The following is a 93,872-nucleotide window of genomic DNA, read 5'->3' as shown; positions in this document are numbered from 1 at the left end:
GGCGCGCCATGGGCCCGCCCTGCCACCCAAAACTGTCCGACACCCGGGGCGGCCCCCGGCCGACTGGCTGTCGGCCGGGGGCATCGCCGCTTTCTTCCGTCAGGTCACTCCCCGGGAACGGGGTGGCTGTCGAGCCAGAGGCGAGCGGCCGCCTTCTCCTGTGGGCCGCAGAGGCCGGAGTCCGACTCCGCCACTCCCGCGGCGAACTTCCGCAGGATCTCGGACCGGTGCGGGTCCTTCACCACGACCGTGTCGACCGAGGACTGACCGGTGGTCGCGCCCAGCAGGACGTTCCCGTCCAGCGAGAGCATGCGGAACTCGGGACGGCAGTGGGCGCTGCCCAGCGGACCGGCGGCACCCACTCCCATGACGTCCCAGTCGGACCTCAGCTCCACGCACACCCAGGACGAGCCGGTGCCGAGGAAGAACCGGGGGTCCTCCGCCCGGAAGAGCCCCTCCTCGACCGCCAGCCGGTACCAGTCGGCGTTCGCCTTCCGGTGCAGCTCCGGGTCGTCGATGTCCGCCGAGGCCGCACCGCTGATGTCCCAGGGCATGACGCCGGCCAGCTGGCCGGTCACCACGGGAGGGATGAACCCTCCCGGGTCACCGCAGTCGTCCCGGACCACGAGCCCGGCCCGCTCCAGGGCCATCACGACTTCGTCAGTCACCACTTCGCGCTCCTCCGCCCACCCTGTCACCAGGGCGGACACGCCACTCCGTTCGCTTTCCTCCACTGTGAAGTGGCGCCGGGGTCAGGTCAGGCCCTGGCCCCGGCGCCAATCGGCAGATCCCGGTCCTCCCGGGAGGCGGATCAGGAGATCAGCTTGATCGCCTGCCAGCCGGTGCCGCCCACGACGACGGGCGTGCCCACCACCCCGGTCTTGCGGCCGGGGACGAACTCCAGGCCCGCCGAGGTGTTCGCTGTCGTGGTCCACAGGTCGGAGACGCCGTCGCCGTCGGTGTCACCGGGGGCGGTGAACAGCGGGCGGGCCGTCGTGGTCCAACCGGTCGCGTAGACCGTGCGGTTGGCCGGAACGCCCAGCGAGGCCGGGTCGGTCCCGCCGTCGGGGACGCCGTCGCCGTCCGCGTCGCCGCGGCTGCGGCCGTGGTACAGGTACAGCTCGCCGTTCTCGGTGTTGCGGGCGATCAGGTCGGTGAAGCCGTCGCCGTCCACGTCACCGGGCGAGGCGAGCTGCATCTTGCCCCAGCCGCTGTTGCCGATGAGGTAGCCCGAGTCGATCGTGCCGTAGGCGTAGCCCGGCAGGAACCACAGCTGGTCGCCGATGACCGCGACGAAGTCCGGGTTGGACGACTCGCTGTCCGGGGTGACGTCACCGATCGAGACGATCTGCTTGATGGTCGCCGGGTCGATCGCCGTCTCCGTCTCCGGGTCCGGGAAGAAGTACACCTCCTGCTTGGTGTCCTCGGTGAACTCGCCCTGGCCGTTGTTCGGGTACAGCCACAGCTTGCCGTCCGGGCGGCGGGCCACCAGGTCCTCGTAGAAGTCGTCGGTCCAGTCGCCGCGGTGGGTCAGCAGGGAGCCGTTCCAGCCGCCGCCGGAGGACAGCGGGATCATCGTCGCGACCTTGCCGGCGCCCGTACCGCCGTACAGACGCAGGTTGCTGGTGCCGTCGACCGCGAAGAAGTCCGGCATGCCGTCGCCGTTGACGTCACCGGGCTTGTCCGTCACGCCGGGGCTCTTGACGTAGAAGCGGTACGGGTAGATCGGGCCGGGGTTGCCGCCCCCGTCCACGATCCGCACGTACAGCGTGTGCGGTCCCGGGGTGAGCGGGGTGATCTCCGCCGTGGCCGGGCCGCCCTTGACCGTGGGCTTGGCCGGGCTGCTCGGCGGGGTGCGGTCCAGGCCGTACAGGTACTCCGTCGCGCCGGACTCGCCGTTGGCACCGAACTCGAACACGCCCTTGGTGCGGGCCAGCGCGCCCTCGACCGGCTCCATGTCGGCCGTGGTCTCGGGGAACAGGTCGTCCTTGGAGTCGACGGTCGGCATCACGGTCGGCGCCTTCGGGTCGAACCCGAAGCGGCAGCCCGGTGCGCCCTGCGTCGGCGTCCAGTCGGAGGCGAGGCCGTTGGCGATGTCCTCGGCCTGCGCCTTCCAGGAGAACTGCCCGTTGCTGGCGCCGATGTACTTCGTCAGCAGGTCCTTGCCCACGACCACCTTCGCCCGCGCGCCCTTGGAGTCGCTCGCCTTGACGGTGACCTTCACCCGTTTGTCGAAGAAGACCCCGGGCGAGGTGTCGTGCTTGCCGGTCGCCCACAGGTGGAACTGGACGTTGACGTCACCGCCGTCCGGGTCCCACACCTGCGCGGTCAGCGTCACGTCCGTGTTGCCGAGGGTGACGTAGGACGAGCCGTTGCCGCACTCGGTGGTGCTGACCTTGGTGCTGGGGATGGTGTCCAGCGCCCACGGGGCCTTCGGCGGACGGTTGAACTCGACGATCAGCTTGGCGTCCGGCTTGAACTTCTTCCAGCTGTACTCGTCCTTGTTGTCCTCCGCGCTCTGCGGGGCCCGCAGACCGAAGGTGATGTTCGACCACTTGCCGGCCGCCGCCTTGACCGCCGCGTCCTTGGCGGTGAAGTCGACGGCCGCGTTGGCGCAGCCGTAGTCCTCGTTGCCGTGGGCGTAGCTGCGGCTGTCCTGTCGGGTCGACCAGGAGGGCTGCGCGGACCAGGTGGTGTTCTTGCTGATGCCGCCGGTCAGCCACAGCTCCACCGGCTTGGGCGTGCAGGACCACGAGTGCGTCTCGGTGATCTGGAACTGCGCGTCGATCACCTTCACGCCGGCGAGGAACTTCGAGCCCACGCGGAAGAAGGAGCGGGCCGTGCCGCCCGTGGAGTTCTCGTAGCCGACGCGCGCCTCGCTGGTGGTACCGCCGTCCCAGCCGGTGCCGTTCCAGTAACTGTCCTTCGGGTGCGGCTTGTAGGCGATCGTCCAGGCCTCGCGGGTACCGGTCATCCGCGGGTCGATGTAGACCGGGAACTCGGTGTCCGGCGCGTTCAGCAGCTTCTGGTCCGGCATCAGGACGATCTCGTCGTCGGTGACCTCGACGCCGACCTGGCTGCTCTTGGTGCCCGGGGTGAGCGGTGACGGGTCGGAGACGGCCCCCGCGGTGGGCGCTGCCTGGGCGCTCGCCGTGCGGGCGCCCGACTTCGCCGTCGTCAGCGGCTGGGCCGGGGCCTGTTCCGTCGTCCCCGACGAGTCCCACATCCGTGCCGTGGAGGAGGCGAACACGGTCTGGCCCGCCGCGTTCACCGCGCTCAGGGTGCCGTTCTCGGCGTCCTTGCGTACGTCGAGGCCCTTGGTCTGCAGACCGAAGCCGACTTCCTTCAGCTCCGGCCGGTCGGCCGCCTCGGGCGTCTTCACGATCAGCGCCTGGCTGAAACCGTCCAGACTGGCCTTCACGGCCAGGTCCACGCCCGGGAAGACTTCCCGGTAGGTGGCGGTGGCCCCTTCGAGGACCGGCTCGGGCAGGGCCTTCGGCCAGGTCAGGGACAGCTCGCCGCCCTGGTCGGCGAGGGTCACCAGACGGGTGTCGCCACCGGCGGAGAACGTGACGCGGCCGGGTGCCGCCTTGGGCGAGATCCGGCCGGCGGCCTCGGTGAGCGTGGTGTCCACCGGGGTCCAGGTGCCCTCGCGCTTCACGCGGACGGGCATGGTGTGCTGGGTGGTGCGCAGGTTGCCGTTGGGTAAGGCCTGCGTCTCACTGGTCTCGGTGCGGGCGGACACCACTTCCACGGGCTTGCCGCTCTTGGCGGCCTGCTGGAGTGCGCGCTCCTCGGCGTTCACGGCCACCGTCGGGTCGGTGTCGGCCGCGGTGGCCGTCGTGGTGGTCAGCGGTGTCAGCCCGATCGTCCCGCCGGCGAGCACCGCGACGAGCGCGGCCCGCGCCGAGCGCCTGGCCGGGCGCTGTCTTCGGGATGTTTCTGGCATGGGCGAATCCCCCCGGAGTCGTTGCCGCGCGGGCCCCTCACGGGGGTCCGCTGCGAGCCCCTTCACATGGGCCGCGAGGCCGAACAGTACATGCCAACCAGGGGATATCTTTACTAACGCATAGTCAAAGTGGGGATTGTCGCATTGCCTCAACTTTGCTTGTCAGGCTGATCGACAACGCTTACTGTCTGACCGTTCAACACTCGATCACACAGAGTGATCACAGAGAGTGAGTAAGGGGGAGGTCCTTTAGTGGACCAACTGATAAGACAGTTACGCTATTTCGGCCACTGGCACAGATCCGTGTCCCTGTTCGTCGGGCTTGTCCTGTTCATCGGGTTGATACCCGACGACGCGAGCGCCGCCGACGGAAGCACCCGGATCTCAGATGTGAAACGCGACCGATCCGTTCCCGGTCGTGACTTCGAGAAGAAGCGTACGAAGACCCGCGACGACGCCGAGGGCACCTTCAAGCCCGCGGCCGGCAAGATCGCGACAGGCACGTTCACGACGCTGGTGACCGACAGCCGTGACAAGCTGCCCAAGAAGGCGCCGCTGACCACCGGCACCACCCCGGCCGCCCCGGGGATCAAGGGCCGGACCGCCGTGCAGACCGGCATGGTGAAGGCCCGCCAGACCGCCACCGCGGCAGCCGCCGCCAAGAAGGGCCTGCGCACCCGTGGCCTGGCCCCGAAGCGGGCCACCGCGGCCGCCGGCACCGCCGTCCAGGTCCAGGTGAAGGACACCGCCGCCGCCCGCAAGGCCGGCGTGCAGGGCGTGCTGTTCACCGCGGCACCCGCCGACAACGGCCTGGCACCCGCCGCGTCCGGCTCCGTCGAACTGGAGTTGGACTACGCGTCGATCAAGGACACCTACGGCGGTGACTGGGGCTCCCGGCTCCGGCTCTACCGTCTTCCGGCGTGTGCGCTGACCACACCCGAGCTGGAGCGCTGCCGTACCCGTACCGCGCTGCCGGGCGCCAACGACCCGGCCGCGAAGACGGTCACCGGCACCGCGGACCTGGCCGCCGCCAGTGCGGCGCCCACCGTGTTCGCCGCCGCCGCCGAGGCCTCCGGTCCGGGCGGCAGCCACGAGGCGACCTCGCTGTCGCCCTCCGGTTCCTGGATGGCGGGCTCGTCCTCCGGCGGCTTCGCGTGGACCTACCCGATCGAGGCGCCCGAGGTGCCCGGCGGTCCGCAGCCCGAGGTCGAGCTGTCGTACTCCTCGCAGGCCGTGGACGGCCGCACCGCGTCCACGAACGCGCAGTCCTCCTGGATCGCCGAGGGCTGGGACTACGAGCCGGGCTTCATCGAGCGCAAGTACCGCTCGTGCTCGGACGACAAGGCCCCGATCAAGAACGACAAGGGCGAGGAACTCAAGGCCAACAACACCGGTGACAGCGGTGACCTGTGCTGGGGTTCCGACCACGTGGTGATGTCGCTGGGCGGCAACACCACCGAGCTCGTCAAGAAGGACGGCACGGACGAGTGGCGTCCCGCCGACGACGACGGCTCCCGTCTGGAGCACAAGTCCGGTGCCGCCAACGGCACCAAGGACGGCGAGTACTGGGTCCTGACCACCACGGACGGCACCAAGTACCACTTCGGTCTGAACAAGCTGCCCGGCGCCCCGGACGGCACGGTCACCAACTCGGCGCTGACGGTGCCGGTGTTCGGCAACCACCCGACCGAGCCGTGCCACGCCACCGCATTCATGGACTCCGACTGCTCCCAGGCCTACCGCTGGAACCTGGACTACGTGGTCGACCCGCTGGGCGACGCCATGACCCTGTGGTGGACCAAGCGGACCAACTTCTACGGCCAGAACATGAAGGCCGACCAGCAGATCGCCTACACGCGCGCCGCCGAACTCGACCACATCGACTACGGTCTGCGCTCGGACAAGCTGTTCGGCGTCCTGCCGGCCGGCCGCGTCGGCTTCACGCTGGCCGAACGCTGCATTCCCACCGCATCGTTCGACTGCGCGGAGTCCAAGCGGACCGCGGCCAACGCCAAGAACTGGCCGGACACCCCGCTGGACCAGGAGTGCGCCTCCGGTGCCAAGTGCACCGACAAGTACTCCCCGACGTTCTGGTCGACCAAGCGCCTGACGAAGATCAGCACGAGTGTGCTCTCCGGCAGCGCGCTGAAGCCGGTCGACTCCTGGACGCTGGAGCAGACCTACCCGCCCACCGGTGACGGCACCTCGCCGGCCCTGTGGCTGGAGTCGATCACCCGCACCGGCCACGGCGCGGGCGGCACGGCGAACATGCCGAAGGTCACCTTCTCCGGCCTGCAGATGGACAACCGCGTCGACAAGGTGGAGGGCCTGCCGCCCTTCTCGCGTCTGCGTGTTCACGCCATCGACACCGAGACCGGCGGCCGTATCGGCATCACCTACTCGCCCAAGGACTGCCAGGCCCTGGAGCCGAAGCGGATGCCGACGAGCCCCGAGTCCAACACCATGCGCTGCTTCCCGCAGTACTGGACGCCCAAGGGCGCCCTGAACCCGGTGAAGGACTGGTTCCACAAGTACGTCGTCACCCAGGTCCGTGAAGAGGACCTGGTCACCGACAGCCCCGCCAAGGTCACCTCCTACGAGTTCCTCGGCGGCGCCGCCTGGGCCTACGACGACAGCGAGTTCACCGAGAACAAGCACCGCACCTGGTCGCAGTACCGCGGCTACGAGCGCGTCCGCACCCGCCAGGGCGCCGGCGACGACGTCAAGCAACTCACCGAGCACCGCTACTTCCGCGGCCTGCACGGCGACAAGCTGCCCTCGGGCACCCGCTCCTCGACCGTCACCACCAGTGACGGCACCGACCATCAGGACCTGCCCCAGTACCAGGGTCAGCTCCTGGAGCAGATCACCTACGAGTCCGACGGCGGCGCCATCGACTCGGCGACCGTCACCACCCCCTGGGCGGTGAACACGGCCACGCGCAAGCGTGCCGGAACCACGCCGCTGGAGGCGTGGATGACCCGTCCGGAGACCGTCCGCACCCGCGAGCGGGTCAAGGGCGAGACCTGGCGCACCTCCACCGAGACCACCAAGTACGACAGTTACGGTCTGCCGTACCAGGTCGAGGAGAAGACGCCCGGCGGCAAGGTCCGCTGCTCCACGGTCGCCTACGCCCGCAACACCGGCGCGCACCTGATCGAGCTGGAGTCCCGCGAGAAGACCACGCTCGGCGCCTGTGGCACCACCGGCGGCGAGGTCGTCGAGGACACCCGCACGTTCTACGACAACCTGGCCTTCGGCGCGGCCCCCACCAAGGGTCTGCCCACCGAGGTCCAGGAGATGAACGCCAAGGGCGACGGCTACATCACCATCGACAAGACCGAGTACGACATCCACGGCCGTGAGGTCGCGACCTGGGACGCGGACAACCGCAAGACGTGGATGGAGTACACGCCGGCCACCGTCGCGCGGCCGACCAAGCAGGTCTCGCACGACCCGCTCGGCTTCACCGAGATCACGGAGTTCGACGACGTCCGTGGCATGCCGGTGAAGGAGACCGATCCCAACGGCAAGTCGTCGACCATGCAGTACGACCCGCTGGGCCGTCTGCTGAAGGTCTGGGAGATCGACCGCGACCCGGCGACCCAGACCCCGACGGCCACGTACGACTACACCGTCCGCCGCGACGGTCCGACGATCGTCACCTCGCGGACGCTGAAGGACAACGGCCAGTACGCCGTGTCGTACGAGATCCTCGACGGCCTGCTGCGCGAGCGGCAGACGCAGGACAAGGCGGTCGGCGCCGGCCGGATCGTCAACGACACCTTCTACGACAGCGTCGGCCGCGTGTGGAAGGAGAACGACGGCTACTACAACGCCGACGAGCCCGAGCCGGAGCTCCTCCCGGTCGGTGACCAGGACGTCCCGTCCCAGAACCGCACCACCTTCGACGGCATGGGACAGCCCACCGCCGAGATCACGTACTACCGCGGCACCGAGAAGATGCGCACGACGACCGTCCGCGACGGGGACGTCTCCACGACGATCCCGCCCAAGGGCGACACCGTCACGGCGACCTTCGAGGACGCCGAGGGCCGCGTCGAGCGGATCCGCGAGTACACCAACGCGGAGCGCACCAAGTGGCGTGACACCCGCTACGAGTACGACGACCTCGACAACCTGTGGAAGGTGACCGCCCCCGGCGGCGCCGTCACCACCTTCGAGTACGACAAGCGGGGCCGTCAGACGGCCGTCGTCGAGCCCGACGGCGGACGCACGGAGATGCGGTACGACAACGCGGACAACGTGGTCGCGACCGTCGACCCGATGAAGCGGTCCCTGTTCACCACCTACGACGCGGGCGGCCGTCCGACCACCATGCGCGAGGGCAGCGAAACCGGCCCCAAGCGTTTGGAGTGGACGTACGACTCGCTGGGCAAGGGCCTGCCCACGGCCGCGATCCGCTACGAGAACGGCCGCGAGTACCGGGAGGAGGTCACCGAGTACGACAACGCCTACCGGATCAAGTCGACGAAGACGGTGATCCCCGCCGAGGAGACGGGCCTGGCCGGCACGTACGAGTACAAGTACGAGTACACCCCGACCGGCAACCTCGCCTGGGTGGAGGTGCCGGGCGTGGGCGGTCTGGTGACCGAGAAGATCGTCTTCCGGTACAACTCCGACGACATGCCGATCTTCATCGGCGGCGCGTCCACGTACCTCGCGGACGTCGAGTACTCGGCGTTCGGCGAGATCCTGCGCACGGACGCCGGTCCGGCCGGCAAGAAGGTGTACGGCTCTTACGTCTACGACGAGTTCACGCGTCGTCTGCAGACGGCCACCTTCGACCGCTCGGTCAGCCCGGGCCGCATCAGCGAGACGCGGTACGGGTACGACGAGGCCGGCAACGTCACCAAGATCACCGACGTGCCCGGCAGCGCGGCGCCCGACGCGGGCAAGACGGACACGCAGTGCTTCGTCTACGACCAGCTCAGGCAGATGACCTCGGCCTGGACGTCGAAGACGGCGGACGACTGCACGGCGGCGCCCTCCAAGGACACGGTCGGCGGTCCGGACGCGTACTGGAACTCGTACCAGTACGACGACGCCGGCAACCGCAAGCAGTTGGTCGAGCACGACCCGACGGGCGACACCACGAAGGACGTCACCCGCTCGTACGTGTACGGCAAGGAGGGCGTGGGCGGCCCGAACGCGCTGGCCGAGATCAAGTCGGTCGGCCCGCAGGGCGAACGCCTCAACACCTTCTCCTACGACGCGGCGGGCAACACCACCGGGCGCCAGCACGGCGGCACGCAGCAGACCCTCGAGTACGACATCGAGGGCAACCTGCGCAAGGTGACCCACCCGGTCGAAGGCGGCGGCACGAAGACCACGTCGTACCTGTACGGCGCGAACGGCGAACGCCTCATCCGCACCGGCGAGGACGGCAGCCGCACGCTCTACCTCGGCGAGGCGGAGCTGACGGTCAACGCGGCCAACACGAGCGCGAAGGCGGAGCGGTTCTACCCGCTCCCCGACGGCTCGGCGGTGGTTCGTGCGACCGGCGGTGTCCGTCAGATGATCCTGGCCGACCACCACGGCACGTCCCACACGGTCGTGGACATGGTGGACCCGGCGATGGGCGTCACCCGCCGTAAGTCGATGCCCTTCGGTGAGGCGCGGGGTTCACAGCCCACCGCCTGGCCCGGAGAGCGCGGCTTCGTCGGCGGCACGGTCGACAAGGACACGGGCCTGACCCGGCTGGGTGCCCGTGACTACGACCCGGTGACCGGGCGGTTCATCCAGGTCGACCCCATGGTCGACTACGCCAACCCGGCCACGATGAACCCGTACGCCTACAGCAACAACGCGCCGGCCACCTTCTCCGACCCCTCCGGGACGTTCTTCCCGATCCTGATCGGTATCGCGGCCCGTATCGCCATCCAGGCGGCCATCCGTGCGGCGGCCCGTCGTGCGGCGATCATCGCGGCCCGTAAGGCGGCTCAGGCGGCGGCCCGTCGTGCCGCGGCCCTGGCCCGCAAGCGGGCGATCGAGGCCGCGAAGCGCGCTGCGGCCAAGGCCCGCCGTGAGGCGGCCCGCAAGGCGGCGGCAGCCAAGCGAGCGGCGGCCAAGCGGGCAGCGGCCCGCGCGGCGGCCAAGCGAGCGGCGGCCAGGAGGGCTGCGGCCCAGGCCCGTGCCCGAGCGGCCCGGGCGGCGGCGAAGAAGGCGGCGGCCCGCCGGGCTGCGGCCCGCAAGGCGGCGGCGCGTCCGAAGCCGCGTGCCAAGCCCCGTTCCCAGCCGAAGCCGCGTCCGAAGCCGTCGCAGGTGAAGCGGGCGGTGAAGAAGGTCGCCAAGGAGGTACGGGAAGAAGCCAAGGAAACGGCCAAGGACGAGGCACAGGGCGCGGCCTGCGAGTCCAACAGCTTCAAGCCCGGTACCCGGGTGCTGATGGCCGACGGGTCGACCAAGCCGATCGAGAAGGTCAAGGTCGGCGACAAGGTCATCGCCACCGACCCGAGGACGGGCAAGACCTCCGTCCAGACGGCCACGGCGACGATCGTCGGCAAGGGCAGCAAGGACCTGGTGCGGGTCACGCTGACCGTCCACGACGGCTCAGCCGCCAAGGCGAAGACAACGACCGTCACCGCGACGGCCGGTCACCCCTTCTGGGTGCCGTCCCTTCGGGAGTGGGTCGACGCCGGTGAACTGAAGCCGGGCCAGTGGCTCCAGACGTCCTCGGGCACCTGGATCCAGATCGGTTCGGTCGAGGCGTGGACGGCGAAGGCGACGGTCCACAACCTGACCGTCACCGACGTCCACACGTACTATGTCCAGGCCGGCAACACGGCAGTCCTGGTCCACAACTGTGATCAGTACAAGGATCTGATCGAAGAGTTGCGGAATGCCGGTCAGCAGCCCGACCCCTCGGACAAGCGGGGGGAATACGAGAAGGCCGGGCGTGCGCTCGAGAAGCACGCATATCCGTCGAAGAAACGTCCGTCGTTCAGGGAAGGCGAGTGGCCCAAGCCCACAGGGAAGCGCAACCCGACGGCATGGAACGCCCTGGGCAGGGAGGTGCAGGACGAGATCCTCGGCAGCATCGCCTCGATCGAGCACTACCACTCCCGCAAGTACAACAGTGATTTCCTTGACGTGCGAAGCACTGACGGCAGGGGGATCAGGTACTGGTCACGCCGTGGCAAATTCGAATTCTCCGGATTCCTTGACGCGGGGACATAGAGATGCATCCTGAACGACACAACGGGCGCGAAGTTCAAGTCCAGAATTTTTCACCGATCGATTCGGACGAAAGAATCGTTGAATTTCGCACCAGGGATGACCGCGGTGCCATCGTGGAGATTCTCGAGGTGTTTCAGTACGAGGGGTCGGATGAGTTGTTCATTCGGCTCATCGATCAGCCCGTGAGTGTCCGACTGGTGCAATGGGCAGTCCAGGAGGCTGCCCGCAGGCTGTCCTGACGGGCAGAACAGCACGACGAGGGCGCTCGGCCGAGTCACCGGCCGAGCGCCTTCGGCATACCCGGCCCGTGCTTGAGCGCAAGCCGCCCGACACTGGACTTGACGGCCTGTGACTTTGCCTAACTGACAGCTCCTCAACAGCAACCGTTCCTACGGTGCCGTGTCCATGACAGACACCTCAGAGGCGCGTTTCGGGCGCCGTACCGTTCTGGTCGCCACCGGAGCCACCGCCGCCACGCTGGCCGTGGGTGCCGCCGCCGCGACCGACTCCCCCGCCGCCACCGCCCCGGCCACCGCCCCCGTGGCCGCGGCGGCCGTCTGCACCCTCACGAAGGAGATGACCGAAGGCCCCTACTACCTCGACGGACAGTACGTCCGCTCCGACATCAGCGAGGGCAAGGCGGGCATCCCGCTGAAGCTGACCCTCACCGTCGTCGACGACGACACCTGCGCGCCCCTGTCCAACGCCCTCGTCGAGCTCTGGCACGCCGACGCCCTCGGCGAGTACTCCGGCTTCGTCGGCAACAACGGCCACAACGAGCCCGACAACGGCACCTTCCTGCGCGGCGGGGTCCTGACGAACTCCAGCGGCGTCGCGGCGATCACGACCGTCTACCCCGGGTGGTACCGGGGCCGCTGCGTCCACATCCACGTCAAGGTCCACACGAACGTCACCCTGACCTCGGACGGCTCCTTCACCGGCGGCCAGGAGATCCACACCGGCCAGCTCTTCTTCAACGAGACGATCACGACCCGTGTCGCGGCGGTCTCCCCGTACTCGACCAACACCGTCCCGCGCACCACCCTCGCCCAGGACTCCATCTACGACGACGGAGGCGCCGCGTCCGGGCTGCTCACCCTGACGGCGCTGGGCAGCTCGACGTCCTCCGGATACGCGGGGACGCTGACGCTCGGCGTCGAGAGCAGCTGAGGCGACACGCGTTCCCGGGGCGGTACGGGATTCTCGTACCGCCCCTTGCGTACCTCCCGTCGCGCCCCCTTACGGCAACAGCTCAGGGTTGCCGGCGAGTTCGCGCAACTGCTTCTTCGTCAGGGGAAGGGAGTCGAGCACCGGGCCCGGGGATCCCTCGCCCGTGATGCCGTCGTTGTCCTCGATGTAGAGGACCGGGCCCTTCCGCGAGTAGACGGTGGCGACGATGTCCCGCCCCCAGGAGGACTTACCCGTAAAGCCCTGGATGTGCAGCACGTTACCGTTCGGCAGTGTCTCGGACTCGCAGATGGTTCCGGCGTGCACTTCTCGGCACGGATCCATCGGCATGCCCCCCATCGGCCGATGGTCCACGACGCGGACCCGGAGGATGCCGACACCGCCGTCCCTGCTGACCGTGTAGTCCCCGTCGTACGGCCCCAAGCGGTCCGTCGGCTTCGCCGGCAGCGGTCCGAACGTCAGCACGGTGCGCCGCTCCTTCAGGGACACCTCACGCACCGTGCCGACCCCGGGCGGCAGCAGCTCGGCGAAGGAGGCCGCCCGGGACCGTTCCGCGGCCGTGTCGACGGCCTTCCCGTCGGGCAGGAAACCCGCCCCGAAGCCCACCGCGCCCACCGCGACGACGGCCGCCGTCACCAGCCCGCGCCGCCGCCACCGCACCCTCGCCGCCCGCGCGAAGACCGTGTCGGCGCCGGGCGACGTCGGAGCCGGGACACCGTCCACGGCCCGCCCCAGCAGCGTGCGCACGTCCGGGTCGTTCACTTCCGGGCCGTTCACTCCCGTGACGTTCATACGTGCTCCTCCCGCACCACGGCCCGCAGCGCCGCCAGTCCTCTCGCCGTATGGCTCTTCACCGTGCTCTCCCGCATCCCGAGCAGCTCGGCGGTGGCGGCGACGCTGAGGTCCTCCCAGTAGCGCAGCACCAGCACCGCCCGCTGTTTGGGCGTGAGCTGCGCGAGGGCGGCCCGCACCATCAGCCCGGTGTCGTTGTCCGTCGTCCGCTCGGGCACCTCGGGCAACTCGCCGTAAGCGTGCTCGCGCCGCCAGAAGCGTCTGCGTGCGGTGATGAAGGAGTTGACCAGCGTCCTGCGCGCATAGGCCTCGAGATCGTCCAGCCGCCCGTGCCGGCGCGCTCCGAGGACGACCCTGACCAGCGTGGTCTGCACGAGGTCCTCGGCCTCGTCGCGGTTGCCGCACAGCAGGTACGCGCTGCGGAACAGCGCCGTGCGTCTGCCCTCGACGAAGGCGTGCAGAGCAGCTTCCGCGCCCCGCGTCATCCCTCCCCCTCTCCCGGCCCTCCCGTCGTACGGACCGTCTCACCCCTTCCAGTGCGGTGGGGATGCAGGAAGGACGCAGAAGACGCGGTACGAATTCCGTCAGCGCAGCCGCGGTGGCGTCCAGTCGGCGTGGCGGAGGACGGCGCGCAGGGTCGCTTCGGAGGGGGCCAGGCGGAGGGCGGTGTCGCGGAGGGCGACGGCGAGGGGGTGGGTGAGCCGGTGGCCCATCCGGCCGGCCTGGCGGGCGGCGCGGGCGACGGACCGGGTGCGCGGTCGGCGTTCGGCGTCGTAGCGGCGCAGGGCCGATGGGATGGTGGGTTCGACGGCGAGGCAGGCGGCGAGGACGGCGGCGTCCTCCAGGGCCTGGCTCGCGCCCTGGCCGAGGTTGGGGGTCATGGCGTGGGCGGCGTCGCCGAGGACCGCGATGCGGTCGCCGACGGTGAAGCTGGGCAGGGGGGTGACCAGTTCGTGGATGTCGTGGTGGAGGACGTCTTCCGGGCGGGTCGCGTCCAGCAGTGCGGGGACGGTGTCGTGCCAGCCGTGGAAGCGGCGGCGCATCGCGGCGAGGGGGTCGGGGTGGCGGACGCCCGGCGGTGAGGTGAGCACCGCGTGCCACTCGGCCCGCCCGTCGGCGAAGACGATGTGCCCGAACTCGGCGCCCGGACCCCAGGTCAGTTCGAGGTCGGAGCACAGGCCGGGGAAAGGGTGCTCGGTGATGGCCCGCAGGACCGTCGAGCCGCTGTGGACGGGGCCGGGGTGGCCGGGGAACAACTCGGCACGCAGGCGGCTGTGCACCCCGTCGGCTACGACGATCAGATCCGCGTCGCCCGCATCGCCCACGTCGGTCACCTCCACGCCGGTCTTCACCGCCTCGGCGGGCAGCGCCTCGCGCAGGACGCGGTGCAGGTCGGCCCGGAGGATGCCGACGACGGGGGTGCCCAGCCGGCGTTCCAGGGCCGCGCCGTCCATCCGGGCCAGCCAGCGGCCGTCGGGGGTGCGGTTCCCGCCGGTGTGGAGGGGGCGGGCGGCGGCCCGTATCGCCTCGCCGACGCCGAGTGCCTCCAACGCCCGTACGCCGTTGGCGTGCAGGGAGATTCCGGCCCCCACCTCGGCGAACGCGGGGGCGCGTTCGAGGACGGTGACCTCCCAGCCGACGAGACGCAGCCCGAGGGCCGCGGCCAGACCGCCGATTCCGCCGCCCACGACGACCGCGGTGTTGCCCATGCCGCACCACTCCCTTTCTACAGCTGTAGAAGAAGAGTACTCACCCTCTCTACAGGTGTAGAAAGGGAGGGTGCTCGAAGAACGCCCTGACCACCCTGACCGCCGCGACCGCCGTACGCTCCTCGCCGACGCCGCCGTCGACGTCCTCGCCGAGTCGGGGATACGGGGCCTGACCCACCGCGCGGTGGACCGGGCGGCCGGACTGCCGCCGGGGACGACGTCGGCGTACTTCCGCACCCGCCAGGCCCTGTTGACGGCTCTGGTCCGACGGCTGGTGGCGCTGGACCAGGCGGAGCTCCAGGAGATCGGCGCCGCGACCCCGGTGCCGCGCGACACGGAGGAGCTGGTGGCCGGCCTGGTCGCCTTCTGCGCCCTCCGGCTCACCGGGGAGGGGCGGCGGCGCACCCTCGCCCGGTACGCGTGCGCGATCGAGAGCGTGCACCACCCCGAGCTGCGGGAGATCCTCGTCCCGCGCGAGAACGCGGGCCGCCGGGTGGCGGTCGCGTTCCTGTCCCGGGAAGGGGTGCGGGACGCGGAGGAGCGGACGGTCACCCTGCTCACCTGCGTGGACGGCCTGGTCTTCGACCGGCTGGTGAACGGGGGCGCGGTGACGGAGGAGGAGATCCGGGGGCTGGTCGCTTCGGCGCTGCGGTGATCACCCGAGCGGTCGGGCCTGCGCCCTTCTCATGATCCCGAGCCACCCTGGTACGTCCACCTCCGCCCGCACGGTCTTGCCCGGCGGCGGCTCCCGGTCCACCACCTCCCAGCGGGCGGCCAGCGCGTCGACCAGGAACAGGCCACGGCCGGCCTCGTCGAGCGGGCCCACGTTCCGTACGGCGGCGGGGCCGGGCGGACGCGGATCCGTGAGCGTGTCGCTGACCTCGACCCGGACACTCCCCGGCACGAGCGACAGCCGCAGCTCGAAGTCCCGGCCCGGGACGCGGCCATGGGTCACGGCGTTCGCCGTCAGTTCGGCGACGATCACCGCTACGGCGTCCGAGACGTCCGTGCCGTGCGGGATGCCCCAGGCGTCGAGCTGGTTCAGGGCGAGGTGCCGGGCGAGCCGGGCACCTCGCGGTGTCGCACTCAGGCGCTGGCTGAACACACGTACGGTAACCAGGGGTTGGGAGGTGGGTCGTGCTGTCATGGGGCCAATCTGGCGGGTCCCGGCGGGGCTTCACCAGGCAGGAGCCGCGTACGCTCGCGCAGCGTACGCGGTGACTCACTGGACAGTACTGGTGACGCGGCGTGACCATGTGTGCGGGAGGTGACCGATGGTGGTCGACGGACGCGTGGGTGCGTGCAGCAGCGGTGAGCCGGAGTCGTCGGACAGTCTGCGGACGTTCGGGGCGGTGGTGCAGGCGCTGCGGGAGTTCCAGGGGCTGAGCAGGGAGGAGTTCGGGGACCTGGTGGGGTTCTCCAAACACACGGTGGCATCCGTGGAGTTGGGGAGGCGGATGCCGGATGTGGACTTCGTCGAGGCGGCGGAGAAGGCTCTCGGGAACACGGGGGCGTTAAGGCGCGGGGCGGAGTATCTGGAGCGGCAACCGGGGCTGGCGGCCTGGTTCCGGCGGTGGGCGGCGTTGGAGAAGCTGGCGATCAGCCTCTTCAACTACGAGTGCCGCATGATCCCCGGACTGCTCCAGACGGAGACGTACGCTCGGCAGCTCTTCACCGACGAGCTGCCGCCACTGAACGACGAGCAGATCGAGGCCAACTGGGCCGCACGGTCGGAACGGCAGAAGCTGCTGAGCGAGCGCCCGAACACCGCCTTCAATTTCATCATCGAGGAGCACGTGCTGCTGCGGCGGACCGGCGGTGTGACAGTCACCCGAGAGTCCATCGATCACCTGCTGAACGTCTGCAAGTTGCGCAACGTCGAGATCCAGATCATGCCGTTGGAGCAGCCGTCCCACGCCGGTCTGCACGGCCCGATCGCCTTGCTGGAGACGCCGAAGCACAAGTGGTTCGGATACAGCGAGGGCCAGCAAAGCGGCCAACTCATCTCCGACCCAAAAGGGATCAGCGTGCTCCAGAGCCGGTATGCCAGGATTCGTTCACAGGCTCTCACCTTCCAAGACTCCGTGAGCCTGTTGCAACGGATGCGAGGGGACCTATGAGCACGTCCGAACTGGCCTGGTTCAAGAGCAGCTACAGCAGTGGCTCCGGCGACAACTGCATCGAAGTCGCCACCCTCCCCGGCCACATCCACGTCCGCGACTCCAAGGACAAGGACGGCCCCCCGCACCCCCTCCCCCCCCCCGCGTGGGCCGACTTCGTCGCCCACGCGGCCGAGTGACCGTAGAGCCACGGAGAGGGGGGCCGCCCGCCGAGGCGGGCGGCCCCTTCTCTCACTTGGCCGGGCACTCCTTCCAGGCCATGTGGTACACGGTGCTGATGTCGCCGTCGGTCGAGTCCATCGTCATGAAGCTGACCCTGCTCGGCGACGACGTCCCGGCGTTCACGCGCAGCTCGGTGTTGATGTTGAAGTTGCGCTGGACACCGCAGGGCGCGTAGACGAGCTGGGCCCAGTCCGTGGTGTCGGTGGCCTGCCAGTTGTCGTTGTAGGCGCCGGTGAAGTTGTGGTTCTTGAACACCGTGCTGGACGAGCCCTGGAAGTAGTACGAGGCCCGCTGGACCGCGCTCGCGCCGGGCTGGAGTGAGGCGAAGCCCCGGTAGTCCGCGCTGGCGATGGCGTAGGTGAAGCCCTGCGGGACGTGGACGACCAGGCTGAGCTGGCAGTTCTTGCGGAACGCCGTGGGGTCGGAGTTGCCGCCGACCTGGGCGAGGTAGTCGCTGTAGGTCACCGTGAACGCGGTGTTGTCCTCGGAGACGGCGACGGCGGCGGTGCCCTGGGGGCAGCCGGAGCCGTTGACCGTGGCGACGTTGATGACGATCTTGTCCGGGGGCGGGTCGACGAACCCGGTGGACGGGTTGTGGGCGGGCAGTACGGCCGTGACGAGAGCGGCGGCGGCGCCGCCCAGGAGCAACCCAGCTGGCATGGTCTCTCCCCTTCGGTCGGATCGGTGGGGGGTGGATGCGCCCGGGATCCGCACAGCAACTCTGTGAAGAATCAATGGAGTTGCTGTGAAGAGCCGGGGCGATCGCATCGTAGGGAGCCGCCTGGGACTCGCCCAGACCGAACTCCGGCCATTCACCCCGGCCCGTTCACACGCCTTCTCAGGACACGAGGGGCTGCTCCTCCGACTCGGTCAGCCTCACGGTGCACAGGCCGCCGCGTTCGGCCTTCACCTCCGTCACCTTGAGCTGCGTACCCGGCAGCAGGATGAACTCCTCCTCGCCCGTGAACGCGGAGAAGTCGCGGATGCCGACGGCGCGGGCGGGCTGCACCTCGAAGAGCGTCCGCTTGCCGCGGCTGCCGAGGAAGGACCGCGCCACGCCGAGCTGCGACGTGCAGGAGGACACGCCCCACCAGGTCACGGTCCGTCCGACCGGGTACTGCGCCCGCAGGTCCAGCGGCACGCCGCGCCACAGCGGCTGCGTGCGAACGGGAAGGCCCGACACCGCCGAGAAGAGCAGGCGCAGGTAAGGGAGGTACGGGACGACCTTCGACCGGTCCGGGGCGCGCAGGATGGCGTTGATCTCCCGGTAGAACGCGGACTCGCAGGTGTAGAGGTAGAGCGCGGCGATGGCGTCGGCGGACAGGTCGCCGCCGGCCGTTTCGTCCACCCGCCGCTTGCCGAACTCGTGCGACCGCTGGACGTGCCGGTCGAGACCGGACAGCAGCTCGGCGACGGGGCCGACGGCGTCACGGAAGTCCATGAGCGGGGTGTCGAACACGCCGGTGATCGCGGGCAGGACGAGTCCCTCGTCCTTGACGCTGGAGAGCCGCTCCAGATAGAGCTGGTGCAGTTCCATGGTGGACGCGATGAACGCCCCCATGCGCTCGGCGACACCGCCGTCCGTGCCGCCGGCCTCCGCCGCGTGCTGGTCCCAGCCGCTGCTCGGCAGCCAGTCGACGGCGTCCGCGCCCACCGAGGCCAGGGCGTCGTTCACCATGCCGAAGTGGTCGCCGTCGCAGAAGATGTCACCCTGGGCGGCCGGGTTGGGGTGGTCGATGTGCCGCACCTCGACCTCGGGATACTTCTTCTGGAGCTGGAGGACGACCTTCTTCAGGTTGCGGGCGTGGGCACCCCACCACGCGAAGACGACACCGCGGTCCTCCTCGTCGGCGTTCTGCTTGGCCCTGAGGATCTCCTCGACGATCCGCTCGGCGACCGGACGCCAGAACGCGGTGTGCGGGTCGGCTCCCCTCGGCCCGTCGCTGCTGGCGGTGAGCGCCGCGTTCAGCAGCAGGACGCCCTGGGTGAGCATCGCCTGGAACCATTCCGGCGGCTGGACGGTGTCCTGCTTCTTCAACAGCGCGCGGACGTCGGCTATCGGCGTCTTCTTCGGAATGCCGTACTTCCACATCGCCGCCGCCTTGATGATGCAGCGGATGCTGACGACCCTGCCGAACTGGCTGTCCTTCCAGTCGTGGAAGGTGTTGTCGAACATGGCGATGCCGGTGGCGCTCTCCGGCCGCGGGTAGGGGTTCTGGCCGAAGATCACGACCTTCCACTTGTGCGGCGGGTTGGGCTTGAGCGCCTGGAAGGTCAGTTCACGGACGGGCACGACGTCCGGGCCACGGCCCGGGCCGATGAAGGAGGCGGCGTTCGGCTGCGCCTCGATGACCGGCTTCAGCAGCGGAAGCCACGGTTCACCGCCGCCCTTGAACAGTTCGGCGAGGGCCAGCGGGTCGTTCGGGTCGGGCTGGGCGGGGGCGTTGGCATCGATCATGTCCGGGAAGCTAGCAGCGGGGTACGACAACGCGGCCGGCCGACCGGCTTCCCCAACTGCGTTGTCAGTGGGGCACGGTAGCGTCCTGATCAGTGGCAGGACCGTTTCCCGACGGGAGTGTGGAAGATGACTGTGAACCGCGTGCAGCCGCCGCTCAGGGTGGTGTTGACCGACATCAACACGAAGGTGGTGGAGGCATGGCGGGCGGCGTTCGCCGACACCCCCGGGATCGAGATCCGCAAGGGCTCGATCCTCGACGAGAAGGTCGACGCCTGGGTCAGCCCGACCAACTCCCGCGGCCTGATGAACGGCGGGGTGGACGCCGCCGTCAAGCGGCACCTCGGGGCGGGGATCCAGCTGCGCGTCCAGCGGGCGATCCGCGACCGGTTCGCCGGCAGGCTCCCGGTGGGCAGCGCGGTGTGCGTCCCGTCCGGGGCGGTCAACCCGAGGTTCCTGATCTCGACGCCGACCATGGAGCAGTCCTCGCAGAACGTGAGCGAGACGCTGAACGTGGCCCTGGCCTGCGCCGCCGCGTTCCAGGCGATCCACCGGCAGAACAGCGAGGCGCCCGGCAGCATCGAGTCGGTGGCGCTGGTCGGCATGGGCGCCCGGACCGGCCGGGTACCGGCGCGCGTGTGCGCCAACCTGATGTGGACGGGCTACACGCTGTTCAACGACTACTCCTTCGAGGACTACGACGACCTGCGCAGCACGATCGTCGCGCAGCTCGACGACATAGAAAGCGCACCCGCCGAGACCCGGGTCCGCATCTCCCCGCCCGAGCGCCCGTCCTCCCGTCGCTGACGGACACCTCCACCTGGCTTCCTACGGGTTCTCCCAGGCCGCCGGTTCCGCCGCCAGGGCCTTCACCGGGTCCGGGAGGGCGTCCGCCGCGATGTCGGCGACCGTGACGCCCTCCAGGATCTTGCGGACGTTGGCGCGCAGCGCGATCCAGAGCGGGAGGAGGGGTTGGGCGGTGCCGGTGTAGGTGAGGCCCGTCGGGCGTTCGCCCCGGACCGACACGATGGGGCCGTCCACCGCCCTGATGACGTCCGCGACCGTGATGCTCTCGGGGGCGCGGGCGAGCCGGTAGCCGCCGCCCCCGCCGCGCCGGCTGTCGACGATCCCGCCGCGCCGCAGGTCGCCGAGGATCCCCTCCAGGAACTTGTGCGGAATGTCCTGTGCGGCGGAGATCGTCTCCGCCTTCACCGGGTCGCCGTCGCCGCCGTGGCGTACGGCGAGCTCCAGTACCGCCCGTACCGCGTAGTCCGCGCGTGCCGAGATCCTCATGGCGACCATTGTCCGGTGCGCCGCCGTACGACGGCGCACCGGAGGTCACCGGGTCACGCCAGCCGGATGACGTTCCAGGACAGCGGCTCCAGCGTCGCCGTCAGCGTCCCGTCGGTCACCGTCGTGCCCTCGGCCGGGTGCGGGGCGACCCGCTCGGGGTCGGCGAGGGTGTTGCGGGCGTCCGGGTCGGCGTCGGAGAGCACGCTGTGCTCGACGAGCCGCGCGACACCGAGACCGCTCAGGGCCACTTCCAGGGGGAGCGGCTCGGTCCGGCTGCGGTTGACGGCGAACACGGTGACCGTGCCGTCCTCCGCCCGGACGGCGGTGGCGTGCAGCAGGTCCGCCTCGCCGTACTTCTTCGTCTCGTACGTCGGTGAGTCGACGCGGACGTCGAGGACCTCGCCCCGGCCGTACCGGGACGCCTGCGCGAACGGGAAGAACGTCGTCTGCCGCCAGGCCGGGCCGCCCGGCTCGGTGAGGATCGGCGCGATGACGTTGACGAGCTGGGCGAGGCAGGCGACCGTCACGCGGTCGGCGTGGCGGAGCAGGGCGATGAGGAGGGAACCGAAGACGACCGCGTCCAGGACGCTGTAGTTGTCCTCCAGGAGGCGGGGGGCCTCCGGCCAGTCGGTGGGGTCGCTGGTGCGGGCGTGCTCCTCCCACCGGGACAGGTACCAGACGTTCCACTCGTCGAAGGACAGGTTGATCTTCTTCTTCGACTTCAGCCGCGCGCCCACGTGGTCGCAGGTGGCGACGACGTTCTCGATGAAGGACTCCATGTCGACGGCCGACGCCAGGAAGGAGTCCACGTCGCCGTCGTGCGGCTCGTAGTAGGCGTGCAGGGAGATGTAGTCGACCAGGTCGTACGTCTCCTGCAGGACCTTCGCCTCCCATTCGGCGAACGTCGGCATCGACTGGCCCGAGCTGCCGCAGGCGACCAGTTCGACGGCCGGGTCGATCTGGCGCATCGCCCGGGCCGTCTCGGCGGCGACCCGGCCGTACTCCTCGGCCGTCTTGTGGCCGGTCTGCCAGGGGCCGTCCATCTCGTTGCCCAGGCACCACAGCCGGATGCCGAACGGCTCCTTGTCGCCGTGCGCGATCCGCTGCTCGGAGAGCGCGGTGCCGGCCGGGTGGTTGGCGTACTCCTGGAGCTCCAGGGCCTCGGCCACGCCTCGGGTGCCCAGGTTGAGGGCCATCATCGGTTCGGCCTGCGGGCCGATCTTCTTCAGGAAGGCGATGTACTCGGAGAGGCCGAAACGGTTCGTCTCCGTGGACCGCCAGGCCAGGTCGAGGCGCCGGGGGCGGTCCCCGGCGGGGCCCACCGAGTCCTCCCACTTGTAGCCGGAGACGAAGTTGCCGCCGGGGTAGCGGATGGCGGTGACGCCGAGTTCGCGGACCAGTTCGAGGACGTCCGTGCGGAGGCCTTCGGCGTCGGCGGTGGGGTGGCCGGGTTCGTAGATGCCGGTGTAGACGCAGCGGCCGAGGTGTTCGACGAAGGAGCCGAAGAGGCGGGGGTTCACCTTGCCGATCTTGAAGGCGGGGTCGAGTGTGAAACGTGCGGTCTGCATGCGCGCCTTTCGAGGAGGGTGACGTGTGTTGCGTCGGCCGCTGCGGGCCGTGGTGGGTTCTCGCGCCGTCAGAGGACCTTCGGCCAGCCGTTCTTCGTCCAGCTCAGCCTGTTGAGCCCCAGCTTGGGGGTGCCGTTGTCCTCCGCGTCGTAGTAGTGGTACGCCAGCCAGTCCTTGCCCCGGTCGCGGAACACCGACTCTCCGCCCGTCCCCACGTACCGGCCGTGGCCCGCCAGCAGCAGGTCGCCGCCGCCCTCCAGCAGGGGCTTGCCCGTGCTGTCGACGTACGGACCGGTCACGGAGGTCGCGCGCCCCACCTTGATCTTGTACGTCGAGTTCACGCCCGCGCAACACGCGTCGTACGACGCGAAGAGGTAGTAGTAGCGGCCGTGGCGCACGATGTACGGGCCCTCCACCGCGTACGGCGCGTCCGGGCGGGTCGCCAGGTGGTGGACCGGGGCGTCGGTGACCGCCTTCCCTGTCCTCGGGTTCAGTTCGACCATGCGGATGCCCGTCCAGTAGGAGCCGAAGGACATCCACAGCCTGCCGTCGGCCTGGGTGACGGCGGGGTCGATGGCGTTCCAGGAGTCGGTGCGTTCGGAGGTGAAGACCTTGCCGTGGTCGGTCCAGGTGCCGGGGAGGCCGGTCCGGGAGGTGGCGACGCCGATCGCGGAGTGGTTGGACCCCCAGGAGGAGACGGCGTAGTAGAGCCAGTACCGGCCGGCGCGGTAGGAGATGTCGGGGGCCCACGGGTCGCCGGTGGAGTTGTACTCGTACCACCAGCTCGGGGGTTCGGCGAAGGCGTTGCCGGCGTCGTCCCAGTGGACGCGGTCCTCGGACGTGCGGGCGCCGATGACGCCGCCGGTCGAGTAGGCGACGTAGCCGCCGGTCCTGAGGCGGATGACGGTGGGGTCGTGGATGATCTGCTGGCCGGTGACGGTCTGGGGGTCGGGGTAGGTGACGTCGGCCGCGGCCGTGGTCGGCAGCAGGGCGAGGAGGGCCGCGGCGACGGTCGCCGCGATGCTGAGACGCTTCAAGTGCGTAGCTCCTTACGGGGAGTTACTGGCCCGCGAGGCCGGTGTGCGCGACACCCGCCACGATCTGGCGCTGGAAGAAGACGAAGACGATGATCAGCGGCAGGCCGGCCATGAGTCCGCCGGCCATGAGCTGGGCCCACTGGATGCCGTAGGAGTTCATGACGGTCGCGATGCCGTTCGGCATGGTCATCAGGTCGGGGTTGTTGGTCACCATGTACGGCCACAGGAAGTTGTTCCAGGAGGCGATGAAGGTGAAGATGCCGACCGCCGCGAGGGACGGGCGGGCCAGCGGAACCACGATCGTGAAGAAGACCCGCCAGCGGCCCGCCCCGTCGATGAAGGCCGCTTCCTCCAGTTCGCGGGGGATGCCCTGGAAGAACTTGTAGAGGATGTAGACCATCGCGGCGGGGGCGCACTGCGGGAGGATCATGCCCCAGTAGGTGTCGACCATTCCCATCTGCTGGACGGTGGTGAAGAGCGGGACGCCGAGGACCGCCGGGGAGATCATCAGGCCCGACATGACGATGCCCATGAGCACGCTCTTGCCGCGGAACTCGGTGCGGGCGAAGCCGTATCCGGCGAGCGCGCTGACCGCCAGCACGACGGTGGTGACGCAGACCGAGACCACCAGGGAGTTGACGAACCAGTTGGTGATGTTGCCGGTCTCCCACAGTGCCTTCCACGCCTGGCCCGTCCAGACCTTCGGCAGCCAGTGCGGCGGGATCTCGGCCGCCTCCGCCTCGGACTTGAGGGAGGTGAGCAGGGCCGCGGCGATCGGCGCCACGAAGACGGCGGAGACGGCGACGCCGAGCAGCGTGAGGACGATCTGGCTGGGCGTCCAGGGCTTGCGGGACCTGGTGCGTACGGTGCGTACGGTCGTCTCGGTGGTGGTCATCGTCTCGGCGGTGGTCATCGGCCGCCCTCCTCACGGTTGCGCAGCAGCCACATCCGCGCCAGGGCGACGACTGCGATGATCACGAAGAAGATGATGGACATCGCGGAGGCGTAGCCCACGCGGTAGCTGGTGAAGCCCTGTTCGAGGGTGTACTGGACGAAGGAGCGGGTGCTGACCTCCGGTCCCGGTCCGAAGTCCATCATCACGACGGCCTGGTCGAACAGTTGCAGCGAGGCGAGGATCTGGAGCGCGATCACCAGGCCGGTGATGTTGCGCAGCATCGGCAGCGTGATGTGGACGATGCGGTGCCAGGCGTTCGCGCCGTCGAGCTTCGCGGCCTCGTACAGGTGGTCCGGGATGCCCTGGAGGGCGGCGAGGTAGAGCAGGAAGCTGAAGCCGACCGTCCACCACAGGGTCTCGATGACGATGGCGAGCATCGCGTACGACTTGTCGGTCAGCCAGGGCGTGTCGAGCCCGAAGGTCTCGTTGATCAGGCCGATGCCCTGGGTGAACAGCCACTGGAACAGGTTGGCCGCGACCGTCGAGGGCAGCAGGAACGGCACGAAGAAGCACAGCCGCCACAGCCACTTTCCGCGTTCGATGTTGTGGGCGAGCATCGCGAGCAGGAAGGCGAGGACGGTGATGCACGGGACGACCAGCAGCGTGAAGTACGCGCTGTGGCCGAGCGCGTCCCACATCGCCGAGTCGCGCAGGGCCTCGCGGTAGTTGTCGAGGCCGACGAAGCTCGCGCCTTCGCCGGAGATGTTGGCGTCCGTGAAGCTGAGGTAGACGCCGCGCAGCAGCGGCCAGATCACGAACAGCACGAAGAGCAGCAGGAAGGGGGCAACGAACCAGCCCCCGTGCTGGAAGCCCTGCTTGCGGCGGACGGTGGCCGTCGCGGTCGCGGTCTTGGCGCGCGCCGGCGCGACGACGGTCTGAGCGCTGGTCGTCATGCGACCGCACCTCCCTGCGCGGCGGTTCTGCCGTCCATCGGGTTCTTCGAGGCGAGGAGCTTGGTGAGGTGTTTCCTCATCGTCTGCGCGACCGCGGCCGGTTTGGCGGAGCCCATGGTCGAGGAGACGACGACCGGGCCGAGGTCCTGGGCGAGGACGCCGGTGGAGCCCGCGAACCACACCTTCGGCTCGGTGGCCTGGTGGTCCATGGCGCTCACGTATTCGTTCTGCGGGGTGAGCTTCTTGTAGGCGTCCGTGGAGAGGGTCGGCGTGTACGCGGGGATGTGACCGCCGGCCGCCCACTGGAGGGCGTGCTTGACGACGTAGGCGGCGAGTTCGTGCGCGCCCTCGTTGGTGGCGCCGCCGCGTCCGGACTGGTGGGGCAGGACGAACGCGTGCGACTCGGCGTGGGTGGCCTGCTTGCCGAAGACGGGCGGCAGCGGGGTCGCGCCGTAGTCCAGTTCGGCGCCGGAGAAGACCGGTACGGACCAGTTGCCCTCCCAGGTGAAGGGGGCGCCGTTGATGAACTGTTCGCCGGTGGGGGCGCCGGGGATGACGTACCCGTCGGTGACGTGCTTGCGGAGGAACTCCAGGACCTGGGTGGCCTTGTCGGCGTCGAAGAGGACCTCGGTGTTGTCGTCGTTGAACCACTGGCCGCCCAGCTGGGTGTAGAAGGCCACGAAGAACCACCACTGGAAGTTCTGGTCGTTGGTCCACAGACCGATCGTCTGGAGCCCCTTCTTCTGGACGGCCTTGGCCCTTTTCAGCACGTCGAACCAGTCGTCGGTCGAGGTGACCGGGACGATGCGGCCGTCGTCGCCGAGCAGGTCCGCCTTCTTCAGCACGTCCTTGCGGTAGAAGCAGAGCTGGACGTGGATGTCGAGCGGGAGGGCGTAGAGCTTGCCGTCGATGACCCCGCGCTTCCACAGCGCGGGGTTGTAGTCCTGTTCCCGTACGCCGTACTTGGCGAGCAGGTCGACGTCCCAGGGGTCCAGGAGGCGGCCCGGCGAGAAGCCGGTCACCCGGCCCATGTGCATGACGCCGAGGTCGGGTGCGCGGTTGCCCGCGGCCGCCATGGCGAGCTTGGTGTAGAAGGGGTTGCCCCACTGGAGGGTGGAGTCCTTCACGTCGATGTCCGGGTTCGCCTCACGGAAGGCGTCCAGCATCGCGATCATGTTCGCGCCGTCGCCGCCGCTGAAGAGGTTCCAGTAGCGCACCCGGGTGCGCGCACTGGAGGCGAGTGCGTCGGCGCCCGTGCCCAGCGCCGCGAAGCCGAAGCTGCCCGCGACCGCGAGGCCGCCCGCCGCGGCCAGAAGTTGCCTGCGGTTGAGGCCAGGTCGTCCCATGCCCTGCCCTATCTGCTCGAAGCTCGGTTGTCCCTGTCGATCACGTTCGATATTTCGGATAGCGCTCGTCAAGTCGAACGGGACCGTACGTTTGCAGCGCTGCAACGTCAATGCCTCGCGCAGGACTTTGAAGAATTACGTTTGTTTTTGGTTGAACGAACTGTCCCGAGACCGCATGACGCGGGCAGTTCCGGACGCGTACGCTCGGACACGCCGTCACGGGGCGGTGTGAAGGGGGTTCGATGGATCTCGCGGGCACGCGCAGGACGGTGGCACGCGTCGCCTCGGCCTTGCGGCGCTCGCGGAACAGCTCCGCCATGCGCGAGTTGGCGGCCGAGCTGACCCGCGCGCTGCGGGCCAGACCCCAGTCCCCCGCCGGCGTACGCGGGTTGTGCCGGGCGCTGTGCGAGGAGATGGCCGCGCGGCGCGGCGGGCGGCCCGTGGAACTGCGCTTCGAGCGGTTCCCCGACGAGTTCGACGTGACCGGTCTGTGGGTCGAGTTCCAGGACTTCGACCTGGTCATCGTCGAGGAGCGCGCCGAGGACGTGCAGCAACTGGTCATCCTGGGACACGAGTTGTGGCATCTGCACGCGGGGCACCGGCACCACCACCACGGCGTCGGCACGGCCGCCGCGCACGCGCTGGCCGGGCGGCCCGGCTGGGACGACATCGCCCTGGCCGTCGCCGCCCGCGACGGCTCCCGCGAGGACGACGAGGCCGAGGCCGACGCCTTCGGGCACCGGCTCGCGGCGGCCTTCCGGCCGTACCTGACCGGGCGGGGCGGGCACCCGTCCCCCGACCCGGTCCAGCGGACCCTCGGCTACCGCGGACGCAGGGGCACGACGCGGTGACGTACGGGCTGGTGGCGGCCGGGAGCATCGGGCTTGTGGCCGCGGGGAACGACGGGTTCGGGGCGGCGGGAAGCAACGGCTTCGGGGCGTCCGCGAGCGTCGGGTTCGGGGCGGTGGGGAGCGGCGCGTCGGCGGTTCTGGGGAGCAGCGGGTTCGCGGTGCCGGGGAGCAACGGATCCGTGGCGGCGGAGAGTTGGGCGGTGGCGAGCAACCTCCTCAGCGGGATGTACGTCTCCTTCTGGCTGCCGACCGTGGTCCTGACCGCCGCCCTGGCGATCAAACTGCCCAGCATCCTCAAGCTGTGGCGGGACCCGCTGCTGCGCGCCGTCGGCGGACTGCTGGTGTTCGCCTGCGCGGTGTTCGTCTTCGCGGCGCCCAGCACCATCGCCTGGACCAACCGGGTCACCGGCGTACCGAACATCGCGGCGCCCTGGGTGTACTCCCTGCTCACCGCGCTCTCCGCGTCCTGGCTGCTGCTGATCATCGCCTGGCGCAACGGCGGCACCGAGCGCTCGGCGCAGACCCGGCGCGCGACCCGGTGGGTGGTCTCCGTCTACGCGGCCGTGGTCGTCGCGCTGTGGGTGCTCTTCGCGCTCGCCGACGTCCCCGTGGAACAGATCCAGGACTACGACACGTACTACGCCGCCACGCCGTTCGCGCGCGAGGGCATCCTCCTCTATCTGCTCGCGCACACCGTGGCCTGCTCCGTCACGGCCCGGCTCATCTGGAACTGGATCCGCACCGACGGCCTGGACGCCTGGCTGCGCTGGGGGCTGCGGTTCCTCGGGGTCGGGTACGCGACGAACCTGCTGTTCGGCGCGGCCAAGCTCACGGCCGTCGTCGCCCGGTGGACCGGGCACGACCTGGACTGGCTGAACACCAACCTCGCGCCCTCGGCCGCCTGCATCGCCGCCACCCTCGTCGCGATCGGCTTCATCGTGCCGCACGCCGGCCAGTACCTGCAGGAGCGGTGGCTGGTCCGGCGGCGGCACCGGAGCCTGAAGCCCCTGTCCCGGCTGATGGGCGACGTGACCGGCGGCCGCGAGCCGTTCGCCCTGCGCGCCACCCCCGAGATGCGTCTGATCCGCCGCGAGACCTTCATCCGCGACGCGCTGCTCCAGCTCTCCCGTCACCTCGACGAGGACCTGCGCGGACGGGCGTACGAGGCGGCGCTCGCGCTCGGCCACGACCGCGGGCGGGCGCAGGCCCTCGCGGCCGCCGTGACCATCGTGGACGCCGTCGACGCCGGGCGGCGGGCCGCGGAGACCGAGGGCGCCGCCGGTTCCGCGTCCGGCGTCCCGGCCGGGCCGGGCGCGCCGTCCGAGCCGTCCAAGCCGTCCGAGCCGGACACCACCTACCTGCTGCGGGAGATCCAGGCCGTCTCCGAGGTCCTCAGCCGCCCCGACGACATCACCGCGGTACGCGCCCGCGCGGCCGCCCCGGCAGAGAGCGTGTCCACGCATGACTGAACCCTCCAACCCCGCCAGAACCGCCGTCGTCCTGGGGGGATCCCACACGGGCATGCTCGCGGCGCGTGCCCTCGCCGAGTTCGTCGACCGGGTCGTCGTCGTGGAGCGCGACGTGCTGCCCGACGGGGCGGAGCCCCGCAAGGGGCTGCCGCAGGCGCGCCACGCCCACATGCTGTGGTCGGGCGGGGTGCGGGCCGTGGAGGAGCTGCTGCCGGGCGTCACCGAGGCGCTGCGGGACGCCGGGGCGCGTCGGGCGCCGGTCACGACGGACGTCGTCGCCCTGTCGCCGCAGGGCTGGTTCCGGCGCTGGGCCGAGTCCCACCATGTGATCCTCGCCGGGCGGGACCTGCTGGACGCGACGATTCGCGCGCGGGTCCTCGCGGACGAGCGGGTGGAGGTGCTCGGGGACGCGGAGGCGGTCGGGCTGGAGGGCACGGCCGCGGCGGTCACCGGGGTGCGGGTGCGCGTACGGGGCGGGGAGGAACGGGTGGTCGCGGCCGGCATGGTCGTCGACGCCACCGGGCGCGGCTCCGGTGCGGCCCGCTGGCTGACGGCTCTCGGGCTGCCGGCCGCGGAACGGCGCGAGGTCGACTCCGGGCTGGCGTACGCCAGCCGGCTCTACCTCGCCCCCGAGGACGCCCGGTCCGGCTTCCCCGTCGTCAACGTGCAGCTCGACCCGCGGGCCGGTGGTCCCGGCCGGTCGGGCTTCCTCCTGCCGATCGAGAACGGCCGCTGGATCGTCACCCTCACCGGCACCCGCGGCGGCGAACCCACCACCGCCGGCGACGACTTCGCCCGCTTCGCCCGCGAAGAGCTGCGGCACCCGCTCATCGGCGAACTCCTCACCTACGCCGAGCCGTTGTCCGAGGTGTCCTTCACCCGTACGACCGTCAACCGCCGTCACTTCTACGAGCGGATGCCCGCGTGGCCCGAGAACTTCACCGTCCTCGGCGACGCGCTCGCCGCGTTCAACCCGGTCTACGGTCACGGCTTGGCGGTGGCGGCGCAGAGCGCGTTGCTGCTGCGGGACGTGACGAGGCGTCACGGCCTGGGCTCGGCGCGGCTGTCGCGCCGTATCCAGAAGGCGGTGGCCCGGCCGGTGAACGCGGCCTGGGACCTGGCGATCGGGCAGGACGTGTTCTACCCCGGCGCGACGGAGAACGGGCCCGGCCTGCGGGACCGGCTGCTGGCCGCGTACGTGGACCGGCTGATGCACACGGCCACCGGGAACGGCAGGATCGCTCGGCGCGTGACGGACGTGACGTCCCTGGAGCGGGGTGCGGAGGTGCTGCTGTCCCCGTCGGTGCTGCTCGCGGCGGCGGTGGGCCCGCTGAAGCCGGCGCTGAGCGGACCGCCGTTGACCGCGGAGGAGCGGAAGGCGGCGGGGTTGGCGGGGTGAGGCGGCCCGCCGTGAGCACGGATGCCAGAAGCAGGGATGTCGTGAGCGCGGATGCCGTGAGCGCGGATGTCCCCGCCCGAGGGCCGGATGTCAGGGATAGCCTGACAAAATGACCCATGCTGCAGACGCCTCCTCCACGCCGGCCGCGGCCGAGCTCCACAGGCTGTCTCCCCGCGACGAGTCCCGCGTCGCGCTGGCCCTCACGCTCCGTCAACTGGCCGACGCCGTCCTCGACGCGGTGCCGGTGGAGCCGGACCCCGCGCCGGGGGATCTCCTCCGCACCGCTCTGCGGCTGCAGCGCCGTATGGAGGACGTGGTACGTGAGGCGGTGGTCGCCGAGCGAGAACGCGGTACCTCGTGGCACGAGATCGGCGAGGCGGCCGGCATGACCCGGCAGTCCGCCCACGAGAAGTGGTACAGCGACGTCCACGCCTGGGCGGCCATCGGGCGCAGCGCGCTGCCGCCGCATCTGAGGACGCTCGAGGTGGCGGCCGAGGCCGACGCCCGGTACGCCAGGCTGCGCCCCGACCGACCGCACGCCGTCACCTCGGGCCTGGACGCGGTCCGTTTCCCCGGCTCCCACGCGTACGAGGCCAGCCTGCGTGCCCGCGGCTCGGCTCTGCACACCCGCCGTACCGACCTGGACGCGGAGGCCACGCGGCTCAACGAGGAGTACGGCGCCCTGCATGCCCGGGGCCCCGCGGCCTCGCCCGTCGGCGGCGACCCCCTGGTGATCGACGCCCACCGGGGGCACGCGGACGCGGTGCGCGCCAACCGGCTCGCCATAGCGGCGGTGCACGCGGAGATCGCCGCCCTCTACGACCAACTCGTCACCGCCGAGCCCTCCCTGGCGGAGGAGCACCGCGTCCAGTCCGACTGGCACCGCAACGCCTCCGAACAGGCGCGCGGCTACGCGGACCTGCTGAACCGCAGGGAAAGCTAGTCGTCAGCGAGGCGGGCGCCCCGGGGAGGGGGCGGTCCGTCAGTGCTGTACCGCGCGACCCGCCCCCACCCGGGGGCGACTCCGGTCAGCCCTCGAACGCCGGCTGGGCCAGTCCCTTCCCCGCGTCCGGGACCACCAGCAGGGAGCCCGCCACGGGGTGGGGGGTCTCCAGGCCCACGCGGGCCGTGGTGATGTACAGGTCGGTCAGGTCGGGGCCGCCGAAGGCGCAGGCCGTCACACGGGGGGTCGGAAGCTGGATCACCCGGTCCAGTCGGCCTTCCGGCGTGTAGCGCCGTACCGCTCCCCCGTCCCACAGGGCCACCCACACGCATCCGTCCGCGTCGACCGTCAGGCCGTCGGGGAAGCCGGCGCCGTCCTCGATCTCGACGAAGGGGCGGCGGCCGGTGACGTGGCCGTCCGCGTGGTCGAAGACGTCGACGCGGCGGGTCGGGGAGTCGATGTAGTACATGAGCCGGCCGTCCGGGCTCCAGCCCGTGCCGTTGCTCACGGCGACGTCGTCGAGGACGACCTCCACGGAGCCGTCCGCGGTGAGCCGGGAGAGGGTGCCGCCGCCGGGGGCCTCGTCGTAGCGCATGGTGCCGGCCCACAGGGAGCCGTCGGGGGCGATGGCGGCGTCGTTGGCGCGGCGGCCGGGCACGGGCTCGTGGTGGAGCCAGCGGAAGCCGCCGTCCACGTCCAGGAGTCCCACCCCGTCGCGGAGGTTGAGGACCAGGCCGCCGCCCGCGCGCGGCTTGGCGGCGCCGACGTGCTGGTCGGTGACCCGGACCGTGCGGTGGCCGGTGGAGGGGTCGTAGGTGTTCAGGCGGGCGCCCAGGATGTCGAGCCAGAGCAGGCGGCCGGTCGCCGGGTCCCAGGTCGGGCCCTCGCCGAGGGTGGCCTCCGCGCGGACCGCCACCTCGTACGTCGTCGAGTACGTCGTCATGCCACACTCCGGTAACCCAGCAGCTCGGACAGTTCGGCGGCGCCCTTGGCGGCGAGCTGCTCCAGCTCGGCGCGGCGGTCGTCGCTCCAGCGGATCATGGGCACCGAGATGGACATGGCGGCCACGACCTGCCCGGTCCGGTCGCGGACCGGGGCCGCCACACAGCTGACGTCGGGGTTCGACTCGCGGTTCTCCACCGCGACGCCCCGCTGCCGGATCTCCGCGAGGGCCTCGCGCAGGGCGGCCGGGTCGGTGATGCTGTTGGGAGTCATCCGGACGAGGTCCGCGTCGTCGGGGATGCGGGCGGTCAGCTCGGACTCGGGGAGGGAGGCCAGCAGCATCTTGCCGACGGACGTGCAGTGCGCCGGGAGGCGACGGCCGGCGGCCGACACCATGCGCACCGCGTGCGTGGAGTCGACCTTGGCGATGTAGATGACGTCCGTGCCCTCCAGGATGGCCACGTGGACCGTCTCGTCACAGGTCTCGGCGACGGAACGGGCCACCTGCTGGCCCTCGGCCGCGAGGTCGAGGTGCTCGGCGTACCGGCTGCCGAGCTGGTACGGACGCACACCGAGGCGGTAGCGTCCGGGCTGTCCGGACACGGGGACGATGTACGACCGGGCGGCGAGCGTCGTCACCAGCTCGTGCACCGTGGTGCGCGGCAGCTGGAGCTTGCGCACGATGTCGGGGGCGGAGAGCGTCCCGTCCCCGTCGAGGAAGAGCTCGAGAATATCGAGAGCCCGGGTCACGGCAGGTACGAGTCGTCCCACGGCCGGCCCCCTCCCTTGGTCGTCTCAGTGCCTGTGTTCGAGATTTCAACAGGCGATCGGCATGACGAACACAGGCTAGCCACAGAGCCATGCCCGGGCAATGGTCATGACGTGCGCGGAACGGGCAGCGGACCGTCCGGGAGGGCGGAACGTCCCGCTGGAGGCGCACCGGGAAGCCATCTCGGCGACCATCTCGGCGACGATGGGGTCCATGCCGTCCGAGAAGCGCCCCGCCGGTCCCTTCACCGCCCTCGACTTCCAGCTCGTGCTGCTGCGCCGCATGGCCGACCACAATCCGGAGCTGGTCGAGGACGCCCGGCGTGAGCTGGGTGTCTCGCTGGGGGAGATGCGGGAGGCCAACAAGCGGTGGCAGGCGATGGTGCGCTCGCCGCGTGCTCGGGCCGCCGCCTCCCGGTACCGTTCCGTCCTCGGCGCCCCCGAGGCCCGGTCGCCCCGCCGTGTCGGCGACCTCGACTGCGAGGCCCTGCTCTGGCCGCTCCCCCTCTGGCCCGACCTCCGCTTCGAGGTGCTCCTCGCCCCGAACGGCGCCGTCTGGAACGAATGGCTCGTCCGTGCCCCGGGAGCGGAGCCCCCGCCCCTGCGCACCCTCGACGACCTCACCCCCTGGTCCTGCACCGTCGACGAGGCCGCCCGCGCCTTCGCCCCGACCTGGCCCCTGGAGGGCACGGCCCCCACCCGATGGGGCCTGACCTTCACCGCGCCGGACGGGCAGGGGGCGCGGTGGGAGGTGGTGGCGGAGTTCACCTGGGGGCTGTTGCAGCGGACGGCGGTCGTCGGCCCGGGCCGGTCGGGCGGTCCGGGATGAGGGGTTGCGAACTGCTTCCGCTGGGTCGGGGTGCCCGGGCGATCGCCAGGGCCGAGGGGCTCGCGGGCTGACGCGCCGTCGCCGTGGCGGCGGGGGACGTCGGTGGCCAGGCGTTCGCCCTGGGGCTGGTGGACGAGGTGGCCATGGACGTCGTGCCGGTGGTCTTCGGCTCGGGCAAGCGGTTCTTCGGTTCGGCCGACGCCCAGCACCTGCTGGAGGACCCGCACCGCGTGATGCAGGGCGACCAGGTGTTGCACCTGCTGTTCCGGGTCCGCCGGCAGCGCGGCGGGGCCTCAGCCGGCGGCGGTCAGGATCGCCTCCGCCACCCGCGGCACCGAGTCCGGGTGCAGGAACAGGAAGAGGTTCGGCTCGACCAGTTCCAGTTCCATCACCCGCGGCTCGCCGTCGTCGCCGTCGACGAGGTCGACACGGGCGTACAGCAGCTCGGGCGCGTCCGGCACGGCGGCCAACGCGCGCTCCGCGACGGCGAGTTCGGCCGGTGTCGGGGTCCAGGGCTCCAGGCCCGGGTGGGCGACCTTGTCCGCGTCGAAGGCGGTGCCCGGGGACAGCACGGCCCGCTTGCGGCTGGCGTGCAGCAGGCGTCCCCCGAAGAACTGCAGGGCGCGCTCCCCGCCGGTGTCTATGGCCCGCACGTACGGCTGGACCATCGCCGTCAGCCCCTCCTCGTGCAGGCGCGCGAGATGGCGTACGGCGGTCTCGTGCTGCCTGGGGGTGTAGCGGGCGGCGTAGCGGGCGCCCGCGCCGGAGGTGGGCTTGACGACGTACTCGTGGTCGGCCGGGAGGTCGGGGACGTCGCCGGGGGCGAGGTAGCGGGTGGGGACGACGGGCACGCCGGCCGCGGCGAGCTCACCGAGGTAGCGCTTGTCGGCGTTCCAGCGCACCACCTCCGCCGGGTTCGCCAGCCGCGTCGCCGTACCGCACTTGTGCGCCCACGCCGTGAACTCGGCCGCCCGCCAGCTGTAGTCCCAGGTCGAGCGGATGACGGCCAGGTCGTAGGAGGCCCAGTCGACGCCGGCGTCGTCCCAGAACACGGCCTCCGCCTCGGCCCCGGCCTCCTCCAGCGCCCGCACCAGCACCGGGAGGTCGTCGTCCTTGCTGGGCTCCGGCCGGGGGTCGTAGGTGACGAGGGCTATTCGGGGCACGGCGGGGCTCCTTCTCGTACGGCGCGTGTCCCGGCAGGCTAACGGCCGCGGCCGCAACCACGGCAACCCGTTTGACCTTCCCCTTCGGTGAAGCCCCAGCATCGGTGGCGAGGAACGGAAGGGGACGGCATGCACGGGGACCTGTCATGCAGTGGCTGACGATCGGCGCCTTCGCGAAGGCGTGCCGGCTGTCACCGAAGGCACTGCGGCTCTACGACGAGCTGGAGCTGCTGCGCCCCGCGCGGGTCGACCCGGACACCGGGTACCGCTACTACACGGCCGGGCAGCTGGAGCAGGCGCGGCTGGTGGCGTGGCTGCGGCGGCTCGGGATGCCGCTCGCCCGGATCCGTGAGGTGTGCGCCCTCGAACCGGCCGCCGCCGCCCGGGAGATCCGCGCCTACTGGGCGCAGGTCGAGACGGAGACGGCCGTACGGCGTGACCTCGCCGCGTTCCTCGTGGACCAGTTGACGGCAGCACCGAGGAAGGACACCACCATGCTGGAACTGCGCTACTTCGCCCACTCGGACCGGGGCCGGGTCCGCCCGGAGAACCAGGACACGGCGTACGCGGGCAGCCGGCTGCTCGCGGTCGCGGACGGCTTCGGCCCGGCGGGCGCGCCGGCGAGCAGCGCGGCCGTGGAGGCCCTCAGGTTCCTGGACACGCAGGACGTGCCGGCCGGCGACGTCCTCAACGTCCTGGACGACGCCGTGCGCGGCGCGAACGACGCGGTGCGGGACGTGGCGAACGGCACCGACGAGGTCGGCACGACCCTGACGGCCCTGCTGTGGACGGGCTCCCGGCTCGCCCTGGTCCATATCGGGGACTCCCGCGCGTACCTGCTGCGCGACCGGGCCCTCTTCCGCGTCACCCACGACCACACGGTCGTCCAGTCGATGATCGACGAGGGCCGGCTCACGGCCGAGGAGGCCACCGCCCACCCGCAGCGCACCCTGCTCCTGAAGGCTCTGACGGGCGGCGCCTGCGCGCCCCCCGACCTCCGTCTGCACGACGCCCACCCCGGCGACCGCTACCTGCTGTGCTCCGACGGCCTGTCGGGTGTCGTCCCGGACGACCGCATCCGCGCCCTCCTCGTCTCGGCCCCGGCCCCCGACGAGGCGGTCCTCGCCCTGGTCGCCGAGGCGAACACGGCCGGCGGCCCGGACAACGTCAGCTGTGTGGTGGCGGACCTCGTGGAGGTCTGAGGCGACCGCGAGCGTTCCTCGCGAGCGTTTCTTCCGGCAGGTGTGATCCACGGGGGATCCTGGTCGCGGTGGTGTCGCCGGTGGTGGTCGTACCCGGCTGCGGGTAGACCGGTGGACGGCAACAGGCAGCGACAGTCAGTCAAGGAGTACGACGCGTGTCCTCACTCTTCCCGGCCCTGACGGGCGGCCCGGCGGGGCGCACCGCCCTCCGGTTCGGCGACCGGTCCCTGACGTACGCGGAACTCGCCGCCGCGGCGGGCTCCCTGGCGGGGCGGCTTCCGGTCGGCGGCGGCCGGGTCGCCGTCTGGGCGACGCCCACCCTGGAGACCGCCGTGGCCGTCGTGGCGGCCCTGCAGGCAGGGGTGCCGGTGGTGCCCCTCAACCCGAAGTCGGGGGAGAAGGAGCTCGGGCACATCCTGTCCGACAGCGCGCCCACGGTGGTGCTGACCGAGGCGGGCGTCGAAGTCCCGGCCCCGGTGGGGGCCTTGCCGCGCGTCGAGGTCGACGTGCACGGCACCGGACGGCTCCCCGCCGACCACGCCCCGGACGAGGACCCCGCCCTGATCGTCTACACCTCCGGCACCACCGGCCCGCCCAAGGGCGCGGTCATCCCCCGCCGGGCGATCGCCTCCACCCTGGACGCGCTCGCCGACGCCTGGCAGTGGACGCAGGACGACGTGCTCGTGCACGGGCTGCCGCTGTTCCATGTGCACGGGCTGGTGTTGGGCGTCCTGGGCCCCCTGCGCCGCGGCGGATCCGTGCGGCACCTGGGCCGCTTCAGCACCGAGGGCGTGGTGCGGGAGCTGAGCGAGGGAGCGACCATGCTCTTCGGCGTGCCGACGATGTACCACCGGATCGCGCAGACGCTCCCCGACGACCCCGGGCTGGCCAAGGCGCTCGGCCGGGCCCGGCTGCTCGTCTCCGGTTCCGCCGCGCTGCCCGTGCACGACCACGAGCGGATCACGGCCGCGACCGGGCAGCGGGTGATCGAGCGGTACGGCATGACGGAGACGTTGATGAACACCAGCGTGCGGGCGGACGGGGAGCCCAGGGCCGGGACGGTGGGCGTGCCCCTGCCGGGGGTGGAGCTGCGGCTGGTGGAGGAGGACGGTGCGCCGATCACCTCGTACGACGGGGAGACCGTGGGCGAGATCCAGGTGCGCGGGCCGAACCTGTTCACCGAGTACCTCAACCGGCCCGACGCGACCGCGGCCGCCTTCACCGCCGACGGCTGGTTCCGGACCGGGGACATGGCGGTGCGCGAGCCGGACGGGTACGTCCGGATCGTGGGGCGGAAGGCGACCGACCTGATCAAGAGCGGCGGGTACAAGATCGGCGCCGGGGAGATCGAGAACGCGCTGCTGGAGCATCCGGGGGTGCGGGAGGCCGCCGTCACCGGGGAGCCGGACGCGGACCTCGGGGAGCGGATCGTGGCATGGGTGGTTCCGGCGGATCCCCGAGTACCCCCGAGCGAGGGCGAGTTGGCCGACCATGTGGCCCGGCGGCTCGCCCCGCACAAGCGGCCCCGGGTCGTGCGATATCTGGACTCCCTGCCCCGCAACGACATGGGGAAGATCATGAAGCGGGCGCTGCCCTCGTGAGCGGCCCCGCGCGGCTCGGCGCCCGGGAGGCCGTCGCCCTCGTCACCGACTCCTTCGCCGAACTCCCCTACGGCGAGAGGGAGTCGGCGCCCGACGGACCGCTCGCCTGGCCGGGCTACGACGCCTCGCGGGGGCGCGCCGCCGAGCGCACCGGCGAGACGGAGTCCGTCGTCTGCGGCACCGCGAGCGTCGAGGGCACCCGGGCCGTGCTGATCGCGTTCGAGTTCGGCTTCCTGGGCGGCTCGCTGGGCGAACGCACCGGCGACCGCCTGGAGGCGGCGTACACGTACGCCCGTGCACACCGGCTCCCCGTCGTCCCGTTGGTCGCCACGGGCGGCAGCCGGATGCAGGAGGGCATGCTCGCCCTCAGCCAACTCCAGCGGGTGGCACGGCAGTCGGCGCTCACCCGGGAGGCCGGGCTGCCGCAGATCGCCGTACTGCGGGATCCGACGACCGGCGGCGGCTGGGCCACCCTGGGCGCGGGCGCCGACGTGGTCCTCGCGCTGCCCGGCGCCCAGGTCGGCTTCGCGGGGTCGCGGGTGCGGCCCCCCGACGCCGACCCGGCCGCCTACACGGCCGAGGCGCAGGTCGCGGCGGGGTCGGCGGACGCGGTCGTGGCGCCGGAGCGGCTGCGGGAGACGCTGGGCCGGTGGCTGCGGCTGCTGACCCACCCGTCGGGCGAACCGGCGCCGGTGCCGCGGGCCCTCGGCGCGACGGACCTGCCCGACTCCGGCTGGGACGCCGTGCGGCGTGCCCGGTCGTCCCGACGGCCCCGGGCGGAGCACTACCTGGACGCCTACTTCACCCACCGCCTCGCGATCAGCGGCGACCGCTGCGGCGGCGCCGATCCGGACGGCATGCTCTGCGGCTTCGGCGAGCACGAGGGCCGTACGGTCGCGTACGCGGCGCAGACGGGAGCCGCGACCCGGCCCGCCGGATACCGCACGGCCACCCGGCTGATCCGGCTCGCGGACCGGCTCCGGACACCCGTGCTGACCCTGGTGGACACCCCGGGCGCGGCCAACGACGCCGAGGCGGAACGGCAGGGGGCGGGCGCGGCGATCGCCGAGCTGTTCGGCGCGGTGGCCACCGCCCGTACGCCGGTCACCACGCTGGTGATCGGCGAGGGCGGTTCCGGGGGCGCGCTGGCACTGGCCGCGCCCGGGCGGACCTGGGCCACCCCGGACAGCTACTTCTCCGTGATAGCGCCGGAGTCGGCCGCGGCCATCCTCAAGCGGCCCCCGCAGGAGGTGGAGGCGACCGCGGACCAGCTGCGGATCCGGCCGCAGGACCTGGCGGAGATGGGCGTGATCCGGACAGACGACTGACCAGGTGGCCGGTTTCCGCCCGTCCCGGCTTCCGGCGGCAGCGGGAACAGGACAATCCCGAGTACCGTCCGTAACAATGGCGGTGCACACAGCCGCAGGACGCGGGACGACGGGTACTACGGGGGCGCCGTGGCAGGAGTGGTGGAGTTCAGGACGGGCGACGGCGCCGTGGTCGCCGTCGAGGCCGTCGAGGAACAGCGGCCCGGATCCCGGCTGGTGGCCCGCGGTGACGGTACGGTCCAGGCGGCCCGCACCTTCGAGGGCGCCCTGGAAGGGGTGCGCTCGGCGGCGGAGTCGGCGCTTCGGGTCTTCCGGGACGGCGCGCTGCGGCCCGACGGGGTGGAGATCGAGTTCGGGGTGAAGCTGGCGGCCGAGACGGGCGCGATCATCGCCAAGGGCAGCGCGGAGGGCCATCTCGTGGTGAAACTGAGCTGGTCGCCCTCCTCCGCCGCGCCGGAACCGTCCACCCCGGAGCCGCCCGCGCCGGAGCCGTCCGCCTCGGAGCCGTCCGCCGCCTCATGAAGAGCGCCGAGTGGCACGCCCGGATCGAAAGCGCCGGCCAGGTCGTCGGGGCGGGCTTCCTGGTCACCCCGCGCAAGGTCCTGACCTGCGCGCACGTCGTGCACGAGGGCCCGGCGGACGCGCTGACGGTGACCTTCACCGAGCGCCCCGGCTCCGCTCCCGTCCCGGCGCGGATCGTCGCCGAGGGCGGCTGGGCCGGCGGCCCCACCGACCTCGGCGACCTCGCCGTACTGGAACTCGCGGACGAGGTCCCGATCGCCCCGGCCGCACTCGCGCCCGTCGACGCGGCGCACGGCCGGCCACCGCGCAAGCTCGTCGTGTACGGGTTCCCGCTCGGCTTCGACGAGGGCACGCTCGCCGAATACCGCGTCACCGCACCGCAGTTGATCAGCCGTGAGTGGCTGCAGCTGGAGGCCTGGGCGCCGGACGGGCAGCCGCTCGCCCCCGGGTTCAGCGGGGCCGCCGTCACCCTCGTCGACACCGGCGAGGTCGTCGGCATGGTCACGGCGGCCGCGGGCGCGCAGGGAGTGCGCAACGGGCGGATGATGCCCACCGAGGTCATGGCCCGCTACTGGCCCGACCTCGCGAGCATCGTCCCCACCTCCGACCATCGCACCGCCGACCGCGCCCGGCTGCGCGACCTCGTCGAGCGGGCCGTCCGCGCGGGCCTGGACTGCGACCCCGTACGGCTCTACCGCGCCGCCGCCGGCCCGTTCGACCCGGATCCGCCGCAGGAGGGCTTCGACTCGCTGCGCTCGGCCGCCCTGTTCGTGCTGTGCGAGATCGACGGCGAGGACGCGGCCGGCACCGTCGCCCGTTTCACCGAGCACGTGGAGGCCCTGTTCCGGGCGCCCGCCGAACCGGCCGCCGCCCCCGACTGGTCGCCCATCCTCGTCGACCTCCAGCACAGCGGCGCGGGCGACGGCCAGGTCCTCGTCGAGGTGTCCGCCTACAGCGGGGGACGCCGGCACCCGGTCGGCTCCGACACCGTCCCGAAGGCCCGGCTGAGCGCCTACGTGCAGGACCGCATCGAGGCCGCCTTCCGCCATCTGACGCCCGGCTCCGACGAGTTGATCGCGTTCGCGCTGCCCCGCGACTGGATCGACCTGCCCGTCGACCGCTGGGCGAGCGCGCCCGACGACGACACCCCGCTCGGCTGTGTGTACCCGCTCGTCGTCACCGACCAGGCGCGCCGCCGGGCCGGCGCCCGGCACCAGCTGACCCGCGTCTGGAAGCGGCTCGACTCCCTGCCGGGCGCGCGCGTGCACCGCGTCGAGTGCGGCGCCGCCGAGGAGCCCGCCCGGCTGCGCGTACGGCTGCGCAAGCCCGACGCCTGTCTCGCCGGGTTCGCCACCGCCCCGGCCACGGCCCGTACCCGCCCCCACTTCGACACCTCGCTCACCGCGCCCGCCCCGGTGGTGGTGTGGTCCCGGGCCGGCTGCGTCGGCGGGCCGGAGGAGTCCTGCGCGGGCGGCGACGGGTGTCCGGGCAAGACGTTCCTGGACGAGCTCGACGCGAGCGTGTCCGGTGTCCCGCCCGCCGAACTCCCCCGCCGGATCCTGGCCCTGCGCGAGGAGGCCGACGCCGAGGAAGGCCACTGGGCGCGGGACATCCAGCTGCTCTGGGACGACCCGCGCGTCTTCACCGACCCGCACGGCGGCACCCCCGCGCACGCCCGGTCGCCCGTGGCCTGACCCCGGCCCCGCCCCCACCCCGCCCTCCCTTCACCCCGAGTTCGTCGCACGGAGAGACCCCCCATGCCGCACTGGTCCGTCTACACCGGCAACAGCGAGCCGCACGACGGCGTCGACCGGCTGCCCGCCCCGCCGCCCTGGCGGGCGTTCGACGGCGAGCCCGTCCTGCCCGCGCCCCGTGACGGCGACGACGAGGCGGCCGTCTCCCCCGACCGTGTGCACCGCGCCCGCACCTACGTGGCCACCCCGGAGAGCGTGCAGCTCGTCAACGCCGCGCTCGTCCTGCGCCGCCCGCTGCTGGTCACCGGCCCGCCCGGCACCGGCAAGTCCTCCCTGGCGTACGCGGTGGCGCGCGAGCTGCGGCTGGGCCCGGTCCTGCGCTGGAACATCACCAGCCGCTCCACCCTGTCCGACGGCCTCTACCAGTACGACCCGCTGTCCCGGCTGTACGCGGCCCGGCAGGCGGCGTGGCGCGCCGGGGACGGCACACCCGGCGCACCCGGTTCCGGCGTCCCCGAGGGCGGGGGCGTCGAGGACCACCTGCGCCTCGGCCCCCTCGGCACCGCACTCCTCCCCTACACACGCCCCCGTGTCCTCCTCGTCGACGAGATCGACAAGAGCGACCTCGACCTCCCCAACGACCTGCTGAACGTCCTGGAGGAGGGCCAGTACGAGATCCCCGAGCTGATGCGCGCCGCCCGCCACTCGGCCGACGGCGCCACCGCCGAGGTCCTCACCGACGGCACCGACACACCGGTCACCGTCGCCCGCGGCCGGGTCCGCTGCCGCGCCTTCCCGTTCGTGGTGCTGACCAGCAACGGCGAGCGCGAGTTCCCGCCCGCCTTCCTGCGCCGCTGCGTCCGCCTCCAGCTGCGCCGCCCCGACCGCGAGCAGCTCACCGAGATCGTCCGCGCCCATCTCGACACCCCGCCGGGCGAGGCGGACCACCTCATCGACCGCTTCCTCACCCGCGCCGCCGACGGCGAACTCGCCACCGACCAGCTCCTCAACGCCCTCTACCTCACCGGCGTCGCCGGCCTGGACGCGGAGTCCCGCGACGCCCTGGCCGACGAGCTGATGCCGTACCTGAGCGCCACGGCGGACGGCGATGGCTTCTGAGGGGACACCGGAGGACGGCAGTACGGCCGTCAGCAGACTGGCCGCACTCCTGACCGCCGCCGGACGGACCGCGCCAACCCCGCTGGAGCTGGCGGAAGTGCTGTGGCTGGCGGGGCGGTTGGAGGCCGGACGGGAGGACGCGGAGGGTACGACGCCGACGGCGTCCACGTCTCCGCCGGACCACGCCTCCACGCCGGCCCCCACTCCCCCGCCTCACCGGCCCGACGGCCCCGACCCCGGCCCGCCCGAGGCCGAACCGCCGTCCCCTCAGCCCCCGTCCACCGATCGCGTCCCCCTGCACCTCCCCACCCCGGCGCCTGCCCCGCGACCACCGGGCCCACCGAGCGGCGGCGGCACACCCCTGCTGGCCCCCGCGCCCCCGATGCTCCCCCACCCCCTCGCCCTCCAGCGCGCCCTGCGCCCGCTGAAGCGCACGGTGCCGGCGGCGCGGGCGCGGCTCCTGGACGAGCGGGCCACGGCCGACCGCATCGCGCGGCTCGGGGCGCATCCGGACGTGTGGCTGCCGGTGCTGCGCCCGGCACGGGACCGCTGGCTGCGCCTCAACCTCGTGCACGACACCGGCCCCACCATGCCGGTCTGGCGGCCCCTCGTCCGTGAACTGCACACCGTCCTCGCCCAGTCGGGCATCTTCCGCACGGTCACCCTGCACCCGGCCGGACCCGACGGCCACGCCCGGCACGTCCCCGACCCGGCGGACGGCCGGACCGTCACCCTCGTCGTCAGCGACTGCATGGGCCCGCAGTGGCGCCCCGGCCCGGCGGGCGACCGCTGGTACGGCACCCTGCGCCGCTGGGCGGCCCGGATGCCGCTGGCCGTCGTCCAGCCGCTGCCGGAACACCTGTGGCAGACGACGGCCCTGCCGGCCGCACCGGGCATGCTCGCCGCCCCCACCGCGGCCGCCCCGCCCACCACCCTCGCCTTCACCCCCTACGACCCCGACGCCACCCGCCCCGACCCCGCCGCCGTCCCCCTCCCCGTCCTGGAACCAGGCGCCGGCTGGCTCGCCCACTGGGCGACGCTGCTGGCCACGCCGGGCGGCGGGCACGCCCCGGGAGCGGCGGCCTGGCTCCTGCCGAAGCCCGGTGCGCCGGCTCCGGCCGACCCGGCGCCCGACCCCGCGTCGCTGCCCGCCCGGGACCTCGTCCTGCGCTTCCGCGCCACCGCCTCCCCGGAGGCCTTCCGCCTCGCCGGCCATCTGGCCCTGGCCGTCCCCTCCGTCCCGGTGATGCGCCTCGTCCAACGCGCCGTGGACCACGATCCCCGCCCGCAGCACCTGGCCGAGGTGATCCTCAGCGGCATGCTCACCGCCGTCCCCGGCCCACCCGGCTCCTACGCCTTCCGCCCCGGAGTCCGCGACCTGCTCCTGCGCACACTGCCGCGGACCGCGCGGGGGCGTACCCGTGAACTCCTGGAGCGAGTGGGCGGATTGATCGACGAACGGGCGGGACTGGCGGCGGGCGAGTTCCGCGCCGCGACGGCCGACGGCGACGGCTCGGGCGGCGGCCCGGCGTTCGCGACGGTGAGCGCGGAGACGGTACGGCGGCTGGGCGGAGGAGGCGCAGAGGGAACGGACGCCGGAGGCGAGCAGGGAGCGGCCCCGAGCACCCCCCACCCGCAGCCCACCCTCCTCTTCGAGACCGACATCGATCTCGGCGCCCGCCCCGAGGCCCGTATCTCCCTCGAATACGCGGTGCACCAGGTCCTCGACCGCGGCGCTCTCGCTCCCCAGCAGTACGAGGTGCAGGTACGCCCCGACGGCTACCGCGTCCGCATCGACCCCGACGCCTACCTCCTCCCCGTCCTCGCCGCCGCCCTGCGCTGGCTCCCCGGGCCCCTCGGCGATCTGACCCCGCCGCGCCTGCGGGTCACGTTCCACCAGCCACCGGCCGCGCCCCCGCTCCCCCTGTTCCCCGCCGAAGGGACGGCTCCCATCCTGGTCCTCGTCCCCCCGTCCCTCTACGAGGCCTTCGCCGACAGCTCCGCCGCCTCCGGCCCCCACCGGTTCCGCCCGCTGTACGGCGACGACCCCGCCTCCCCGCCGCTCGCCTGGTACTGCCCGCTGCCCGCGCCCCGCGCCGAGGACGAGGAACGGGACCTGGTAAGGGGGCCGTTCATCACGCGGGACCTGAGGCAGCTGGGCATACCGGCGCCCGGCCGGGTCGCCGTCGTGCACACGCAGGCCGACGGGCCGCTGACCCTCCTCAACCCCGCCCAGCCGCACGGCAAACGACCGCCTCGGCTCACCACCTACTACGAGGTCGACCTCACCCCGCAGCACGCCGTCCACCAGCTGTCCCTGCCGAGTTCCAGCAAGGGCGACTTCCTGGCCGTGGCCGAGTTGTCCTGGCGGGTCGCCGATCCGGTGGCGTTCGTGCGGGCGGAGGTGGCGCGGGTCTCCGAGCGGCTGTCGGCGCACCTGAGGGAGACCGCGCCCCGGATCACCCGGCACCACTCCCTGCGCCGGGCGGCCGGCGCGCAGCGCGCGGTCAACACACAGGTGGGGAAATGGCCGGTGCCGGGGCTCGCGGTGACGTGCGAGGTGCGGCTGGCGCCGGAGTGGGCGCCGGCGCCCGAGCCGCCGCAGCGGGACGCCCACGCGGCGCGCGTGGTCGCCGAGTCGGCCGGCGAGCCGACGCCGGCCGGTCTGCTCGTCGGGGCCGAGACCGTACTGCTCGGCTTCGACGGCCCGCTGACCCGCCTGTACACGGCGGCGACCGCGCGGGCGGCGGCGCTGGAGCTGCTGGCGCTGGCCGCGGAGCACCGGGACCCGCAGGACGCGCCGACGGGCCGCCCCCTGGCGGTCGCCGCGGCCCGGGAGTCGGTCGTGCATCCGCTGGACGTGCTGCGGATCTTCGCCCGCGACCCGCTCGGGCCCCTGCTGCGGCAGCGGCTGGACGCGCTGGAGCTGGAAGCCGTACCCGACGCGCCGACCACCCACAACTCCGTGGCCCTGGTGCGCGCGCTGCACGCGGCGGGGCGGCGGGTGGCCGTGGTGACGGACGTGTGCGAGCAGGCCGTGCACCGGTACGTGGAGCCGTACCGGCTGCCGCTGGCCGGGATCCACGGGCGGGGCGAGGACCTGGCGCTCCTCACCCCGCACCCGGACTGCCTGCTGCGCGCCCTGCCCTCGCCGGACGCGCCGGCCGTGCTGATCGGCTCCTCGGTGGCGGAACTGACCGCCGCCCAGCGGATCGGGCTGGAGTTCATCGGCCTCGCCCGTAACCCGACCGTCGAACAGGAACTGCGGGAGGCGGGCTGCGAGGTGACCGTACGGTCACTGGCACCCGTACTGGAGGCGGCGCGGGCTCTGTGACCTCTGTCCGCCGGATCACGCCACAGACGCGGGGCGTCACGCCTCCCGCACACGGGGAACGCCCACCTGCCCGGCCGACGGGCCCGACCCCAGGCCCACGGGCTCACGGGCCGGGGGCAACAAGCCACAGGCCAGAGGCCCCAGCGCCAGCCCCGAGGGCGCCCCAGCCCTTAGCCCCGAAAGCGCCGTAGCTCCGAGAGCGCCGTAGCCCCAAGCGGGGCGCCGTATACGCATCCGCCGGACAGTCCCTCTAGCACCCGCGGGGCTCTTCATCCGGAACACACAGGGGGTGTGGGGTCCGAACCGCCCATTCGGCGGCACCCCGCCCGGCCCCCTCCAGCGAGCGCCCGCCTTCCCGCCCCCGCACGATGCGTAAGGAGGCCACCGCCCGGCGGCCCACGGAAAGAAGGCCCGCCCGCCCGGCGGTCGCCACGGTCTGCGCTCTCGGGAGGACCTGCCATGACCGTCAGTCTGGAGCAGCTGCGCCGCTGCCACTTCGCCGTCGACCTGGGCGCGGCGAGGACCCGGGTGTACGTCAAGGGGGCGGGACTCGTCGTCGACCAGCCCTCCGCCGCCGCCGTGAACACGCGGACCGGCGCGCTGATCGCGGTCGGCGAGCTGGCCGAGAAGATGACGGGCCGCACCCCCCACTACATCCGGGTGGTGCGCCCGGTCTCCGGCGGCACGGTCGTCGACATCGAGATGGCGCAGCGCATGCTGCGGCACCTGCTCGGCGACAAGATGCGCCGCCAGCTGCGCCGCAAGCCGTTCCTGCGCGCCGCGGCCTGCACCCCGCACGACGCCGGCCCGCTCGCCCAGCGCGCGACCATCGAGACGCTCGTCGGTCTCGGCGCCCGGCGCGTGGAGCTCGTCGAGACGCTCATCGCGGCCGCCGTCGGCTGCGGGCTGCCCGTGGAGCAGCCGGAGGCCACCATGATCCTGGTGTGCGGCGCGGCCGCCACCCAGGTCGCCGTCCTCTCGCTCGGCTCCCTCGTGGCCGCCGAGCGCATCCCCGTCGGCGGCGAGGCCGTGGACCACGCGATCGTCCAGCACCTGCGTCACGAACACGAGTTGATGCTCCCGAGCCAGTCGGTACGACCGCTGCAGCTGGCCCTGTCCGGCAACGGCCTCACCGCCCACGGGCCGGCCTCCACGGAGATCCACGGGAGGGACGTCGCCACCGGCCTCGCCCGTTCCGTGCAGGTCGACACCGCGGCCGTACGGGACGCGATCGAGACGCCGCTGACCGCGGTGCTCGACGGCATCGGACGGGTGCTGCGGGACTGCCCGCCGGATCTGGTGGCCGACCTCGCCGACCGCGGGATCATGATGGTCGGGGGCTCCGCGCTGCTCCCCGGGTTCGACCAGATGCTCCGCCAGGCCACCGGCATGCCGGTCCACATCGCCGACCGACCCGACATCTGCGCCGCCCAGGGCCTGGGCGCGATGCTGGAGGGCAGAATCGCCCCACTGACCCTGAACCCCCTGGCCACCTGACACCCCACCAAACCAGCCTCAAGGCCCCCACTTCCCAGCCCACCGATTCGGGCGGGCGGGCGAACCCCCCGGGGTGCAGGGGGCGGAGCCCCTGGCCGGGGTCAAAGGGGCAGAGCCCCCTGGCCGGGGTCATAGGGGCCGAGCCCCAGGCGGGACCGAAGGGATAGAGCCCGTGGCCAGGGTCGAAGAGGCAGAGCCCCAGGGCGGGCTCACAGGGGCTGAGCCTCAGGCGGGACCGAACGGGCAGAGCAACTTGGACGGAGTCACAGGGGCAGAGCCCCTGGCCAGGGTCACAGGGGCAGAGCCCCTAAGCGGGGTCAAAGGGGCAGAGCCCCTGGCCGGGGTCGCAGGGACTGAGCCCCTCGCCGGGGTCAAAGGGACAGAGCCCCTCGCCGAGGTCGCAGGGACAGAGCCCCTCGCCGAGGTCGCAGGGACAGAGCCCCTCGCCGGGGTCAAAGGGGCAGAGCCCCTAGGCGGGGTCAAAGGGGCGGAGCCCCTAGGCGGGGCCGCAGGGGCGGAGCCCCTGCAGGACCCGTACCCCTTGACGATCACTGTGGCGGATGCCACGATTCCGGCGCCGCGATGTTTGCGTAAACATCAGCCACCCCAAGGGTCGATGTTCACGCGAACATGAGGATCCCCGAAAGGCAAAGCCGATGCGCAGAACCCCCGCCGGCCCCCGCCGCACCCCCCGCCTCCGAGCCGCCCTCGTCGCGCTCCTGATCGCCGGGGCGGGCACCACCACCCTCGCCGGCCCCGCCACGGCCGCGCCGGCCACCGACACGACCCAGTTCCGGGGCGTCAACTGGGCCGACCCCCGCGACAACTTCGCCGACGACCCCGTCGTCCTGTCGGGGCTGTCCCTCTCCGACACCTACGCCCAGACCTACACCAAGGCGAGCCGGGTGATCTCGGCGTTCCGCGCCAACCTCGGCGCCAACACCGTCCGCCTGCCCATCAACCCGTACACGGTCAACGGCTCGTACTGGAAGTCGTACCGCGGGGTCATCGACGCCGCGTCGGCCAAGGGCTTCAAGATCATCCTGTCCTACTGGGAGGGCACGGGCCCCCGCAAGGACGGCTTCATCGACGACACCGCCACCTACTGGCCCATGTGGGACACGGTCGTCAAGGCGTACAAGAACGACAAGCACGTCTACTTCGAGCCGATGAACGAGCCCCACGGCTACACCGACGCCGAGTGGGCGGACATCGCGGCGAAGTGGCTGGCCACCTACCCCTCGGTCCCCCGCAACCGGGTCTTCGTCAGCGGCGCCGGTTACAACGACCACGTCACCACCGTCTGCGCCGACCCGCGCCTGAAGGGCACCTACCTCTCCCTCCACCACTACGGCTTCTGGAAGGAGTACGCCACCTACGACCAGTGGGTGGCCGACCTGAAGGTACGCATCGGCGACTGCGCCAACCGGACCGTGGCGGACGAGTTCGGCGCCCCGATGACGACCGGCCTCGACTACAACAAGGCGACGCCCGACAACAACTACATCAACTTCATCCAGGCGGTCACCGACACCTTCCGCGAGCTGAAGATGGGCTCCGTCTACTGGCCGGGCCTGCGCACGGACGACACGTACTCCCTGCAGACCCTGACCGGCAACCCGGCCCGCCCGTGGCTGGCCACGACCAACCAGTCCGGCGCCGACCGCCTCGCCTGGGCCTGGGGACGCGGCAAGCCCGTCCAGCAGCCCTGACGTACCGAAGGCTCCGCCCCGCACTTCCTTCCGGGGCGGAGCCCTCCGGGCGTCTGCCTTCAACGCCCCTTCTCCTCCCCCCACCTCAGCCCCCACCTCACCCCGCCCCCCGCCTCAGCCCTCCCCCAGCCCCGCCTGCCGCGCCCGGACGATGGCCTCCGCCCGGGTCGGCGTCCGGAGCTTGGTGAGGATGTTGGACAGGTGGTTGCGGACCGTCTTGGGGCTGAGGACGAGCCGGCGCGAGATCGCCAGGTTGTCCAGCCCCCGGGCCACCAGGTCGAGGACCTCGCGTTCCCGTGCGGTCAGTTCGGGCAGGGCCACGGGCCCGGCGCCCGCCGACCGCAGTCCCGTCAGATGGGCCACGGCGCGGGAGGCGACCGCGGGACCGAGGATCACCTCGCCGTTCGCGACCGCGCGCACCGCCCGCTCGATCTCGGCGGGCGCCGCGCCCTTGAGGAGGTAGCCGCGGGCCCCGGCCCGCATGGACGCGAAGACCGAGTCGTCGTCGTCCAGCATGGTGACCACGAGGACGGCGGTACCGGGCCGCAGCCGCAGGATCTCCCGGGTGGCCTCCACCCCGGAGGGCGTACGGTCGCCCAGGTGCAGGTCCATGACGACCACGTCGGGCCCGTGCGCCCGCACCGCGGCCACGGCCGACTCCAGGTCCTCGGCCTCGGCCACCACCGCCAGCCCCGGCAACGAGCCGAGCAGCGCGGCCATCCCCATCCGGAACACGGGGTGGTCGTCCACGACGACGATCCGCACCGCCCCGCCCTCGTCCACCTCACAGGACACGACGAATCACCTCTTCCTCCCGCTCGCCGTCCCCCGCCAGAGGCACGTCGAGCACGACCCGGGTGCCCCGGCCGCCCTCCCCCGGCTGCCAGGTGACCGTGCCGCCGAGGGTCTCGGCGCGTTCCCGCAGCGACTGGGTGCCGACTCCGGCCCGGACGCCCGGACCCATCCCGCGGCCGTCGTCCTCGACGCTCACCGTCAGCCGCGGCCCCGTACCGGGGGCGAGACCGGCCAGGGTCACCGTGCAGGTCCGGGCCCGCGCGTGCCGCGAGACGTTGCGCAACGCCTCGGCGACGACGGCGTACACGGCGCCCGCGACCTCCTGCGGCACGTCCCGCACGGCAGCCCCAGGACCCTCGGCGCCGGCGCCCTCTGCGTCGGCGTGTACGACGACCTGGAGCCCGTCCGCCTCGTACCGCATGACGAGTTCGCGAACGGCCGGGACCAGGCCCAGCTCGGCGAGGACCGGGGGCACCAACCCCCGTGCGAGGACGCGGACTTCGTCGACGCGGGCGTCGACCTCGGCGCGCAGACGGGTCAGCAGGGGCCCCGCGGGCGAGTCGTCGGGGAGCAGGTTGCGGGCGGCGGCGAGGCCGAGGCCGATGCCGGCCAGCGCGGGGCCCAGCTGGTCGTGGAGTTCCCGGCGCAGGGCGCGGCGCTCGTCGTCGCGGGCCGCGGCGAGCCGGCCGCGGGACTCGCGCAGCGCCCGGGTGACGGCGGCGAGGTGCACGGCGGTCGCCACGATCGGGGCGACCTCGTCGAGGGCGGTGCGGGCGCGCCGGTCGAGCCGTTCGCCGGGCCGCGCGGTCACCACCAGGGTGCCGGCGGCGCGCTGACGCACCACCAGCGGGACGGTCACCGGCTGCGCGCCGGCGGGGTCACCGAGGGCGGCCAGGGTCTCGCCGTCCTCGTCCAGCACCCGCACCGACCCGAGGTTGAAGGAGGCGGCCATGCTCTCCGCCATGCCGGTGAGCGCCTCCTGCGGTCCGGCCGCGCTGCCCAGGTGACGGCCGACCCTGCCGATCGCACCGGCGGCCGCCTCCCCGTGCACGAGCCGGTCCACGCGCCGCTGCAGCCAGCCGCGGGCGGGCTGGATCCCGGCCGCGGTCGCGGCGGTCGCCAGCACCCGGCCCAGGGCTCCCTCGCCGGGCAGCAGCAGCCCCAGCACGGCGACCGTCCCGAAGTACCCGGCGACGATCGTCCCGGTGAGCAGCCACCACACCAGCGCCCGGCTGACCACGAGATCGATGCCCCACAGCCGCTGACGCAGGACCGCGACGAGGACGGCGGCCGGGAAGAAGGCCTGCGAGGCGAGGTGCGTCAACGGGGTGAAGAGCTCCAGCGACGCCGGCGCGCCGTCCTCCCACACGACCAGCGGCAGGAAGGTCACCGCGACGAGCGCCGTTCCGATCGCCAGCCAGCCGAGGCCCCGCGCCGCCGGTTCCCGCCACCGGCGGCGGGCGGCGTGGGCCGCGGCGCCCAGCCCCAGCACGACGACCGCCCCGATCAGCGTCCGCTGCACCGGCTCCACCTGCCGCGCCCAGTCGGCGTCGCGCACCGGCAGCGGCGCGTACGACCCGGCGGCCTCGGGCCACGGCCAGGGATCGGTCAGCCGGACCGCCAGCAGGCCCACGATCAGCAGGATCCCGCCGCCGATCGCGGCCCGCACCGCCCGCGAGGCGGCCCGCTCCGACACCAGGTACGGCACGATCAGGACGAGCGCGAGCGTCCCCGGCACCCAGGCCGTGCCCTGCAGGATCGACCAGGTGGGCGGCAGCGCGTCGGGCCCGGCGTCCTTCGCCCGCAGCACGACCAGCTGCGCGGTGACCGCCGCGACGCCCCCGCCGAGCGCGGTCAGCGCCACCAGCCAGGCCACCGGGTGCCGGCGCCGGCTCAGTACGACGGCCGCGACCAGCCCGTACACGAGCGCGTCGGCCGTGTCGACGACGAAGTACCACTGGGTGGAGTCCCAGGGCGCGCCCGCCAGGCCCATCAGGGTCAGGGCGGCCACCGCGAGCCCCCAGGTGACGACGAGCACGCCGACGGCGGGGACCGGATGGCCCCCGCCGTCTGTGCCCCACCGGGCCGTCGCGCCTGTTCCCCCCACAGGGCCAGCCTCGCAGCGGGTCTCGCGGGTTGTCACTGCGGCGCGGTCGTCACTGCGCCACCCCTACGACGAACGTCTCCCCCCTGCGTACGACGTTCAGTCGAGCGCGGGCCCGCGGCCGAAGGCGAACGCGCAGCCCAGCACCAGCAGATACGGCACCCCCACGAACAGCGCCATGTACTGGAACGGCAGCAGCTGGGTGACCAGCGCCAGGAAGCCGAAGATCAGGCTGACGACGCCGATCCAGCGGCTCACCGCGCCCTGCCGGAACGCCGCGACGGCGAGCGCGGCGGCGGTGAGCACCAGCCCCGACCACAGCCAGCCGTACGTGCCGAGCTGGGCGAGTTCGCCGACGATCGTGTCCGGGTCGGTCTTGTCGGCCATCCGCAGGTTGTGGAACACCTCGGTGCCCATCCCGGCGCCGACCAGGTTCATCACCCCGACCAGGAGCATGCCCAGATACGCGGTCGTGGGCACGAGACTGCCCGCCGGGCACTGCCGTTCGAGCCGGCGCCGCAGCCCGGCCCCGAAGAGCACGGCGCCCAGGGCGGCCGCGGTGAACGCCAGCTGGGTGACGAAGACCCAGCCCCGCGCGGAGTCGTCGAGTCGCGCCACCATCCGCGCGTTGTCGATGATGTCGGAGTCGTCGTACGGCCACAGCGGCCCCGCCGCGAGGAACACGACGAGCCCGCCGAGCGCGGTGCCGATGCCTCCCCAGGCCCAGCCTCGGCCCTCGCTGACCGCGCGCGGCGGCTCGGGGACGGCGGGGTGGCCGGCTGTGGTCGGGTCGGAGAGCGGAATGGACATGGTTCCCCCGTGAAGTGGTACTGCCGAAGCGGTGCTGCCGAAGCAGTACTGCCTGTGGACAGGACCACCCTGACGCGCCCGGCGTCCCGGCCGCATGGGACCGGTGTCCCGTTCCGCCGGGCGGGACACGACGAGCTTCTCCGTACGGGCTCGGTTCCCGCCCGCCGGCGCTCAGCCCTGGACCAGGACGAGGACTCCACCCAGCAGCAGGAAGACTCCGCCCGCGAGGGCGATCCCGGCGAGGACGCCGAGGAACGTCGGCCGCAGGATCAGCTGCGGGGACGGCCCGGTGGTCGCACTCAGTTGTCGCCGACGCAGCCCGAGGGCCCTGAGGCCGGCATACACCCCCAGGAATCCCATGACCAGATACGCCATCGCTTCGGACCTCTCGCTCAGTAGCTCTTCAGACGAATGTCAGGTGCCCGCGCCGGCGTAGACCTCGGCCGCCAGTTCTCTCCGCACCGGAATTTTCTTTCACTGACGCAGCCGTTCCACAGAATGCATTCGACTCACGCCGCCCATCGCTCTCGCGCCCTGACGAACGGCATGAGGAATCAGTGGCGCTTCGCCCTCTTCTGGATGCGGCTGATCAGCTTGGCGTCGAAATGGGAAAACCGCTCCTGATCAGGGTCCACCGCTTCCAGGATGTACCTCGCCGGCATCGCGTGACCGGTCGCGTATTCCTGATACAGCGTCCAGATGGCCTCGCGGGCCGCGATCTGGCAGTCGACCTCGATCTCTGGCGCGCCCGCTTCGACCTCCGTCCAGTGGGACTCTCCCGCGACGCAGGTCAGAAGGTCGTCGAGCAGCCGCACACGCACGGCCTCGGGAAGGTCCTCCTGCAAGGCGGCGACAATGAGCGAGGTCACCGGGATCGCCACCTCGAAGAGGAGCGACTGGACGTTGATGTGACCGTCGAGCGTCGCCTCCGTGATCTCACCCGGAGTGCGGGCCTCCAGCAAGCGGGCGAAGGTCTCGGGAACATGAGCACCCGTCTCGCCGCACCCGCACCGCAAGGAGTTCCAATCGACCCGCTCGGCCTGGATCAGGGACGGCCTTGTGCTCATGCCTGCCCTCCAGGCGCGCTTTTCGACTCGTTGTTCATGGCGGGGAGTATATGAGTCAAGTCGATCACCTCTTGTTCCACGGGCCTTGGTCCATGAACAACGCTCCGGGCTCGACGTCCTCGGGAGTCAGGAACACCTGACATCTGTCGCAGATCGGCATCTCGTCCCAGGCACCCAGCTGGGGGTCCCAGATCAGAGCGCGGGTGAGCATGACGCGGTTCGCGTCTCCACCCAACGCGTTGATCACGTTTCCTTCCGCGCAGTATCCGCAGCCGGACGACGCGACAGCTATTTCTCCGGTCTCAGCGTTGTAGCCGGCTGTCCAGGCCTTCTTCATGATCGCGCCGCTGGCCGGAAGTCCGTCACCGTTCGGGAAGAGCGTGCGCTGCGCCATCCGGTCCCGGAGATTCCGTGCGCCGGCGAGACCGTCCTCGATCCTCGTGCCTCTGGGCAACCGGGTTTTGGCGACGGTCGCCGCGGACGAGGCCTTGCGGCCAGGAGCGGTCTTCGGTATGGGGGCGCGTGAGTCCCGCGCCGAGGGCCTCGTCCCCGACGCCCCCGCCTCGGGGGAACTCGGCTCAGCCGCCTCCGCGTCGGTCGCACGGGCCCGTTCCTGCGCGTTGGCGCGCTTCGCAGCGACAAGGTCGGCCACGTCGTCGGCAGCTTCGTTCGCGGCACTGGCCTCGGCGCCGGCTGCCGAGCCCTCCGCTGCCCCCTCTTCCATGGCCCGTGCGGCACCCGCTCCGAGGCCCACGGCACGGACGCCGAGAAGCATGCTGCCGCCCGCCTCGGCATCCGCGGCACCGGTGAATACCCCCGCGACACAATCCAGGACACCGGTACCGATGCACCACGCGGCGACCGGCAGGGCCACCATTCCGGCGGCCGTGTAGATCAGCTGACCACCGTCGTAGCTTTCGCATCGGTCCGTGCCGAAGTCCTCCGGCTGGCAGGGGGTCTCACCGAGCGTCGGTGTCGGCGTCTGCGTGGAGGTCGGGGCCGGCCCCATGGAAGGCGCCGGCGTGGTGGACGGTGCCGGTGATGCGCCGGTGGAGCCACTGGAGGTCTTGGTGCCGCCGCCACCGTGGGACTTCTTCTTGCCGCCACCGCAGTCGATGGCGCACTTGTTCATGGACGGGTCGTTGTACCAGTCGTCGTAACCCGTGGGATCGCTGCTGCTGGCGGGATTGTCGGCGGCGTAGGTGTAGCCGCCCATCTGGTTGGGGTCACCGGCTTGGAAGATCGGGTCGGGCGTGAGGAAGCGGCCCACGACGGGGTCGTAGTTGCGGGCGCCCAGCAGGTCGAGGCCGGTGACGGGATCGGCGGGCCGACCGAGGAAGCCGTGGTTCTCGTCCGGTGCCACCCAGGAACCGGGCTTGGTGCCGCGCGGGTTGCCCCAGGGGTCGAAGGAGCGGCGGGTGACGGCCAGCGTGGCGGCGTCGACGGCGGTCAGGGCGGTGCCCTGGCCGTTGGCGATCTGGTAGCTGACCGTGCCGGTGCTGGAGCGGGTGACGGTGGTGCCGTCCGGGCCGGTGACGTTCCGCAGGCCGGTCCAGGTCTTGGCGCTGACGTTGAGGGTGATCTGCTCGGTGCCGCCGAAGAGGTAGAGGACGCGGGTCTTGTCCACGCCGTCGACCGCCGCGGTCTGTTCCAGCAGACCGCCCTTGGCGTCGTACAGGTACTTGCTGGTGTTGGTGTGGGTGCCGGAGGTTGTGGCCACGGTGGCGGTGCGGCCTTCGGCGTCGTAGGTGAAGGTCTGGCTCTGGCCGGCCGGTACGGCGCCGTTCGCGGCGTTGGTCCAGGTCTGGCCGCTGCCGCCGCAGGTGGCGATGGTCAGCTGGGTGCCGTTGGTGGCGGAGGCCCCCGGGTCGGTCAGGCAGACCGCGCTGTTGGCGTTGCTGACCAGGGTGCCGGTGGTGGTGACCTTCCACTTCTGGGTGGCGTCGGTCTTGCAGGTGTCGATCACCACGAGGGTGCCGCTGGTGGTCGCGTTGCCCGTGGTGTCCAGGCACTGGCCGAGGACCCGCACCGTGCCGTCGGTGCCGATCGTCCACTTCTCGCTGGTGGCCCCGTTGCAGGTGTTGATCTGCACCTTGGTGCCGGCCGCGGTGGAGCCACCCGCGTCGTCGACGCACCGCTTGCCGCCGCCGGAGATGGTGAACGCGCTGGTCAGCGGGCCGGTGGTCGTCACCTTCCGGCTGATGGTGTCGCCGGCGTTCACATTGCCGTAGGCGGGGTCGGTGTAAGTCGACGTGATGGTCGCCGTACCGGCCGGGTTGGTGAGGGTGGCCGTCCCCGCCTGGTCGGGCAGCGTCGCGGGCGCCGTGCCGTTCACGCCGGGGTGGGCGACGCTCTGGGTGATGTCGCTGAGCGCGTTGCCGGTGGTGTCGTGGTTGACCAAGCCGGTGCGGTCGCCGAGCTGGTCGTAGGTGTAGGTCTGCCAGTACGGGGACGGGCCGCCGACGGTGGTGGTCTTGATCGGGGACGTGGTGGTGGTCTGCACCCTCGCGGTGGTGCATCCGCCGACGGCGCCGACCGTCGCGGCGGTGGGATCGGTGATGCCGGCGGTGTCCGTCCAGGCGGCGGTCAGCCGCTGGAAGGAGTCGTAGGTGAAGCACTGGGTGTCGTGCGTGGTGTTGTTCTGCAGGTCGTCGGTCGCGGTGAGTTGGCCGGCCTGGTCGTAGCGCGGGTTGACGACGTCCAGGGCCGTGGTCGAGGTCTGCACCATGCTGCTGGTCTGGGTGACGCGCCCGGTGGTGGCGTCGTACTGGGCGAAGGTCGCCAGTTCCTTGCCGGTGGGCCCGTAGTTCGCCTGCAGCACCCGCCCGAACGCGTCGTGGACGGCCGTGTCCAAGTAGGCGGGCGTGTTGGCCGAGTTGATGAAGCCGCCGATGCCGTCGAGGTTGCCTTGCTGGGTGTAGCCGTAGTCGATGTCCTCGGCCGGGAGGTTGCCGTCCGCCTGATAGTGCGTGGTGGACAGCAGACCGACGTTCGGGGTGTAGCGGGAGGTGGACGTGTAGGTGACGGTGCCGCTCGTGGGCGCGCTGCTCTGCCCGGCCGCGGCGAAGCCCTCGGCGGCCGGGATCGTCAGCGTGGTTCCGAGTGGCTGGTAGGCCGTGTTGTAACCGGTGACGGCCTGGGTGTACGCCGACCCCGAGGCGCCCCCGACGTAACGGGTGGCCGAGGTCTCGTAGCCCTTCTCCAGCGTGTCGTACACATGGGACACCAGCAGCTTGGACGGGTCCGGGGTGGCGGACCAGGCGGCGGCGTACTCGGCGGTGGGGCGGTTGTCCCAGTCGTAGGTGAAGGACAGCGCCTGGCCGCGCGCGTCGGTGGCCTGCAGCAGGTTGCCGGACACGTCGTACTTGTCGAAGGTGGCCCTGCCGGCGTTCGGGTCGGTCTGGGACGTCTTCTGGCCGAGCAGGTTGTAGGTGTACGACCAGGTGTTGCCCGCGTTGTCCTGGACGGAGTCGAGCTGGCCCGCGGGGGTGTAGGTGTAGCGGGTGGTGGCGTCGGCGGCCGGGACGGCGCCCGCGGTGCCCTGCTTCCACGGCATCGCGCCGCCGGAGGCGACGACGGCCACGGTGGAGTCGTTGCGCACCTGGAAGGTGGCGCCGGTGGTGGCCGTCAGGCCGGTCGTCCACAGCTGGGCCGCGGCCGTGCTGTAGACGACCAGGTTGCCGTCGGTGCCGAACTTGGCCCAGGCGCCGGGGTGACCGCCGGTTCCGGAGGACCAGATGGTCGCGCCGGTCGCCAGGGCGGAGAGCACGAGGTTGCCGTCCGCCTGCATCGTCAGACGCACGCTGTCGGAGGTCAGCGAGGTTCCCGAAGGAATCACCGAGCCGCCGGGCAGGGTGACCGTGGAGCCGGTGTTCTTCACCACGGTGCTGGTGGTCTGGCCGATGGCGTTGGTGAAGGAGGCGGTGGAACGGCCCCCGACAGGTGCCACGGTGTCGACCTCGTCGGCCCCCGGGTAGCTGGTGGAGGTGTGCCACTGCTCGACGGCCTGGTGCCAGAGGGTCTCCCTGAGGGACCGGCCCTGGCCGTCGTAGGTGGTCGTGGTCTCCGAGGGGATCTGGTTCTCGTTCGCCGCGTACAGCGTGGTCGACGGGAAGTTGTCGGGCTCGGAGTAGGCGGCGTAGGACGCGGTCGGCCAGCCGTGCGAGTCGTAGAAGGTGTCCGCGATGATGCGGCCGGAGTTCGAGTCGCCCATCGCGGTGGACTGGGTCTGCCGCGGCTGCAGCATGCCGTCGTAGATCGTGATCGAGGTGGCGTACGTGCCGTCCTCGCGCAGCGTCTTCGAGGTGACCGACGTCGGTGCGCCGGGCTGGGTGACCGTGTCTCCGGGCGCGGGGACGGCTCCGGGGTTGATGGAGTACTCGAAGGTGCGGTCCGCGCTCTGGCCGGCCGCCTTGTCCCGGCCGGGCAGCCACACCGCGGTGCGCCGGCCGAGCGCGTCGTAGGTCATGTCGGTCTTGCGGCCGTTGGCATCGACGTTCTCGGTGGGCAGTCCGCGCAGCGGGTCGAGGGAGGAAGTGACCGTCCAGTTCTTGGAGTTGGTGGTGGTGATGCCGGTGGGGTCGGTGTTGCCGCCTGTCGAGGTCCAGGGCGGGGTGAAGGCCGTGTGGGTGTTCTGCCCGGTGACGTCCAGCGTGTCGGTGATCCGCCCGGCGCCGTCGTACTTCATCGCCGAGTTGGTCTGCCAGTTCTCCGTGGTGCCGGTGTAGCCGGTGGCCGTGCGAACGGCGGTGACCCGACCGATCGCCGTGCTGCCGGTCTGCTCGAGCTGCCCGAAGGTTCCCAGGTTCGTGAGGCTGCCGTCACCGTCGTAGTAGAGCTTCCTGTCGGCCAGGAGCGTGGTGGCGCTCGGCGCGGTGCCGCACGGGCCACTGACGGTGGTGACCTGGTCCGGGTAGGCGAGGGCCATCGAGTTACCGGACGGCGGCGTCGCGTAGGTCGTGGTGGCGCACTTCTCCTGGTTCGGGGCGACGCCGTCCCCGTGCTCGTCGACGGTGGACAGGCGGCCCTGGCTGTCGTACGCGGTGTCGTTCTTGGTGTGCCGCCAGGTCCCGTTGGAGAGGAGTTCGTACGTCAGGGAGCTGCTGGACCTGATCCGGTGGGCGGTGAGGTCGGGCAGGGTGGACAGGGCCGGCTCGGTCTCACCGGGATTGTCCTCCTGGGTCCAGTCCGTCCACGGCGTCTGGCCCGCGGAGGCGGTGGTGGTGAAGGCGAACGGGCCGTTGACGCTGACCGCGTCGACCGTGCCGCCGGCCTGGTTGTAGGTGTCGTCCTCCAAGGTGGTGCCGGACAGCTGGTCGGCGTCGGTGACGCTCAGCACGGTGCTGCCGCCGACCTTGGCGTCGACGGTGACGGAGCGGCGGGTGCCGTCGGCCTTGTAGTCGCCGTCCATGCCCTGCAGATAGGTGGTGGTCTGCTGGGTGACGGGTTCGGGGGCCTGGCCGGTCTGCACGGTGACGGTGCGGAAGCCGCGGAACTGGTCCCAGGTCCGGTACTGGTCGTCGGTCTGCGCCGAGTCGTCGCGGTGCCAGGCCGGGCCGGAGTAGCTGTAGCGGGAGATCTGGGTCTCCGAGCCCGCCGGGTTGTTCTGGGCGTCCGGCTTGTACTGGCCGGCGATGGTCAGGTCGGACACGGCCACGCTGTTGACGGTGACCTTGTTGAACCAGTCCGCGATCGGCTTGGAGGCGCCGGGGACGGTCCAGTAGACGGGGTAGCAGGAATTGGTGTTGCTGTCCGCCTGGGAGATCGAGAGCGTTCTACCCGCGCAGGGCGCCGAGTTGTACTCGACGGCGATCGACTCACCGGTCTCGGTCTGGATGCTGGAGATGCGCGGCCGGTACAGGGGCGGGGCGGACGGGGAGTCGTCGTTCACCCGGTTGTCGATCTCGGTGCCGGTGAACGAGACCTGGTTCAGCGCGATGTCGCTGTTGCCGTTGTCGTAGGTGTCCTTGCCGGTGTGCCGCAGAGACTGCAGCCACATCACGGCCTGGAGCATCCCGGCGTCCTTCGGGTCGACCGTGGTGCCGGTGACCGGGTCGACCGTGCCGCCCGCGTCGGAGTAGACCTGGCCCAGCTTGTAGGAGTCGACCGCGGTGAGCTGGTCCGTCGCCTTCACATGGACCTTGGTGGTGATGGAGTCCAGGCGGGTGGTGGTCCAGAAGCTGGGGCCCGACGTGATGCACACGTCGTCGGGGACGGTGGTGGCGCCGTCCGGGAGTTTGGTGGAGTCCGTGGAGTCGCAGTGCAGGTCCCACGGCACGTCCGGCCAGTGCGTGGCGGTGGAGTCCTTCAGGTTCGACGCCGAGCAGTCGGTGAAGGCCGAGGTGGTCTGGCAGCGCTGGGCGAGGCCGAAGTCCACCTCGGCCGCCGGGGTCCGCCCGGCCTGCTCGTCGGCCAGGGTGTAGCCGTACGAGATCAGCGTCAGCGCGCCGCCACGGGTGTACGAGGTCAGAGTGCCGGTGTCGTCCGGGTCGGTCGACTCGGCCGCCTGGCCGCCGCCGAGGTCGTAGTAATTGGATTCGGTGGTGTAGTCGTACCGCTGCACGAATCCGGCCGGCGACACCACGAAGTCGAGGTTCCAGCGCCAGCCCTCCGGCTTGTCGCACTGGGATGCCTTGCCCTTGGTGCTGTCGTGGCAGGGGTCCGTCGAGCGCGGGTGCAGGACGGGTACGCCCCAGGCGGAGTGCGTGGAGGGGTCGGCAGGAGTCGCGGGCATGGTGGCACCGGTGCCCGCGCCGCTCGGGGAATGGTCGGCGCCGAAGTAGGCGGCGGTGCCGTCCGTGGTCAGGACCCGGTAGTAGACACCGTCGTGCAGGCCGTTGTCGGCGCCGGACAGCTCCTGCACGAGCGTGCCGTCGTCACCCTGCAGCCGCCACTGCTTGATCTCCCCGGGCACGCTCGAGTCCACGCCGTCGGGCACGAGCACACCGGAATGCGAGCCGAAGGACAGCATGGCGTTGTCCCCGCCCCAGCACTCGTCGCCGGAGCCCTTGAGAATCTTGTCTCCGCCGGAGTCGAGGAGGGAGTCGCACTTGCGGTAAGCCCGCTCCACAGAACCGACCTGGTAACTCCAGCCGTCTCCGACCCACGAGGCCTGGGAGTTGCGAGCGGTGGTCTCGCCGTCGACGGTCTGCGAGTCGTAACTCAGGCCGACGGAGGGCGCGTTGCTGCCGACCGCGGACGGTACCGAGATCGGGTAGGAGTAGGTGAACGAGCCGGTGGCGGAGGCCTGCCAGGTACCGGCGGCCGACAGCGCGGTGGCCCCGTAGTCGCCCTGGGAGCCGGAGGTTCCGGAGGTGACGGCCAGTGCGGTGGTGCCGTCCGTGGCCGTGGTCGCCGTCAACGGCTCGGTGCGGACCGACATCGTCTGCGGGCCGTCGGCGTGCTCCGCCGACGACGGGGACGGGGACGGGGACGAGGACGGGGACGGTGCCGATGGCGAGGCCGGTTCCGGCTCGGGATCGGACGCGGCGGCGGGTGGGGTGCCCAGGGTGACGGTCGCCGTCAACTGGTGGGCGGTGGGGCGGTTGGTGAAGTGGAGCGGGGTGCGCTTCTGGCATTCCGCGCGTTCCGGGGTGGTCAGCGCGCAGCCCGGCAACTGCACCAACTGCAGTCGTGACCCGTAGCCTCCGCCGTAGGCCTCGGCGATCGCGGAGTAGTCGACGACCACGCGCACCCGGCCGCGTGCGGAGGCCGTACCGGACGGGGTGATGCCCAGCAGCATGCCGTTGGCGCCGGATCTGAGCGTCTGGGCGTGGGACGCGGCCTGTACGCGCACCGCGTCGACACCGTGTCCCTCTTCGGCCGGCGCCACCCAGACCGGCAGCTCACCGGCCTTGACCGGCTTCGGCGTGCCCTGCGCCCCCAGGTCGACGGTGGCGGTGCCCGCCTTCGGCCACTGGGGGGCCTGCGCTCGGTAAGTCCCGAGTGGTTCATAACCCTTGGGATGTGCGGGGGGTTTCCGCGTCAGCGTGTGATGGCCTACGGCCGGGGTGGCGGGGAGCTTTTTCGGGTTCCAGGCGGCGCCCTCGAAGTGGAAGCCGCCGTGGTGGCCGAACTCGTCGTCGGCGTGGCCGGGGAAGAATCCCGGGGTGCCCAGGCCCGTGGCGATGGCCGTCGGCAGCAGCAGGGCGAAGAGGGCCACCGGAATGGCCCAGAGCCCCAGTCCGCCGAGGAATCTTCGGTGCCACACGCCCGCGAACCAGCGCCGTCTGCCACTCACGCGTACCCCCAGAAATGCGGCCCTGAAAGGCCGTCACATAACGCGACCACACGAGTGAGTGATCGACCGGAGGCTAAATAGGGCCATGATCACGGCTCAAGACCCTTTGCCATCTCCGTGAAAAGACCGTGCTTCAACTTGGGAGTTCGTGAGTAGTTTCTGTACGGAAATGATCAACGCCTTGCGGCAACCGGGCTTCCCCCCACCCCGCTGCCCGCGAACCGAGCTGCCCGCGACCCGAAGGAAGCCCGTCCGTGTTGAGACCACCGCTCAGAACCGGCCACAGACACACCGGCCTCGGACGCGCCGATCGCCGGCGCACCGGGCCCACCCGTCCGGCACGCCGGCTGGTGCTGTTCGCCGCCGCCCTCGGCCTGTTGACGGCGCTCCCGGTCCTCCCCGCCGCCGCCGACGACCTCACGTCCACCCCGGCCGATCCGCTGCTCGCCGCGCAGGCGAAGGCCGTGTCGACCGGCACGCCGGTTCCCGTCGACGCGCTGACCACGGAGGTCTCCACCACCCAGGCACTGCCGGACGGCACCTTCGTCAACACCACGAGCGTGCTGCCGACCCGGGTCCGCAAGGACGGTCACTGGACCCCGGTGGACGCCACCCTGGTCGCCGACGGCCACGGCGGCTACGCGCCCAGGGCCACGCCGAACGGGGTCACGCTCTCCGGCGGCGGCGACGGCCCGCTGGTCACCCTCACCCACGCCGACGGGCCGAGCATGGCCCTGACCCTGCCGTTCCCCCTGCCCGCGCCGAGGATCGACGGCGACACCGCGCTGTACCCCTCGGTACTGCCCGGCGTCGATCTGTCGGTGTCCGTCACCGACCAGGGCGGCTTCAGCGACGTCCTGATCGTGCACGACGCGCACGCGGCGGCCGACCCGCGGCTGCGGAAGCTGACGCTGGCCACCGCCACCCACGGCCTCACCCTGGCCACCACCGGCTCCGACAGCATGAAGGCCACCGCCTCGGACGGCGACCTGGCCTACACCAGCCCCCAGCCGCTGATGTGGGACTCCAGCACCACGCCCGTCCAGGTCAAGGACCTCGACCCGGCTGCGGAGGTCCCGTCCGCCGGCCTGACGTCCTCCGTGGACGGCCCCGGCCCCGGAGCCGACACCGAGCCGGTCGCCATGACCGCCACCGGCAAGGCCCTCACGCTGACCCCGGACGCCGGCATGCTCACCGACCCGGACACCACCTACCCGGTGTTCATCGACCCCTACACCAACCCGGTGTCCTCCACCGCCGGCCACTACACCGAGGTCTACTCCAGCTCGGCCTGCGACGACTCGCCGCAGTACGACAAGGCACAGACCAACGGCCAGGGCGTGGGCTACCAGCAGTGGGGAGGTGCCTGCGGCGTCGGCCTGGAGCGCTCGTACTGGGCGATCAACACGAGCGGACTGCACCCCGCGTTCGTCGTCTACGACGCCTACGTGAAGATCTCCACCACCTACGCGGCCAGTTGGGACTGCAGCCACAACCAGCCGCTGACGCTGCACACCACGAACGCGATCTCCTCCAGCACCGACTGGCTGTCCAGGCCCGGCGTCCACGACACCGCCTTCCCGCCGGTGACCGACACCGTGCCCAGCGGCGCCAACTCCGGCAGCTCGTGCAGCAACAGCACCGCCACCTTCCACGTCACCGACGGGGCCCAGAAGATCGCCGACCAGGACGGCGACGGCTACGACGGGGCCGGCACCTTCGGCGCCGCCTCCAACACCTGGACCATCGGCCTCTACGGCGACGAGTCGCAGACGTCCAGCAACGACAACTACCTGCGCATGTCGACCACGCTGACCCTCACCACCAAGTTCGACATCCCGCCCGACGTGCCCGGCAGCCTGCACACGACCCCCGCCGCCACCGGCGCCTCGGCCGCCTGCACCACCAGCGGCGTGGGCTGGATCGGCGCGACCACCTACTCGGACGCCGGCAGCAACATCAAGCTGCACTCCACCGTCACCACGCAGATGTCGGGCGAGAACGTCAAGGCGCACTACCACGTCTGGGACCGCACGGTCGATCCGGACGGCGACGGCAGCGGCGCCAACGTCTCCACCCCGGAGAGCGCGTTCCTCGCCTCCGGCACCGACGCGGCCGTGAACATCGGCGCCACCCTGAAGGACGGTCACCAGTACGGCTGGGACGTCTACGCCGAGGACGACTCGACCTCCGACCTCAAGTCCGCGATATCCGACCACTGCTGGTTCACCGCCGACTTCACCGCCCCGGCGACCCCGGAGGTGACCGGCAACGCGTCCTTCCCGCCGGTCGGTTCCGGACCGGCCGACCCGGTGGTGTACGCCGGCCCCGGCAAGACCACCGACTTCACCGTGGCCGGCGTCGACAGCCCCTCCTCCGACGACACCTGCGTCCCCGGTCCCTGCAAGTCGAGCGGCATGGCCTCCTTCCTGTGGCAGCTCGACTCGCCACCCACCGCCGCCGACGGCCAGAGCGCCGCGCTCACCGGCACCGACAGCCAGGGCAGGTCCACCGCCACGATCCCCGTCCCCATCAACGACTGGGGCGTCCACACCCTGTACGTGGCCGGCGTCGACAAGGCCGGCAACATCTCCACCAGCCCCTACGGCTACACCTTCACCGTCCCCTGGAACCCGGCCACCCCGGTCAAGCCCGGTGACATCTCCGGCGACGGCGTGCCCGACCTGCTCGCCACCACCAAGACCGGCGACCTGGACCTGATCCCGGGCAACCTCGACCCGGCCCAGAACACCGGCCCGGTCCAGAGCGGCCCGGTCACCGGCACCCCGCCGGCGGTCACCGGACCGGTGACCGTGGCCACCGCCGCCGACTCTCCCGACGGCACCGGCTGGAACAACTACCTCATCGCCCACCGCGGCAACCTGCACGGCACGAACGTCGACGACCTCTTCGCGTACAACAGGACGAGCAAGCAGTTCTACGTGGTCAAGAACGACCAGGACCCGGTCGACGACGCGTCCTTCCCGAGGACCCCGTACTCCACGTTCGGCGGCTTCATCGGCAGGCGGTTCGACGTGATCACCAAGGACGCCTGCGCCCCGTCCGACGTCGTGGCGGACGACACCCGCTGCCGCAGCACCGACTACAACAGCCAGAGCTGGAACATCAGCCAGCTCATCACCCCGGGCAACGTCTTCGGCAACACCAACGACTACCCGGCCGTCATCACCGTCGAGAACAAGGAACTGTGGATCTACCAGTCCGACGGCGGAGACCACCTCAAGAACCCGCTCCTGCTCGGCGACGGCGACTGGACAGGCCAGACCCTGATCGCCGCGGGCACCTTCAAGGGCGGCCCCGTGCTGTGGACCCGCGACAACGCCACCGGTGACCTCTACAGCTACCCGATCACCGTCGACCCGACCACCCTGGTCCCGGCGCTGCTCCACCCCACCGCCCACACCAGCCTGCGGCTCACCCTGCCGCCGGCCGCCTACCCCGTCGTCGCCTCACCCGGCGACATCAACAGCCCCGTGCAGCCCGGCGCGACCAACCCGGGCGCCCCGGACGGAAACCCCGACCTGTACACCGTCGACGCCTCCGGCCGGCTCATCGAGTACAACTACCGGCAGAGCCTCGTCCTGACCTCTCCGCCCACCTACGACTTCGGCCCGCCGGTCTCCCTGGGCCCGGTCACCGACACCGCCACCCACTGGTGGAAGCTCGCCGAAGGCACCGGCACCGCCACCGCCGACAGCACCGGCACCCTGGGCGCGACCCTGTCCGGGGCCTACGCCTGGACCACCGACACCACCCGCGGCAACGCCGTCAACCTGACCGGCACCACCGGCTACGGTTCCACCACCGGCCCCGCCGTGGACACCTCGAAGAGCTTCACGGTCTCCGCCTGGGTCAAGCTCAACTCGGCCTCCGCCAACAGCACGTTCCTCTCCCAGAACGGCACCACCAACAACGGCTTCCAGCTGTACTACTCCTCCGGCCAGCAGGCCTGGGCCTTCGGCCGGCACAGCACCGACACGACGGCCGCGGCCTGGCGAGCCGTCTACGGCAGCAAGCCCGTCCTCGGCCGGTGGACCCACCTGGTGGGCGTCTACGACGCCACGGCCAAGGAGCTCCGTCTGTACGTCGACGGCAGACTCACCGGCACCAGGGACTGGACCTACACTCCCTGGAACGCCACCGGTCCCGTCCAGATCGGCCGCAAGCTCGCCTCCGGCGCCTACGGCGAGTACGCCAACGCGACGATCAGCGGCGTCCGCGTCTATCCCACCGCCCTGCCCCCGGCCGACGCCGCGGCCACGGGCGACAGCCCGAAGGTCGTGCAGCTCGACTGACCCGGCCGACTCGACCGAGCCCGGCACGGCCGGCGCTTCACCCAGGGCCCGTCCCGGCTTCCCGCCGGGGCGGGCCCGCCCCGTCCATCCGGTTGCCCGAGTTGCCCGGCTGTCCGGCTATCCGGCGTGCCAGTGGTAGCGGCGTTCGGGGCGGCCCGCCTGCCCGTACCGCAGGGACACCACCGCGCGCCCCGTGACGCTGAGGTACTCGAGATAGCGGCGGGCGCTGACGCGGGAGAGACCGACCTGGGTCGCGCACTCGGCGGCGGAGAGCGTGCCGTCGGCCGCGCGCAGGGCGCGTTCGACGAGTTCGGCGGTCTCCACGCTCATGCCCTTCGGCAGGGTGGGGGCGGGCGCGGGTGCCGCGACCCGGCCCAGGGCCCGGTCCACGTCGGCCTGTCCGCTGACCACGCCGGCGCTCAGGTCGCCGCGGCGGGCGCTGTAGCGTTCCAGCCGGTCCTTGAGGTCGTCGGCGTCGAAGGGTTTCAGGAGGTAGTCGACGACGCCCTGACGGACGGCGCCGCGGACCGTCTCCGCCTCGCGGGCGGCGCTGATCACCATCACGTCGCAGTCGTGGCCGGCGGTCCGCAGCCGCGGGACGACGTCCAGGCCGAACATGTCGGGCAGATAGAGGTCGAGCAGGACGAGGTCGGGCTGCAGTTCGGCGGCGGCGGTGAGCGCCTGCTCCCCGCAGTTCGCCGTCCCGACCACGCGGAAGCCCTCGACACTGTCGACGAATCCGCGGTGGATCCGCGCCACCATGAAGTCGTCCTCGACCACGAGTACGTCGATCATCGGACCCTCTCCGTCTCCCGTCCGGCCGGCCGGCCCACGGACATCCAGGCGATGAACATGGCGCCCTCCTGCGTGTTGGACACCGACACCTCCCCGCCCCTGCGGGTGCAGACCAGCCGGGTGAGCGCCAGGCCGATCCCCCGGTCGCCGCCGCGCGCGGCCTTGGTGGTGAAGCCGTGGGAGAACACTTCCTGCGCGAGCTCGGGCGCCACGCCCGGTCCCGAGTCCCGGACGACGATCTCGACGCTGGAGGCGTCCTGGCGCAGCTCGACCTCCACCCAGGCCTCGCCGTCGTGGTCTGCGGCGGCGGCCGCGTCGAGGGCGTTGTCGACGAGGTTGCCGAGCACGGTCGCGACGTCCGCGGAGTCCGTCGGGTCCAGCCGGTCCAGGGCGGTGCGTTCGGAGATGCGCAGCCGGACCTTGCGCTCGGCCGCGAGCGCGGACTTCGCCATGAGCAGCGCGGCGACGGCCCGGTCGCGGACCCGGCTGGTGAGCGTCAGGTCGAGCGACTCGCGGTGCCGGCGCAGGGCGCGGACGTACCGGACGACCTCGTCGTGCTCACCGATCTGGATGAGTCCGGAGATGGTGTGCAGTTGGTTGGAGAACTCGTGGGCCTGGGCGCGCAGCAGCTCGGTGCTGCTGCGGAAGGAGCCCAACTCGCGTTCCAGCTGGGCGAGTTCGGTGCGGTCGCGCAGGGTCGTCACGGAGCCCAGGCGGCGGCCGTCCTTGGTGACGTCCATCCGGTTCATCACCAGCACCCGGCCCCGGCGTACGACCACCTCGTCGCGCCGCTCGACGCCGGGCTCGGCGTCGCGTCCACCGCCGGTGCCGGCGAGGACGTCGTACAGCCTGCCGCCGATGCCGAGGTCGGCGAGGCTCCTGCCGACGCAGGTCTCGGGCAGGTCGAGCAGTCTGCGGCCGACCTCGTTGACCAGGGTGAGCCGCAGGTGCGGGTCGAGCGCGATCACACCCTCGGCTATGCCGAACAGCATGGCCTCGCGGTGTTCGGCGAGACCGGCGATCTCCCGTGGTTCGAGGCCGAGGGTCTGGCGCTTGATCCGCCGGGCCAGCAGCCAGGAGCCGACCACCCCGAGCACGCTCGCGATGCCGAGATAGGCGAGCAGATAGGAGGAGGCGCCGTTCAGCCGCTGCCAGACCGTCGGTGAGACGCGGCCGATCATGACCGTGCCGAGGTGCTCGCCGATGTGGGCGGGGTCGTCCCCGAGCACCGGGACCTGGGCCACCAGATTGTGCGCCCCGTCCACCGGCAGCTCCCCCGACCAGCCGCGCGCCTGCGCCACGCTGGGCCCGGCGACGGGCAGCCGGGTCCCGACCAGCGTGGGGTTGGTGGAGGCGACGATCTCGCCGCGCGCGTCGGCGACGGTGACGGACGTGACGTTCGACTGGGTGAGGCGGGTGTGCAGCAGCGGCGCGAGGGTCTCGGCGGGGGCGGGGCGGACGAGCTGGCTGCGCAACAGGGGGTTTCCGGCCAGTTCCTCGGCGAGGGCGGTCACCCGGCGTCCCTCGACCCGGTCGAACGTCGCCTTCGACTGCGCCAGCGAGACCGCGGCGACCGCGACGAGCACGATCACCACGAGGGCGAGCTGCAGTACCAGCAGCTCACCGGCGAGCGTATGACGACGTGACGCAACGACCACTATGAACTCAACCTTCAATGGTCACACAACGCAGACGGGCTGTCCCAGGAACCGCACAATCATCGCGCCGGACCAGCCCGAGCGAAAGAGACGAGCCATGAGAACTCGCAGAGCCGCACTTCTCGGCGCTCTTGCCACCGTGTCGCTGCTCGCCGCCAGTGCCTGCGGCGCCACCGCGGACAAGGAGGACGCGGGGAGCGCAGGGACGAACGGCAAGCCCGTCACCGGTCTGCGCCTGATGGTGCCCAACACCCCGGGCAGCGGCTACGACACCACCGCCCGGACCGTCGCCCAGGTGATGCAGGACTCCAAGGTCGCGTCCGGGGTCCAGGTGTACAACCTGCCCGGCGCCGGCGGCACCGTGGGCCTGCAGCGCCTGGTGAACGAGGAGGGCAACGGCAAGCTGGCCATGCAGATGGGCCTCGGGGTCGTGGGAGCCGCGTACACCTCGAAGTCGTCGGCGACCCTCACCGACACCACGCCGATCGCCAAGCTGATCGAGGAGGCCGGCGCGATCGTCGTGTCGAAGGACTCCCCGTACAAGACGATCGACGACCTCGTCACCGCGTGGAAGAAGGACCCCAGGAAGGTGGCCGTGGGCGGCGGCTCGTCGCCGGGCGGCCCGGACCACCTGCTGCCGATGCAGCTGGCGAAGGCGGTCGGCATCGAACCGAAGCAGGTCAACTACGTCGGCTACGACGGCGGCGGTGAGCTGCTGCCCGCCATCCTCGGCGACAAGGTCGCCTTCGGCGCCAGCGGCTTCGGCGAGTTCCTCGACCAGATCGAGGCGGGCCAGGTGCGGATCCTGGCCGTGACCAGCGAGAAGCCGATCGACGCGGTGAAGGACGCCCCCACCCTCAAGGACTCCGGCATCGACCTGGTCTTCACCAACTGGCGTGGCATCGTCGCCCCTCCGCGGATCACCGACGAGCAGAAGAAGACCTGGATCGACAGCGTGACGAAGATGCACGACTCCCAGCAGTGGAAGGCCGAGCTGGCCAAGCGCGGCTGGACCGACGCCTTCCTCACCGGTGACGAGTTCGGCACCTACCTGAAGAACCAGGACGAGTCCGTCGCCACCCTGCTGACCGAGCTCGGTCTGGCATGAGCTCGCCGACCGCCGAAGAGAGCGTCCAGGACACCCGTCCGCCCGAGGGCAGGGACCGCGCGCAGTACGGCGTGTGCGCGTTCCTCGCCCTGCTGGGCACCGCGGTGATCGTGGACGGGCTCGGGATCCCGCACATCACCAGCGGCACCGACCCGGTCGGTCCGCGCGCGGTGCCCCTGATGCTGGGCGTCCTGCTCGTGGTGATCGCCGCCGTGTACGCCGTCGACGTGGCCCGCGGCGGCCGCGGCGAACCGGAGGCCGGCGAGGACGTCGACCTGACCCAGGGCAGCGACTGGCGCACGGTGCTGCTGCTGATCGGCGCGTTCGTGGTGAACGCGGTGCTGATCGAGCGGCTCGGCTGGGTGATCAGCGGCGCGCTGCTGTTCTGGGGCACGGCCTTCGCCCTCGGCAACCGGCACTACGTGCGCAACCTGCTGATCGCGGTGGCGCTGTCCCTCACCACGTTCTACGCCTTCGCGATCGGGCTCGGCGTGAACCTCCCGGCCGGTGTCCTGCAAGGAATCCTGTGATGGACAACCTGAACAACCTCATGCAGGGCTTCGCGGACGTCGTCGCCCCGATGAACCTGCTGCTGGCGCTGATCGGTGTCGTCGTCGGCACCGCGGTGGGCGTCCTGCCGGGCATCGGCCCGGCGATGACGGTGGCGCTGCTGCTTCCGGTCACCTACGGCATGGAGCCGGTCCAGGCGTTCATCATGTTCGCCGGCATCTTCTACGGCGGCATGTACGGCGGTTCGACCACCTCCATCCTGCTGAACACCCCCGGCGAGTCGTCCTCGGTGGTGACGGCCATCGAGGGCAACAAGATGGCCAAGGCGGGCCGGGCCGCGCAGGCCCTCGCCACCGCCGCGATCGGTTCCTTCGTGGCGGGCACCATCGGCACCCTGCTGCTGGTGCTGGTGACCCCGTTCGTGGTCGACTTCGCGGTCAGCCTGGGCGCACCGGACTACTTCGCCCTGATGATGCTCTCCTTCATCGCGGTCACGTCCGTGCTGGGCTCGTCCCGCGTCCGGGGACTGATCTCGCTGCTGCTGGGTCTGACGATCGGCCTGGTCGGCATCGACGCGGTGTCCGGGCAGCAGCGGCTCACCCTGGGCGTCCCCCAGCTGGCGGACGGCATCGACGTGGTCGTCGTCGCCGTGGGCGTCTTCGCCGTCGGCGAGGCGCTGTGGGTGGCCGCCCATCTGCGGCGCAGGCCCGCCGAGGTCATCCCGGTCGGCAGGCCCTGGATGGGCGGTGCCGACTGGAAGCGGTCGTGGAAGCCCTGGCTGCGGGGGACGGCGTACGGCTTCCCGTTCGGCGCGCTGCCGGCCGGCGGCGCGGAGATCCCCACCTTCCTGTCGTACGCGACGGAGAAGCGGCTGACCAAGCATCCCGAGGAGTTCGGCAGAGGCGCGATCGAGGGCGTGGCCGGACCGGAGGCGGCGAACAACGCCTCCGCGGCGGGCACCCTGGTCCCGATGCTGGCCATCGGCCTGCCGACGAACGCGACCGCGGCGGTGATGCTGGCGGCCTTCCAGTCGTACGGCATCCAGCCCGGCCCCCTGCTGTTCGAGCGCGAGACGAGCCTGGTGTGGGTGCTGATCGCCAGCCTGTTCGTCGGGAACCTGCTGCTGCTCCTGCTGAACCTGCCGCTCGCCCCCGCCTGGGCGAAGCTGCTGCGGATCCCTCGCCCCTACCTCTATGCCGGGATCCTGTTCTTCGCGTCGATGGGCGCCTACGCCGTCAACGCCCAGCCGCTGGACCTGTTCCTGCTGCTGATCCTGGGACTTCTCGGCTTCGCGATGCGGCGGTTCGGACTGCCGGTGCTGCCGCTGATCGTCGGCGTCATCCTCGGCCCCCGAGCCGAACTGCAGGGGCGTCGCTCCCTGCAGCTGTCGGGCGGCGACCTGTCGGGGCTGGTGGGCGGACCGGTGTCCTACGCGGTCTACACCACGATCGTCCTGGTGCTCCTCTGGCCGCTGGTCCGGCGGTTCGTCGTACGTCCCCCGCGTGAGCGAAGTGCCTGAGAGGAAGAGCGGAACATGACCGTACTGGTCGGATACGTACCCTCACCCGAGGGTGAGGCCGCGCTGCGCGCGGGGATCGACGAAGCCCGTCTGCGGGGCGAGAAGCTGCTGGTGGTGAACACCTCGCGGGGCGACGCCTACGCGGACCCGCGCTTCGCGCAGGAGCCCGAACTGGCACATGTCCGCGAGGATCTGGCCGCCCTGGGCGTCGAGTTCGACATACGCCAGGTGCTCGGCGGCGGCGACGCCGCCGAGGAGATCATCGACCTGGCGGAGCAGGCGGACGTGTCCCTCGCGGTGATCGGACTGCGCCGCCGCAGCGCGGTCGGCAAGCTGATCATGGGCTCCACCGCGCAGCGGATCCTGCTGGGCGCCGGCTGCCCGGTCCTCGCGGTGAAGGCGGCGGGACGGGAATGATCCTGAGAACCTTCGGCTGGTCGTTCGCCGTCACCGCGCTCGGCCTCGCCTTCGCCGCGTGGCAATGGGGCTGGGAGGCGTTCGGGATCGTGCTGATCCTGTCGATCCTGGAGATCTCGCTGTCCTTCGACAACGCGGTCGTCAACGCCGGGATCCTGAAGAAGATGAACGCCTTCTGGCAGAGGATCTTCCTCACCCTCGGCATCCTGATCGCGGTGTTCGGCATGCGGCTGGTCTTCCCGGTCGTGATCGTCGCCATCAGCGCCGAGGTCGGCCCCGTCGAGGCGGTCCGGCTCGCCCTCGACGAGCCGGACCGGTACGAGGACCTGGTCACCGACGCCCACCCGGCGATCGCCGCCTTCGGCGGCATGTTCCTGCTGATGATCTTCCTGGACTTCGTCTTCGAGGACCGGGACGTCAAGTGGCTGGCGTGGCTGGAGCGCCCGCTGGCCCGACTCGGCAAGATCGACATGCTGTCGGTCTGTGTCGCGCTGATCGCCCTGATGGTCACGGCGATGACCTTCGCGACCCACGCGCACACCAGCACGGGCCATGCGGACAAGTCCGCCACGGTGCTGCTCTCCGGCGTCGCCGGCCTGATCACCTATCTCGTGGTCGGCGGCCTCTCCGGATACTTCGAGGACAGGCTGGAAGAGGAGGAGGAACACGAGCACGAGGAGGAGGAGAAGGCCAGGGCCGAGGGCAGGCAGGCGCCGGCGGTCGCCCTCGCCGGCAAGGCGGCGTTCTTCCTCTTCCTCTACCTGGAGGTCCTCGACGCCTCCTTCTCCTTCGACGGTGTGATCGGCGCCTTCGCCGTCACCAACCACATCTTCTGGATGGCCCTCGGCCTCGGCATCGGCGCCATGTACGTCCGCTCGCTCACGGTGTACCTGGTCCGCCAGGGCACCCTCGACGACTACGTCTACCTGGAGCACGGCGCGCACTACGCGATCGGCGCCCTCGCCGCGATCCTGCTGATCACCGTCGAGCACCAGGTCAGCGAGATCGTCACCGGCCTGCTCGGAGTGGTCCTGATCGCCGCCTCGTTCCTCTCGTCCGTGCGCCGCAACAAGGCGCTGCAGTCGGCTTCCTGACGAGGTGTGAGGTCAGTGGGCGGCGAACTGCACGCGGGTCGGCTGCACGACGTCCGGCCGTAGTGCGATCCCGTCGACGGTCAGTCGCTCCCCGTAGATGTCGGTGATCCGGATCGCGCCACCGCATCCGCTGCCCTGCTCGGAGAGGAAGTAGTTGTACTCGGTGCGGGGCAGCCGGGTCCAGCCGCTCCCCGTACGGACCTCCAGCCGGGCCAGCGGATTGCGGTGGCCGATCGCCTGGATGCCGCACCAGTACGGGCTGGACCCCGTCTTGTACCGGATGGAGACGGTGTCGGACGTGCTCGGGCTCAGCAGGCTCCAGGTGATCGGGATGCGCCCGGCCGAGAGGGGGGCGAGCTTGGCGAACGCCTGGGTGCTGAGGTCCAGTTGGCCGGGTGCGCAGGGCGCGGGGCACTCGTTGACGATCCGGACCGTGACGGACGCGCCGCCCGCCGCGCGGACGAGGACGTACGCCCCGCACGCCCGGGACGTCTCGTAGTCGGCGGTGTTCATCGCCGCGACCATGAGGTCGTCGCTCGGACCGTACGAGCAGGCGCCGTCGCCGTTCCCCGCGTCGTAGGAGGTGGCGACTCCGTGGTAGTCGGTCCCGGGCCGTATCCGGCCCGCCGGCGGCGCCCCGGCGTCAGCCGTCCGCGGGGCGCTCGTGGCCGACGGCCGTGCCGCCTCGCTCGTCGCGGGGGCCGACGGGGTGCTCGCCACAGCCGACGGGCTGCTCGTCGCGGTGGCCGTCGCGGTCGGGGACGCCGGGGAGGGCCGCTGGTCCGGCGCCGCGGCCGGCACGCTCACCTGACGGCCGGCGACGGGCGTCGCCGCACCGGGCCCGTCCTCGGCCCGACGGTCGGGCCGCAGGGCCACGACCAGGGACACGACGAGCGCGACAGCCGCCACGGCGACCACGGAGACGAGAACGGTGGGCCGCCTGCGGGGAGGACGGCGATGGGAAGAAGACGCCACGGATGAGCCCTTGCCTGGTCCGGAACAACACCTGCTCCCCCTCGGTGGTCGCCGGGCCCGAAAAGGTTGCCGGGGTTTCCATGACGGCTCTCACCCCAGGTAGGCGGGGGCCACGGCCGAGGTCGTCAGACGATGGGGCGCGCCGGTGCCGTCGGCGGGCACGGTCCACAGGTCCGAGCCGTAGTCGCCGGGGAGGGCGTAGACGAGGGTGGAGCCGTCGGCCCACAGGGCCTGGTCGTCGATGTCGCGGTGCTCGGCGGTCGGAGTCTCCTTCATGGTGCGCAGGTCGAGGACGTACAGCCGCCAGGGGGCGTCGGGTGAGGCGCCCTTGACGCGTTTCTTGTAGGCGATGCGGGTGCCGTCGGGTGAGAGGGAGGGGCACTCGACGTTGCGGTGCAGGGTGGTGAGGGTGTGCGCGGTGACGTCGCCCCGGACGAGGTAGGTCTGGCCGCCGGTGGCGAGCGTGGCGTAGAAGCGGTTGTCGTCGGCGAAGGTGACGCCCCAGATGTTGGTGTCCGCGGCGTGGTGGGGGCGGCCGTCCTTGATGACGTGGAAGGTCTCCAGGTTGTCGTCGATCGCCCAGGTGCGGGTGTCGACGATGGCGGTGCGGGTGGAGAAGTTCGTACCGGCGTAGGAGTCTCCGCTGACGAAGACCGTCCAGGCGACCATGTGCCCGGAGGGCGAGACCCGGGCGCGGGTGGGGATGCCCGCTGCCGGGAAGCGGTGCAGCTCGTGCAGGCGGGAGTCGAGCACCACCGCCCGGTAGGTGTCCTGCAGGGCGCCGTGCACGGCCTGCAGGCAGATGCCGGTGCCGGCCGCCGCGTGGAAGCGCAGGCACTTGACGCCGGACGCGGTGCGCGGCCCCTGCGGGCGGTCGGCGGGCACGGTGGCGATCTCGTCGCGGTGCGGCCCCCAGGCCAGGTTGCGGAACAGCAGCCGGCGGCCGGCCGTCGGCCGGAGCGAGACGGTGCCGGCCCGCACGGCCGGACCGTCCGCCTGCTGCTGGTCGCGCATGGCCGAGCGGTGGGCGGCGTGCAGCACCGCCCCGGTGCCGACGCTCCCGAGCAGCAGGACGGCGGCCAGCAGGGTCACCAGGCGGGTGGTTCTGGTCATGCGGGCACCTCGTCGGGGGTTGCGGGCGCCTCATCGGCGGTACGGAGGACGAACGAGGCCACGACGGCGCTGACGGCCAGGGCGGCGGCGGTGACCGCGAGCGCCGTCCGTCCGCCCCACAGGCTCCAGGCCGCGCCGAAGGCGAGCGAGCAGGCGAACCGGGCCAGCGCCTGGCCGGTGCCCACCAGCGCCTGCCCGGCGCCCTGGTGCCGGGCCGGGACGGCGCCCGCGGTGGCGGCGGCGAGGACCCCGTCGGTGGCCGCGTAGAAGGTGCCGTGCAGCACGAGGACGGCGACCACGGCCGGGACACCGTGCCAGGGGGAGAGCACCAGGCCGTAGCCCAGCAGCAGGACGCCGTGCCCGGCCAGGAAGAGCCGGCGGCGGCTGATCCGGTCGGCGAGTGTGCCGAGCGGCACGGCGAGCAGCAGGAAGACGGCGGCGGTGCCCAGCGGTAGCAGCGGGAACAGGTGGGCGGGCAGGTCCCCGTCGCGCTGGAGCAGCAGATAGAGGAAGGAGTCGCTGACGGTGGTGAGGCCGAGCAGAACCGCGCACGAGGTGAGCCGGCGCAGCTCCGGGCGGCGCAGCAGCCCGAGCGCGGCACGCAGCTCCGGCCGGCCCGCCTCGGGCGGCCGTACGGCGTCCGCGGCACCGGCGGGAACGATGCGGCGGGGCACGAAGAGCACCAGCACCAGCACCCCGAGTACGGCGACACAGCCGCTGACCGCGAACACCGCGTCGTAGCCGTCGACGGTGGCCCGCAGCACGGCGAAGGCGACGAGCGGGCCGAGCAGCGCGCCGGTGGTGTCCATGGCGCGGTGCACCCCGAACGCCCGCCCCCGGTGCTCGGGTTCGGTGGCCAGCGAGATCATCGCGTCCCGGGGCGCGGTGCGCAGCCCCTTGCCGGTGCGGTCGGCCGCGAGGACGGCGCTGATGACGGGCAGGGTGTGGGCGAGCAGCAGCAGCGGCTTGCACACCGCCGACAGGCCGTAGCCGATGCCGGCCACGACCTTGTGCCGGCGGCCGCCCCCGTCGGCGAGGTGACCGCCGGCCAGCCGGACCAGCGCCCCGACGCCGTTGTTGATGCCGTCGAGGAGACCGAACCCGAGCGGCGACAGGCCCAGGCCCGCGACCACGTAGAGCGGCAGGACGGCCGTGACCATCTCCGAGGAGATGTCCGTGATCAGGCTGACCGCACCCAGGGCCAGCACGGTGCCGGGCACGGCGGCCGGCCGCCGCCCCGGACGGGTGTCCGGGACGACGGCGGCCTTGGTGCTGCGGGAGTCCGCGAGATACACGGGCGTCAGTTCCAGATGCCGGTGATGTCGGACGCGGAGGCGGCGTTGCCCGCGTGCGTGGTCAGACCGGCCAGGTCCTCCACGGTGCGCAGCACGTTGTAGTGGTTGTAGGTGGTGGAGCTGGAGCTGCCGGGGGCGACGTGCTCCCCGTAGAAGACGGTGGGGATGCGGTTGCCGGACAGCTTGTTGTCCTCGTCGAAGGTGACGGCGAGGATGCTGTTGTGGGTCTTGGCCCAGGTGGCGTAGGCGCCCAGGTTGTTCTTGATCCAGGTGTCGCCCGTGGAGACCGAGCAGTCGTGCATGTCACTGCACAGGTTCGGGACGACGAAGGACACCTTGGGCAGGGTCGTGTAGTCGGTCGGGAACTGCGCCATGGTCATCGCGGTGCTCGTGGGCACGTTGGAGAAGCCGAACCACGGGTTGTGCTTCTGGGCGTAGTTGCCGCTGCTGCACGTCGTCGAGCCCTGGCTGGGCAGCGACTCGTTGTAGCTCTTCCAGGTCTTCCCGGCGGCGATCAGCTCGGAGGCGAGGTTCGGCTTGTTGATGGAGCCGACGCCGACACAGCTGTCGTCGGTGCGGCCCTGGTTGGAGCCCGAGAACAGCATGTAGTAGTTCGGCTCGCTGGGGTGCGTGAGGCCGTAGGACTGGGTGAGGTTGGCGCCACCCGCCTTGAGGGTGTTGTTGATGTAGGGGGCGCTGGAGCTGCCGATCACCTGCGAGTAGGCGTGGTTCTCCATCACCACGACCACCACGTGGTCGGGGGTCGGGAGCGCGGCGGCCTGAGCGGTGGTGGCGGTGGCCCACAGGCCGATCGAGGTGGCGGTGAGGGCGACGGCGCCGGCGAGTGCGGCGAGGTGGCGTCGGGTGCGCTGCGGAGCCTTGACGGCGGTCATGACTGTCCTCCGGACAGAAGTGACGGGGTGCGCGGGGGGAGGCGCCGTAACCCTAGGAGCACCGGACCGGCCCCGAGTGAAGGCCAGAAGAACCGTGGGCCCCGCCGGGCAAAGATCACCCCAGGCACAGGTAACGCACAGCAAAGGGAGCGTCAAGCAGGGTTGTCCACACCGGCCCCGCCCGCGTCCGGCGGGCCGGGCAGCCGTTCGTCCACGATCCGCAGGAACGCCTCGACCGCCGTCAGGTCGGTCCTCTCCAGCTCCTCGGCCCGCAGGACGACACGCAGTTCGGGGGAGACGGCGGGGTCGTCACCGAGGCTCCGGGTGAAGGTGTCCACGATCATCGACAGCAGCTGGGTGTGGTCGAGTTCGACGACCCGGGCCAGCCCGGAGCCGATCAGCGGTATCGCCACCGGCTTGAACAGCCCGTGCCGGGCGACCGACGGCCACAGGCGCTCCAGGCTCAGCCGCAGGTCCGCGGGCTGGGACCGGGCGCGCAGGTCGTTGCCCAGCCGGGAGTAGGCGAGGGCGAACACGCGCCGTTTGCCGACGGGGAGCGCCACCGCCGTACCGATCGGATAGCGGGTGCGCCGGCCGCGTGGCTTCGCGCGGACGCTCTCCGTCGCGAGCGGGGTGAACTCCTTCAGGCCGCGGCGCAGATGGTCGTCCAGCAGCCGGTGCCGGCCCTCGAAGAGACGGTCGACCAACTGTCCCTGCACGCTCTCCCGGCTGATCACGACGTCCTGGTCGGTGGAGGTGTCGAAGGTGTCGGAGAACCCCACGACCAGGTTGGCGTCCTCCTGGTCGAACAGGTCGCCGCGCACCACGACGACGTCCACCCGCAGTCCGCGAAGGGTGTGCCGCAGCAGTTCGTTGCCGTGCCGTTCCCGCAGCTCGGCGTGGAGCCCCGCCAGGGTGGCGGCGGCCTCGGGGTCGTCCGGCCGTTCCCGGGCCGTCTCCTCGGCCAGCGGCAGAGCGCGGTCGGGGCGGCCCAGCGCGGTGTGACCGCCGATCAGGTCCCGCCGGGCCGCCTCACGCAGCAGGGTCAGCCGCCGTACGGTCGTGGTGGCGAACTCCTCGTCGTGCACCTCGGCCAGCGGCCGGCCGCGCCACAGCGCCAGGGCCTCGGTCAGCAGCCGGACGGCCGAGGCCGGCGCCGCGCGCAGAGCCTCGCCCACCAGCTGTGTGAACAGGGCGCTGTCCAGTTCCTCGGTGCGCAGCTCCAGCCGGTAGGTGCTCTCCGCGCCGCGGGAGGTCGGCAGTTGTCCGGTGCGCACGATCCGGGCGCCGGCACCGGGCCCGGCGAGATCGAACGCGCGCCGCAGCTCCAGGATCCGCTTCTGCACCTCGTTGCGGCCGCGCAGGTCCTGGCGCGGCAGCTCGGCGGACTGCTGCCAGACGTCCCGGTACAGCTGCCGGGCCGGAACGGCCTCGCCCTCGGCGGCGACCAGACGGACCAGCAGGCGCGCGGTCAGCGGGGTGAGACGTGCCGGGGCGCCGTTCACGTCCACACGGACGGGCCCCAGAACGCTCACGCGTACGCACGGTGTGCGGGTCTCCACGCGCCTCGCCCCCTCCGCCGCGTGACGTCCCGTCAGGAGTGCCGTCAGCGTACCAAGGTGGCGTGGAGGCAACTGTGCGATCGAGGCGGCCCGTTCACGGGCGGCGCGCTCGCGGCTTTCGCGGTGTGAGCGGTACGGGCCCCTCCCCCGGCCGTGGACGACCACCGGGCCCGTACCGCGGCTCACCGGACGGGCGGCACCCCGCGCCCGTTGCGGCCGTACGCCCCGAGGCGGCGGTACGGCCAGGTCTGCCGCCAGTCGGAGCCGGTGTCGTCGACCTTGCAGCCCGCCAGCTTGAGCCGCTCGACGATCTTGCCCAGGGCGGTGTCCGAGCCGTCGAAGCGGATGACGTTCATGCCGGCGATGTCGGAGATCGTGCGCAGCTCGCCGAACTCCACCATCAACGTCCGTTCCGGATAGGCCATCAGCACCAGCCCCAGCTCGATCAGCACGTTCGGCCGGGGCTGCCCGGTCGGTTCCCTCTCGTACGACGGCTCGTTCGGTCCCCGCAGGTCCGGGTGCAGCTGGACGACGTCGTCCGGGGTGAGCAGCACCAGGGCCGCCTGCGCCTGGGCGGGGGCCGTGGCGACGACCTCGCCGAGGAACGGCGCCGTCTTGCCGGTGGCCTTGACGAGGTCCTCCCACTCCAGCGGATGCAGGTCGAGCAGCCGCAGCAGGTCGAACATCTTCACCCGCACCTCCTCGTCCCGCCCGTGGACGACGAAGACGTTGCGGCTGCGATCCGGGGAGGGCCCGTCCGCGCGGGTCCCGCCCGCCTGCGGCTGCTCGTCGGAGCGACCGGGGCCGGCCGCGGCCGGGACGCCGGTGGTGAAGTTCTGCGTCCCGGAGTTGCTGTTGTCCTGGTTCCCGGAGCCGAAGTTGCTGTGGCTGCCGAAGCTGTTGCCGTTGCCGAAGGTGTTGTTGCTGGTACGGGACCCAGCCCCGTCGGAGGTACCGGTCATCGACGTCATGCCCCCTGGTGGAAGGTCTGTGTACCGGAGTTGCTGTTGTTCTGCTTGCCGGGACCGAAGTTGCTGTGGCTGCCGAAGGTGTTGTCGTGCCCGAAGTCCTGGTTGAGGATGTTGGTCTGACGGGCCTCGTGCTCGGCCAGGTCCACGTTGTGCTCGTGCAGGAAGTCCCGGATGACGTGCAGGAGCTGGCGCTCCACGATCTGCGTGTACTTGATCGTGTCGGTCTCCTGGAAGAAGTGGTGGAAGTCGCTGCTGGTGGCCATCTCCCGGATGCTGATGAGCGCCCCGCGGTTCAGCACGGCCTCCGCGTACCGCCCGAGACGGAACTCGCTGGTGTCGGCCGCCTGGGGCACATGGACGCGGGTCTTGTTCCACTGCCACGGCATCAGGTTCGGCAGCCAGACCCGCGCCCGTGTGAGGAGCGGTCTCACCGTGGCCTCGGGGGTGCTGCGCAGGGTGTCCCACGCGACCCGGCCCAGCAGTCCGAGACTCAGGGCGTCCGGCAGCCGGTCCACCAGATGGAAGCCCGCCTGGATCGGTGCCAGCACGTACGAGTAGAACTCCGTGTGCAGGGTGTTGCCCTTGAGGTCGAAGCCCACGTACGCCGTGGTGACCAGCTCCTGGTTCCACGAGCCCACCCGGACGCACAGGTACGCGCGTGCCGAGTCGTACACGTCGTCCCAGTGGCCGTCGCTCTGCCCCGGGGCCGGCTCCCACAGTGCGCGGCGGGTCGTGACGGCCGTGGTGAACGTGGACCGCTCGACGGCGAGACCGTCGATCCGCTCCGTCTGCCGTGCCTGGTCGCGCAGTTCGGCGGTCATGCGCTGGGCGACGTAGGCGGTGATCTCCTCGACGGTGAAGGGGACGACCTCCTTGCGCGAGGGTTCCTGGCCACGCGCCCCCGTGCCGTCCGCGGTGCCCGTGGCCGCGTGGTGCTGCTCGAACACCCCGACCGGCGCGCCGACCAGCAGCTCGGCGGTCGACCAACGCCGCACCGGCTCACCGGCGCCGACGAACGGCTTGTACCCGCCGTAGCGGATCAGGCTGCCGTCCGCCGACTGCTCCCGGTCGATCTTGGCCACCAGCTCGGCCGTCAGGGCGGGGTTCTCGGGGTACGAGCCGGTGAACGCGCCCGCGCCGTCCGCCCGGTCGGGGCGCCGCAGCCGGGTCATCAGGGTCTGGAGGGTGACGACCCGCCGCAGGTAGGCGGTGGCCCACACCAGCCACAGCAGCGTGAGCGTCCCGGTGAACGGGCCGAGGACACCGACGCCGATGAGGAAGAAGACGAGACAGGCGCCCGCGCCGAGGGCGATCAGCCTCGCGCGGTGCAGCCGGCGCGCCGCCAGCGCGTGCCCGAGGACGGGGACCGCGTCGTAGCCGTAGGACGGTGCCACCACCCGGAACCGGTGGGTCAGCAACTCGCGGATGACGGTGGCGCGGTAGACCGGGTCGAGATAGGTGCCCGCGCACAGCAGCCGGGTGGCGTCGCTCGCCGCGTCGCCGGACAGGAGACCGACGGCCGGGCCGGCCGGCTCCGGCGGCGGGGCGGGTACGGAAAGGGTGTCGCTCGCCATGGCTTCGCTGCTCCGCTCTCGGGGGCTCATCCGGTCCGGGTCATCGAGGCGTCGGTGATGACCCCGTCCACCACGGTGTAGGTGCCGCTGAACAACTGCTCTGTGCCGTTCGTCAGTTCGGCGCGGAGATCCACCGAGACGGTGGTGCCGTCGACGGAGTTGACGGTGACCACGTCCCGCTCGGTGTCGGCGAAACCCGCCTTGAAGGACGAGTAGTCGCCGCCGAGGTTCTTGCCGCCGAGCTCCCAGGCCGTTTCGAAGTCGAGCGCGTTGATGGCCTCGAAGTAACGGGTGACCGTCGTGCCGGGATCGGCGGACTGGCGGCCGATCGCCGGGCTCTCGGTGGGGTCGGTGCCCTCGGTGGCGTCCGTGCTCTCGGAGGGGTCCGCGCTGCCGGTGGAACCGGCGGGGTCCGTGGGCCCCCACAGCGACGTGTCGTCCTCGGTGGAGGTGTCCGGTGCGGAGGGGAGCCCGCCGTCCGTGGAGTCGTCGTCGGAGTCGTCGGTGGACTGCCCGGTGAACGGGGTCGAGTACGGCCAGCCTTCGGTGCCCGAGGCGCCGGAGCCGGCCTTGGCCGAGGTCAGCGACGGCAAGAAGTTGATCAGCAGAATCAGCAGCAGGGGTATCCCGGCGATGAGCAGCGCGAACGTCCGCTCCTGCCCGGCGGCGGGTAACAGCCCGGGGGCCTGGTACGGCCCGCCGCGGCGGGCCCGGTGGTTGACATCGCTCATGGTCCCCTCGCAACTCCCGGCAGTCGACCGGAATCTCGCTCTTCTCGCCGGCACGTCCAGCCTCACAGCATGCATACACACCTTGACGTCCTGTCACACGGCGGTACGGCAACTGTGCCCGGACTGTTTTCATTTGGAGTCGACGCGCACCGGGCCCCGCCCGATGCCGATCGGGCGAGGCCGGTTCCGCATGACGAGATGCGACCAGACACCCCGCTTCCCCGGCCAGCCCTTCCGGCTGCCGATCCACTTCCGATCCGCTTCCGGACCGCCTGTGTCAGTCCCGGCGACGCCGGTCACTGCGCGGCGGGTGGCGTCGGCGCGCGGCGCAAGCTCGTACGGCTTGCCGACGGCGGTCACGGGGAGCGCGTCGCGGCGCGCGGGCACGGCGCCCGCGGCATCGCCGGGCTGCCGCTCGACGGGGTGGGCGCCGTCGGCACCGGCCCGAGCCGCTTTCGGTTCTCCCGTCAGCCGCTGCCGGCGAAGCCCCGGCGGTGCCTGCTCCCTGCGTGTCGGCTCAGGCGCCCGGGCGGTCCGCCGGCCTCGGTCGGCGGGCGGCTCCCACGGCGGGCGGGGCCTTCGTCACACCGAGTCGCTGTCCTCGTCTCCGGCGGCCCGGGCGCGCAGGGACCGGGAAGCGGTGTCGGGCGTGGGGCGGTCCTGGTCGGCCTCCGCCCAGGAGGACAGGAAGCGCAACCCCTCGTGGGAGCGCGAGTCGGGTTCGGCGATCCAGATGATCAGCTGCTGGTCGGGGTCGGCCTCGCAGGTGAGCGCGTCCCAGTCGAGGGTGAGTTCGCCGGCGACCGGGTGGTTGAACACCTTGATGCCGCCGGTGCGGGGGGCCACATGGCGGCCTCCCCACCACTGGCGGAACAGGTCGTCCTGCACCGACAGCTCCCCGACGAGGGCGGTCAGTCCGGGGTCGTCGGGACGGGCCGCGGCCCGTCGGCGCAGCACGGCCACGGCGTTGCGGGCGGAGTTCTCCCAGTCCGCGTACAGCGCCTTCATGGCCGGGTCGGTGAAGAGCTGCCGGATGTAGTTGCGCTGCCGTTCGGGGATCTTCGTGAAATCGGTGCTGAACAGGGCGGCCGCCATCGGGTTCCAGGCCAGGATGTCCAGGTACCGGCCCAGGATCATGCCGGGGGTCACACTGAGCTCGTTCAGCACCGTGCGCAACTGCGGGTGCACCTTCTGCGGAGCCCGCCGCCGCGGCCGGCCGACGTCCCTCCCGGCCAGCTCGAACAGGTAGTCCCGCTGGTCCTCGCTCAGCCGCAGGACGCGGACGAGCGCCGACAGGACGGACGCGGAGGGGGTGATACGGCCCTGCTCCAGGCGGGTGTAGTAGTCAGTGCTGATCGCGGCGAGCACGGCCACCTCCTCCCGGCGCAGGCCGGCCACCCGCCGCCGTCCGTCGGTGTCGGACAGGCCGACCGCACGGGGGCTGAGCTCGGCCCGGCGGGCCTTGAGGAATGCGCCCAGCTCGTTGAGATGCGCACTGCTGGTCATACCCGCCAGTGTGGCACCGGGCGCCGGGCGGCGGGGAGGACGGATCTGTCCCTGGACAGGTCCGTCCCGCGATGCAACCGCCCTCCTCAGGTACGGGTGCCGCTCTCCTGGACGCCGTCGGGGTGGGGGATGCGGGCGGCCGGTCGCCAGGCGCCCGCGCCGGCCGGTCCGGCGGTGCGGTCGATGCGTACGGTCGGCCCCGTGGGCGTGCTTGCGGGCGCTGGTCAGTGCACACCGGCGCTCCCGGTCCCGGGAGAGGGCGGAATGACGGCGTTCGGCGTCAGCAGGTCTGGTGGATGTAGCCGCTCGCCCCCTGGGGGACGACATCCTGGTCGCGGCGGACGATGCTCAATGTGCTGCCCCAGCCGGAGCACACGTTCGACAAGCCCTTCGCCGTGTACTCGACCACGAGCACGTTGTCGTCGAACGCCTCGGCGAACTCGCCGCACTCGTTCCACTCGCCGCACTGCTCCACCAGGGCGAAGTCCAGACCCACGGACGCGCGGTCGGCCACGAGCTCGACGGTGTTCTTCTGGGCGACGGCCAGGCCCTCGGCGTGGGCGTGCGCCGACAGCAGCTTCATCAGCGCCTTGGCCTGGCCGCCCGTGAGGTATTTCGGGAAGCGGGTGAAGACGTCGTAGTTGTCGGGTTCCACGGCCTTGTATCCCTTGGCCGCGCAGTCGTCGATCCAGGCGTTCACCTTGGCGGCGATGCGTTGCCGCTTGGCGTCGGTGCGGATGTCCAGGATCGCCTCGTCCCAGTCCTCGTCGTAGACGACGCCCCCGCCGGCGTCGCGCAGCAGCAGGTCGCGGGCCCAGTCGTCCTCCGCGCCCTGCTGCGCCTGGAAGGCGTTGACGTTGCAGATGTTGTAGACGCCCGGCGCGGGCGCGCTCTCGTGGCTGCGGCTGACCACCTGGACACCGGCCGCCGGGGCGTACGCGCCGCCGATCTGGTAGTCCCACGGCACGTGTTTCGGCGGCAGCGTCACCGTGGCGGCGGACGCGGGGGTGGTGGATGCGGGGGCGCTGGACGCGGAAGCGGTGGGCGTGGGAGCGGTGGACGGCTGGGAGGTGTCGTCCTCGTGCGACCCGGTCTGCATCGCGGCGACACTCAGCCCGGCCACAGCCAGGGCCGCCGCGAGGCCGACGAGGACGCGCCGTCCTCGACGTCCGCGACCGGTTCGCGTCCTGTCCGGTTCTCCGTTCCCCCCGTCGGCGGCGGGGCCTCGCGGGTCGGGGCGCGTCGGGGAAACCCGGGGGCCGGTCTCCGCCGAGTCGGCCGCTCCTGGCGCGGCCGGCGCGGCGGCGTCCGGCAGCGTCCGGAGCCTACGGTGCAGTTCGGCGAGTTCGGGCCGGGCGGCGGGGTCCTTGTCCAGGCAGCGTTCGGCGATGCTCCGGAGCGGTTCGGCGACTCCGTCCAGGACCGGCGCCTCGTACATCACCTGATAGCCCGTCAGGTACGGGCTGCTTCCGTCGAACGGACGGTTGCCGGTGGCCGCGTAGACCAGCAGCGACCCGAGCGAGAAGACGTCCGAGGCCGCGGTGACGTCCCGCGGCGCCGCGAACTGCTCCGGAGACATGAAGGGCGGGGTGCCGATCAACCGACCGGTCACGGTGAGGGCTTCGTTGTCGACGGCGTGCGAGATGCCGAAGTCGATGACGCGCGGCCCGTCCTCGGCCATCAGGACGTTGCTCGGCTTCAGGTCACGATGCACCACACCCGCCCGGTGGATGTCCCGCAGTGCCTCGACAAGGCCCAGCGCGAGCGTGCGCAACTCGCGGCCGCGCAGCGGGCCGTCCTTCGCCACGACGTCCGACAGCGTGCGGCCCGGGACGTACAGCGTCGCCATCCACGGCTGTTCGGCGTCCGGATCGGCGTCCACCACCGGGGCCGTGAAAGCCCCGCTCACCCGTCGGGCCGCCGTGACCTCCTGCCTGAAGCGCGTCCGGAACTCCTCGTCCTGCGCGTACCCCGCGTGCACGACCTTGACCGCGACCCGCCGGCCCGAGTCGGAGCGCCCCAGATAGACGACACCCATCCCGCCGCTACCGAGCCGGTCGACGAGCGCATAGCCACCAATGGACTCCGGATCGCCGAGGCTCAGCGACATCGCCGGTCACCTTTCCCATGTGCCGCACTTCGAAAAGCCGTTCAGGGGCATCAGAGTAGTACCGAGGTTTCCGAGCCTGTTGCGCCACATGGCTTCCACGCCTCCCCCACGCGTCGGACGAAGCGCCTGCACCGGACTTCGCGCCTGCACCGGACGAGGAACCCGGCGTCTTCACCGGCGAGTCGCCCGCTCGGGAGACCTCGCCCGCTTCCACTCTCCTGACGGGCCATCACGTAAGCGAAACGCCCGCTGTTTCCCCGACGGAGCGAGCGCGATACCACCGTCCCCGCCCAGTTGCAGCGGCCGCGTCGCAGGCTCACCATGTTGTGAAGAGGCCCACGTCGTCAGCGCCGGATGAGCGATCGCCATCAGCGCAGGTGACGACGTACGGAGGCGTGCGGAGACCGCAGCGGTCCGCCGCATGGACGAGAGCGCCATGGACGGTGACGCGGACCACGTCACCGCCCAGCCCGGTGCCTGCGACGCACTGCGCGATCGCGTCCGCCGGATCAGGTGGCGAGAGGGCGGCATCGAGAGGTCGACATCGAGATGGGTGCCCCCGTGACCGGCACAGCGGCCCGGGCGGCTCCACGGAGCGGCGGCCGCGGGCACACGGCGGCCGCGGGCACACGCCGGCCCCGGAAGCCGCCGGTCACAGCGGAGCGGCGGAAGGCGCGAGAGCCGTGCTTGGGGGGACCGCACCCCTGACCGCCGGAGGGCGCGCCGCACACGGGTGCCGTGATCCAGCGACCACCGGCACGTTTCAAGCAGGCAAGGAGGCGGTCCCATGACGACGGCGAAACGCGTATCCGAGACGGAATCCGACTACCTGTCGCAGCTGGCGATGGCCACGGAACGCTACGCGAACCGCACCGAGCAGCGGGAGAGGAATCGAACCGTACTGGACACGCGCGGTGTGCTGTACGCCGACGAACCGCAGCGAGTCGAGAAGCGGCTGGCACGGCTCGGCGCCGACTGGTCGTTGGCCATGGCGATCGAGAAGACACCGTCGGAACCGGTCACGACGGCGGGAAGCACCCTGCAGCTGCCGCCGGACAGCTTCGGCAGCGATGTGCTGGGACTGGAGCGCCTCATCGAGCGCAACAATCTCACTCCGGTCGCGTTCCTGGAGGAAGGCGCCCTGGCCGCCCGCTCCGTCGGCCGGATCACCATCAACGGACCCGGCGGCGGTCACGGCACCGGCTTCATGGTCTCCCCGTCCCTTCTGCTCACCAACAACCACGTACTGCGCAGCCAGGAGGAAGCGGACCGCAGCGTCGTCGCGTTCGCGTTCCAGACAGGGCCCGACGGGCGTCCGCTCGTACCGGCGGTCTTCCGGCTGGAGCCGCGAAGGTTCTTCGTGACCGACCACGATCTGGACTTCAGCGTGGTCGCGGTCGCCGAACACAGCGCGCAGGGCGACGCCCTCTCGGCCTTCGGCCGGCTGCCTCTCAGCGGAGCGCAGGGCAAGGTCATCATCGGGGAGTTCGTCAACATCATCCAGCACCCCAGGGGCGAGCCCAAGCAGCTCGCGCTGCGTGAGAACCAGGTCGTCGACGTGCTGGACCGGTTCCTGCACTACGAGTCCGACACCCTTCAGGGGTCGTCGGGTTCACCGGTCTTCAACGACCAGTGGGAGGTCGTCGCACTGCACCACTCGGCCGTCCCGAGGACCGACGCCGAGGGCCGGCCGCTGAGCATCGACGGAACGGTCTGGACCCCGGAGGCGGGCGAGCACCGGCTGGCCTGGAAGGCCAACGAGGGCGTGCGCATCAGCCGTGTACTGCAGGCGCTGCGCGAGATCACCCTGACCGGCACGGCGGCGCGGCTGAGGGACGAAGTCTTCACCGCCTCGGTCACCCCCTCCCCGCCGGTCGAGGGCTCGCCGTCCGCGACATCCGCGCCCTGGGCCGACGGGGCCGCGAACGGTGCCGGACCCGACGGATCCACGGCGTACGTGACGGGCGGGGCCGCGCAGCTCACCGTCCCGCTGCGGATCAGCTTCGGTATCGACGCTCCCGCGCCCCCGGCCGAAACCGTGACCACGCCGCAGCCGACCCCCACAGCCACAGCCACACCCACGCCCACGACCGTCGAGAGGGACCTGAACGCGGCCCTGGTCAACTTCCGTCTCGGGCTGGAACGGCCCTACTACGACCGGACCCGCGACCATGAGGCACGCGACGCCTACTACGCGGGCATCGACACCACCGACGGCAGGACGCTGCGCCAGGCCCTCACCGAGTTGCTGGAGGAGACCCATTCGCCCCGGCCCAGGTACAAACCGATCCGGCTGGTGTACCCGTGGGTCGACCTGCACCGGGACGGCAAGCTGCGCAGCATCTACTCCGGCAAGGCCTTCTCCGCCGAGGAGTTCATACGCGCCGACGCCGCCGTGGAGGAAGCCCGGCTGGCCCGCATGCAGGAGTTCCTCCTTCACGAGAGCGCGGCGGGCCCTGCCGAGTTCGAGGCCGAGTTCGACGCCCTCGAGGCAGCGCTGCCCTTCAACTGTGAACACGTCGTGCCGCAGTCCTGGTTCACCAAGCAGGAGCCCATGCGGGGCGACCTGCACCACCTGTTCGCGTGCGAGGTGGGCTGCAACAGCTTCCGCGGCAACTTCCCCTACTTCGACTTCCCCGGTTTCGAGGAAGCGGTCCGGGACGACTGCGGAATGCGCGAGGACGTGGGGTTCGAGCCTGCGGCAGGAAAGGGAACCGTCGCCCGGGCGACCCTGTACTTCCTGCTGCGCTACCCCGGGCTGGTCGGCGACTCCCCGGGCGAGTTCCCCAGGAACCGGTTGCCCAGTCTCCTGACGTGGCACGACAACGAGCCGGTGAGCGAGTACGAGTTGCACCGAAACGCCGCCATCGCCGAGATCCAGGGCAACCGCAATCCGTTGACAGACCACCCGGAGTGGGCCCGGAGCATCGACTTCTCAGGCCTGTGGCCATGAGCGGCCGGGGCCTCGGTCAATGACGAGACGCTCACCGACCGCGACGTCACCGTGAAGGGCGTCGGGGCGCCCGGGACGCGCGGGCGGGCCCCCCCCGGCCCCGGGGGCGGGGGGGGCCCGCGCCCCCCCCCCCCCCCCCCCCCCCCCCCCCCCCCCCCGGTCAGGTGCCGTTGTGGTGGAGGTCGGGTCAGTCCTTGCCGGTGAGCCTCCAGATCTGGTTCTTCTTGGTGGTCAGGGCGCTCGCCGCGTCGCAGGTCCACTGGTGGACGAGGGCGCCGGGTGCCGTGGAGACGGTGCTGACGTCGACGCACTTGCCGCTGTGCACGGCGACGAGCTGGTAGTCGTGGCTGTTGCCGAGCGCGGTCACCGGCCTGAGCGTGAAGCGCTGGTTGGTGCCGTTGAGGCAGGTCCACTGCTGGACGGCGGCCCCGTCGGCCGTCGAGAAGGCCGAGACGTCCAGGCACTTGCCGCTGGAGTGGTTGACGACGGTGTAGGTGCCGGTCGCGCCGGCGACGGGGTGGAAGTCGAAGACCTGCTCCTGCCCGCTTCCGCAGGTGTTCTGCCGGTACTGGATGCCGTCGGCGGTGGACTGGGCGGGGTCTTCGAGGCAGAGCCCGCTGTGCTGGGCGACGGCCGTGGAGGAGAAGCCGGCCGAGGCCCCGATGTGCAGGCCCGCGGGTGCGAAGGAGACCTGGTCGAGGTGGGGCGCGGAGCTGGAGCGCATGGGCTGTCCGATGTCGCTGCCGCCGCCGGAGTAGACCACGCCGATGGTGGTGCCGTCCCAGTTGTACAGCTGTGAGGCGGTGAACTTGACGGTGTTGGCGCCCTTGGTGAGGGTGACGGGGACGGTGTAATCCTCGAACTGGTTCCAGTGCAGGGTGCTGGCGAAGTTGACGCGGGTGGCGGTGCCGCCGTTGACGCTGACGTCGGCGTGCTCGGCGTACAGGTCGGGGTTGTAGTGGTTGGAGGGCAGTTCCTCGGCGTTGGCGAAGCGCATGGTCATGGCGTAGGTGCCGGCTGCGGGCGCGTTGACGTCGAGGGTGAGGGAGTTGGCGGTTCCGTTGCCGATGCCGGTGACGACGCCGCCGTTGGCCTGGCTGTAGGTGGTGTCGACGGCCGCGGTGCCGGTGAGGGTGCCGTTCTCGGCCTGGTAGGTGACGACGTTGCCGGTGGTGACGGGGTCGGTGGCGCTGAACGGGGTGACGGCCAGGTCGTCCAGGGCGAGGGTGCCGCTGCTCCCGGTCACCTTGACCTTGTTGATGCCGCCGTTGAGGTGGACCCGGTTGGTGGAGGTGGACCAGGCGCCGGTCGTCGCGCCGGAGAGGGTCTGGTCGTTGACGGTCCGGCCGTTGACGGTGAGGGCGGCCTGGCCGGTGTTGCGGTAGCGGACGGTCAGGTCCGCGTATCCGTCCCGTGCGGAGTAGACCCAGAAGGTGGCGGACTTGCCGGAGGTGAGGTTCACCGCGCCCGCGCCGGACTGGCCCTGGGCGGTGTAGGTGGCGGTGCCGCTGTCGGACAGGGTGGCCTGCTCGGCCTCGTAGAGCGTGGTGCCCTGGACGGCGGCGTCCTGGTACTGGAGGTCGATCTTGTCGATGATGGCGTCGCCGACGGTCGTCGCGCCGTTGTCGCCGGTGGTGGCCAGGGTGATGGTGTGGCTGCCCGCGGTGAGATGCACGGTGGCGTCGCTGTGCCCCCACACGACCCACTGGAAGCCGACCGGTATGTCGATCCTGGCCGACGCGCCGCCGTCGACGCGTGCGTACACGTTCGTCGGGCCCTTGACGTCGGCGTCCTTGGCGTAGCTGTTGCCGAACACCGAGAGGTTGTAGTCGCCGGTGGTGGGGACGGAGACGGGGAAGGAGATCACCGTGGTGGATCCGGTGCGCAGGCCTCCGACGTCCTTGGTGCCCGAGGTGGCGAACTTACTGACGTTGCCGGTCGTGCCCTCGGTGTTGATGTTGTAGCCGCTGCCGCTGAGCGTGGCGTTCTCGGCCTCGTACGTGGCCCGCCAGGTGCTGTCGGAGGCGGTGGCGGAGCCGGTGCCGCCCGGGGAGACGATCACCTGGTACGCGGACATCGCGTCGAGGGTGATGGGGACGGTGATCGATCCGTCGGCGGCCACGGCCACGTCCGCGTCGGAGAGCCGGGTCGGGGTGGCCGCAGCGCCGATGTAGCCGCTGTAGCGGTCCTGGAACACGCTGACGTGCACGGTGCTGCCGAAGACCGCCGGGTCGATGTTCTTGATGACCGTGCTGGAGTCGCCGCTGGTGCCGCCCCCGGCGAGGATGACACGGGCCTGCTTCTTGGCCGTGTCCAGACTCGCCAGGCCCTGGAGGGTGTACGCGGCGTTGTTCGCCGCGCCGGTGACCTTGACGGTGTTGCCGCTCATGGAGCTGTACCAGTTGTACAGCCACCACTGGGCGTTGGGGGTGTTCTGGGCGGCGGCGGAGTCGCCGAGGTTGCCGTTGATGTTCCAGTACGGCAGGTTCCCGTCGATCTTCTCGTCCTCGATGCCCGCCATCCACTGGACCATCTGGCCGGGGTCGGTCAGGTGGTAGCGGTGGGCGTACTCGTTGAGGTTGACGGTGATCGGGGAGGTGATTCCCGCGGCGGCCTCGACCGCGCGGTAGGAGTCGACGGTGCCGCGGACGTCCGCCGGGCTGCCCAGGGTGTGCCAGGTGACGACGTCGGGCAGGCAGTTGTTGGCCTTGCAGTACGTGAGGAAGCCGCTGAGGGAGGAGCTGGTGTAGCTGGAGGTGTTGGGCCCTGCCAGGCGTGCCGCCGGCCAGATGCCCTTGATGAAGTTGTAGGTCTGGCGCCACTCGGCGTTGAAGTTGGCCAGCGCCGTCGCGTTGGTGCGCATGCCGCTGAACCAGTTCAGGTCGGGCTCGTTGTAGGGGATGAAGACGATGTGGCTCGCATAGGGGCTGGCCATCGCCTGCTCGACCTGCGTCCTCATGGCCGTCTGGTAGGCCGCGTAGCTGGTCCGTTCGTAGTTGGCCCGGTACACGTCCGTCATGTAGATGAAGACGTCCCCGCCGCCGCTGTCCACGAACGGCTTGGCGATCTCCAGGGCGTCCGAACCGGGGTGCTGCTGTCCGTCCTGGTACTTGGTGTTGGTGGTCTTCAGCCCCATCCCCTCGATGAGGTTGTTCGTCGGCACGTCCTGCCCGTACAGGCCGTACAGCGCTCCCGACGCGCCGCCGCGGAAGGCTCCGGTGGTGGTGCCCAGGTCGACGGTGAGGGTGGGGGTGGCGGCGGAGGCCGGCGTCGCCGTCAGGGTGGAGACACCGGCTATGACGGTCAGCGGGAGCAGCGTCCTGGTGACGCCGCGGAGAAGGCGTCTCGTGGTCGAGCGTCTTTGCCCGATTCTTGGCATGTGCTTACGTCCCTTCAGGGATAGGGCTGGTTGGTGCTGCGCCGGCCCCCGTGCCGGACGTGTGGGTGCTCGTGAAAGTCGTCGGCCGTCAGCTCTTGCCGAGGAGGCGCCAGGCTGCGGCGAGGTGGTGGCATGGCACGCCGAACGGCGGCGGGGGCTGGGTGCCCGGTGCGAGGAGGAAGGGAGGGAGGAAAGAAGGGAGGACGGGGTTGGTGATGGGCGGTCAGGCGCGCGGGATGTCCGCGGTGGGGGTACCGCCGGCGGGTCCGGTGCTGGCCCGCAGGGAGATCGGGGGTGCGAGGAGGTGGTGCCGGGGCGGCGCGGTGGGGTGGTCGAGCCGTTCGACGAGCAGGTCGACGGCTCGGCGGCCCATCTCCTCCGCCGGCACGTCCGCCGCGGTCAGCTGCGGGGTCACCGTCTCCGCCCACCGGCCGGCCACGACCCCCGTGACGGAGAAGAAGTCGCGCGGCACATGGCGGCCGGCCTGGGCGAGCCCCCGGTACAGGCCCCCCAGGGCGGCCTCGTTCAGCGTGACCACAGCGGTGGTGGCCGGGTCGTCGTGCAGGATCCGCTCCATGCACGCCTGACCCGAGGCGGCGTCGTCCCCGCAGCAGTACGTCCGCACCGTCAGCCCGCGCTCGGCCGCGGCCTTGGTGAAGCCCTCCAGGCCCCGGTGCGCGGACTCGTACCCCGCCCGCAGCAACTGCTCGGGACGGTTGACGAAGGCGACCCGGCCGTGGCCGAGATCCGCCAGATGGTGCACGCAGGCCGCCGCCAGCGCGGTGTGGTCCAGACCCACCCACCAGCCGTCCTCCGGGCGGGCGGTACGGCCGATGGCGACCGCGGGGAAGCCGAGTGCGGCCAGGTGATCGACCCTGTCGTCCGCCAGCCTGATCTCCATCAGGATCGCCCCGTCGACCCGCCGCTCCCCCAGCAGCCGCTGGAACGAGCGGTCGCTGTCCACCCCGCTCGGCGACAGCAGCACGTCGTAGTCGTGGGCCGCGGCGGCCTCCACCACACTGCCGATGAAGTCCAGCTGCATCCCGGTGTAGTGGTTCCCGGCCGGCGGGAAGACCAGCCCGATCGTGCTGGTCCGGCCGTTGGCCAGCGCCCGCGCACTCGCGTTGGGCCGGTAACCCAGCTCGTCGATCACCCGCTGGATCTTCTGACGGGTGTCCTCGGACACGGGCCGCTTGCCGCTGAGCGCGTACGACACCGTGCTCCGCGAGACACCAGCCCGCTGGGCAATCTCACCGATGTTCACGGGCACTCCTTGCT

At 71.6% G+C, this 93,872-nt stretch carries 64 protein-coding genes and 1 pseudogene; 28 read left to right on the top strand and 37 right to left on the bottom strand.

Going from position 1 to position 93,872, the window contains the following annotated elements; genetic code table 11:
* Positions 1-104: 104 nt before the first annotated feature.
* Together ACPT94_RS03870 and ACPT94_RS03865 are read right to left on the bottom strand one after the other, a co-directional pair.
* Positions 105-668, bottom strand: a complete 564-nt coding sequence (locus tag ACPT94_RS03870; protein WP_360343288.1) for a hypothetical protein — start codon at positions 666-668, stop codon at positions 105-107.
* A gap of 143 nt (positions 669-811) precedes the next feature.
* On the bottom strand, positions 812-3,949 hold the full coding sequence (locus ACPT94_RS03865) for an FG-GAP repeat domain-containing protein (RefSeq protein WP_360343285.1): 3,138 nt from the start codon (positions 3,947-3,949) through the stop codon (positions 812-814).
* Between the two features lie 390 nt (positions 3,950-4,339).
* Between ACPT94_RS03865 and ACPT94_RS03860 the strand changes: the two genes are divergently transcribed.
* Positions 4,340-11,149, top strand: coding sequence for a polymorphic toxin-type HINT domain-containing protein (locus tag ACPT94_RS03860; RefSeq protein ID WP_425245105.1), 6,810 nt, complete (start codon positions 4,340-4,342; stop codon positions 11,147-11,149).
* Positions 11,150-11,554: 405 nt separating this feature from the next.
* Positions 11,555-12,319, top strand: coding sequence for an intradiol ring-cleavage dioxygenase (locus tag ACPT94_RS03855; RefSeq protein WP_425245104.1), 765 nt, complete (start codon positions 11,555-11,557; stop codon positions 12,317-12,319).
* A gap of 69 nt (positions 12,320-12,388) precedes the next feature.
* Here the strand turns inward: ACPT94_RS03855 and ACPT94_RS03850 are convergent, their stop codons facing one another.
* The 3 genes from ACPT94_RS03850 to ACPT94_RS03840 form a co-directional block, all read right to left on the bottom strand.
* Entirely contained in the window at positions 12,389-13,129 is a 741-nt protein-coding gene (locus ACPT94_RS03850; RefSeq protein ID WP_425245103.1) for a hypothetical protein, read from the bottom strand.
* A complete protein-coding gene (locus tag ACPT94_RS03845; RefSeq protein WP_360343273.1) occupies positions 13,126-13,614 on the bottom strand; it encodes a SigE family RNA polymerase sigma factor in 489 nt (162 codons plus the stop codon). The genes ACPT94_RS03850 and ACPT94_RS03845 overlap by 4 nt, the downstream gene beginning before the upstream one ends.
* Positions 13,615-13,713: 99 nt before the next feature.
* Positions 13,714-14,838: an FAD-dependent monooxygenase gene (locus tag ACPT94_RS03840; RefSeq protein ID WP_425245102.1), complete on the bottom strand. Its 1,125-nt coding sequence runs from the start codon at positions 14,836-14,838 to the stop codon at positions 13,714-13,716.
* Between the two features lie 70 nt (positions 14,839-14,908).
* Here ACPT94_RS03840 and ACPT94_RS03835 point away from each other — a divergent pair, with 70 nt between their 5' ends.
* Positions 14,909-15,493, top strand: coding sequence for a TetR/AcrR family transcriptional regulator (locus ACPT94_RS03835; protein WP_425245101.1), 585 nt, complete (start codon positions 14,909-14,911; stop codon positions 15,491-15,493).
* On the opposite strand, the gene ACPT94_RS03830 is transcribed toward ACPT94_RS03835, so the two are convergent.
* Positions 15,494-15,985, bottom strand: a complete 492-nt coding sequence (locus ACPT94_RS03830) for an ATP-binding protein (protein WP_425245100.1) — start codon at positions 15,983-15,985, stop codon at positions 15,494-15,496.
* 127 nt (positions 15,986-16,112) lie between these two features.
* Between ACPT94_RS03830 and ACPT94_RS03825 the strand changes: the two genes are divergently transcribed.
* Together ACPT94_RS03825 and ACPT94_RS03820 are read left to right on the top strand one after the other, a co-directional pair.
* Positions 16,113-16,958, top strand: a complete 846-nt coding sequence (locus tag ACPT94_RS03825; protein ID WP_425245099.1) for a helix-turn-helix domain-containing protein — start codon at positions 16,113-16,115, stop codon at positions 16,956-16,958.
* A complete protein-coding gene (locus tag ACPT94_RS03820; RefSeq protein WP_425245098.1) occupies positions 16,955-17,137 on the top strand; it encodes a DUF397 domain-containing protein in 183 nt (60 codons plus the stop codon). The genes ACPT94_RS03825 and ACPT94_RS03820 overlap by 4 nt, the downstream gene beginning before the upstream one ends.
* 52 nt (positions 17,138-17,189) lie before the next feature.
* Here the strand turns inward: ACPT94_RS03820 and ACPT94_RS03815 are convergent, their stop codons facing one another.
* Positions 17,190-17,840 carry a DUF4360 domain-containing protein gene (locus ACPT94_RS03815; protein WP_360343255.1) on the bottom strand — a complete coding sequence of 217 codons (651 nt, stop codon included), beginning with the start codon at positions 17,838-17,840 and terminating at the stop codon, positions 17,190-17,192.
* A gap of 178 nt (positions 17,841-18,018) precedes the next feature.
* The gene (locus ACPT94_RS03810; protein ID WP_360343252.1) at positions 18,019-19,638 is read right to left on the bottom strand and encodes an ADP-ribosyltransferase domain-containing protein; all 1,620 of its coding nucleotides are present in this window, start codon (positions 19,636-19,638) and stop codon (positions 18,019-18,021) included.
* A gap of 126 nt (positions 19,639-19,764) precedes the next feature.
* Here ACPT94_RS03810 and ACPT94_RS03805 point away from each other — a divergent pair, with 126 nt between their 5' ends.
* Positions 19,765-20,442, top strand: a complete 678-nt coding sequence (locus tag ACPT94_RS03805) for a macro domain-containing protein (protein ID WP_360343249.1) — start codon at positions 19,765-19,767, stop codon at positions 20,440-20,442.
* 21 nt (positions 20,443-20,463) lie between these two features.
* On the opposite strand, the gene ACPT94_RS03800 is transcribed toward ACPT94_RS03805, so the two are convergent.
* From ACPT94_RS03800 to ACPT94_RS03775, 6 genes are all read right to left on the bottom strand, one after another.
* Positions 20,464-20,928 (bottom strand): RrF2 family transcriptional regulator, encoded by a 465-nt coding sequence (locus tag ACPT94_RS03800; RefSeq protein ID WP_360343246.1) that lies wholly within the window; start codon positions 20,926-20,928, stop codon positions 20,464-20,466.
* A 53-nt stretch (positions 20,929-20,981) separates the two neighbouring features.
* Entirely contained in the window at positions 20,982-22,496 is a 1,515-nt protein-coding gene (gene arfA / locus ACPT94_RS03795) for an arabinosylfuranosidase ArfA (RefSeq protein ID WP_360343243.1), read from the bottom strand.
* Positions 22,497-22,564: 68 nt separating this feature from the next.
* Positions 22,565-23,533: an arabinan endo-1,5-alpha-L-arabinosidase gene (locus tag ACPT94_RS03790; protein ID WP_360343240.1), complete on the bottom strand. Its 969-nt coding sequence runs from the start codon at positions 23,531-23,533 to the stop codon at positions 22,565-22,567.
* 22 nt (positions 23,534-23,555) lie between these two features.
* A complete protein-coding gene (locus tag ACPT94_RS03785) occupies positions 23,556-24,446 on the bottom strand; it encodes a carbohydrate ABC transporter permease (RefSeq protein ID WP_425245097.1) in 891 nt (296 codons plus the stop codon).
* On the bottom strand, positions 24,443-25,381 hold the full coding sequence (locus ACPT94_RS03780) for a carbohydrate ABC transporter permease (RefSeq protein ID WP_425245096.1): 939 nt from the start codon (positions 25,379-25,381) through the stop codon (positions 24,443-24,445). Before ACPT94_RS03780 ends, ACPT94_RS03785 begins: the two co-directional genes overlap by 4 nt.
* Positions 25,378-26,727: an extracellular solute-binding protein gene (locus ACPT94_RS03775; protein WP_360343231.1), complete on the bottom strand. Its 1,350-nt coding sequence runs from the start codon at positions 26,725-26,727 to the stop codon at positions 25,378-25,380. The genes ACPT94_RS03780 and ACPT94_RS03775 overlap by 4 nt, the downstream gene beginning before the upstream one ends.
* Before the next feature lie 242 nt (positions 26,728-26,969).
* On the opposite strand from ACPT94_RS03775, the gene ACPT94_RS03770 reads away from it, so the two are divergent.
* The 4 genes from ACPT94_RS03770 to ACPT94_RS03755 all read left to right on the top strand — a co-directional run bounded on the left by ACPT94_RS03770 (position 26,970) and on the right by ACPT94_RS03755 (position 31,389).
* Positions 26,970-27,578, top strand: a complete 609-nt coding sequence (locus ACPT94_RS03770) for a toxin-antitoxin system, toxin component family protein (RefSeq protein ID WP_425245095.1) — start codon at positions 26,970-26,972, stop codon at positions 27,576-27,578.
* A 224-nt stretch (positions 27,579-27,802) separates the two neighbouring features.
* Complete coding sequence (locus tag ACPT94_RS03765; RefSeq protein ID WP_425245203.1) at positions 27,803-29,047, top strand: MAB_1171c family putative transporter; 1,245 nt, start codon at positions 27,803-27,805, stop codon at positions 29,045-29,047.
* Positions 29,040-30,446 (top strand): NAD(P)/FAD-dependent oxidoreductase, encoded by a 1,407-nt coding sequence (locus ACPT94_RS03760; RefSeq protein ID WP_360343225.1) that lies wholly within the window; start codon positions 29,040-29,042, stop codon positions 30,444-30,446. Before ACPT94_RS03765 ends, ACPT94_RS03760 begins: the two co-directional genes overlap by 8 nt.
* Before the next feature lie 109 nt (positions 30,447-30,555).
* A complete protein-coding gene (locus ACPT94_RS03755; RefSeq protein ID WP_360343222.1) occupies positions 30,556-31,389 on the top strand; it encodes a hypothetical protein in 834 nt (277 codons plus the stop codon).
* Positions 31,390-31,474: 85 nt separating this feature from the next.
* On the opposite strand, the gene ACPT94_RS03750 is transcribed toward ACPT94_RS03755, so the two are convergent.
* Positions 31,475-32,332 (bottom strand): SMP-30/gluconolactonase/LRE family protein, encoded by an 858-nt coding sequence (locus ACPT94_RS03750; protein WP_360343219.1) that lies wholly within the window; start codon positions 32,330-32,332, stop codon positions 31,475-31,477.
* Positions 32,329-33,102, bottom strand: coding sequence for an IclR family transcriptional regulator (locus ACPT94_RS03745; RefSeq protein WP_360343216.1), 774 nt, complete (start codon positions 33,100-33,102; stop codon positions 32,329-32,331). Before ACPT94_RS03745 ends, ACPT94_RS03750 begins: the two co-directional genes overlap by 4 nt.
* 211 nt (positions 33,103-33,313) lie before the next feature.
* Here ACPT94_RS03745 and ACPT94_RS03740 point away from each other — a divergent pair, with 211 nt between their 5' ends.
* Positions 33,314-33,928, top strand: a complete 615-nt coding sequence (locus tag ACPT94_RS03740) for a hypothetical protein (RefSeq protein ID WP_360343213.1) — start codon at positions 33,314-33,316, stop codon at positions 33,926-33,928.
* A 38-nt stretch (positions 33,929-33,966) separates the two neighbouring features.
* Positions 33,967-34,206: pseudogene (locus tag ACPT94_RS03735) on the top strand (dihydrofolate reductase); the annotation flags it as partial.
* 15 nt (positions 34,207-34,221) lie between these two features.
* Here the strand turns inward: ACPT94_RS03735 and ACPT94_RS03730 are convergent.
* A complete protein-coding gene (locus tag ACPT94_RS03730; protein WP_425245094.1) occupies positions 34,222-35,091 on the bottom strand; it encodes an ATP-grasp domain-containing protein in 870 nt (289 codons plus the stop codon).
* A gap of 146 nt (positions 35,092-35,237) precedes the next feature.
* Here ACPT94_RS03730 and ACPT94_RS03725 point away from each other — a divergent pair, with 146 nt between their 5' ends.
* The 9 genes from ACPT94_RS03725 (at position 35,238) to ACPT94_RS03685 (ending at position 49,100) form a co-directional block, all read left to right on the top strand.
* On the top strand, positions 35,238-36,293 hold the full coding sequence (locus ACPT94_RS03725; protein ID WP_360343207.1) for a MerR family transcriptional regulator: 1,056 nt from the start codon (positions 35,238-35,240) through the stop codon (positions 36,291-36,293).
* A gap of 155 nt (positions 36,294-36,448) precedes the next feature.
* Positions 36,449-37,894 carry an acyl-CoA synthetase gene (locus ACPT94_RS03720; protein WP_425245093.1) on the top strand — a complete coding sequence of 482 codons (1,446 nt, stop codon included), beginning with the start codon at positions 36,449-36,451 and terminating at the stop codon, positions 37,892-37,894.
* The gene (locus ACPT94_RS03715) at positions 37,891-39,222 is read left to right on the top strand and encodes a carboxyl transferase domain-containing protein (protein ID WP_425245092.1); all 1,332 of its coding nucleotides are present in this window, start codon (positions 37,891-37,893) and stop codon (positions 39,220-39,222) included. The genes ACPT94_RS03720 and ACPT94_RS03715 overlap by 4 nt, the downstream gene beginning before the upstream one ends.
* 129 nt (positions 39,223-39,351) lie before the next feature.
* Entirely contained in the window at positions 39,352-39,744 is a 393-nt protein-coding gene (locus tag ACPT94_RS03710) for a CU044_2847 family protein (RefSeq protein WP_360343198.1), read from the top strand.
* A complete protein-coding gene (locus tag ACPT94_RS03705) occupies positions 39,741-41,438 on the top strand; it encodes a VMAP-C domain-containing protein (RefSeq protein WP_425245091.1) in 1,698 nt (565 codons plus the stop codon). The genes ACPT94_RS03710 and ACPT94_RS03705 overlap by 4 nt, the downstream gene beginning before the upstream one ends.
* A gap of 63 nt (positions 41,439-41,501) precedes the next feature.
* A complete protein-coding gene (locus ACPT94_RS03700; protein WP_360343192.1) occupies positions 41,502-42,557 on the top strand; it encodes an AAA family ATPase in 1,056 nt (351 codons plus the stop codon).
* Positions 42,547-45,891, top strand: coding sequence for an SAV_2336 N-terminal domain-related protein (locus ACPT94_RS03695; RefSeq protein WP_425245090.1), 3,345 nt, complete (start codon positions 42,547-42,549; stop codon positions 45,889-45,891). Before ACPT94_RS03700 ends, ACPT94_RS03695 begins: the two co-directional genes overlap by 11 nt.
* Before the next feature lie 459 nt (positions 45,892-46,350).
* Positions 46,351-47,388 carry a rod shape-determining protein gene (locus ACPT94_RS03690; RefSeq protein ID WP_425245089.1) on the top strand — a complete coding sequence of 346 codons (1,038 nt, stop codon included), beginning with the start codon at positions 46,351-46,353 and terminating at the stop codon, positions 47,386-47,388.
* Positions 47,389-48,044: 656 nt separating this feature from the next.
* Positions 48,045-49,100: a glycoside hydrolase family 5 protein gene (locus ACPT94_RS03685; protein WP_360343183.1), complete on the top strand. Its 1,056-nt coding sequence runs from the start codon at positions 48,045-48,047 to the stop codon at positions 49,098-49,100.
* A 114-nt stretch (positions 49,101-49,214) separates the two neighbouring features.
* Here the strand turns inward: ACPT94_RS03685 and ACPT94_RS03680 are convergent, their stop codons facing one another.
* The 6 genes from ACPT94_RS03680 to ACPT94_RS03655 form a co-directional block, all read right to left on the bottom strand.
* Positions 49,215-49,895, bottom strand: a complete 681-nt coding sequence (locus ACPT94_RS03680) for a response regulator transcription factor (RefSeq protein WP_425245088.1) — start codon at positions 49,893-49,895, stop codon at positions 49,215-49,217.
* Positions 49,885-52,002 (bottom strand): histidine kinase, encoded by a 2,118-nt coding sequence (locus ACPT94_RS03675; protein WP_425245087.1) that lies wholly within the window; start codon positions 52,000-52,002, stop codon positions 49,885-49,887. Before ACPT94_RS03675 ends, ACPT94_RS03680 begins: the two co-directional genes overlap by 11 nt.
* A 96-nt stretch (positions 52,003-52,098) precedes the next feature.
* On the bottom strand, positions 52,099-52,809 hold the full coding sequence (locus ACPT94_RS03670; protein WP_360343174.1) for a hypothetical protein: 711 nt from the start codon (positions 52,807-52,809) through the stop codon (positions 52,099-52,101).
* Between the two features lie 171 nt (positions 52,810-52,980).
* Complete coding sequence (locus tag ACPT94_RS03665; protein WP_425245086.1) at positions 52,981-53,184, bottom strand: hypothetical protein; 204 nt, start codon at positions 53,182-53,184, stop codon at positions 52,981-52,983.
* Between the two features lie 179 nt (positions 53,185-53,363).
* Positions 53,364-53,876 carry a hypothetical protein gene (locus ACPT94_RS03660; RefSeq protein WP_360343168.1) on the bottom strand — a complete coding sequence of 171 codons (513 nt, stop codon included), beginning with the start codon at positions 53,874-53,876 and terminating at the stop codon, positions 53,364-53,366.
* Between the two features lie 64 nt (positions 53,877-53,940).
* Positions 53,941-62,115, bottom strand: coding sequence for a ricin-type beta-trefoil lectin domain protein (locus tag ACPT94_RS03655; RefSeq protein ID WP_425245085.1), 8,175 nt, complete (start codon positions 62,113-62,115; stop codon positions 53,941-53,943).
* 254 nt (positions 62,116-62,369) lie between these two features.
* Between ACPT94_RS03655 and ACPT94_RS03650 the strand changes: the two genes are divergently transcribed.
* Positions 62,370-66,431, top strand: a complete 4,062-nt coding sequence (locus tag ACPT94_RS03650) for a LamG domain-containing protein (RefSeq protein ID WP_425245084.1) — start codon at positions 62,370-62,372, stop codon at positions 66,429-66,431.
* A 117-nt stretch (positions 66,432-66,548) separates the two neighbouring features.
* Here ACPT94_RS03650 and ACPT94_RS03645 read toward each other — a convergent pair whose 3' ends face one another.
* Entirely contained in the window at positions 66,549-67,226 is a 678-nt protein-coding gene (locus tag ACPT94_RS03645; protein WP_360343159.1) for a response regulator, read from the bottom strand.
* Positions 67,223-68,884, bottom strand: coding sequence for a sensor histidine kinase (locus tag ACPT94_RS03640; protein ID WP_425245083.1), 1,662 nt, complete (start codon positions 68,882-68,884; stop codon positions 67,223-67,225). Before ACPT94_RS03640 ends, ACPT94_RS03645 begins: the two co-directional genes overlap by 4 nt.
* Before the next feature lie 97 nt (positions 68,885-68,981).
* On the opposite strand from ACPT94_RS03640, the gene ACPT94_RS03635 reads away from it, so the two are divergent.
* From ACPT94_RS03635 to ACPT94_RS03615, 5 genes are read left to right on the top strand one after another with little or no spacing between them, the layout of a single operon-like run.
* The gene (locus tag ACPT94_RS03635) at positions 68,982-69,992 is read left to right on the top strand and encodes a Bug family tripartite tricarboxylate transporter substrate binding protein (RefSeq protein ID WP_425245082.1); all 1,011 of its coding nucleotides are present in this window, start codon (positions 68,982-68,984) and stop codon (positions 69,990-69,992) included.
* Positions 69,989-70,522 carry a tripartite tricarboxylate transporter TctB family protein gene (locus ACPT94_RS03630; RefSeq protein WP_360343150.1) on the top strand — a complete coding sequence of 178 codons (534 nt, stop codon included), beginning with the start codon at positions 69,989-69,991 and terminating at the stop codon, positions 70,520-70,522. The genes ACPT94_RS03635 and ACPT94_RS03630 overlap by 4 nt, the downstream gene beginning before the upstream one ends.
* Positions 70,522-72,021, top strand: coding sequence for a tripartite tricarboxylate transporter permease (locus tag ACPT94_RS03625; protein ID WP_360343147.1), 1,500 nt, complete (start codon positions 70,522-70,524; stop codon positions 72,019-72,021). The genes ACPT94_RS03630 and ACPT94_RS03625 overlap by 1 nt, the downstream gene beginning before the upstream one ends.
* A gap of 15 nt (positions 72,022-72,036) precedes the next feature.
* A complete protein-coding gene (locus tag ACPT94_RS03620; protein ID WP_360343144.1) occupies positions 72,037-72,438 on the top strand; it encodes a universal stress protein in 402 nt (133 codons plus the stop codon).
* Positions 72,435-73,532, top strand: coding sequence for a DUF475 domain-containing protein (locus ACPT94_RS03615; protein WP_425245081.1), 1,098 nt, complete (start codon positions 72,435-72,437; stop codon positions 73,530-73,532). Before ACPT94_RS03620 ends, ACPT94_RS03615 begins: the two co-directional genes overlap by 4 nt.
* 12 nt (positions 73,533-73,544) lie before the next feature.
* Here ACPT94_RS03615 and ACPT94_RS03610 read toward each other — a convergent pair whose 3' ends face one another.
* The 10 genes from ACPT94_RS03610 to ACPT94_RS03565 form a co-directional block, all read right to left on the bottom strand.
* Positions 73,545-74,507, bottom strand: coding sequence for an expansin EXLX1 family cellulose-binding protein (locus ACPT94_RS03610; RefSeq protein WP_360343138.1), 963 nt, complete (start codon positions 74,505-74,507; stop codon positions 73,545-73,547).
* A 90-nt stretch (positions 74,508-74,597) separates the two neighbouring features.
* Positions 74,598-75,620 (bottom strand): TolB family protein, encoded by a 1,023-nt coding sequence (locus ACPT94_RS03605; RefSeq protein ID WP_360343135.1) that lies wholly within the window; start codon positions 75,618-75,620, stop codon positions 74,598-74,600.
* Complete coding sequence (locus ACPT94_RS03600; protein WP_360343132.1) at positions 75,617-76,915, bottom strand: MFS transporter; 1,299 nt, start codon at positions 76,913-76,915, stop codon at positions 75,617-75,619. The genes ACPT94_RS03605 and ACPT94_RS03600 overlap by 4 nt, the downstream gene beginning before the upstream one ends.
* A gap of 5 nt (positions 76,916-76,920) precedes the next feature.
* Entirely contained in the window at positions 76,921-77,808 is an 888-nt protein-coding gene (locus tag ACPT94_RS03595) for an alkaline phosphatase family protein (protein ID WP_360343129.1), read from the bottom strand.
* Positions 77,809-77,960: 152 nt separating this feature from the next.
* Positions 77,961-79,343 carry an AfsR/SARP family transcriptional regulator gene (locus tag ACPT94_RS03590; RefSeq protein WP_360343126.1) on the bottom strand — a complete coding sequence of 461 codons (1,383 nt, stop codon included), beginning with the start codon at positions 79,341-79,343 and terminating at the stop codon, positions 77,961-77,963.
* Positions 79,344-79,552: 209 nt separating this feature from the next.
* Entirely contained in the window at positions 79,553-80,332 is a 780-nt protein-coding gene (locus ACPT94_RS03585; RefSeq protein ID WP_425245080.1) for a TIR domain-containing protein, read from the bottom strand.
* A gap of 5 nt (positions 80,333-80,337) precedes the next feature.
* Positions 80,338-81,915 (bottom strand): hypothetical protein, encoded by a 1,578-nt coding sequence (locus tag ACPT94_RS03580; RefSeq protein WP_425245079.1) that lies wholly within the window; start codon positions 81,913-81,915, stop codon positions 80,338-80,340.
* Positions 81,916-81,941: 26 nt separating this feature from the next.
* Entirely contained in the window at positions 81,942-82,646 is a 705-nt protein-coding gene (locus tag ACPT94_RS03575) for a hypothetical protein (RefSeq protein ID WP_425245078.1), read from the bottom strand.
* 582 nt (positions 82,647-83,228) lie between these two features.
* Positions 83,229-84,152, bottom strand: coding sequence for a helix-turn-helix domain-containing protein (locus tag ACPT94_RS03570; protein ID WP_360343114.1), 924 nt, complete (start codon positions 84,150-84,152; stop codon positions 83,229-83,231).
* 280 nt (positions 84,153-84,432) lie between these two features.
* Complete coding sequence (locus tag ACPT94_RS03565; RefSeq protein ID WP_425245077.1) at positions 84,433-86,262, bottom strand: endo alpha-1,4 polygalactosaminidase; 1,830 nt, start codon at positions 86,260-86,262, stop codon at positions 84,433-84,435.
* A 787-nt stretch (positions 86,263-87,049) separates the two neighbouring features.
* On the opposite strand from ACPT94_RS03565, the gene ACPT94_RS03560 reads away from it, so the two are divergent.
* Positions 87,050-89,215 carry an endonuclease gene (locus ACPT94_RS03560; protein ID WP_360343108.1) on the top strand — a complete coding sequence of 722 codons (2,166 nt, stop codon included), beginning with the start codon at positions 87,050-87,052 and terminating at the stop codon, positions 89,213-89,215.
* Between the two features lie 187 nt (positions 89,216-89,402).
* Here the strand turns inward: ACPT94_RS03560 and ACPT94_RS03555 are convergent, their stop codons facing one another.
* Both ACPT94_RS03555 and ACPT94_RS03550 read right to left on the bottom strand, forming a co-directional pair.
* The gene (locus ACPT94_RS03555) at positions 89,403-92,594 is read right to left on the bottom strand and encodes an RICIN domain-containing protein (RefSeq protein WP_425245076.1); all 3,192 of its coding nucleotides are present in this window, start codon (positions 92,592-92,594) and stop codon (positions 89,403-89,405) included.
* A 223-nt stretch (positions 92,595-92,817) separates the two neighbouring features.
* Complete coding sequence (locus ACPT94_RS03550) at positions 92,818-93,858, bottom strand: LacI family DNA-binding transcriptional regulator (protein WP_425245202.1); 1,041 nt, start codon at positions 93,856-93,858, stop codon at positions 92,818-92,820.
* Positions 93,859-93,872 lie beyond the last annotated feature (14 nt).

Origin of the sequence: Streptomyces aurantiaciflavus (assembly GCF_049808595.1) — a bacterium.
Taxonomy (GTDB): domain Bacteria; phylum Actinomycetota; class Actinomycetes; order Streptomycetales; family Streptomycetaceae; genus Streptomyces.
The sequence above is the reverse complement of the archived record's forward strand: the minus strand, read 5'-3'. Positions and strand labels throughout refer to the sequence as shown.

Bases quoted from the DNA above. Each gene is read 5' to 3' on its own strand.
- ACPT94_RS03865 (WP_360343285.1), bottom strand. From the start codon at position 3,949: ATGCCAGAAACATCCCGAAGACAGCGCCCGGCCAGGCGCTCGGCGCGG.
- ACPT94_RS03855 (WP_425245104.1), top strand. From the start codon at position 11,555: ATGACAGACACCTCAGAGGCGCGTTTCGGGCGCCGTACCGTTCTGGTC.
- ACPT94_RS03850 (WP_425245103.1), bottom strand. From the start codon at position 13,129: ATGAACGTCACGGGAGTGAACGGCCCGGAAGTGAACGACCCGGACGTG.
- ACPT94_RS03845 (WP_360343273.1), bottom strand. From the start codon at position 13,614: ATGACGCGGGGCGCGGAAGCTGCTCTGCACGCCTTCGTCGAGGGCAGA.
- ACPT94_RS03840 (WP_425245102.1), bottom strand. From the start codon at position 14,838: ATGGGCAACACCGCGGTCGTCGTGGGCGGCGGAATCGGCGGTCTGGCC.
- ACPT94_RS03830 (WP_425245100.1), bottom strand. From the start codon at position 15,985: ATGACAGCACGACCCACCTCCCAACCCCTGGTTACCGTACGTGTGTTC.
- ACPT94_RS03825 (WP_425245099.1), top strand. From the start codon at position 16,113: ATGGTGGTCGACGGACGCGTGGGTGCGTGCAGCAGCGGTGAGCCGGAG.
- ACPT94_RS03820 (WP_425245098.1), top strand. From the start codon at position 16,955: ATGAGCACGTCCGAACTGGCCTGGTTCAAGAGCAGCTACAGCAGTGGC.
- ACPT94_RS03815 (WP_360343255.1), bottom strand. From the start codon at position 17,840: ATGCCAGCTGGGTTGCTCCTGGGCGGCGCCGCCGCCGCTCTCGTCACG.
- ACPT94_RS03810 (WP_360343252.1), bottom strand. From the start codon at position 19,638: ATGATCGATGCCAACGCCCCCGCCCAGCCCGACCCGAACGACCCGCTG.
- ACPT94_RS03805 (WP_360343249.1), top strand. From the start codon at position 19,765: ATGACTGTGAACCGCGTGCAGCCGCCGCTCAGGGTGGTGTTGACCGAC.
- ACPT94_RS03800 (WP_360343246.1), bottom strand. From the start codon at position 20,928: ATGAGGATCTCGGCACGCGCGGACTACGCGGTACGGGCGGTACTGGAG.
- arfA (WP_360343243.1), bottom strand. From the start codon at position 22,496: ATGCAGACCGCACGTTTCACACTCGACCCCGCCTTCAAGATCGGCAAG.
- ACPT94_RS03785 (WP_425245097.1), bottom strand. From the start codon at position 24,446: ATGACCACCGCCGAGACGATGACCACCACCGAGACGACCGTACGCACC.
- ACPT94_RS03780 (WP_425245096.1), bottom strand. From the start codon at position 25,381: ATGACGACCAGCGCTCAGACCGTCGTCGCGCCGGCGCGCGCCAAGACC.
- ACPT94_RS03775 (WP_360343231.1), bottom strand. From the start codon at position 26,727: ATGGGACGACCTGGCCTCAACCGCAGGCAACTTCTGGCCGCGGCGGGC.
- ACPT94_RS03770 (WP_425245095.1), top strand. From the start codon at position 26,970: ATGGATCTCGCGGGCACGCGCAGGACGGTGGCACGCGTCGCCTCGGCC.
- ACPT94_RS03765 (WP_425245203.1), top strand. From the start codon at position 27,803: ATGTACGTCTCCTTCTGGCTGCCGACCGTGGTCCTGACCGCCGCCCTG.
- ACPT94_RS03760 (WP_360343225.1), top strand. From the start codon at position 29,040: ATGACTGAACCCTCCAACCCCGCCAGAACCGCCGTCGTCCTGGGGGGA.
- ACPT94_RS03755 (WP_360343222.1), top strand. From the start codon at position 30,556: ATGACCCATGCTGCAGACGCCTCCTCCACGCCGGCCGCGGCCGAGCTC.
- ACPT94_RS03750 (WP_360343219.1), bottom strand. From the start codon at position 32,332: ATGACGACGTACTCGACGACGTACGAGGTGGCGGTCCGCGCGGAGGCC.
- ACPT94_RS03740 (WP_360343213.1), top strand. From the start codon at position 33,314: ATGCCGTCCGAGAAGCGCCCCGCCGGTCCCTTCACCGCCCTCGACTTC.
- ACPT94_RS03725 (WP_360343207.1), top strand. From the start codon at position 35,238: ATGCAGTGGCTGACGATCGGCGCCTTCGCGAAGGCGTGCCGGCTGTCA.
- ACPT94_RS03705 (WP_425245091.1), top strand. From the start codon at position 39,741: ATGAAGAGCGCCGAGTGGCACGCCCGGATCGAAAGCGCCGGCCAGGTC.
- ACPT94_RS03700 (WP_360343192.1), top strand. From the start codon at position 41,502: ATGCCGCACTGGTCCGTCTACACCGGCAACAGCGAGCCGCACGACGGC.
- ACPT94_RS03695 (WP_425245090.1), top strand. From the start codon at position 42,547: ATGGCTTCTGAGGGGACACCGGAGGACGGCAGTACGGCCGTCAGCAGA.
- ACPT94_RS03690 (WP_425245089.1), top strand. From the start codon at position 46,351: ATGACCGTCAGTCTGGAGCAGCTGCGCCGCTGCCACTTCGCCGTCGAC.
- ACPT94_RS03685 (WP_360343183.1), top strand. From the start codon at position 48,045: ATGCGCAGAACCCCCGCCGGCCCCCGCCGCACCCCCCGCCTCCGAGCC.
- ACPT94_RS03670 (WP_360343174.1), bottom strand. From the start codon at position 52,809: ATGTCCATTCCGCTCTCCGACCCGACCACAGCCGGCCACCCCGCCGTC.
- ACPT94_RS03665 (WP_425245086.1), bottom strand. From the start codon at position 53,184: ATGGCGTATCTGGTCATGGGATTCCTGGGGGTGTATGCCGGCCTCAGG.
- ACPT94_RS03660 (WP_360343168.1), bottom strand. From the start codon at position 53,876: ATGAGCACAAGGCCGTCCCTGATCCAGGCCGAGCGGGTCGATTGGAAC.
- ACPT94_RS03645 (WP_360343159.1), bottom strand. From the start codon at position 67,226: ATGATCGACGTACTCGTGGTCGAGGACGACTTCATGGTGGCGCGGATC.
- ACPT94_RS03635 (WP_425245082.1), top strand. From the start codon at position 68,982: ATGAGAACTCGCAGAGCCGCACTTCTCGGCGCTCTTGCCACCGTGTCG.
- ACPT94_RS03630 (WP_360343150.1), top strand. From the start codon at position 69,989: ATGAGCTCGCCGACCGCCGAAGAGAGCGTCCAGGACACCCGTCCGCCC.
- ACPT94_RS03625 (WP_360343147.1), top strand. From the start codon at position 70,522: ATGGACAACCTGAACAACCTCATGCAGGGCTTCGCGGACGTCGTCGCC.
- ACPT94_RS03620 (WP_360343144.1), top strand. From the start codon at position 72,037: ATGACCGTACTGGTCGGATACGTACCCTCACCCGAGGGTGAGGCCGCG.
- ACPT94_RS03615 (WP_425245081.1), top strand. From the start codon at position 72,435: ATGATCCTGAGAACCTTCGGCTGGTCGTTCGCCGTCACCGCGCTCGGC.
- ACPT94_RS03605 (WP_360343135.1), bottom strand. From the start codon at position 75,620: ATGACCAGAACCACCCGCCTGGTGACCCTGCTGGCCGCCGTCCTGCTG.
- ACPT94_RS03595 (WP_360343129.1), bottom strand. From the start codon at position 77,808: ATGACCGCCGTCAAGGCTCCGCAGCGCACCCGACGCCACCTCGCCGCA.
- ACPT94_RS03585 (WP_425245080.1), bottom strand. From the start codon at position 80,332: ATGACCGGTACCTCCGACGGGGCTGGGTCCCGTACCAGCAACAACACC.
- ACPT94_RS03580 (WP_425245079.1), bottom strand. From the start codon at position 81,915: ATGGCGAGCGACACCCTTTCCGTACCCGCCCCGCCGCCGGAGCCGGCC.
- ACPT94_RS03575 (WP_425245078.1), bottom strand. From the start codon at position 82,646: ATGAGCGATGTCAACCACCGGGCCCGCCGCGGCGGGCCGTACCAGGCC.
- ACPT94_RS03570 (WP_360343114.1), bottom strand. From the start codon at position 84,152: ATGACCAGCAGTGCGCATCTCAACGAGCTGGGCGCATTCCTCAAGGCC.
- ACPT94_RS03565 (WP_425245077.1), bottom strand. From the start codon at position 86,262: ATGTCGCTGAGCCTCGGCGATCCGGAGTCCATTGGTGGCTATGCGCTC.
- ACPT94_RS03560 (WP_360343108.1), top strand. From the start codon at position 87,050: ATGACGACGGCGAAACGCGTATCCGAGACGGAATCCGACTACCTGTCG.
- ACPT94_RS03555 (WP_425245076.1), bottom strand. From the start codon at position 92,594: ATGCCAAGAATCGGGCAAAGACGCTCGACCACGAGACGCCTTCTCCGC.